The sequence below is a fragment of the Campylobacter sp. BCW_4341 genome (genome assembly GCF_001764255.1).
In the GTDB taxonomy this organism is placed as follows: domain Bacteria; phylum Campylobacterota; class Campylobacteria; order Campylobacterales; family Campylobacteraceae; genus Campylobacter_D; species Campylobacter_D jejuni.
On sequence record NZ_MKAH01000032.1, the window covers coordinates 1 to 115,343 of the forward strand.

104 protein-coding genes, 1 tRNA gene, 1 other RNA gene and 1 pseudogene (1 of these 107 running past the window's edge) are annotated in these 115,343 nt (G+C 29.7%); 35 read left to right on the forward strand and 72 right to left on the reverse strand.

The window, feature by feature from the left end:
- The 9 genes from AJN70_RS04590 to AJN70_RS04630 all read right to left on the reverse strand — a co-directional run.
- Positions 1-1,783, reverse strand: a 1,783-nt coding sequence (locus tag AJN70_RS04590) for a motility associated factor glycosyltransferase family protein (protein ID WP_070295536.1), incomplete at its 3' end; no start/stop codon positions are given.
- Positions 1,784-1,792: 9 nt separating this feature from the next.
- Complete coding sequence (locus AJN70_RS04595; RefSeq protein WP_070295537.1) at positions 1,793-3,034, reverse strand: DUF2920 family protein; 1,242 nt, start codon at positions 3,032-3,034, stop codon at positions 1,793-1,795.
- Positions 3,034-3,549, reverse strand: coding sequence for a type II secretion system protein (locus tag AJN70_RS04600; RefSeq protein ID WP_052949168.1), 516 nt, complete (start codon positions 3,547-3,549; stop codon positions 3,034-3,036). The genes AJN70_RS04595 and AJN70_RS04600 overlap by 1 nt, the downstream gene beginning before the upstream one ends.
- On the reverse strand, positions 3,550-4,557 hold the full coding sequence (gene tsaD / locus AJN70_RS04605) for a tRNA (adenosine(37)-N6)-threonylcarbamoyltransferase complex transferase subunit TsaD (RefSeq protein WP_052858220.1): 1,008 nt from the start codon (positions 4,555-4,557) through the stop codon (positions 3,550-3,552).
- On the reverse strand, positions 4,554-5,948 hold the full coding sequence (locus AJN70_RS04610) for a M99 family carboxypeptidase catalytic domain-containing protein (protein WP_070274851.1): 1,395 nt from the start codon (positions 5,946-5,948) through the stop codon (positions 4,554-4,556). Before AJN70_RS04610 ends, tsaD begins: the two co-directional genes overlap by 4 nt.
- Before the next feature lies 1 nt (position 5,949).
- A complete protein-coding gene (dxr, locus tag AJN70_RS04615) occupies positions 5,950-7,020 on the reverse strand; it encodes a 1-deoxy-D-xylulose-5-phosphate reductoisomerase (RefSeq protein ID WP_070274852.1) in 1,071 nt (356 codons plus the stop codon).
- On the reverse strand, positions 7,017-7,742 hold the full coding sequence (locus AJN70_RS04620; protein WP_070274853.1) for a phosphatidate cytidylyltransferase: 726 nt from the start codon (positions 7,740-7,742) through the stop codon (positions 7,017-7,019). Before AJN70_RS04620 ends, dxr begins: the two co-directional genes overlap by 4 nt.
- An 8-nt stretch (positions 7,743-7,750) precedes the next feature.
- The gene (locus AJN70_RS04625) at positions 7,751-8,089 is read right to left on the reverse strand and encodes a hypothetical protein (RefSeq protein ID WP_002855905.1); all 339 of its coding nucleotides are present in this window, start codon (positions 8,087-8,089) and stop codon (positions 7,751-7,753) included.
- A gap of 1 nt (position 8,090) precedes the next feature.
- The gene (locus tag AJN70_RS04630) at positions 8,091-9,398 is read right to left on the reverse strand and encodes an NFACT RNA binding domain-containing protein (RefSeq protein WP_002905937.1); all 1,308 of its coding nucleotides are present in this window, start codon (positions 9,396-9,398) and stop codon (positions 8,091-8,093) included.
- Positions 9,399-9,459: 61 nt separating this feature from the next.
- Between AJN70_RS04630 and AJN70_RS04635 the strand changes: the two genes are divergently transcribed.
- From AJN70_RS04635 to ceuB, 6 genes are all read left to right on the forward strand, one after another.
- Positions 9,460-10,035 (forward strand): molybdenum cofactor guanylyltransferase, encoded by a 576-nt coding sequence (locus tag AJN70_RS04635; RefSeq protein ID WP_002855734.1) that lies wholly within the window; start codon positions 9,460-9,462, stop codon positions 10,033-10,035.
- Positions 10,032-11,021 (forward strand): phospholipase A, encoded by a 990-nt coding sequence (locus AJN70_RS04640; RefSeq protein ID WP_053872549.1) that lies wholly within the window; start codon positions 10,032-10,034, stop codon positions 11,019-11,021. Before AJN70_RS04635 ends, AJN70_RS04640 begins: the two co-directional genes overlap by 4 nt.
- 85 nt (positions 11,022-11,106) lie before the next feature.
- Positions 11,107-12,075 (forward strand): ABC transporter permease, encoded by a 969-nt coding sequence (locus AJN70_RS04645; RefSeq protein ID WP_070295538.1) that lies wholly within the window; start codon positions 11,107-11,109, stop codon positions 12,073-12,075.
- Positions 12,068-13,006 (forward strand): iron chelate uptake ABC transporter family permease subunit, encoded by a 939-nt coding sequence (locus AJN70_RS04650; RefSeq protein WP_044778851.1) that lies wholly within the window; start codon positions 12,068-12,070, stop codon positions 13,004-13,006. Before AJN70_RS04645 ends, AJN70_RS04650 begins: the two co-directional genes overlap by 8 nt.
- Positions 13,003-13,758 (forward strand): ABC transporter ATP-binding protein, encoded by a 756-nt coding sequence (locus AJN70_RS04655; protein ID WP_044778852.1) that lies wholly within the window; start codon positions 13,003-13,005, stop codon positions 13,756-13,758. The genes AJN70_RS04650 and AJN70_RS04655 overlap by 4 nt, the downstream gene beginning before the upstream one ends.
- Positions 13,759-13,770: 12 nt before the next feature.
- Positions 13,771-14,763 carry an enterochelin ABC transporter substrate-binding protein CeuB gene (ceuB, locus tag AJN70_RS04660; protein ID WP_044778853.1) on the forward strand — a complete coding sequence of 331 codons (993 nt, stop codon included), beginning with the start codon at positions 13,771-13,773 and terminating at the stop codon, positions 14,761-14,763.
- Between the two features lie 72 nt (positions 14,764-14,835).
- On the opposite strand, the gene AJN70_RS04665 is transcribed toward ceuB, so the two are convergent.
- The 4 genes from AJN70_RS04665 to nrfH form a co-directional block, all read right to left on the reverse strand.
- Positions 14,836-14,925: transfer RNA gene (locus AJN70_RS04665), tRNA-Ser, on the reverse strand.
- A gap of 63 nt (positions 14,926-14,988) precedes the next feature.
- Positions 14,989-15,543, reverse strand: a complete 555-nt coding sequence (locus tag AJN70_RS04670; RefSeq protein ID WP_002892921.1) for a membrane protein — start codon at positions 15,541-15,543, stop codon at positions 14,989-14,991.
- 136 nt (positions 15,544-15,679) lie between these two features.
- The gene (locus tag AJN70_RS04675) at positions 15,680-17,512 is read right to left on the reverse strand and encodes an ammonia-forming cytochrome c nitrite reductase subunit c552 (protein WP_070240329.1); all 1,833 of its coding nucleotides are present in this window, start codon (positions 17,510-17,512) and stop codon (positions 15,680-15,682) included.
- A 14-nt stretch (positions 17,513-17,526) separates the two neighbouring features.
- Positions 17,527-18,042 (reverse strand): cytochrome c nitrite reductase small subunit, encoded by a 516-nt coding sequence (nrfH, locus tag AJN70_RS04680; RefSeq protein WP_070295539.1) that lies wholly within the window; start codon positions 18,040-18,042, stop codon positions 17,527-17,529.
- 187 nt (positions 18,043-18,229) lie between these two features.
- Here nrfH and AJN70_RS04685 point away from each other — a divergent pair, with 187 nt between their 5' ends.
- Positions 18,230-20,314, forward strand: coding sequence for an RNA degradosome polyphosphate kinase (locus AJN70_RS04685; RefSeq protein WP_070295540.1), 2,085 nt, complete (start codon positions 18,230-18,232; stop codon positions 20,312-20,314).
- 141 nt (positions 20,315-20,455) lie between these two features.
- Here the strand turns inward: AJN70_RS04685 and AJN70_RS04690 are convergent, their stop codons facing one another.
- From AJN70_RS04690 to AJN70_RS04700, 3 genes are all read right to left on the reverse strand, one after another.
- On the reverse strand, positions 20,456-22,729 hold the full coding sequence (locus tag AJN70_RS04690) for an autotransporter outer membrane beta-barrel domain-containing protein (RefSeq protein WP_070295541.1): 2,274 nt from the start codon (positions 22,727-22,729) through the stop codon (positions 20,456-20,458).
- A gap of 204 nt (positions 22,730-22,933) precedes the next feature.
- Positions 22,934-23,292, reverse strand: a transfer-messenger RNA (tmRNA) gene (ssrA, locus tag AJN70_RS04695).
- Positions 23,293-23,703, reverse strand: coding sequence for a hypothetical protein (locus AJN70_RS04700; RefSeq protein WP_002783915.1), 411 nt, complete (start codon positions 23,701-23,703; stop codon positions 23,293-23,295).
- A gap of 90 nt (positions 23,704-23,793) precedes the next feature.
- Between AJN70_RS04700 and ruvB the strand changes: the two genes are divergently transcribed.
- The gene (gene ruvB, locus AJN70_RS04705; RefSeq protein ID WP_002862037.1) at positions 23,794-24,801 is read left to right on the forward strand and encodes a Holliday junction branch migration DNA helicase RuvB; all 1,008 of its coding nucleotides are present in this window, start codon (positions 23,794-23,796) and stop codon (positions 24,799-24,801) included.
- 3 nt (positions 24,802-24,804) lie between these two features.
- Entirely contained in the window at positions 24,805-25,848 is a 1,044-nt protein-coding gene (locus tag AJN70_RS04710; protein ID WP_070243123.1) for an AI-2E family transporter, read from the forward strand.
- A gap of 28 nt (positions 25,849-25,876) precedes the next feature.
- On the opposite strand, the gene fumC is transcribed toward AJN70_RS04710, so the two are convergent.
- From fumC to AJN70_RS04730, 4 genes are read right to left on the reverse strand one after another with little or no spacing between them, the layout of a single operon-like run.
- Positions 25,877-27,268: a class II fumarate hydratase gene (fumC, locus tag AJN70_RS04715; protein WP_002854099.1), complete on the reverse strand. Its 1,392-nt coding sequence runs from the start codon at positions 27,266-27,268 to the stop codon at positions 25,877-25,879.
- Between the two features lie 55 nt (positions 27,269-27,323).
- A complete protein-coding gene (locus tag AJN70_RS04720) occupies positions 27,324-30,449 on the reverse strand; it encodes a S8 family serine peptidase (protein WP_070243124.1) in 3,126 nt (1,041 codons plus the stop codon).
- A 2-nt stretch (positions 30,450-30,451) separates the two neighbouring features.
- On the reverse strand, positions 30,452-32,248 hold the full coding sequence (gene glmS, locus AJN70_RS04725; RefSeq protein ID WP_002871078.1) for a glutamine--fructose-6-phosphate transaminase (isomerizing): 1,797 nt from the start codon (positions 32,246-32,248) through the stop codon (positions 30,452-30,454).
- Between the two features lie 4 nt (positions 32,249-32,252).
- On the reverse strand, positions 32,253-34,601 hold the full coding sequence (locus AJN70_RS04730) for a nucleotidyltransferase (protein ID WP_070243126.1): 2,349 nt from the start codon (positions 34,599-34,601) through the stop codon (positions 32,253-32,255).
- A gap of 143 nt (positions 34,602-34,744) precedes the next feature.
- On the opposite strand from AJN70_RS04730, the gene mqnE reads away from it, so the two are divergent.
- The 6 genes from mqnE to AJN70_RS04760 are packed head-to-tail and all read left to right on the forward strand — an operon-like array spanning position 34,745 to position 41,389.
- Complete coding sequence (gene mqnE, locus AJN70_RS04735; RefSeq protein ID WP_070295542.1) at positions 34,745-35,809, forward strand: aminofutalosine synthase MqnE; 1,065 nt, start codon at positions 34,745-34,747, stop codon at positions 35,807-35,809.
- A 9-nt stretch (positions 35,810-35,818) separates the two neighbouring features.
- Complete coding sequence (locus AJN70_RS04740) at positions 35,819-37,138, forward strand: NCS2 family permease (RefSeq protein WP_002870635.1); 1,320 nt, start codon at positions 35,819-35,821, stop codon at positions 37,136-37,138.
- A gap of 14 nt (positions 37,139-37,152) precedes the next feature.
- On the forward strand, positions 37,153-37,596 hold the full coding sequence (locus tag AJN70_RS04745; protein ID WP_002870634.1) for a phosphoribosyltransferase: 444 nt from the start codon (positions 37,153-37,155) through the stop codon (positions 37,594-37,596).
- Between the two features lie 44 nt (positions 37,597-37,640).
- Complete coding sequence (locus AJN70_RS04750) at positions 37,641-38,339, forward strand: VacJ family lipoprotein (protein WP_070243128.1); 699 nt, start codon at positions 37,641-37,643, stop codon at positions 38,337-38,339.
- A 9-nt stretch (positions 38,340-38,348) separates the two neighbouring features.
- Complete coding sequence (locus AJN70_RS04755) at positions 38,349-38,918, forward strand: ABC transporter substrate-binding protein (RefSeq protein ID WP_002862046.1); 570 nt, start codon at positions 38,349-38,351, stop codon at positions 38,916-38,918.
- A complete protein-coding gene (locus AJN70_RS04760; RefSeq protein WP_070243129.1) occupies positions 38,918-41,389 on the forward strand; it encodes an efflux RND transporter permease subunit in 2,472 nt (823 codons plus the stop codon). Before AJN70_RS04755 ends, AJN70_RS04760 begins: the two co-directional genes overlap by 1 nt.
- A gap of 31 nt (positions 41,390-41,420) precedes the next feature.
- On the opposite strand, the gene rdgB is transcribed toward AJN70_RS04760, so the two are convergent.
- Positions 41,421-42,023, reverse strand: coding sequence for an RdgB/HAM1 family non-canonical purine NTP pyrophosphatase (gene rdgB / locus AJN70_RS04765; RefSeq protein WP_070243130.1), 603 nt, complete (start codon positions 42,021-42,023; stop codon positions 41,421-41,423).
- A 166-nt stretch (positions 42,024-42,189) separates the two neighbouring features.
- Here rdgB and AJN70_RS04770 point away from each other — a divergent pair, with 166 nt between their 5' ends.
- The gene (locus AJN70_RS04770) at positions 42,190-43,491 is read left to right on the forward strand and encodes an MFS transporter (protein WP_052858245.1); all 1,302 of its coding nucleotides are present in this window, start codon (positions 42,190-42,192) and stop codon (positions 43,489-43,491) included.
- Positions 43,492-43,493: 2 nt separating this feature from the next.
- Here the strand turns inward: AJN70_RS04770 and AJN70_RS04775 are convergent, their stop codons facing one another.
- Complete coding sequence (locus AJN70_RS04775) at positions 43,494-45,167, reverse strand: 4Fe-4S dicluster domain-containing protein (RefSeq protein WP_052858246.1); 1,674 nt, start codon at positions 45,165-45,167, stop codon at positions 43,494-43,496.
- Between the two features lie 77 nt (positions 45,168-45,244).
- Here AJN70_RS04775 and selA point away from each other — a divergent pair, with 77 nt between their 5' ends.
- Genes selA through AJN70_RS04795 form a run of 4 tightly spaced genes read left to right on the forward strand, consistent with a single transcriptional unit; the run spans position 45,245 to position 49,664 of the window.
- Positions 45,245-46,567: an L-seryl-tRNA(Sec) selenium transferase gene (gene selA / locus AJN70_RS04780; protein WP_052858248.1), complete on the forward strand. Its 1,323-nt coding sequence runs from the start codon at positions 45,245-45,247 to the stop codon at positions 46,565-46,567.
- Entirely contained in the window at positions 46,564-48,369 is a 1,806-nt protein-coding gene (selB, locus tag AJN70_RS04785; RefSeq protein ID WP_052858250.1) for a selenocysteine-specific translation elongation factor, read from the forward strand. Before selA ends, selB begins: the two co-directional genes overlap by 4 nt.
- 48 nt (positions 48,370-48,417) lie before the next feature.
- On the forward strand, positions 48,418-49,128 hold the full coding sequence (locus AJN70_RS04790; RefSeq protein WP_052858252.1) for a thioredoxin fold domain-containing protein: 711 nt from the start codon (positions 48,418-48,420) through the stop codon (positions 49,126-49,128).
- A gap of 5 nt (positions 49,129-49,133) precedes the next feature.
- Complete coding sequence (locus AJN70_RS04795) at positions 49,134-49,664, forward strand: hypothetical protein (protein WP_070295543.1); 531 nt, start codon at positions 49,134-49,136, stop codon at positions 49,662-49,664.
- Between the two features lie 44 nt (positions 49,665-49,708).
- On the opposite strand, the gene fldA is transcribed toward AJN70_RS04795, so the two are convergent.
- The 3 genes from fldA to AJN70_RS04810 are packed head-to-tail and all read right to left on the reverse strand — an operon-like array spanning position 49,709 to position 51,212.
- Entirely contained in the window at positions 49,709-50,200 is a 492-nt protein-coding gene (fldA, locus tag AJN70_RS04800) for a flavodoxin FldA (protein WP_002871975.1), read from the reverse strand.
- Positions 50,200-50,895, reverse strand: coding sequence for a hypothetical protein (locus AJN70_RS04805; protein WP_070252641.1), 696 nt, complete (start codon positions 50,893-50,895; stop codon positions 50,200-50,202). Before AJN70_RS04805 ends, fldA begins: the two co-directional genes overlap by 1 nt.
- 2 nt (positions 50,896-50,897) lie before the next feature.
- The gene (locus tag AJN70_RS04810) at positions 50,898-51,212 is read right to left on the reverse strand and encodes a DUF2325 domain-containing protein (protein ID WP_002870622.1); all 315 of its coding nucleotides are present in this window, start codon (positions 51,210-51,212) and stop codon (positions 50,898-50,900) included.
- 170 nt (positions 51,213-51,382) lie between these two features.
- On the opposite strand from AJN70_RS04810, the gene AJN70_RS04815 reads away from it, so the two are divergent.
- Complete coding sequence (locus AJN70_RS04815; protein ID WP_044778869.1) at positions 51,383-52,807, forward strand: catalase; 1,425 nt, start codon at positions 51,383-51,385, stop codon at positions 52,805-52,807.
- 56 nt (positions 52,808-52,863) lie between these two features.
- Complete coding sequence (locus AJN70_RS04820) at positions 52,864-53,334, forward strand: Cj1386 family hemin-binding protein (RefSeq protein WP_044778870.1); 471 nt, start codon at positions 52,864-52,866, stop codon at positions 53,332-53,334.
- Here the strand turns inward: AJN70_RS04820 and AJN70_RS04825 are convergent, their stop codons facing one another.
- Positions 53,335-53,991 carry a transcriptional regulator gene (locus AJN70_RS04825; protein WP_070248088.1) on the reverse strand — a complete coding sequence of 219 codons (657 nt, stop codon included), beginning with the start codon at positions 53,989-53,991 and terminating at the stop codon, positions 53,335-53,337.
- 165 nt (positions 53,992-54,156) lie between these two features.
- On the opposite strand from AJN70_RS04825, the gene AJN70_RS04830 reads away from it, so the two are divergent.
- The 7 genes from AJN70_RS04830 to feoB all read left to right on the forward strand — a co-directional run bounded on the left by AJN70_RS04830 (position 54,157) and on the right by feoB (position 62,008).
- Positions 54,157-54,519: a RidA family protein gene (locus AJN70_RS04830; RefSeq protein WP_052858258.1), complete on the forward strand. Its 363-nt coding sequence runs from the start codon at positions 54,157-54,159 to the stop codon at positions 54,517-54,519.
- A gap of 3 nt (positions 54,520-54,522) precedes the next feature.
- Positions 54,523-55,962 carry a C4-dicarboxylate transporter DcuC gene (gene dcuC / locus AJN70_RS04835; RefSeq protein WP_002881509.1) on the forward strand — a complete coding sequence of 480 codons (1,440 nt, stop codon included), beginning with the start codon at positions 54,523-54,525 and terminating at the stop codon, positions 55,960-55,962.
- Positions 55,963-55,974: 12 nt separating this feature from the next.
- Positions 55,975-57,138, forward strand: a complete 1,164-nt coding sequence (locus AJN70_RS04840; RefSeq protein ID WP_070295544.1) for a trans-sulfuration enzyme family protein — start codon at positions 55,975-55,977, stop codon at positions 57,136-57,138.
- Between the two features lie 9 nt (positions 57,139-57,147).
- On the forward strand, positions 57,148-58,515 hold the full coding sequence (purB, locus tag AJN70_RS04845) for an adenylosuccinate lyase (RefSeq protein WP_052777903.1): 1,368 nt from the start codon (positions 57,148-57,150) through the stop codon (positions 58,513-58,515).
- An 8-nt stretch (positions 58,516-58,523) separates the two neighbouring features.
- Complete coding sequence (locus AJN70_RS04850; RefSeq protein ID WP_038817384.1) at positions 58,524-59,864, forward strand: MmgE/PrpD family protein; 1,341 nt, start codon at positions 58,524-58,526, stop codon at positions 59,862-59,864.
- A gap of 81 nt (positions 59,865-59,945) precedes the next feature.
- The gene (locus tag AJN70_RS04855) at positions 59,946-60,170 is read left to right on the forward strand and encodes a ferrous iron transport protein A (RefSeq protein WP_002779147.1); all 225 of its coding nucleotides are present in this window, start codon (positions 59,946-59,948) and stop codon (positions 60,168-60,170) included.
- Positions 60,167-62,008, forward strand: coding sequence for a ferrous iron transport protein B (gene feoB, locus AJN70_RS04860; RefSeq protein WP_070295545.1), 1,842 nt, complete (start codon positions 60,167-60,169; stop codon positions 62,006-62,008). The genes AJN70_RS04855 and feoB overlap by 4 nt, the downstream gene beginning before the upstream one ends.
- Here feoB and AJN70_RS04865 read toward each other — a convergent pair.
- From AJN70_RS04865 to gap, 5 genes are read right to left on the reverse strand one after another with little or no spacing between them, the layout of a single operon-like run.
- The gene (locus AJN70_RS04865; protein WP_070295546.1) at positions 62,005-63,498 is read right to left on the reverse strand and encodes a hydrogenase small subunit; all 1,494 of its coding nucleotides are present in this window, start codon (positions 63,496-63,498) and stop codon (positions 62,005-62,007) included. The genes feoB and AJN70_RS04865 overlap by 4 nt on opposite strands.
- Positions 63,499-63,501: 3 nt before the next feature.
- Positions 63,502-64,326, reverse strand: coding sequence for an enoyl-ACP reductase FabI (gene fabI, locus AJN70_RS04870; RefSeq protein WP_070295547.1), 825 nt, complete (start codon positions 64,324-64,326; stop codon positions 63,502-63,504).
- A 3-nt stretch (positions 64,327-64,329) separates the two neighbouring features.
- Positions 64,330-65,001 carry a triose-phosphate isomerase gene (locus tag AJN70_RS04875; RefSeq protein WP_070295548.1) on the reverse strand — a complete coding sequence of 224 codons (672 nt, stop codon included), beginning with the start codon at positions 64,999-65,001 and terminating at the stop codon, positions 64,330-64,332.
- Positions 64,998-66,200: a phosphoglycerate kinase gene (locus tag AJN70_RS04880; RefSeq protein ID WP_070295549.1), complete on the reverse strand. Its 1,203-nt coding sequence runs from the start codon at positions 66,198-66,200 to the stop codon at positions 64,998-65,000. Before AJN70_RS04880 ends, AJN70_RS04875 begins: the two co-directional genes overlap by 4 nt.
- A gap of 2 nt (positions 66,201-66,202) precedes the next feature.
- A complete protein-coding gene (gap, locus tag AJN70_RS04885; protein ID WP_002868484.1) occupies positions 66,203-67,201 on the reverse strand; it encodes a type I glyceraldehyde-3-phosphate dehydrogenase in 999 nt (332 codons plus the stop codon).
- A gap of 59 nt (positions 67,202-67,260) precedes the next feature.
- Here gap and nadD point away from each other — a divergent pair, with 59 nt between their 5' ends.
- Entirely contained in the window at positions 67,261-67,806 is a 546-nt protein-coding gene (gene nadD / locus AJN70_RS04890) for a nicotinate (nicotinamide) nucleotide adenylyltransferase (RefSeq protein ID WP_002862071.1), read from the forward strand.
- Positions 67,807-67,833: 27 nt separating this feature from the next.
- The gene (gene rsfS, locus AJN70_RS04895; RefSeq protein ID WP_002855339.1) at positions 67,834-68,160 is read left to right on the forward strand and encodes a ribosome silencing factor; all 327 of its coding nucleotides are present in this window, start codon (positions 67,834-67,836) and stop codon (positions 68,158-68,160) included.
- A gap of 31 nt (positions 68,161-68,191) precedes the next feature.
- Here the strand turns inward: rsfS and AJN70_RS04900 are convergent, their stop codons facing one another.
- Together AJN70_RS04900 and pgmL are read right to left on the reverse strand one after the other, a co-directional pair.
- Positions 68,192-68,569: a DUF1090 family protein gene (locus AJN70_RS04900; protein WP_002932559.1), complete on the reverse strand. Its 378-nt coding sequence runs from the start codon at positions 68,567-68,569 to the stop codon at positions 68,192-68,194.
- Positions 68,570-68,616: 47 nt separating this feature from the next.
- Positions 68,617-70,006 (reverse strand): annotated as a pseudogene (pgmL, locus tag AJN70_RS04905) (phosphoglucosamine mutase PgmL).
- Between the two features lie 102 nt (positions 70,007-70,108).
- Here pgmL and fliL point away from each other — a divergent pair.
- Positions 70,109-70,645 (forward strand): flagellar basal body-associated protein FliL, encoded by a 537-nt coding sequence (gene fliL, locus AJN70_RS04910; RefSeq protein ID WP_070295550.1) that lies wholly within the window; start codon positions 70,109-70,111, stop codon positions 70,643-70,645.
- Positions 70,645-70,992 (forward strand): holo-ACP synthase, encoded by a 348-nt coding sequence (acpS, locus tag AJN70_RS04915; protein ID WP_002825806.1) that lies wholly within the window; start codon positions 70,645-70,647, stop codon positions 70,990-70,992. Before fliL ends, acpS begins: the two co-directional genes overlap by 1 nt.
- Here the strand turns inward: acpS and AJN70_RS04920 are convergent, their stop codons facing one another.
- The 39 genes from AJN70_RS04920 to AJN70_RS05110 all read right to left on the reverse strand — a co-directional run bounded on the left by AJN70_RS04920 (position 70,993) and on the right by AJN70_RS05110 (position 114,127).
- On the reverse strand, positions 70,993-71,412 hold the full coding sequence (locus tag AJN70_RS04920) for a hypothetical protein (RefSeq protein ID WP_002862076.1): 420 nt from the start codon (positions 71,410-71,412) through the stop codon (positions 70,993-70,995).
- Positions 71,409-72,770 carry a cytochrome P450 gene (locus AJN70_RS04925; RefSeq protein ID WP_070295551.1) on the reverse strand — a complete coding sequence of 454 codons (1,362 nt, stop codon included), beginning with the start codon at positions 72,768-72,770 and terminating at the stop codon, positions 71,409-71,411. Before AJN70_RS04925 ends, AJN70_RS04920 begins: the two co-directional genes overlap by 4 nt.
- Entirely contained in the window at positions 72,767-73,888 is a 1,122-nt protein-coding gene (locus AJN70_RS04930; RefSeq protein WP_070243144.1) for a DUF829 domain-containing protein, read from the reverse strand. Before AJN70_RS04930 ends, AJN70_RS04925 begins: the two co-directional genes overlap by 4 nt.
- Positions 73,889-73,959: 71 nt before the next feature.
- Positions 73,960-75,144, reverse strand: a complete 1,185-nt coding sequence (kpsS, locus tag AJN70_RS04935) for a capsule polysaccharide modification protein KpsS (RefSeq protein WP_022552397.1) — start codon at positions 75,142-75,144, stop codon at positions 73,960-73,962.
- Positions 75,141-77,210 (reverse strand): capsular polysaccharide biosynthesis protein, encoded by a 2,070-nt coding sequence (locus AJN70_RS04940; RefSeq protein ID WP_070243145.1) that lies wholly within the window; start codon positions 77,208-77,210, stop codon positions 75,141-75,143. The genes kpsS and AJN70_RS04940 overlap by 4 nt, the downstream gene beginning before the upstream one ends.
- Before the next feature lie 77 nt (positions 77,211-77,287).
- Positions 77,288-78,541 (reverse strand): cation:proton antiporter, encoded by a 1,254-nt coding sequence (locus AJN70_RS04945; RefSeq protein WP_022552399.1) that lies wholly within the window; start codon positions 78,539-78,541, stop codon positions 77,288-77,290.
- Positions 78,542-78,550: 9 nt separating this feature from the next.
- Complete coding sequence (locus tag AJN70_RS04950; protein ID WP_022552400.1) at positions 78,551-79,510, reverse strand: pyruvate kinase; 960 nt, start codon at positions 79,508-79,510, stop codon at positions 78,551-78,553.
- A gap of 10 nt (positions 79,511-79,520) precedes the next feature.
- Positions 79,521-80,567, reverse strand: a complete 1,047-nt coding sequence (locus AJN70_RS04955) for a sulfate adenylyltransferase (protein ID WP_070243146.1) — start codon at positions 80,565-80,567, stop codon at positions 79,521-79,523.
- A complete protein-coding gene (locus AJN70_RS04960; protein WP_070243147.1) occupies positions 80,568-81,101 on the reverse strand; it encodes an adenylyl-sulfate kinase in 534 nt (177 codons plus the stop codon).
- Positions 81,091-82,947: a DUF2972 domain-containing protein gene (locus tag AJN70_RS04965; RefSeq protein ID WP_070295552.1), complete on the reverse strand. Its 1,857-nt coding sequence runs from the start codon at positions 82,945-82,947 to the stop codon at positions 81,091-81,093. The genes AJN70_RS04960 and AJN70_RS04965 overlap by 11 nt, the downstream gene beginning before the upstream one ends.
- 12 nt (positions 82,948-82,959) lie before the next feature.
- The gene (locus AJN70_RS04970) at positions 82,960-83,634 is read right to left on the reverse strand and encodes a nucleotidyltransferase family protein (RefSeq protein WP_070243149.1); all 675 of its coding nucleotides are present in this window, start codon (positions 83,632-83,634) and stop codon (positions 82,960-82,962) included.
- Complete coding sequence (gmhA2, locus tag AJN70_RS04975) at positions 83,622-84,227, reverse strand: D-sedoheptulose 7-phosphate isomerase (protein WP_070243150.1); 606 nt, start codon at positions 84,225-84,227, stop codon at positions 83,622-83,624. The genes AJN70_RS04970 and gmhA2 overlap by 13 nt, the downstream gene beginning before the upstream one ends.
- Positions 84,215-85,234, reverse strand: a complete 1,020-nt coding sequence (gene hddA / locus AJN70_RS04980) for a D-glycero-D-manno-heptose 7-phosphate kinase (protein WP_070295553.1) — start codon at positions 85,232-85,234, stop codon at positions 84,215-84,217. Before hddA ends, gmhA2 begins: the two co-directional genes overlap by 13 nt.
- Positions 85,231-86,262: a GDP-mannose 4,6-dehydratase gene (locus AJN70_RS04985; RefSeq protein WP_070295554.1), complete on the reverse strand. Its 1,032-nt coding sequence runs from the start codon at positions 86,260-86,262 to the stop codon at positions 85,231-85,233. Before AJN70_RS04985 ends, hddA begins: the two co-directional genes overlap by 4 nt.
- Before the next feature lie 8 nt (positions 86,263-86,270).
- Positions 86,271-87,332 (reverse strand): GDP-L-fucose synthase family protein, encoded by a 1,062-nt coding sequence (locus AJN70_RS04990; RefSeq protein ID WP_070295555.1) that lies wholly within the window; start codon positions 87,330-87,332, stop codon positions 86,271-86,273.
- A gap of 80 nt (positions 87,333-87,412) precedes the next feature.
- Positions 87,413-88,513 carry a GDP-L-fucose synthase family protein gene (locus AJN70_RS04995; protein ID WP_070295556.1) on the reverse strand — a complete coding sequence of 367 codons (1,101 nt, stop codon included), beginning with the start codon at positions 88,511-88,513 and terminating at the stop codon, positions 87,413-87,415.
- Entirely contained in the window at positions 88,513-89,058 is a 546-nt protein-coding gene (locus AJN70_RS05000; RefSeq protein ID WP_022552409.1) for a dTDP-4-dehydrorhamnose 3,5-epimerase family protein, read from the reverse strand. The genes AJN70_RS04995 and AJN70_RS05000 overlap by 1 nt, the downstream gene beginning before the upstream one ends.
- On the reverse strand, positions 89,058-90,308 hold the full coding sequence (locus AJN70_RS05005; protein WP_070243154.1) for a protoporphyrinogen/coproporphyrinogen oxidase: 1,251 nt from the start codon (positions 90,306-90,308) through the stop codon (positions 89,058-89,060). Before AJN70_RS05005 ends, AJN70_RS05000 begins: the two co-directional genes overlap by 1 nt.
- Positions 90,305-91,912, reverse strand: coding sequence for a sugar transferase (locus tag AJN70_RS05010; RefSeq protein ID WP_070243155.1), 1,608 nt, complete (start codon positions 91,910-91,912; stop codon positions 90,305-90,307). The genes AJN70_RS05005 and AJN70_RS05010 overlap by 4 nt, the downstream gene beginning before the upstream one ends.
- 10 nt (positions 91,913-91,922) lie before the next feature.
- Positions 91,923-93,053, reverse strand: a complete 1,131-nt coding sequence (gene glf / locus AJN70_RS05015; RefSeq protein WP_070243156.1) for a UDP-galactopyranose mutase — start codon at positions 93,051-93,053, stop codon at positions 91,923-91,925.
- Between the two features lies 1 nt (position 93,054).
- Positions 93,055-93,939, reverse strand: a complete 885-nt coding sequence (locus AJN70_RS05020; protein ID WP_070243157.1) for an NAD-dependent epimerase/dehydratase family protein — start codon at positions 93,937-93,939, stop codon at positions 93,055-93,057.
- 82 nt (positions 93,940-94,021) lie between these two features.
- Positions 94,022-94,558, reverse strand: a complete 537-nt coding sequence (rfbC, locus tag AJN70_RS05025; protein ID WP_261669733.1) for a dTDP-4-dehydrorhamnose 3,5-epimerase — start codon at positions 94,556-94,558, stop codon at positions 94,022-94,024.
- A gap of 2 nt (positions 94,559-94,560) precedes the next feature.
- Positions 94,561-95,631 (reverse strand): CDP-glucose 4,6-dehydratase, encoded by a 1,071-nt coding sequence (rfbG, locus tag AJN70_RS05030; RefSeq protein WP_070243159.1) that lies wholly within the window; start codon positions 95,629-95,631, stop codon positions 94,561-94,563.
- 12 nt (positions 95,632-95,643) lie between these two features.
- Entirely contained in the window at positions 95,644-96,444 is an 801-nt protein-coding gene (rfbF, locus tag AJN70_RS05035; protein WP_070243160.1) for a glucose-1-phosphate cytidylyltransferase, read from the reverse strand.
- Positions 96,441-98,597, reverse strand: coding sequence for a DUF4422 domain-containing protein (locus AJN70_RS05040; protein WP_070295557.1), 2,157 nt, complete (start codon positions 98,595-98,597; stop codon positions 96,441-96,443). The genes rfbF and AJN70_RS05040 overlap by 4 nt, the downstream gene beginning before the upstream one ends.
- Positions 98,594-100,015: a glycosyltransferase family 8 protein gene (locus tag AJN70_RS05045; protein WP_070295558.1), complete on the reverse strand. Its 1,422-nt coding sequence runs from the start codon at positions 100,013-100,015 to the stop codon at positions 98,594-98,596. The genes AJN70_RS05040 and AJN70_RS05045 overlap by 4 nt, the downstream gene beginning before the upstream one ends.
- Positions 99,996-101,129, reverse strand: a complete 1,134-nt coding sequence (gene glf / locus AJN70_RS05050) for a UDP-galactopyranose mutase (RefSeq protein WP_070295559.1) — start codon at positions 101,127-101,129, stop codon at positions 99,996-99,998. The genes AJN70_RS05045 and glf (AJN70_RS05050) overlap by 20 nt, the downstream gene beginning before the upstream one ends.
- Position 101,130: 1 nt before the next feature.
- Positions 101,131-102,105, reverse strand: coding sequence for a UDP-glucose 4-epimerase GalE (gene galE / locus AJN70_RS05055; RefSeq protein ID WP_070295560.1), 975 nt, complete (start codon positions 102,103-102,105; stop codon positions 101,131-101,133).
- The gene (locus AJN70_RS05060; protein WP_070295561.1) at positions 102,102-103,400 is read right to left on the reverse strand and encodes a UDP-glucose dehydrogenase family protein; all 1,299 of its coding nucleotides are present in this window, start codon (positions 103,398-103,400) and stop codon (positions 102,102-102,104) included. Before AJN70_RS05060 ends, galE begins: the two co-directional genes overlap by 4 nt.
- 5 nt (positions 103,401-103,405) lie before the next feature.
- The gene (locus AJN70_RS05065) at positions 103,406-104,362 is read right to left on the reverse strand and encodes a UDP-glucuronic acid decarboxylase family protein (RefSeq protein ID WP_070295562.1); all 957 of its coding nucleotides are present in this window, start codon (positions 104,360-104,362) and stop codon (positions 103,406-103,408) included.
- Positions 104,363-104,414: 52 nt separating this feature from the next.
- Positions 104,415-105,797: a glycosyltransferase family 2 protein gene (locus AJN70_RS05070; RefSeq protein ID WP_070295563.1), complete on the reverse strand. Its 1,383-nt coding sequence runs from the start codon at positions 105,795-105,797 to the stop codon at positions 104,415-104,417.
- A 3-nt stretch (positions 105,798-105,800) separates the two neighbouring features.
- Positions 105,801-106,844, reverse strand: coding sequence for a glycosyltransferase family 2 protein (locus AJN70_RS05075; RefSeq protein ID WP_052776619.1), 1,044 nt, complete (start codon positions 106,842-106,844; stop codon positions 105,801-105,803).
- The gene (locus tag AJN70_RS05080) at positions 106,837-108,468 is read right to left on the reverse strand and encodes a glycosyltransferase (RefSeq protein ID WP_070295564.1); all 1,632 of its coding nucleotides are present in this window, start codon (positions 108,466-108,468) and stop codon (positions 106,837-106,839) included. The genes AJN70_RS05075 and AJN70_RS05080 overlap by 8 nt, the downstream gene beginning before the upstream one ends.
- Before the next feature lie 3 nt (positions 108,469-108,471).
- Complete coding sequence (locus AJN70_RS05085; protein ID WP_070243170.1) at positions 108,472-109,419, reverse strand: SIS domain-containing protein; 948 nt, start codon at positions 109,417-109,419, stop codon at positions 108,472-108,474.
- 9 nt (positions 109,420-109,428) lie between these two features.
- Positions 109,429-111,087, reverse strand: a complete 1,659-nt coding sequence (locus tag AJN70_RS05090) for a polysaccharide biosynthesis/export family protein (protein WP_070243171.1) — start codon at positions 111,085-111,087, stop codon at positions 109,429-109,431.
- A 1-nt stretch (position 111,088) separates the two neighbouring features.
- A complete protein-coding gene (locus tag AJN70_RS05095) occupies positions 111,089-112,207 on the reverse strand; it encodes a capsule biosynthesis protein (protein WP_070243172.1) in 1,119 nt (372 codons plus the stop codon).
- Complete coding sequence (locus tag AJN70_RS05100; protein ID WP_070243173.1) at positions 112,207-112,869, reverse strand: ABC transporter ATP-binding protein; 663 nt, start codon at positions 112,867-112,869, stop codon at positions 112,207-112,209. Before AJN70_RS05100 ends, AJN70_RS05095 begins: the two co-directional genes overlap by 1 nt.
- Positions 112,866-113,648: an ABC transporter permease gene (locus AJN70_RS05105; RefSeq protein ID WP_070243174.1), complete on the reverse strand. Its 783-nt coding sequence runs from the start codon at positions 113,646-113,648 to the stop codon at positions 112,866-112,868. The genes AJN70_RS05100 and AJN70_RS05105 overlap by 4 nt, the downstream gene beginning before the upstream one ends.
- Before the next feature lie 71 nt (positions 113,649-113,719).
- Positions 113,720-114,127 carry a hypothetical protein gene (locus tag AJN70_RS05110; protein WP_002877416.1) on the reverse strand — a complete coding sequence of 136 codons (408 nt, stop codon included), beginning with the start codon at positions 114,125-114,127 and terminating at the stop codon, positions 113,720-113,722.
- A gap of 74 nt (positions 114,128-114,201) precedes the next feature.
- On the opposite strand from AJN70_RS05110, the gene ciaI reads away from it, so the two are divergent.
- Positions 114,202-114,765 (forward strand): intracellular survival protein CiaI, encoded by a 564-nt coding sequence (ciaI, locus tag AJN70_RS05115; protein WP_070295565.1) that lies wholly within the window; start codon positions 114,202-114,204, stop codon positions 114,763-114,765.
- 35 nt (positions 114,766-114,800) lie between these two features.
- Positions 114,801-115,343: the 5' portion of a dUTPase gene (gene dut, locus AJN70_RS05120; RefSeq protein WP_070295566.1), read on the forward strand. 147 nt of this gene lie beyond the right edge of the window; only the first 543 of its 690 coding nucleotides appear in the window; the start codon lies at positions 114,801-114,803; its stop codon lies off the right edge, out of view.

Genomic DNA, 115,343 nt, shown 5'->3' on the forward strand with positions numbered 1-115,343 from the left:
TTTGTTCTAACTTTTCTATAAAATAAAGCAACCATTCATGGTAAGCTTTGATATAGGCTGTGATAAAATGCGTTTTATTTTGTATATGAAGTTTTAATACATCAGCAATCATTTTTCCACGATAAGCAAAGGCTCCTCTTAAAACTTCATCCTGTATAAACTCATCTTCATCTAAAGAGTGATTGAAATTTTCTATATTTTGATAAACTTTTTCTAAAAATTCCAAAGGTAAAATAAAATCTTTACTGAGTATATTTTCTAAAATTTGTTTTAAAGCTAAAGCATCATTTAAAAATCTTTTAGCATTATCTTGATCTTTTTGTATTTTTTCTTTGAATTTAACTAGGAGTTTATCACTTCTATTTTTAGTTAAACTTTTTGGAAGTTCAAATTTAGGTTTTTCTTTTGTAAGGAGTTTTTCACAACATTCTTTAAAGGAAAGTTCTTCAGCAAAATTAATTCTTGCTCCACCTTCAGTAGCATTGTAAAATTTAGCCTTTTGATCATTGCAAGCAAAAAGATATTCAAGTTTTATGCGATAATCATTCCAAGTTATATGAGTTAAAACTTCACCTTTACCTGCATAGGCGGGGACTTTAAGTTTGTCTATATTTTCTTCACCGCTAAATTTCTCCCCAAAATCAAAACCTTTTGAGTGTGAATTTCCTTCTTCATCAAAGGCCAAATCTTGCCCTATCATAATAATATTTTTAAATCCTAAAGCCAAAGCTAAGGTATAAGAAAAATGACTTACATGAGTACCTGTATCAACATAACCAAAGTCATTAAGATTGAAGCGTTGGTATAAAGGATCATCTCTTAAAATCACACTTTTATTATCTAGTACACGAACCAAACTAGGATGAGTGGCGCATGAAAGCATATTTAAAGAAGTTTTATTTTCTTTATTTTGAAAAAATTTTATTGCCCAATCACTATAGTCTAAATTGGTAACATAATCAGGTATTATGCCTTCTTTTTCAAGCATACTTAAAGCCCCATCAGCACAAAAAATCACTGCTTTTTCTTGATAAGCTTTAAGTAAAGAAAGTTGTTTAGCTAAACTAGGTCCTGCAGAAACTACTATAGCATTTTCGAATTTGTTTTTTCTTTCACTTAAAATTCTTTGAAAAGGAATGCTTTCAAGCATAGAAGGGATGTTTTGTAAAAGATGAGAATAACACTCAAAACCGATGCATAAACTAGAATTTAAATTTCTTATCACAACTTTTATATTTTTCTCGCAAAGCTCATCTGCTTTATGCCAGATATCCTCATAAAACTTTTTATAATAAACATTATTCACAAACATTTCATACAAACTTAAGTACTCAAACATATCTTTCATATCAAAAAGTATAAGCAGTTGAATATCTACTCTTTCTTCTTCGATATCCACAAGATAAATTTTTCCACTACAAAGCTCTTCACTCAAATCCAGTGTACTTAAAGCCAGGATAAAAAGTTCTATTTCACTTTCAAATACAAAAAGATGTTTATAGTGTTTAGCTAAATTTTTAATAAGCAAAGCATTGCCTATACCATAAATACATATAAAAGGATATCTAGGAGTTTTTTCTAAAATACTTTGATAGAAAAAATTTATTTCTTCTTCTAAGTTTTCATACATAAAAACATTATGAGTTTTATCATAGATATTCAAATTTTCATCTATATTAAATCGAGAACAAGTTTTATTTTGTATGAAATTTAAAAGTTTATTTCCTAAGGGTTCATTTACCCCACTTAATAAAGCTTGTATGTTTTTTTCTAGTATGGTCATTAGCTTTCCTTAAATTTTATCTATTTTGAGTGATATTTTGTCATCTTTTTCGCTAAATTGATACAACAAATCCTCACAAGGATAAGAGATACATTTTTCTTTACAATCTTTTTTTGAATTTTGTTTTATTTTTTCTAGCATTAAAGGAAGTTCTTTTTTAATCAAAAGTTTTACTGGAATTCCCATGCCATGATTTAAGTTTTTAATAAATTTTCCATCAACTTGAGATTCTTTAGTAATAGAATGCAAAGTTGCATCAAAACCAAGTTTCTCAAGCTCTTCATAAAGCATAGTTTTTTCTTTTAAAGAAACATACTCATCATATAATGAATGATAACTTATAAAGCAAGTTTTTAAACATTTTGATTGTTCTAAAAGATGATCTTCCTCTAAAAGATTTCGAATTTTTCTTCTTGCGGGAGAAAAAAAATGAGGTGATGAAGAATTACTTGTCCAAAAAGTTTTTGTCGAACAATGTGTTTTAATATGATGAAAAAAATCAAAAGTAGCAAATTCGCTATACTGCATAAAATCTATTTCCTTTCCAAAACCGACAACTCTCCATAAAAAGTTAGCATATGCAGAATTATCCAACACTCCATCTATTAGCCAAGGTGCAATTTTAGCTGCCAAATGTGCTAAATATCCCCCGTGAGAACTACCTATCATAATAACGGGTATACCCCCCCCCATAGTGTCAAAAGGAGCATGTTTTTTAAGATAAAGTGCAACATTTAAAAGATCTTGAGCTTGCATGATCCCAAAATTTTGATATTCATTTTTTGCTGGTTGCAAACTTACATGTAAATTTAAAAAATAATTTGGTGTAAAATTACCTTTTTGCTTGCCTTCTATTATTTGATTATTTACAAAGTGAAAAATCTCACTCATTTGTTTATAGTCTTGAATTTTATCAATATCATAAGGAAGCTTGATATCCACAGCTTCACAACTTGCTTTTAAAATAAGCTTGTCTATATCATCTAAATAAAAAGTTGATCCAGTTTGAGGACGATTGCCAATACAATGATAATTTACTCCAACTACAGCAGTATTAAATTGTCTTACCATATAATCACCAACATATTGGATCGATGATATATCATCACCCATACCTTGCACCACAAACACCAAAGCTTTGGGTGTTTTTTCATCATCATACCAAAGCTTAAATTCAAGCTTTGATTCTCTTTTTATACCAAGCTCTACATCATCACAAGAATCAATCTCATAAGTTTTACTCACTATCATTACATTCCCCCTATTAAAAGATAAGTTTTACTCGCTAGGTTTTTAAAATTTTCATTCTTGCTTAAGATCACACAAGCTTTATTGCTTGAAGAGCTTGTAAAGTCTATATTTTCTAAATCTTCATGGCTTTGATTGGCTGCGTTGATGATAGCATTTTTACTTGCTTCATTGCTTGAAATTCCCATGAGCATAAAATCAGCTTTATTTATAAAAACAAGTTTTAAGCATTCTTTATCATCGCCTACGCGAAAATTTACTTCTTTTGTGCCGTTAAAATTGCCAAGATCAGCATTTTCAACCCCGCTTACATTACTCATCGTTTTTATAGAGCTTAAATGATCATTTTTTAAAGTATAAATGCTTATATCATTGATCAAAGTTTTAAGGTTGTTTAAAGACTTGCTAACTTCAGCTTCATCCTTGCTTGAACTCATTTTTGGTAAAGCAATAGCAGCTAAAATTCCCAAAATAACGATCACAAAAACAAGTTCTAATATAGTAAAAGCTTTTCTCATCTATATCCTTGAAAAATTTTTATTTTTAGGGCTTAAAATATCTTCTTCTATGGTTACAAATTCCTTTTTTTCATAAGCATCAACCGCAGCTCTTGCTATCATCAACGCATTATCAGAACAGAATTTTAAAGGAGCTAGTTTTAAATTTGCATTATATTTTTGACATAAATTTTGCAAACGCGAACGCAAATTAAGGTTTGCACTAGCTCCACCTACAACGCCAAAATTTTTAAATTTATAAAGATTAAAAATTTTTTCTAATTTATCCATGATATGATCACAAGCTGTATTTTCAAAGGCATAAGCTATTTCAGCTTTTATATCATCGCTTAAATTTTCATGCTTTAAAATTTCCAAACGCACTGCATTTTTAAGTCCTGAAAAACTGAAAGCAAGTTCTTTAGAATGCTTTAAAGGTATGTTAAAAGAGATATTTTTAAGTTTGGCATTTTTTGCTAAATTTTCTATGATGACCCCACCAGGATAACCTAAATTCATCATTTTAGCTACTTTATCAAAACTTTCTCCAAAACTATCATCATTTGTGCTTGCTAAAAGCTCTAAGCTTGCATCATCTTTAAGATAAATCACCATAGTATGCCCACCACTAACAAGCAAAATTCCCATATCTAAAGAAATTTTTTCTTCCAAAAAAAGACTATAAATATGACCTTTAAGATGATTTATAGGGATTAAAGGCAAATTTAGGGCACTTGCTAAAGTTTTTGCCATAGAAATTCCACTGAGCAAAGAAACACTAAGTCCAGGTTCATTTGTCACAGCTATGGCGCAAAGATTTTTAAAATACTCTTTGCATTGCTTAAGTATCTTTGGTAAAGCTTCGCTATGAAGTCTTGCAGCAAGTTCAGGTACCACTCCCCCATAGATACTATGATCTAATTCTTGGGAAATTTTTTTATGAAATTTACACTCTAAGGTATTTTTATCAATGATAGCTATAGAACTATCATCGCAAGAACTTTCTATAGCTAGGATAAGATTTTTCATTCAAATTCCACTAAAATAGAACCTAAGAATTTATCTTTTGATCTTGCCATTTTAAGAGTGTTTAAGTCCAAATTTTTAGCATTTTTGATCAACTTGCTATTGGTATTTGCCTCTAAAAGTTGTTGCAAATTCACCCCTCTTAACTCATAAAATTCCACTCTATAAATTTTACCTGCCATATCCAAAGAGTATTGTGTTTGCATATTTTTTTTATGAACTAAAATATCACTTTCATCTTTTCCATGATCAAAGCCTATGATATTTACGCGCACATTAGCTATCTTTGGAATAAGAAAATTCTCTTTTACTTTTACCTTGGTTCCAAAAGGAACGGTGGTTTCATTGCCATCAACTTGAAAAGTTACTTCATTAAAAGCATCGCTAAATTCTAAATACTCAGGATATAATCTTGTTTGAAAACGATTGCCATACTGGATATAAAAAGAATTTCCTTCTGCGATAACAGCGGTAAGTTCATTACTTGTATTATAATTTAACTCTTTATTTACCGGAAAAGGCACATAGTTGATAACCTTTCTTGGATTTTTTAAAGAAAGTAAAATTCTATCATCAAAAAGTTTCACTTCAAGCTCTTTATTTATGGCTTTATCAACCCCTTGTGGGGTAAGTTCAAAATCTCTGCTAAATTCAATTCCTGCGGTTTTTAGATAATTTTCAATTGCCAAAAGATGATAATAAGCTCTTAAATTTACAGGCAGATTTTTACTCGCTTCATTTGCAAAAGCAGCTTTGTGATTTGAAATCACAAAATAAGTTAAAGCTTTAAGCATTTCCGTATCACCAAGCTCTTGGGTTTTGGTGTTTTTAAGATGATAAGCATGCTTTGGATCAGCAAGTGAAGAATTGACACTATTTACGGTTTGAGTAGCGATATTTTCAAGATCAGGGTATTTGCTTGCATTGATTTCGCTTGTGTCAATCACACTTGAATTTCCCCAACGCTTAGGATTTTGCATCGCATCAATATAAGTAGGTTTATAAAAACCCCAACCATCGTGAAGATTGATCACCATACTAACTTCAGGAAGTAAAATAAGCTCTTTAATGCGTTGAACTCTTTTATAATCAGGATCTTTTGGGCTAATACTTGCAAATTTACGGTTTAAATCCCCATTATTCCCACGCGAACGCTTGATAATGCTATCAAAAGCTAAATTTGGAGCCACTATAATCTTACCCTTAGTGATATTATAATCACTCAAAAGCAAACTTGCCGCATGAAATCCACCAGGCTCATCGCCTTGAATTCCACCAAAGATCAAAACCGTATTATTGTCATCTAGGCTTTTACCATTTTCTCCTACGCTAAAGTCTAGCTCTAAAGCAAAAATACTTGTTATAAGAAATAAAATTGTTAAAAAAAATTTCATTTTAACTCCTTAAATACTCTCTTGTTTTAAAATCATACTCAAAAACTTCTTCTATGCTTGAAATTTTAGGTACTCCAAAGTGATCAAGAGCTTTAAAAATGTATTTAGCAATGTCTAAAAATCTACTTTTATTTTCTAAAAAATTATAAACACCAACTTCATTAGCAGCATTGATAATAACACCTAAATTTGGCTCTTTTAAAAATGTATTTTTAAGCTTAAAAATAGGATATTTTTTTGTGCTAATTTTATGAAATTTTAAAGCGGGCATTTTGCTAAAATCAACAGCCTCTAAAATAGGTGTATCTTGTTTTTCAAATATAGCATCTGAAATAGCTAGTTTCATATCTGCTTTTGAAAAATACGCCGTGCTAGCTCCATTTTTAAATTCACACATTGCATGCACTAAAGATCTTGGTTCTATTAAAGCATCAATTTCTTTAAAATCATATAAATGATAAGCCTCTATAATCTCAAAAAGCTTATTTGCCATAGTCGCACTATCTATAGTGATCTTTGCTCCCATGTTCCAATTAGGATGTTTTAAAGCATCTTTGACACTAACTTGATTTAAATCTTTGATTTTGTACTTATAAAAAGCTCCACCACTTGCTGTGATATAAAGTTTTGCTATATTTTTTTTACCTTCGAGTAAAAATTTTAAAGCCGCATGCTCACTATCAACGGGTAAAAATTTAGCCCCTTTTAAAAAACTCCCCGCCACCACAAGACTTTCTTTGTTAGCTAAAGCTATGTTTTTGCCAAGTTCTTTAGCCTTTAAAGTGCTTTTAAGTCCTGCAAAACCTACAATAGCATTGAGCAAAAGTTTGTCTTGGCATTCTGTTAAAATTCGCTCTAAACCTTCTTGCCCTATAAAAACTCTATCGTGTTTAACTAAATGCTTATTTTTTGAATCTTTTATGGCAACAAATTTAGGCTTAAACCTTGCGATTTGTTCATTTAAAAGAGCGATGTTATCTCCACAAGCTAAAGCAGAAATACGAATGTTTTTTAAAGCAGCAAGTTTAAGAGCATTTACTCCTATACTACCCGTACTTCCAAAAAGTATCATAAAAGAGCAACCATCACAAAAGCAGCAATGATCACCGCATCGATCCTATCAAGCACACCCCCATGACCAGGGATAAGATCTCCACTATCTTTTACACCTGCTTCTCTTTTAAAATAACTCTCAAGCAAATCTCCAATTACTGCAAAAATCGCTACAAAAAACGAACAAAGCAAAGAAAGCCAAAAACTATAAACAAAAACTCCCAAAATAGTTCCAATAACACTCGCACAAATCAAGCCACCTATAACACCTTCTAAGGTTTTGTTTGGACTTGTTGGAGAAAAAGGAGTTTTACCCATAAGTTTTCCGATAAAATACGCCCCACTATCACAAGCTGCAACGATAATGATAAGCCAAAAAAGCGCAAACATACCCTGATCTAAATACACTTGCCAAAGTGCTAAAATAGGCAAACTAGGATACATATAAATAAGAGCTGGTTTTAAGGAAGCCTTTTTATAAACCAAATATCCAACAACTAATAACAAAGCTAAAATCCCAAAAAGTAAAGCTTTATGCGATAAACTTCCCAAAATAAAAGCTATAACCAAAGGGATAATAGAAATATTTTCTAAAGCAAAAAGTTTTTTTGCTTCACTAAAAGATAAATACAATAAAACCGCAAAAACGATAAAATTGATAAAAAATTGATCAATCAACGCGATAATAATAATAGCCCCTATCATCACAAGAGCTGAAATAATTCTAGTTGTATTAAACATATTTTTCCTTATATACTAATATCTAAGCGATGAATGCTTTGTGCGTCTTTAAAATTTGGATCTTTAGACTCATCTTCTTCATTTTTCTCATCATCGCTGGTTTTAGCTTCTTGATTGTGTTTTTTCTTTTTTTCTTCTTGTTCGGCTTTTTCTTTGATCTCTTCTTTGATTTCATGAGTCTCATTGACTTTTTCAAGCTTGTTTAAAGTTTTTTCTTTTTCATTAAATTCAGCCATATTTAGCGTAGCTGCAAAACCTTCTTTTGCAAGCTCATTGCTTGCTTGTGTAGCTGGATAAGCCATATTTTGATTTATATAATTGACATTTCCTAATGGGCTAACTGGCATTTTAATCCTTCGTGATATTAATACTTTTAAAATTTGTATAATTTACAAACGCCTTTTGCTGAACCTTAACAAAATTTTTTAAGGTATAATCGACCCAATACGAACCTTTCTTTAACTTAGAAAAGCTTACACAAAGCCTTGCAGCAAATTCTATCACATCAAGGCTGATTTTTTGCTTGTTTGATACAATCAAAGTATGTGCACTAGGAATATCCCTTACATGAAGCCACAAATCATCTTTTTTAGCATTTTTAAGTAAAAATTCATTGCCTTTTTCATTTTTACCCACGCAAATTTTAAACTCATTAAAATAAAAATTTGCCACAAGATCTTCTTGTTTATGATCTTGATTTTTTTTGCTATTTTTTTTAGGTAGTAAAATTTCAAGCTCTATCTCACTCTTAGCTTGAAGCAATAATTCTTTTAAACTCAAGGTAAAATCTAACTTTTCTTTTAAATTTTGCCTTTGTATGTTTAAATTTTTAGCTTTTTGTTCTAATTTTTTGGCATTTTTATAGTATAAATTAGCACTTTGCTTAGGACTAAATTCAAGCTTAAATTCAAGCTCTTTGCCTTCAAAATCATCAAGCTTAAATTCCCTTTCATAATCTTTTAAAACACTCAAATTTGCAAACAATACATCAGCCCTTTTTCTGTATTCTAAAGCTTTTAAGAGTAAAGAATTTTCTTCATCTAAACTAGAAAAAAGTTCTTGTAAATTTTGTATTTTTTTATCCACTTGTGCAAGTTTTAAATTTTTTATTTGTTTGATTTTACTCTCATAAATGCTTGTAAATTTGCGAGAAAAATAATCTGCAAAGTCTTTAATTTCCTCAAAATTTTCATCCATTTTATAAGGCTTTAAAGACTCTAAAATCACATTAGGTTTTACTACACGATAACTTTTATCAATATGCCTTAAAGCCTCTATGATCAAATCTTTTTCATCTGTAAGAATAACATTGGTATTTTTACCCGTAAATTCAAAATAAATTTTGCTCTCATAGCTTTTATAAGCCTTATTAGCTTTTACACTAAAACATAAAATACGATTGCCTTCAAGGACTTTAACTTCCTTTATAAAAGCATTGCTAAAATACTTTTTAAGCATAAAATCAAAAGGTGCATTATAGTTTTTTGCATTAAATTTAGCTGTATAAATCGCACTCATTGCACGAGTGAGATCAAAAATAAATCTTTCTCTGTCAAAGCTTAATTCCAAAATATTGTCATTGATACGCTTGATAAAATCGATTTTTTTAAACTGAGAAAAAAAAGTTTGCAATTGTAAAAGTTCTGTGTATTTCATAAAAGAAATTATAAAATATTTTAGCGAATTTGTGGTAGAATTAAACTAAAAAAGGAAATTTGTGCAGCTTAATGAGCTAAATTGCGTGATTTTATGTGGTGGTAAATCTAGTCGTATGGGACAAGATAAAAGCAAATTGATTCTTAAAAATCAAAATTTAACTCAATTTCAAGTAAATAAATTTTCTAAAATTTTTAAAAATGTCTATGTGAGTGCAAAAGAAGACAAATTTGAAAACCATTTTAGCTTGATAAAAGATTCTTTAGAATTTGAAGTTTACTCTCCTATGCTTGCGCTTTACTCTATACTTTCAAATTTTAAAAATGAATTTGTTTTTGTTTTAAGTGTAGATAGTCCTAAAGTAGGTGAAAATGAGCTTTTAAAAATGCTTCCTTTTTTAGAGCAAAACTATAAAATAATCATAGCCAAAACTCCTTTACATAAACATCCCTTGTGTGGCTTTTATCACAGCTCTTTAGCTCAAACTTGTAAAAATTTCTTAGAAAAAAATGAACAAAAAATAGGACTTTTATTTTCTGAGATTAAAACCAAATTTGTAGAATTTGAAGATGAAGATGCTTTTTTAAATCTTAATTTTTATGAAGAATATGAAAAATTTAAAAGTGAGTTAAAATGAGAAAAATTGCTTTATTTTTAAGCTTATGTGTTTTTATATGGGCTAGTGATTTACAACAAGCTTTAGAGTATGAAAAACAAGGCGATTATAAAAAAGCTATGGAAATTTACAAAAAACTCGCTTTAAAAAATTCATCTGTTTTAATCCCTCAAGAACAAAATAAAACTAAACAAACTACTCAAAATGAAAAATCTATTATTGCAGCCAAAGAAGAAAGACAAGATTTTGCTCGTCTTGCCTTGGCAAATTATCTTGAAGAAGATGAATACTTTAACCCTCTTGGCATTAGTGCTTATAAAATGAATTATTTTCTACCTTTGGCTTATAGTTTTAACTCTCTAGAAGAAAATCACAATAAAAGTGAAGCTAAATTTCAACTTAGCATTAAAAAAAGGCTTTTTGAAAATTTGCTAGGATTGGATGAAAAATATTATATAGCCTATACTCAAACTTCTTGGTGGCAAATTTATGAACATTCTTCTCCTTTTAGAGAAACCAACTATCAGCCAGAATTTTTTATAGATTTTCCTTTGTATCTTAAAGATTATGAATTTTTTAACAACCTACGCGTAGGTATATTGCATGAAAGCAATGGTAAGGGAGATGAGAATTTGCAATCTCGCTCATGGAATAGAATTTATGTATCTACAACTATTTTATATAATAAATTTTTATTTGTCCCACGCCTTTGGTATAGAATTCCTGAAAGCAAAAAAGATGATGATAATCCTGCCATCTTGCATTATATGGGAAATTTTGATGTGAATTTAGCGTATTTAGGCGATGATTATTTTATCAATCTTATGCTAAGAAACAATCTTAAATTCCGCAATAACAAAGGCGCTATACAAGTTGATCTAGGATATGATATTTTTAATAACGGAATTTATTGGTATTTACAATACTTTAATGGCTATGGAGAAAGCCTTATAGACTATAACAAACACTTGCAAAGACTTTCCACTGGATTTTTGATTTCTTACTAAAATATCCTTTGTTGTTTTATCATTTCTTAAAACAAATTTCATTACAATTTCATTTTTGATAATTATTATTACTATAAGGAAAGATTTGTTTTTTAAGCATATATTGAGTTTAAAAGTGCTTATAGCTTTACTTTTATTCTTTGGAATAATAAGTTTATTTATAGGAGTTATCAGTATCAATGTAAAAGATATTCTTAATCTTGACTCCACTCAACTAGAAATCATAACTCTCACAAGAATTCCTAGACTTATAGCGATTTTACTCACGGGAATGAGTCTTAGTATATGCGGACTTATCATGCAACAACTCACGCAAAATAAATTCGTTTCCCCAACTACAGCAGGAACTATGGATTGTGCTAAATTTGGCATACTTGTTTCTTTAATATTTTTTGCTGGAGCGTCTTTTTTCACTCAAGCTATCATTGCATCTGTATTTGCGCTTTTGGGTTCTTTTATATTTATCCAAATTTTAAGAAAAATCAAACTCAAAGATGTGATTTTTGTACCTTTGATAGGCTTGATGTTTGGAGGCATTATTAGTGCTATAACCACTTTTTTTGCCTATGCTTTAAATTATATACAAAATATCCAAGGCTGGTTACAAGGCAGTATGGCAAATGTTATGCAGGGAAATTATGAATTGCTCTACATTTCTTTACCACTTTTTATACTTGCTTATTTTTTAGCTCATAAAATCACCATAGTTGGCATGGGCGAAGATATAGCTTTAAATCTTGGAATTTCTTATAATGGTATATTATTTTTAGGCTTGATGATTGTAAGCATTATCACTAGTTTAGTGATTGTAAGCGTTGGGATTATCCCTTTTTTAGGGCTAATTATCCCAAATTTAGTAGCTCTTTATCTAGGTGATAATCTTAGAAAAAATCTCATCTATATAGCACTTTGTGGAGCTTTGTTTTTACTTGTTTGCGATATCATTTCAAGACTTGTCATCTTTCCTTTTGAAATGCCTTTAAGTATCACTACAGGTGTTTTAGGATCTTTAATCTTTATCTTTCTTTTGCTAAAAAGGAAAGTTTATGCGTAAAAAAATGCTGATTTTAAGCTTTTTAACACTTGGTATGATAGGGATTTTTATACTTGTGGGTTTAAATGGCTTTGATGAGTATGCCTTAAAAAGTCGTTTTTTACAAATTGCAGCTATTATCATAGTAGCTATTTGTATCGCTGTTTCAACAGTGGTTTTTCAAACTTTATGCAATAACAAAATTCTAACCCCTGCCATCATAGGATTGGATTCTTTATATATGTTACTTCAAAGTGCTCTTATCTTTTCTTTTGGTGCAGCTAATTTAAGTGTTTATAAAAACGATATCAATTTTTTAATCACTCTGGTTTGTATGGTGGTTTTTTCACTAGGACTTTATAAAATTTTATTTAGTAGCGATAGAAGTATTTATCTTATAATGCTTTTAGGCTTAGTTTTTGGAACACTTTTTAGCACTTTAAGCTCTTTTTTTGAAGTATTAATCGACCCTGATGAATTCATGGTAATACAAGGAAGAATGTTTGCTAGTTTTGATAATATTGCTTTTGATGTTTTAATTCTTGCTTATATCATTAGCTTTTTAAGTTTTATATGGATTTTTCGCTATATGAAATTTTTAGATCCTTTAAATTTAGGCAAAGATTTAGCGATAAATTTAGGGATAAATTATCAAAAAATTTCAAAACAATTGATGATTATCATAGCTATTTTAACTTCTATTAGCACCGCACTTGTAGGTCCTATAACCTTTTTGGGGCTTTTGGTGGTAAATATCACTTATGAGCTATTTAAAACTGCAAAGCATAGTATTTTACTAAGTGCTTGCATACTCATTAGCATTTTAGCTTTGCTTGGAGGGGTGTTTTTTGTCTCTAGAGTTTTTGATTATAATGCCACTATAAGCGTGGTTATTAATTTCTTAGGTGGGATATATTTTATCTATCTTGTATTAAAGGGTAATAAATTATGATTAAACTAAAAAATATCACCAAATTTTATGATAATAAAGCCATTATTTCAAATCTTAGCCTTGATTTTCATAAAGGCAAAATCACTTCTATAATAGGAGCCAATGGCGCTGGAAAATCCACTCTTTTAGCTCTAGCGAGTCGTTTGATAAAACCTAGTAGTGGAGAAATTTATATTGATGGAGTAAATTTAAAAGACTATAAAGAGCAAATCTTAGCACAAAAAATTTCCATTCTCAAACAACAAAACAATATCAATTTAAGATTAAAAGTTGAAGAATTAGTCGCTTTTGGGCGTTTTCCGCATTCTCAAGGAAGACTTAATGCAAACGATAAAATCAAAATCAATGAAGCTTTAGAATATATGGGACTTAGCAACTTAAGAAATGAATTTTTAGATACATTAAGTGGCGGACAAAAACAAAGAGCTTTTATAGCCATGATCATCGCTCAAGATACTGAATTTATAATGTTTGATGAACCTTTAAACAATCTTGATATGAAGCATAGTGTACAAATCATGCAACTAATGAAAAATTTAGTCAAAGACTTTAACAAAAGTATAGCTGTTGTATTACATGATATTAATTTTGCTTCGATTTATTCTGATGAAATCATAGCCTTAAAAGATGGGAAGCTTTTAAAACAAGGTTCAAAAGATGAAATCATCAATCAAGAAAATTTAAAACAAATTTATGATATGGATATACCCGTAAGTCAAATTGATGGTAAGAAAATTTGTATTTATTTTTAAAAAGGAGAAAATATGAAAAAATCTTTAGTTTTTGCATTTTTTGCATTTTTTTTAAGTCTAATCTTAACAGCTTGTAATTCAAACTCAAACGAAAACAACGCAAGTTCTACAACAAAAACCAACACTGCTACAGTGAAAGTTTTGCCTATTAGCATGAGTGATGAGGGTGATAGTTTTTTAGTGAAGGATAGCCTAGGAGAAAATAAAATCCCTAAAAATCCTTCTAAGGTAGTGATCTTAGATCTTGGAATTTTAGATACTTTTGATGCTTTAAAATTAAACGATAAAGTCGCAGGCGTTCCTGCTAAAAATTTACCAAAATACCTACAACAATTTAAAAACAAACCTAGTGTAGGCGGAGTGCAACAAGTTGATTTTGAAGCCATTAATGCTTTAAAACCTGATCTTATCATTATTTCTGGACGCCAAAGTAAATTTTATGATAAGTTAAAAGAAATAGCTCCAACTTTATTTGTAGGTCTTGATAATGCAAATTTTTTAAGCTCTTTTGAAAATAATGTTTTAAGCGTTGCAAAACTTTATGGTTTAGAAAAAGAAGCTTTGGAAAAAATTTCAGATATTAAAAATGAAATTGAAAAAGCCAAAAGCATAGTTAATGAAGATAAAAAAGCTCTTATCGTTCTTACAAATTCTAACAAAATTTCAGCCTTTGGCCCTCAATCTCGCTTTGGGATTATTCACGATGTTTTAGGGATTAACGCAGTAGATGAGAATATAAAAGTAGGCACACACGGCAAAAGTATCAATTCTGAATTTATACTAGAAAAAAATCCTGATTATATTTTTGTTGTTGATAGAAATATCATTGTAGGCAACAAAGAACGCGCTCAAGGCATACTCGATAATGCGCTTGTTGCTAAAACCAAAGCAGCACAAAACAAAAAAATCATCTATCTTGATCCAGAATACTGGTATTTAGCAAGTGGAAATGGACTAGAGTCTTTAAAAACTATGATTTTAGAAATCAAAAACGCTGTAAAATAATACAATCTCGCAAGAGCTAGTCTCTTGCTTTAATACTTAATAAAATACTTGGAATTTTCAAGAAAGTTTTAGTGGCGGACAGAGAGGGATTTGAACCCTCGAGACCCGTTAAGATCTGCACCCTTAGCAGGGGTGTGGTTTCAGCCACTCACCCATCTGTCCAATAAAGTAAAGTATGATTATACAAAAAAATAAATAATACCTAGCTTAAAAAGCTAGGAAAAATCAAAGGCTAAGATAAGCCAAAAGCAAAGTTACAACAACCCCTACTCCAAGAACTGCAAATTGTTTACTTCTATCTTTTTTATTTGCAAACAAAGTAATCATAAGCCCTGAAATATAAAGCATAAATAAAGTAATACCAAAGCCTACGCTAAGCACAGAAAAATACCAAGCACCCTTATCTTTATGAAGCATAATCATATCTCCAAGTAAAGATCTTGTTTTTAAGGTAATGTTGTATTCATTAGTAGAATTTTGAGTTATATTAGCACTATAATGAGTTCCGCCTATTGTTATGCCTTTATCTTTACTTTTAATGATATCTGTATTAGATGGCACTTTTAAACCATTTGTTTTTAAGTACTCTATTAAGGCTTCTCTTTCTTTACCACTTTCTATAACTTTTGACAATTGATACTGCTCAACTTTCAAACCCACATCTTGATTAATACCAAAAATATACGCTATACCTGTTAAAGCAAAAAGCAAGGCGCAAGGCAAGAAGAACAAACTAAGATAGATATGAACCTGTCTAAACAATTTATTTTTATTGATCATTTTAAATCCTTTTTGATTATCAAAATTTGTGATATTTTGACAAAACAAAGTGAAGTAAAAGTGAACTTCAAATAAAAAGTTTATATTTTTTAAAACAAATAAAAGAAAAAGCCCTATGATTTATAGGGCTTAAGAATTATTTTTTATCAATCACTTGATAATTATAAGGAACAAGCTCTTTATCATGCTCTAAAAGTTCTTTTGGAGGATTACCATTAACATCTTTTTCATCTGCATAGTAACGCTCTCCAGCTTTATGGCCATTAACATCTACTTTATAGTAAAGCTCTCCTGGATTAAATTTTTGAATATCTTCAAAACCTAAATTTGAAGTTTTAAAATCTTTAATTCCGTTTGCTGTCGCAATTTCTACAAGTTTAGTTTGTCCCATTCTTGCCATATCAACAGCTTGCAATAACATTCTTGAAGCTTCGCGAGGATTATGGAAACCAGTTGAGTTTTCAGCATTAACAAAATCCGCTCTCATTTGGGCTTTACGATGAAGTTCTAAAACTTCTTTTAGTTCTTCGCTAATTTTTTTCGCATCAGCTTTTCCATCGCTTTGGAATTTTTCCATATTGCCTAATTCATCGCGTAGTTTTTTAGTATCCATAATCAAACTAACAATTGCGTACTCTGCAGTTCTTTGATCATGTGCAACGCTATTTTGTATGTCAAGTACTTGAGCTTTTAAATAATCTTCGCTTTGTTTATGACAAGACTTACAAGCAGAGTTAATATCTCTTAAAGGAGAAGTGATATTGTGTTGAGTAACCTTTTTAGCCCCTTCTCTAACATAAGGCATATGACAATCCACGCAACTTACTCCATTTGCAGCATGCACACCGCCACTATAAAGTTCACTTTCTGGGTGTTGAATTTTAATAATTTGTGCCCCTGTTAATTTATGAGTAAAATCAGCTCCAAATACTCCACGAATTTTATCATAATAATCATCTAGCATTTCAATTCTAAATGGTTGTCCTTTTTTCCACTCACTCCAAGGAAAAGTTAAAACTATACCATCGGTTTCAATCTCTTTAGCTTTATTTCCATCTCTCCAAAATTCATACTCATCATAATTTTTCTGAGTTCCATTCCACCATTTTTTAGAACTATCATCTACAATAGTTTCACCCATTACTTTTACTTTTTCCCCTGTTGGTTTAAAATAGTATTCAACATGGCATTGAGAGCAAACTAAAGTTCTCATTTCTTCCCTTGTAGCTTTTACGCCTTGTACCGGATCTTTTTCATATCCCCTAGAAACTAAAGCATTAATAGCTGCTGGACGAGTAAGTCTTAAACTCATATCATTTGGATTGTGACAATCTGCACAAGTTACGCCCATTCTTTTACCACCATGTGGGCCTGCATGTTCAGGTGAATTTTCTACTATACCATCAACAGCTGGGATATTTTTAATCATAGTCCAATAATTTGTAGAATTAAAAGCAGTAAAATCCCCTTTAGCAACATTTTTTATAAGCCATGGAGTCCATCCACTATGACAATTCATACAAGCTGCAGGTTGACCTTTAAAAGCAGCAAGTCCATGGGCATTAAGAAAATCTTTGTTGTTTCTTGCTGTTTTCATTTGATCTACTTGAACCCAAAAATGCCCTCTTTCTTCATTGAAATCAAGGCTAAAAGGATATCCTGCCCAAAGTATGGTTAATTGAGGAAAGCGAATCAATTTTGAATAAGCTAAATTACCACCAAACTCAGTAGCCTTAGGCTCTTCTTTTTCAACTGTTAAATACATTTTTAGTTGCTCTGGGAAAACCTTACCCCATTTTTCAAAATTTGGATCATCATCGCTAAGCAAAGAAAAATCAGCATTTGCTGCAATAGCATTTTTATTTGCTTCATCTTCTTTTTTTTGATTGATATCATTATTTAGCCATAAAACTCCCGCTATAAGTAAAACCAAAACAACAATACCCAAGCGTAAAATATTTTTTTTCATTCATCTTCTCCTTATTAAATTCCGTGTTTATGTCCAACATCTTTATGACAAGAAGCACAATTTAATGACTTGTCTGCATGTGGATTTGTTGTAGCATTGATAGCTGTTTGAGCAAAATCTGCATGACAGCGTATGCAGTTTTCTTGCACCATTTTTCTGCTTTTTTCAGTCGCACTCAAATTTGTAGGCAACTCATCAAGTTTAAAAGTAAAAGCATAAGCATGCCCTAAACCACTTTGAGCTTTAGCTATCCATTTAGCTACAAAATTATGTGGCAAATGGCAATCCACGCAAGTTGCCCTAGGTTCGCCTTTGACTTTTTGAGAGTGCGGCCCTGCCATGTATTCATTATAAACTTCATTCATAATATGGCAGTTATTACAAGATTCGCTTGCATTGCTTAAATAAGATGTGCCCTTAGCGTTATAAAAAGTATAAAACCCAACCGCAAACAAAACAAAAAGCAAAACAAGAAAAATAGTAAAAAGATTCGAAGTTTTCTTCAAAATTTTCCTCCTTAAAATTATCATTTCTTAAAATCTTCAATAGAACAATAATGTCACAGAATTTCCCAGAAATAAATTTTGTAATTTTAACATAGATGAATTTAATATAATTTTAAAGATATATTTACTCTTAATTAACCTAAAAAATTTGAAACTTTTATTCAATAATTTTAAAATAAATGATAAAATATAACAAAAAAAGGAAAAATTAATGCAAATAAGTCCTGATATGTTTATCAATCGCGAACTTTCTTGGCTTCGCTTTAATTCTCGTGTTTTAGACCAATGTTCTAAAAATTTACCCTTATTAGAAAAATTAAAATTTATAGCTATATATTGCACTAATTTAGATGAATTTTATATGATACGCGTTGCAGGCTTAAAACAACTTTTTTCAGCTGGAGTTAATGCAAGCAGTAGCGATGAAATGACCCCTTTACAACAATTAAAAGCCATACGCAAATATTTACACCAAGAAAAAGAGCTTTTGGAGCATTATTTTAATGAAATCACAAGTGAATTAGAAAAAGAAAATCTTTTCATAAAGCATTATGAGAATTTAGATGAAAATTTAAAACAAAAATGTGATGAGTATTTTTTCTCTAATATTTTTCCTGTTATTGTTCCAATAGCTGTTGATGCGACTCACCCTTTTCCGCATTTAAACAACTTATCTTTTTCACTAGCGGTTAAAATTTGTGATAAAGCACATCCTGAACTTGTAAAATTTGGAATGATTAGAATTCCAAGAGTTTTACCTCGTTTTTATGAAGTAAGTGCAAATATTTATGTTCCTATAGAAAGTATAGTCCATCAACACGCAGAAGAAATTTTTCCAGGCTATAAACTCTTAGCTTCAGCAGCATTTAGAGTGACTAGAAATGCAGATATAGTAATAGAAGAGGAAGAAGCTGATGATTTTATGATGATTTTAGAGCAAGGCTTGAAGCTTCGCAGAAAAGGAGCTTTTGTAAGATTGCAAATTCAAAAAGATGCAGATGAGCAAATCGTAGAATTTCTTAATACTCACATGAAAATTTTTCATAAAGATGTTTATGAATATTCTATTTTACTCAATCTCCCTAGCCTTTGGCAAATCGCAGGAAATAAAACCTTTACACATCTTTTAAGCCCACTTTACACGCCTAAAACTTTACCACCTTTTGATGAGAATTTATCTATTTTTGATGCTGTAGAAAAAGAAGATATACTCATCATACAACCTTTTGAAAGTTTTGATCCAGTTTATAAATTTATCAAAGAAGCAAGCAAAGATCCTGAAGTAATTTCCATAAGAATGACACTTTATAGAGTTGAAAAAAATTCTAATATAGTTCAAGCTTTAATTGATGCTGCAAGCGATGGAAAACAAGTAACTGTGATGGTAGAATTAAAAGCACGTTTTGATGAAGAAAATAATCTTCATTGGGCGAAAGCTTTAGAAAATGCCGGAGCTCATGTTATTTATGGCATTACAGGTTTTAAAGTCCACGCTAAGGTTTCTCAAGTCATACGCAAACAAGGGGATAAGCTTAAATTTTATATACATTTAAGCACAGGAAATTACAATGCAAGCAGTGCTAAAATCTATACTGATGTGAGTTATTTTACAAGCAAAGTAGAATTTGCAAGAGATACGACAAAATTTTTTCATATCTTATCAGGCTTTAGCAAAAACCGTCGTCTTCAAACTCTTTCAATGAGTCCAAATCAAATCAAAGAAAAAGTTTTAGAAATGATACGCATTGAAACAAGCAAAAAAAATGAAGGTGTGATTGTAGCTAAAATGAATTCTCTTGTGGATAGTGATATCATACAAGCGCTTTATGAAGCAAGTATGGAAGGAGTACAAATCGATCTTATCATACGTGGAATTTGTTGCTTAAAACCTGATGAAGAATACAGCAAAAACATACGCGTTAGAAGCATCATAGGAAAATACTTAGAACATGCTAGAGTATTTTATTTTAAACATAGTGAGCCAAATTATTTTATATCGAGTGCAGATTGGATGCCAAGAAATTTAGAACGCCGTTTAGAACTTATGACTCCTATATATGATGAAAGAAGCAAAGCTAAATTAGCTCAATTTTTACGCTTGCAACTTAGCGATAATGTTTTAGCTTATGAGCTTAAAAACAATGGAGAATATGAAAAAATTCCTTCTTCTGAAAAAATCATAGATTCTCAACAAACCTTAGAAGAATATGTAAGTAAAATTTATAAAACACTTAAAAAAGATACAGATCAAAGTCGTGCAACACACTTAGCTTCCAAACTTTTTAAGGAAAACTAAAAGTTTTTAGGGTTTTTACTCTAAAGACTTATTTACTTGTTTGTTATAAAAAAGGGCTTTAAGATAAAGCCCTAGGAGATTTCCCATAGAAATAAACAATCATTTCTAAACTATAAAAAGATTTAGAAATGATTTTTAAGATTAAAATTTATACTTAAGTCCTACTTGACCACTTAAGTAAGTTTCATTTTTATTATCTACTTTACCTGCTAGTATTTGTTTAGCACCAAAACCAAGATTCATACTGAGTTGATTTGTAAAATCTATATTACCCCCTACGATAATTTGCCCATATGTTTTTTTCTTGTTGTTAGCTTCTACACTAGTAAAGAAAGCATTATTTATAGCTAAATTAGCTGTGTAATCATCACCCCTATTGATAACAAATTGTTCTATTTTTGGAGTTACAAAAATATAAGAGTTTTCATTCATATATTTTCTAAATTCAGCACCCACTTCAACACTTACAGAATTGTTTTTCATAGAATCAATATCTTTAGCAATAGCACCATTTTCTGTATGAGATGGAGTATAACTAAAATAATAATTTATCCCTGCAAAAGGTTTGATAAATAAAGTATTATCACTAAAGTCAAACACACGACCTGCATTAGCACTAAGTCCTAAGAATTTGCTTGTATAATCTGAGTTATATGCACCATCTGTTTGAATATTGTCTTGTTTAGTTGGAGAAACTTGAGCATAAGCTTTAAGATTAAGTTCCCATTGTGGAGCTACATTGATAGTAGAATACATACCTAATTGGAAGTTATCACTTTTTTGTTCTAAATTATTGTCTTTGATTTTAGCATTTGCATAAGTAAAATAAGCACCCCATAAAACATTATCATTAGCTTGTTTATCTACCCCTACGGTAGCACCATACATTGCACCACTATCTCCATCGATAATGTTAGCACCACCAAAAGCATTAGCCCAAACACTATTGGTATATTCATTTACATAGCTTGGTCTCATATCACTATCTAAAGCAGCAAATTTAAGATCATTCATTTTAGAAGCATAAGTTCCAAAAGGATTGTTTAACATTGCTACACGAGAGCCTATAGAAACATCATTAGAAATATTCATAGTGGTATTAACTGCACTAGAAGCTGAATTGAGATTAGATACAGATTTACCTGTATTGTCTGTGTCTTTTTTGATTTGTAGGGCTAGTTTTACACCTTCTCTACTTGCTAAATCTGCTCCTATACCTCCTAATTGTTCTGTGATAGAACGAAGAGCTAGGATAGAAGCTTTATCATTAGTACTAAGATTTAAATTTAAGTTTTTATTTACTAAATCAACGTATTTTTCATCATCGATTTTACCGCCGTTTTTCTTAGCTTCATCTAACATTGCTTGAAGTTCAGTTTTTTGTTTATTAAGGGCTTCTTTGGCTTGCTCCCATTCTTCACCTTCATCGGAATCAAATTCATTTTTAAGTAATTTATCGATAGTATCTATATCTACTTGAAGTTGAACTAGCTTATTTTTAGCTGCTGCAGTAGCACCTCCATTAACTACCAAGCATTTATTGCCACCGCAGTTTTGAACACTAAGTTTATAATCTACTAAGCCTTTTTCTCCATCGCCATATTTCTCTTCATCGCTAATATCTATAACAGCTCCTGTTTCTAATTCATCTTTGCCATGAAGATCAGTTGAAACATAATCATTTAAAAATTTTACAAGTAATGCACCTGCATTGTTCTTTGCTTTTAAAATATCTTCATTGAAATCTTTAGCTTGAACCATTATTACATTATTTGCTTCTAAGTCTGTATAAGAGCGTTTGATAAGTCCAAAATTTGAATTTGTAAGATTTGCAGTTCCATTTACCTTAACAAAATTTCCATAAGTAGCAAAAAGGGTTTTATCGGCGGTAAAATTTCCATTTATAGTTAAGCTACCATTAGCACTTTGTGTTTCACCTGCTCCATTATAAAGAATTATACCTGAGCCTTTTTCTTCATCCTCGGTAATGGCTTCCTTTCCTGAGCCAGTCATAGTCAAATCTCCATTAATCACCGAAGGTGCAAAAACTTGTAAAATTATATCTGTTGTTTCAACTTTTTTAGCAGTAGCGTTTAGATTTGTTACATAAGCAGGTTCTTGATTGTTATTATGCGTAAAGCTTAAAGTATTGTTTTTACCGATATCAATGTTAAATCGATAATCAGCGCTATCATAGCCATCGCTTGGTAAATCCCCAATGCCCATTTTGATACTTAAATCTTTTCCTTTGTAATCATCAGGATTTTTAAGATTGATATCCTTACCATTTTCTTCAAAATATTTTCCTATATCTGAAGACTCTGTAAGATTGATTTCTTGTGCAAAAGCACCTGAATAAAGCAAAGTTGCTACACCTAAGCTTAGCAATATCTTGCTCGAAGCATTTTTCTTCATAAGTTTCTCCTTCAATAAATTTAAACTAAAGAAGAAATTATACCCCCCCCCTAAAAATAAGCTTAAAAATAAAACTATAATTTTTAATGAAAAATTATAAAACTTAATATATCAAAGTTTTAAGGGTAATAAATCGATCTTAACTTCATATAAAAAATTCTAAAAATTTGAAATAAACTTATGATTTACTTAACATTAGCGTGATGGTGGAAGCGAGGGGAATCGAACCCCTGTCCAAAAATAATCCCACAAAGATCTCTACATGCTTAGCAAAGATGACTACTTCACCCTACTTCGCTCATCTTCCAAAACTCAAAAGCAAGGCTAAGACTTTATTTCACCTCAACGCTTGTCAAACGCAAGGCTACACTATCAAAAATGACCGAAAATTAAGCTAGATAGTATGACTTAAATTTCAGGCTCAACTGAACTTACGCAGCTTTAGCGTAAGCAGGAGCGAATTTAACGTTGTTTGCGTTTAATTTTATTTGAGCTTTTTACGCTTTGCCCAAAGCGACATGCCATCTAAGCAGACTTACTCCTGTCGAAGCCAAGTCGCTCCCTTATTTAGAAATAATATTTGGAACATTAACAATTAAAGGATTAAAAACCGCTAAAACAGAATCATCATTTTCATATGAACGACAATATTTTTCAAACTGATCGCTCATTAAAAGCATCCAATCCGTAAATTCATCACTAGCAGGTCCGTTAAAGCGATTTGCTTGCGCCATCATCTCTTCACAAAATACACAAAAATCAGTCACTTCTTCAAGATTTAAACGTCTTGCTGCCCAAGCGGTATTGTGTGCTAAAGTTTCAAGCTCTTTTATAGCTTCTTTATAACGCACACTATCGCTTCCAAGCTTGATGATTAAAGGTTCAAACCTATCACACATGGTTCTAAAAAATTGTAAAAATTTTTCTATATCGTCAATTTCATAATCTAATTCTAATTTTGTTAAAATTCCCATTTTTAAACCATAATCATTAAAGTTTAATATAAATTCTAGCAAATTTTAGCTAAAATCTTATTTTAATTTTTCCAAAATATAAGCAAAGATATGGATAGAATAGTAGAAATAGAAAAATACTCCTTTGATGAAACTTACGAAACTTCGTTGCGTCCTTCAAATTTTGATGGTTATATAGGTCAAGAAAGCATTAAAAAAAATTTAAATGTCTTTATAGCTGCAGCTAAAAAACGTAATGAATGTTTAGATCATATACTTTTTAGTGGTCCTGCAGGACTTGGAAAAACAACACTAGCTAATATCATCTCCTATGAAATGGGTGCAAATATCAAAACAACCGCCGCTCCTATGATAGAAAAAAGCGGGGATTTAGCCGCTATTTTAACCAATCTTAGCGAAGGAGATATACTTTTTATCGATGAAATTCATCGTTTAAGCCCTGCTATCGAAGAAGTACTTTACCCTGCGATGGAGGATTATCGCCTTGATATTATCATAGGTAGTGGTCCAGCTGCTCAAACCATAAAAATCGATTTACCAAAATTTACTCTTATAGGGGCTACAACGCGTGCAGGTATGCTTAGCAATCCTTTGCGCGATCGTTTTGGTATGCAATTTAGATTAGAATTTTACAAAGATAGTGAACTTGCTCTCATCTTGCAAAAAGCAGCTTTAAAACTTAATAAAACTTGCGAAGAAAAAGCCGCACTTGAGATCGCTAAAAGAAGTCGTTCAACCCCTAGAATAGCTCTAAGGCTTTTAAAAAGAGTTAGAGATTTTGCCGATGTTAATGATGAAGAGATTATCACAGAAAAAAGGGCTAATGAGGCCTTAAATTCTTTAGGAGTTAATGAGCTTGGTTTTGATGCGATGGATTTAAGATATCTTGAACTTTTAACCGCTGCTAAGCAAAAACCTATCGGGCTTGCAAGTATTGCTGCAGCTTTAAGCGAAGATGAAAATACCATAGAAGATGTAATCGAGCCTTATTTGCTTGCTAATGGCTATATAGAACGCACTGCAAAAGGGCGTATAGCTAGCACAAAAAGCTATAGTGCTTTAAAATTAAACTATGAAAAAACTTTATTTGAGGAGTAAATTTTGCAAAATGGAAAAATCTTTCTTATAAGCTTTATTTTAGTTATTTTATTTCTTTTGCTTTATCTTTTTAAAGGTTTTTTACTTGTGATTATCATAGCTAGTTTAATGGCGGTAGCTACCTCAAACATCAATGCAAAATTTTTAAATCTTACTAAAGGACATAAATTTTTAGCTTCCATTCTTACAACAGCTTGCATGGTTTTGCTTTTCTTTGCACCTTTTGTTTATGCCATGATAGAACTTGCCAAAGCTTTAAAGAATTTTGATATTAATTTAATTACACAAACACTTGATTATGTCAAAAACTATCAATTTACCTTGCCTGAAAGCTTTAATTTTTTAGAACCTAAAATCAAAGAATTTTTAGCTTCTATAGATTTAAATAGCATTTCTAAACAAATTCTAAGTTATGCTTCAAGTTTTACAAAATCAGGAGCTAAATTTCTTATAGATATGGTTTTAATTTGTGTGTTTTACTTCTTTGCAAATTTATATGGAACAGAACTTGTTATCTATCTTAAATCCATCATTCCTATTGATAAAAAAGAACTCGATGATGTTTTAAGTGAAGTGGGTAATGTTATGGCTGTTGTGCTTTACTCTATGGTGATTGTAGCGATATTTCAAGGTGCACTTTTTGGTTTAATCACAATGTTTTATGGTTATGATGGAATTTTAATGGGAGTAATTTTTGCTGTAAGTTCTCTCATACCTGCTATAGGAGGAGCTTTAATTTATGTGCCTGTAAGTCTTTATGAATTTGCCTCAAACAATCTTAACTCAGCTCTTGTTATTTTTATTTATTCTGTAATTGTAATTTCTTTTATAGCAGATACTTTAATCAAACCTTTAATCATCAAATGGATCAACAAAAAACTTGTAAAAACCCCAACCAAAATCAACGAACTTTTAATTTTCTTGGCTATGATAGCAGGAATTTCTACCTTTGGTTTTTGGGGTATTATACTAGGTCCTGCAATTTTAACCTTTTTTGTATCAACTTTAAGAATGTATGTGATTTTAAAAGATAAGAATTTAATTTAACTTGCCTTAAAAAGGCAAGTTTTATGTTTTAAGCTTTTGGGCCTATCATTTTAGTAGGATCAACAAATTTATTGAAATCTTCTTCGCTAACCAAACCAAGCTCCATTGCACTTTCTTTTAAAGAAATACCTTTTTTATGGGCATTTTTGGCTACTTTAGCAGCATTTTCATAACCTATGTGTGGATTTAGAGCGGTAACTAGCATTAAAGAATTATGAAGATTATGATCAATTTTTGCACGATTTGGTTCTATACCTACAGCACAATGGATATTGAATGAATGCATAGAATCAGCCAACAAATCAAGACTTTGCAAGAAATTATAAATAATCACAGGCTTAAACACATTAAGTTCAAAATTTCCTTGACTTGCTGCAAATCCGATAGCTGCATCATTTCCCATCACTTGTACGGCAACCATAGTAACAGCTTCACACTGAGTAGGATTTACCTTACCTGGCATAATCGAACTTCCTGGCTCATTTTCAGGGATGATAAGCTCACCAAGACCGCATCTTGGACCTGAAGCTAGCCATCTAATATCATTTGCAATTTTCATTAAATTTGCAGCCAAACCTTTCATAGCTCCATGAGTGAAATTGATCGCATCATGACTCGTTAAAGCATGAAATTTATTTGGACTTGAAACAAATTTCGTACCTATAAGTTGAGTTAACTCTTCACTTACTTTTTGGCTTAATTCTGGATGTGCATTAAGCCCTGTTCCTACTGCGGTTCCTCCTATGGCAAGTTCTCTTAAAGTTGGTAAAGAAGCGATGATTTGCTCTTTTGAATGCAAAAGCATAGAAAGATATCCACTAAATTCTTGTGCTAGAGTAAGTGGGGTAGCATCTTGCAAATGCGTGCGTCCTATCTTGATAATACCATCAAATTCTTTTACTTTTTTTTCAAAAGTTGCAATAAGCTCATCAAGCGCAGGGATAAGCTTTTTCTCTACTTGCTCAACTGCAACGATACTCATAGCTGTTGGAAAAGTATCATTTGAACTTTGACTCATATTAACATGATCATTTGGATGTACAAGCTTTTCTTTGCGAAAATCCCCGCCCATGATTTCAGTGGCACGATTTGCAATAACTTCATTCATATTCATATTGCTTTGCGTACCTGAACCTGTTTGCCAAATCGCAAGTGGAAAATTATCATCAAATTTACCTGCGATAATCTCATCACAAGCTTGAACTATAGCATTTTTTTTAGCATCATCAAGTTTGCCAAGTTTGTTATTGACTAAAGCTAAAGATTTTTTAAGATTTGCAAAAGCATAGATTAAAACCTTTGGCATTTTCTCACAACCGATTTTGAAATTTTCAAAACTTCTTTCAGTTTGCGCTCCCCAATATTTGTCATTTGGGACCTTAACTTCACCCATGGTATCATGTTCAACTCTGTATTCCATAATTTTTTCCTTTGATTAAAATTTTATTTATTATAAGCTAAAAAAATAAATACTTTCAAAAACGTTTTCCTATTGAACTCATTAAATGCAATTCATAGGCATTATGAGAAAATCTATTCATTAACATAAACTGCCAAAATACATTGTTTTTATATAAAAATTCTGAATTAAAACCTTGACTTAAAATATTATCTTTTAATTTATATTTTTGAATAAAAGCAATAGGAAAATCAACAAAACTAGCCTTATTTTCTAAAGTTCTTCCATAAATTCTTTTTTCAAAAATTACAAAAGTAGAAAAAGAAGCTTGATAATCATCTTGCTCTATATTTTTAGCAAGATTAAAACCTAAATTTGCATTTATGCTATGATGTTTTAAACTTTCGTAATTTTTAGCAAAAGGACTTTTATTTTCTTTAAAATCTTCTTGATAAAAAAAACTATGTGTAAAATACATTAAAGGATTAAAAATAAAATCTTGACCTAAAATAATATCTTTAGTTACACCAAGCTGGGCTGAAGTTTGCAATGTTTTATACTTGCCTTCAATTGGCTGCTCTACTACAAAACGATTAAGAGTATTAAATCCTACACCTATACCTAATCCACTTAATATTTTTATAAAATCTAAATCATGGTTATAATTAAACAATAAGTCCATATTATAACTCTTCAAATCACTACCATTATTAAAATTAAATCTAGCGCTAGAAAGAGATAAAGCATAAGCTAAAAAGCCTGATGAGAAATTTTCTCCTAAAGAGATATTAGCACCTGTTTTTTGACCTGAAAAATCTTTATCTTTATAGTATTTATAGCTTGGAGTAAGGTGCCAAAAATATTCTTCATTACTAAAAATTCTAGGTAAATAAGCACTAGCAAGTAACATATTATTGTTTTGTGCAAAATTATTAATATTAAGAGGATGAAGAGTAAACAATATGTTATTTTGTATCAAATTAGATTGATTATGATTACTAAAAGTGCTTAAATACTCTGAACCTTCTATTCTATTTAATTTAGTCTTTACATCTATTCCATTATCTAAAGAAGCAAAAAATTCCTGATAAGTCCGACTCAAGTCTGCTCTAGATCGCAATTGTCTTAAAGCATTTCCCAAGCTTGTATTAGGAATTTCATAAGCATTGGGTTTTAAATTAGGTTTTATTAAGATTTTATTAATACTCACTAAATCATCACTTAAAACAAAATCAAAATTTAAAGCATAAGTATTTTGCACCAAAACATGATTAAAAGATGATAAACTTTTTTCCAAATCTCCTAAATTAATTTTCACTGGCTTATTTAAGATATAGTATTTAGGTAAAGGAATATATTCTAAATTCCCGCTCTTAATATCATAAGTTTTTGCAATCAGTTTAGAATTTTTATAATTACCAAAATCAAGTTGTAATTTAGAGTCAACTCCTTCTTGAGTATAAGTTCCTTGCACGGTTAAATCACTCAAATCTTCATTTCCAGGTCTAACTATGCCTTTATTGTTTAAATTTTGCCCTACAATACCATTACCGCTTAGCATTGCTTCTTGTTCTACATAAGCATTATTTTTAACTTTTCCTTTGAGCTTTAATTCTCCTTGTTTGATTAAAGTTGCACCCTCATAAGTATTTTGACCACTGATAATCAAAATACCTTCACCTTCTTTAGATAATCCTATGTTAAGATTAGCTAAATGTGTAGGTTTATTAATAGCGCTTGATAAATGAGCACTTTCATCCCATTTTCTTTGACTAATATCATTAGAAAATTCAGCATCATAACCTGCAGTATTTATAGTATAATAAGCTGTATTAGGTTCTTGATCATATTTTAATACATCCTGGTCACTGAGTCTGTTTGCATCTAAAATACTCAGTCCTTTTAACGCCTTTTGTGCATCTAAAATTCCTTGTCCAAATAATTCTTCTTTTTCAACCCTAACTACTCCATTAATAGAACTAATAGTGGAAGTATTAAGTTTTTGCGACTGCGCACTATCTCTATTATCCCAAATATAATCACTATAATCAATCCATTGTCCATTAACTTGAACTTGCATTCCATTGTAAAGCTGTTTTAAATCCCGTTTTATTTCATCTTCTATCTTAGGTGGATCTTGCGAAATATACACAATAAGAAATTTAGGTTGATTTGTTCCATCGGTTACTTGTTTAACAGTAAATTTTGGAGCCTTATAATTTTTATTTGCTGTACTTAACAGTATATCAGCAATTTGCTTACCATCCAAAAAGGGGAAATTTTGCTTGACCAGTGCCGCTGTTCCACTCACCATAGGTGCTGCCATAGAAGTTCCACTTTTTTTTGTAAAGTTATCATTAGTGCTTGAATCAACATTATTAATATTTACTCCAGCAGCAACTAAAGAAAAATTCGTAGCTCCCTTAAAACCATTACTAAAATCGGCCAAACCTTGACTTTTAATTGTTAAAGTCCCATCTGATTCTAAAGTAATCTCATTTGCATCCAAAGCTCCAACAGCCAACCAAGCTCTTAAAGATTCATCATAACTTGGTAAAATCGCATGCAAAGCAGGGCTAAGAATTCCTTCATTACCAGCAGCAAATACATTTAATACTCCCTTATCCTTGCTAAGCCTCATCATATCATTAGCAACTTTATCTGCTTTCATAACATACTCCAAAGGAGTATTACAGATATTATAGCTTTTCCCTTGATTAGTTTGAGTACAATCTACTAATCCAGAATTTGAAGCCCTAAGATTAAAATAAGGATAAAATTTAATACCCCAGCTATTATTAATAATACTCACATTTTTGAAAAAATTATAAATATTAGGATTTTGAGTGTAAGAGCCATTTGGAAACACCCCAGCTCCATAAAATTTTGCCCCATAAGCCACTCCATAAGGTTTACTATCGTCTATCTTTGCCCCAACAGCTATACCTGCTACATGACTTCCGTGTGTTGATTTTTGCAAATCAGGTATAAGCTGTTTCCCAGCTGTATCAGTAGGATAAATAGACTTTAAAATCTTATCCTTTAAACTAATATGATCTTGATTAAAAGCATCATCGGCTACACCTATTATAATAGTATCTCCACTATACCCTAGCTTATGTACTTTATCAATATGATGAAGTTCAAATTCACTTAAAGCAAAAAGTTTACAAACGAAAGTTAAACAAAAAAATTTTTTCATTTCTATTCTACCGTTACGCTTTTAGCCAAATTTCTTGGCATATCCACATCATTACCAAGTCTTATAGAAATTTCCATTGCTAAAAGTTGAGTAATTATCATCATTTCAAAAAATTCACACATATAGTGATCTTGCTCATTGGTTTTTATAAAATCATCACTCAAATCAAATTCTAAAGGCGAAATGCTAAGCACTGTAGAATCCCTAGCTATAAGCTCTTCAACATTTGATTTTGTTTTTTCATAAAGCATATGCTTTGGCATTAAAGCTATAGTATAAAGTTTAGAATCAGCCAGAGCAATAGGGCCATGTTTCATCTCTCCTGCAGGATAACCCTCAGCGTGAAGATAAGATAATTCTTTAAGTTTTAAAGCTCCTTCTAAGGCCAAAGGATAAAACACATCTCTACCTATAAAGAAAAAGCCATGTCCATCTAAATAACGCTTGGATAAACGATGAATTTTTTCATGTAAAGCCTGTTTTACACTCACACAATTTGGAGTATGTAAAAGCGCTTTAATTTCAGCAGAAACATTTAAATTTCTTTTTTGCGCCATAAAAATAGCAAGCATCCAAAGTGTTAAAACCTGAGTGGCAAAAGCTTTAGTTGAAGCAACTCCTTTTTCTATGCCCGCACGAGTTAAAAGACTTAGGTGTGCTAAACGCACTATATTAGAATTATCCACATTACAAATTGCAAAAGTCTTAGCGCCCTGCTCTTTTGCAATCTTTAAAGCCTCTAAAGTGTCTGCTGTTTCTCCACTTTGAGAAATAACGATAAATAAAGAATCTTTTTTTATAATTGCTTCACGGTATCGAAATTCACTTGCAATTTCTACTTTAGCTTTAACTTTAGCAATTCTTTCAAATAAATAAGCACTTGCCATTGCAGCATGATAGCTTGTTCCACAAGCACAAAGCGTGATTTCATCTACTTGACTTAAATCTTCATTGTTTAGCTCATCAAAAACGACTTCATCGCCTTGAATACGTCCCATTAAAACTTCACTCATCACGCGACTTTGTTCATAAATTTCTTTTTCCATAAAAAAGCGAAAGCCGTCTTTTTTTGCATAAGCCTTATCGCCTGAAAGCTTAGAAAAACAAAGTGATTTTAAAACATCATTTTCATAAACAACAAGCTCATCTTTACTCGCGTATCCCAAGCTTAAATCTTCAAGATACATTACCTCATCACAACTTCCTATCAAAGGTGCATCACCTGAAGAAAAATACCATTCTTTATTTGCATTTTTACCGATAATCAAAGGAGCAGCATTTTTTGCAAAATACACATGATTGGGATCTTTTTTTGTTACTAACAAAGTAGCAAAAGCACCGCGAAGTTCTTTGATGGTTTTTTGCCAAGCTTCAAAAACTCCCAAATTTCTTGCGTAAAATTCAAAAAGCTGGACAATAACTTCAGTATCGGTTTGACTTAAAAAACTCACGCCTTCTTTTTCAAGTTTATCTTTGATTTCTTTATAATTTTCTATAATACCATTGTGAATCACACAAGAATACTGTCCTAAATGAGGATGTGCATTGATTTCAGTAGGCTTACCATGAGTTGCCCATCTTGTATGACCTATAGCAAAACCATAACCTTGACTTTCAAAATCCGTGCATTTATTCGCCAAATTTTCAAGTTTTCCTACAGCTTTAAAAAAACTAAGCTCACCTTCTTGCATCACTGCCATACCCGCACTATCATAGCCACGATATTCTAATTCTTTAAGTCCATTTAGTATAATTTGTTTTTTCTCATTATTTCCTATATAGCCTACGATTCCACACATTTTTTTACTCACTTATTAATAAATTAACTAACTTTTGCTCGCTATGTTCTAGTTTTTCATTCTTTTGAAAAATAAAAATATTACGCGTCCTTTGTCTTATGGTTTGAATTTTTGCTGCGCATAAAACAAGTTCAAGTTCATTAAAAACATTCATCAAATACGCCATTAAACCCTGCTGATCTTTAGTATTAAGACCTAATTTGGCATACATTTTAGAATAATTTAAGTCTAATTTTAACTCATCTTTTTTAATGATTGGCTTTTTAATTTTTTTCAAATTAAAACCAGAAAGATTTGAATTTAAAAGCTCGCAAAGTTTTAGTTTTTGCTCATCACTGATAATATTATCATATTCAAATCTTAAATAAATTTTATCATCAAAAAGTTCAAAAAAATTCATGAAAATAAGATTTAAATTTGTTAAAGAACTTAAAATAATGGCAATATTAAAATGAAGTGGTGCAACAATTTGCAAACTAAGATTTGTTTCATTGCCAAACCAAAATTTAAAATCATTTTCTTTGGCTAATTTAGAAATCATAACAATATCTTCAAAAGTATTTTTTATAATAAAAAGATTTGATTTGATATGTATGATTTTATCTTGCAAAATTTCATCTTGCTCTAAAAAAATCTTACTTCTTTTAAGTGTTAATTCTTTTTTTACTCTTCTTGCGCTTTCTTCAAGTAGATTTTCATCTTCAAAACCTTGTTTTGCATTTTCTAAAAGTTTATCAAGAACTCTAAAATAAAAAGCATTGTAATTTAAAGCCTTAGCCTTTAGCCAAGTTAAAGTGTATAAAAGCTCTAAATTTTCTAAATTTTCTAATTTAGAAACCAAACTACTTACAACAATAGGATTATATATATCTTCTTTTTCTACAAGATCTTTTAAGGCATTATTGTTTTTAAATATTTTAAGACCCCATTCTAAAATTTCATTCTTTAAATCAAATTTGGAGCAATACGCTCTATATATGCCTGCTAAAGAAATTTCATTTTCACTTTCTATAGCGCTTAAAAGTATCACAAGCTTTAAAATCATTTTTTCATCGGTTTTAAGTTTTTGGAGTATCTCAAGCTCATCTTCGTATTTTTCAAATTCACTTAACATAAGAAAAACTTGCTCATCAAAACTATAATTTCCTTCTTCATCACTTAAAAAACGAACTGTCCAAAAAGGCTTGCATAAATCTTTTAAAATTCCACTATCAAGCAAAAGTTTTAAAACACAAAAACTATGCCTTTTATAAAAAATTTTCTCAAAAAGTATTAAAGCTTTTTCTATATCTTTTTTACCGTATTTCAATCTTCTTAGGGCAAAAACCAAGTTAAGATCGAAAATAACCTCTTTATCTTCAAGTTTTAATAAGTATTCTAAAACTTCTATAAGAGTTTTAAATTTATACTCTTGTTTAGGGGTATGATTTAATCCATCTTGAATTTGCTTTGCTAGAAAGTGTGTATAAAAACCTATAGTATGCATACTTTGCAAAGCCTTTTGAACCAACAACTCATTTGCTCCAAAATGTTTTTTAGCTTTTTTATACATTAATTCACTCAAATCATGAACATTAATAAGTAAAAACTCATCCTCATCTTTAGCACTTAATAAATTCATCGCTGATTTTAAAGAAAGTAAAAAATCTCCAGCTAAACGCAACTCGCTTAAATTTTTTTCATCTATAAAATTTAAAGCATAATTTTTTGGAGAAGTCTTAAAAAGAACAAGCAAACTCTCTAAGAATCTTAAATGATTTAATCCGCCAAAATCTTTTAAGATATTAAATTCTTGCTTTATAAATGGAATATCAAATTCTTTAAAATTTTCTAGCAAAAGCTTGGCAAAATCATTTTTATTTTCTTCTAAAATACTCTCAAATTTCGTCTTAATCCCTTTAAATAAAATCCTAGAACCACATATGAAACGAGTTTGTATTATAGAAGTCTTAAGCTCATTGCTAGCATTATAAAGTCCATTAAATTCTAAGATAACAGAGTCAATTTGCAAATGTGTATCATTTAAAATTTCAATAAAAGCCTTAATCATAGGTTTTAAATGAAAAGCCTTAATATCTTTATAAACAAAAATCAAAGAAATACTTTCATTAAAACAAAGACTATTGTTTGCATATGCTTTGCTTGCTAAAACACAAAAAGGGATATTATCGCTTGGAGGTGAAAAATCATCAAAATAATCTTTAAGAACTATATCATAAGCTTTTTTTATGAAATTATCCATATTTTTAGAATGATATAAACTAAACGCCCCTTGCTTAAGAAAAAATTTTCTACAACTTTGGGTATAGGAACTAAGATTTTTTTTAAAAATTTCTAATTCTTTATTTAACAAAATTTCCACTCTCTTTTAAATTTTAATATTTTAATAATAATCTTAACAAAAATATCTTTTATTTTGGCTTTTTCTATAAACTCTTTTTCAGTAAGCAAAAATTATAATGCTTTATTTAAAAACAGCAAAAGAGTAAAATTAAAATGAAAAATTTAATTACCAAACTAGAAAATGAAGAAAGATTAAACCAAGAAGAAGCCAATGCACTTTGGGATCTAGATCTTTTTACCCTAGGCAAATACGCCCATAAAAAACGCACCAAACTTCATGGAAAAAAAGTTTATTTTAATATCAATCGCCATATCAATCCAACTAATATCTGTGCAGATACCTGTAAATTTTGCGCCTTTTCAGCACACCGAAAAAATCCTAATCCTTATTTGATGACTCATGAAGAAATCATGAAAATCGTCGATGAAACTGTAAAACGAGAAACTAAAGAAGTACATATCGTTTCAGCTCATAACAAAGATACAACTTGGCAATGGTATTTAGAAATTTTTAAAATGATAAAAGAAAAATATCCTAATCTTCATGTAAAAGCTATGACTGCTGCTGAGATTGATTTTTTACATCGTCGTTTTAAAATGAGCTATGAAGAAGTGATAGAAAAAATGCTTGAATACGGCGTTGATTCCATCCCAGGCGGTGGAGCTGAAATTTTTGATGGAGAAGTGCGTAAGAAAATTTGTCATGGAAAAGTTAGCAGTGAAAATTGGCTTAAAATTCATAAACTTTGGCATGAAAAAGGCAAACAAAGTAATGCTACCATGCTTTTTGGACATATAGAAGAAAGACATCACAGGATCGATCATATGTTAAGACTGCGTGATCTTCAAGATCAAACCGGTGGATTTAATGCTTTTATCCCTCTAGTTTGGCAAAGGGATAATAGCTTTATACAAACTGATAAAATCATGGATAGTGAAGAAATTTTAAAAACCATTGCCATTGCTCGTTTAGTGCTTGATAATATTAAAAATATCAAAGCTTACTGGGCAACAATGACTTTAAATTTAGCCATGGTAGCACAAGAATTTGGGGCTAATGATTTAGACGGCACCATAGAAAAAGAAAGCATACAAAGCGCAGGTGGTGCAAAATCTGCCAAAGGCACAAGTTTAAAAACTTTTATCGATATGATAAAAACTTCAAATCTTATTCCTATAGAACGCGATAGTTTATATAACGAGCTAAAAACCTACTAAGGAGAAAAAATGGACTTTTTTAAACTCAAAGAAAACAATACGAGTTTTAAAACTGAAGTTATAGCAGGGCTTACTACTTTTTTGGCTATGGTTTATATTATCCCTGTAAATTCTAGCATAGTAGGAAATACAGGAATGCCTATAGAAGCTTTAATCACCGCAACAGCTTTAATCACCATAGTTGCAAGTGCTTTTAATGCTTTTTTTGCCAATACTCCTGTAGCTATGAGTGTGGGAATGGGTTTAAATGCTTATTTTACCTTTGCGGTTTGTTTAGGTCAAAACATAGCTTGGCAAAGTGCCTTAGGAGCTGTTTTTATTTCAAGTATTATTTTTCTCATACTTTCTTTTACACATTTTCGCCTTTGGGTAATCCGCAATATCCCAAAAGATTTACGCCTTGCAATTTGTGCGGGCATAGGTTGTTTTATTGCATTTTTAGGCTTAAGTCAAATGGGTGTGATAATGCATAATAAAGATACTTTAGTCAGCATAGGAAATTTCAAAAGCCCTCATGTGCTTTTTGGAATTTTTACCCTAGCCTTAATCATCTTTTTTTGGGCTATAAAACTTCGCGGAGCTTTTATTTTGGGGGTATTAGTAAGCTCTATTATCGCTTGGATTTTTCATTTAGATAATGCAAGTTTTCCTGTGCAAATCTTTTCTTTGCCAAATTTTAGCATGGAAAATGGTTTAGGAGCCATCTTTTTACAACTTGATATCAAAAGCGCCTTAAATATTACTATGATACCTATAATTCTTACTTTTTTCATCACTCAACTTTTTGATAGTATAGGAACTATCACAGGTGTGGGTGAAAGAGGAAAGATTTTTGATGATCCAAAAAATGGAGAAAAAAAACTAAGCAAAACCTTAATGGCAGATGCAACAGGATCAGCCTTAGGAGCTATGACAGGCACTTCTACAGTTACTGCTTTTGTAGAAAGCACTACAGGTGTTGAAAGTGGAGGAAGAACGGGGCTTACAGCTTTAGTTGTAGCTATTTGTTTTGCTTTTACACTTTTTTTACTACCACTTTTTAAAGCCATTCCTGCAAATGCAATATACCCCGTACTTGTAATGGTTGGAATTTTAATGTTTATGGAAGTTAAAAATATAGATTTTAAAGATAATGCTATAGCTGTAGCAAGCTTTTTTACTATTATCATGATGCCTTTTACTTACTCCATTACCACAGGTTTTGCTTTTGGTTTTCTTTCTTATTTGCTTGTAAGAATTTTTAAACGCGAATGGGATAAAATCAATCTTGGCATTATAGTTTTAAGTTTATTATCTTTGGGTAATTTTTTACTTATGGCACTACAATAAATTAAGGATATATAATGATATTTTACTCCTATGAAGAATTTAAAGAAGATGTAAAAATTCTTGCTAAAGAAATTAAAAAAGATTTTAACCCTGATGCACTTTTAGCTATAGCAAGAGGAGGAATGAGTTTAGGACACTCTTTAGCAGTAGCTTTAAAAACACGTCAGCTTTTTGCTTTAAACTCAATTCATTACGATGATACAAAAAAACTTGATACTATTGAAATTTTTAATATTCCTGATTTAAGCAAGCACAAAAAAATTCTACTCATTGATGATATAGTAGATAGCGGAGAAAGTTTAGTAGAAATAAAAAAAGTTTTGCTTGAAAAATTTCCTCATATAGAACTTAAAATTGCAACCATTTTTTACAAAAAAACCGCTCTTTTGGAGCCTGATTTTAAAGTAAAAGAAGCTACTGAATGGGTGGATTTTTACTGGGATATAAATCTTGATTAAAAATTTGCTATAATCTTACTTTTAAAATTTTTAGGAGTTTTTGTTTGAGAATAAAATTTATATCTTTTATTTTAATTTTTTTTACTATTTTTGCTTTTGCTAAAGAACAAAATTTAGATGATTTTGAACAAGAATACCAAAACTATCAAGTAAACGATCCGCTTTCAGGATATAACAAAGCTATGACAAGCTTTAATGTGGCTTTGTATGATTATGGTTTGCGTCCCGTTCTTAAGGGCTATAACGCCATCACCCCTGAATTTATAAGATTAGGAGTAAGAAATTTCTTTGATAATTTACTTGCTCCTTTGCGTTTTATAAGCAATGTTTTGCAGTTTAAATTTAAAGAAGCGGGAGAAGAATTTAAAAGATTTACCGCCAATACCATTATGGGCTTTGGTGGACTTATGGATGTGGCATCAAAAATGGGTCTTAAAAAACATCCCGCGGACTTAGGAACCGTTTTGGCTCACTGGGGCATAGGAAGCGGTTTTCATATTGTCTTACCTATACTTGGCCCTAGTAATCTTAGAGACACTCTTGCTTTACCTGCAACTTGGTATGCAAGTTTTACCGCTTACATTGATCCTACTTGGGCAAGTATAGCTATAAGCGCTTATGGATTTGGTAATGAACTTAGTTTTAGACTTGATGAAATTGATGAAATTTATCACAACACGCCTAATTTATATCCATTCTTGCGGGATGCTTACGAGCAAAGACGCAATGAACTTAGCAAATAAAGGAAAATAATGAAAAAAATATTTCTAATCTTGGCTTTATTTTTTAATGCTTTTGCCTTGCAGCTAGATGAAATTTCTAGTACTATGCAAAAAAACATTGATGCAAGCTTAAAACTTTTACAAGATAGCAAAGAAGATAAAAAACAAGCTGCTGATGGAATTTTTAAACTTTTTGATAGTATAATAGATTATAAACTCATGGCAAAACTCAGTCTTTCGAAAAATTATTCTAAATTAAATCCAAAAGAACAAGAAAAATTTACCACAGCCTTTGAAGCAAGTCTTAAAAAAAGTTTTACCGATAAACTCAGTCTTTATAAAGATCAAGTTTTAAAGGTCAAAAATGGTGAGTTAAAAAATGAAAAACGCTATTTTTTAACCACTTCTATGGTAGTAGATGGGGAAGAAAAAAATATCATTTTCAAATTTTACAATGATAATAACAACTGGCTTATTTATGATGTAGATGTTTTAGGTGTGAGTATAGTACAAACTTATAGATCGCAATTTGGAGATATTTTAGCCAACCAAGGCTTTGATGCCCTACTTCAAAAACTTGAAAGTATTGTCATAGAATAATGTTTGCAAAGCTTTTAAAGTTTCTTATTTCTCGTCCAAAAAGTACTTTTTTTGGAACCTTATTTATATGCCTGTTTTTAAGCTTTTTTGCTTTTAAGCTTAGCGTAGATGCAAGTGCTGAAAGTTTGCTTTTAGAAGATGATGCAGATTTAAAAACTTTTAGAGAAATTTCAAAACATTATAAAAGTGATAATTTTTTACTTTTAGCCTTTAAACCCTATGATGAAAAACCTTTTTCAAATGAAAATTTAGCCAAATTAAAAAAACTTCATGAAGAATTAGAAAAAGCCCCTTTAGTAGAACGCGTTTTTAGTATCATCAATGCCCCTTTGCTTCAAAGTTCGCAAAATACGGATTTAAAAGAACTTTTAAAAAATATCCCAAATATAGAAAGCCTAGACATAAACCGCACAAAAGCTCAAAATGAAATTTTAAATAGTCCCTTTTACAAAAATAATATCATCTCAAAAGATGGAAAAGTAACAGGGCTTATTATTTACTTAAAGCCTGATACAGTTTATAATAACCTTATAGAAAAACGCGATCTTGCTACCGATGAAAAAGAAAAAGATCAAATTCGTCTTGCCATAAAAGAACATCAAGACAAGCAAAAAGTTATCACGAAACAAAGTCTAGATACTATTAAAAGCATAGTTCGAAATTATGAAAAAAACAAAGATACGCTCTACCTTGGTGGCGTAAGCATGATCGCTGATGATATGATAGCTTATATAAAATCTGATCTTGTGCTTTATGGTGTTTCTCTTGTATTTTTACTAGGACTTGCACTTTATTATTTTTTCCGTTCATGGCGTTTTGTTTTTTTACCTCTTTTTATTTGTTTTATAAGCTTAAGTGCGGCTAGTGGAGTTTTTGCACTTTTAAATTTTCAAATCACAGTTATTTCATCAAATTACGTTGCTTTAGTTTTAATTATCACCTTAAGTGTAGTTGTTCATTTGATCACGCATTTTATCGAAAGTACCCAAAATCATCCCAAAGCTAAAGTTGAGCGCATAGTGCTTGAAACCTTACTAGCCAAAGCAAATCCTAGCCTTTATGCCATTGTTACAACGATGATAGGATTTTTTTCTTTAATCCTATCAAATATCGAACCTATCATAAAACTTGGTATTATGATGAGTATAGGTATAGGTTTAGCTCTTATCTTTAGTTATTTATTTTTAGCAAGTATCTTGGTTCTTTTAAAACCAAAAAATTATCATAAAAAAGAGTTTAAATTTAATCTTTTAGCCTTTTGTGCTAAAACCGCTCTTGATCCTAAAAAGCGTCGCATGATTTATGGAATTTCAGTTCTTGCTATAATCTTAGCTTTAATAGGCATTTCAAAACTCAGAGTTGAAAATTCTTTTGTAAATTATTTCAAAGATGGTAGCGAAATCAAAAAAGGACTTTTGGTTATTGATAAAAATCTAGGTGGAACCTTGCCTTTAGAAGTGATTATTCGTTTTCCAAATAATAAAAACGATCAAAATATAAGCGATGCACTTGATAGTTTTGAAAGTGAATTTGAAAATTTGGCCACACAAGAAACTTATTGGTTTGACTCTAAAAAAACACGTATTGCAAAAAAAGTTCATGAATTTTTAGAAAACAAAGAATTTGTAGGCTCGGTTTTAAGTCTTAATAGTCTTTTAACTCTAGGGAAAAATATCAATGATGGAAAAGATTTAGATGATTTTGCTCTTGCGTTTTTAAATGAGAATTTACCTGCTAAATTTAAACAAGACTTGCTCTCACCTTTTGTAAGTATAGAAAATAATGAATTAAGATTTAGTATGCGTATTATTGATTCTGATCCGAATTTAAGACGTAATGAGTTTTTAATAGATCTTAAAAAACAGCTCAACGAGCTTGTAAAAAACGATGGAGTAGAAGTGCAAATCACAGGCATAATGGTGCTTTATAATAATATGCTTCAAAGTCTTTTTTCATCACAATTTGATACTCTTATATTTGTAATTTTAGCTATTTTCATACTTTTTATCATTGTTTTTAGGGATTTAAAATTTTCAGTTGCAGCTATATTAGTAAATGTTATTCCTTTAAGTGTGGTTTTTGCTCTTATGGGACTTTTAGGTATTCCTTTAGATATGATGAGTATTACTATAGCTGCTATTGCTATAGGTATAGGCGTTGATGATGCTATACATTATATTTATCGTTTTAGAGAAGAAATTAAAAACAAAAGCCTAGAAGAAGCCATTATGATTTCTCACCTTAGTATAGGTTCGGCACTTTATTATACTACCATTAGCATAGTTTTAGGTTTTAGCGTGATGATGAGTAGTAATTTCATTCCAACAATTTATTTTGGAATTTTAACCGTTTTTGTAATGATTTTGCTTTTAAGTGGAAGTTTGTTCTTATTACCAAGCTTTTTAATTACTATTTATTCTAAGAAAACCAAGTTTCCAAACCAACATAAAGAGCATATATTAAAACAATAATAGCTATATATTTTAAAAAATTTTTCATTTCTTATCCTTTATTTAAAATCTTTAAAATGATTTTTGCAAGCTCTAAAGCTTTAAAACGATGAGAGATGTTATTCTTCTCATCCACGCTAAGCTGGGCTAAGGTTTTATCAAAACCCTTTGGAATAAAAAGGCTATCATAACCAAAACCATTTTCACCTTTTTCTGTATCAATCACTTTGCCATACATGGTTCCATGTGTGCTAAATTCCCCCATCAAACCTACCATAGCAATAGCAGCAACATAATGCGCCTTACTTTGTTTAAAACCTTTTTTTATCATTTCATTTACAAGCTTATCACGGTTGCTTTTATCATTACCTTGACCACTGAATCGAGCAGAATAAATTCCTGGATTTCCTCCTAAAACATCTACGCAAATGCCGCTATCATCACTTAAAGCGATAAAATCTTTTTTTTGCTTTTCATCTAAAGCATTAAAAACTGCTCTTGCTTTAATCAAAGCATTTTCTTTAAAAGTTTTTCCATTTTCTTCAATCTCAAAAGGCGTTAAAACTTCATCAAAAGCATAAATTTCAAAATCTTTCAAAATTTCTTTAAGTTCTAAAACCTTATGCATATTGCTCGTAGCTAGGATAATCTTCATAACAAAAGCTCCAAAATAATATCAAAAACAAAAATATGATTTTATAAAATTTATCCTTGTGCGTAGCTTTTAAATATCAAATGATAAAACGATGTTAATCAATGCTTAATCCATTTCATAGTAAAATTATCCTAATTTAAATTTCAAATTTAATAGGAAATTGATAATGCTAAATAATGTCTTACCCTTATCTTTCATAGTTGGAACAAGATTTTTTGGGCTTTTTATAGTTTTGCCAGTTTTAAGTCTTTATGCTTTAAAACTTGAAGGTGCTAATGAATTTTTAGTGGGACTTTTAGTTGGTGTTTATGCCTTAACCCAAATGATTTTACAAATGCCTTTTGGAATTTTAAGTGATAAAATTGGTCGTAAAAAAACCATGCTCATTGGACTGATTATTTTTATAATAGGCTCTTTAATCTGCTCTTTTTCAGAAAATATCTACATCATGCTTTTAGGAAGAATGCTCCAAGGTGCAGGAGCTATTGGAGCAGTAGCTACGGCAATGATAAGTGATTTTATCACAGAAGAAAATCGTGGTAAAGCCATGGCGGTAATGGGTTCTTTTATAGGACTTAGTTTCGCAGCTTCTATGGTGATCTCTCCTTTAATGAGTGCAAAATGGGGTTTATCTAGCCTTTTTGATCTTAGTGCGGCTTTGTCTCTTTTATGTATAATTTTACTTTATACCGTTGTACCTAAAGAAAATAAAATCACTCATGAAAATGAAAAAACTCCTTTTTTTCATCTTATTAAACAAAAAAATTTAGCCCTTATGAATCTTACTAATTTCATGCAAAAAATGCTTATGAGTATAGCATTTTTAAGTATTCCTATTATCCTAGTAAAACATTTAGGCTTTGCTTCTGATAAACTTTGGATTGTTTATAGCGCTTCTATGATAGCAGGTTTTATCGCTATGGGCTTTGCTGGAAGTTTAGGCGAAAAAAGAGGTTTAGCTAAACAAATTTTACTCTTAGGAATTGTTTTTTTCATACTTTCTTATCTTTTTTTTACTTTTAGTAATTCTATAGATTTTTTTATTATAGCGGTTGTGATTTTTTTTATAGGTTTTAATTTACACGAACCTATTATGCAAAGTTGCGCATCAAAATTTTGTAAAGTTCATGAAAAAGGTGCAGCATTAGGGTTGTTTAATGCTTTTGGATATGGTGGAAGTTTTATAGGTGGTATTATCGGAGGGATATTTTTACATCTAGATGCCTTAAATCTTTTGGCTATTATTTTAGTGGTTTTAGCTCTAATTTGGCTTGTGGCATTATTTTTCTTAAAAAATCCAGCTGATTTTAAAAACCTTTATCTACCTTTAGAAACACCTTTAAATTTCAGTACTTTTAGCGAAAATTTAGGAGTTGTAGATATTTATAAAAACTCTAAAAATCTTGTTGTTAAATTTGATAGCAAACTTACAAATAAAGAAGAATTAGAAGGCAAAATTAAGATCTAAATCTAATTTTGCCCCGCAAAACCCATTGCTTTTATCATCACTTTTGCCTTGCAATCTGCGCAACAATAAAGTGTTTTGATTTTATTTTCATCATTACCAAATTTAGGCTTCATTAAATTGGCTATTTTTTCTACAGCTTTTTTGGTGGCAAATTCTTTACCACATTCTATACAGGCAAAAAGCTCATCTTTTGCCATGGTTTGATATTCAAAATAAGAAGCTCTAAACTCCATTCCACTACGAACTAATTTTAAAGTATCTTTTTCAGCACAACTTAACTCACAATACCCACAAGTCGTGCAAAGAGAAGCATTAAATTTCAAAGCATTTTCTTGTTTGTCAGCGATTAAAGCTCCTACATTACAGGCACCCACACAAGAAAGACAAAGCGTACAGGTGTTAGGATTAATTTCTATCTTACCATAACGCAACCATTCGCCACTTTCTATACCGCCAAAATCTTCATTTTTTATCATTTCTTGCATTCTTTTGGCAAAATTTTCTCTTGTAGTTAAGGTGTTGTTATGAAAATCATATTTTAAATCTTGTATGAATTCTTGCTCTTTTAAAACATTTTGCAATTCTTTTTCATCTTTGGCAACAAAAATAGCTTTTTTTTGAAATTTTCTCTCAAAAAAAGTATTTAAAAGTACAATAGCCTCGTTGCTACCACGAGATACAAAGTCCGTATAAAAAACCAAATTTGCTCCACTATTTTGCAAAAGTGTTAAAAAATGCATAGAAGAAAGCCACTTTTCACCCTCTATCATAAAGGGTAAAACATCTTTTGGTAAAACAAGATTTAAATTTTCTAAAGACATTTTTTTAGGAATGATTAAAATTTTTTTATCTTTATAAAACTCACAAAGGGTAAAAAAACTTTCTCTTGGCATAGGAGCATAATCAAGCGATCCGCTAGGACACACGCTAATACATCCTCCACAACCCAAACAATCCACTTGAGAAAATTCTAAATGCTTTTTTTCATCATCTTTTAAAATCGCCACAGTAGGACAAATTTCAGCACATTTTGCACAATGCTCACTGCGTCTTTCGTGGTATTGACACACGCTAGCATTATAGCTAATATAAGTTTTATAATGATATTTTGGACTTTTGCTTTGCAAAAACTCTAACAATACTTCAAGATTTTCAAAATTTAAAAGATTATAACATCCACTTTGTCTTGTAAAATCTTTACGCACAACGCTTAAATCCTTAGCTTTAAAAAGCAAAAAATCAAAATCTATTTCCACTTCTTCGCCTTGATTTTTAACCACAGCACAAAGTTCCCCTACACTTCCAAAAACAGCTAAAATTTCTGCACTGCTTAAAGCAATAACCTTAAATCCATGTTCTTTTAAAAACTCTACAGTTTGAGCGTCACCATCTGCGACAATTAAACGGTTTTGTACTTCTTTACTTTGTTCTAAATCAAGCCCTAAATCATAAACGCTAGCTCTTGCTTCATAAAGCGTTAAAACATTTTTACTTTGCTCTAAAATTTCATCTTGAGAATTTTTAAGATAAAAATTAATCTCAGGGGCATAAATTTGTGCTTTTTGATTTTTATCATTGCAAACTAATGCTTCTTTATCATTTGCCTGATCTAAAATTTCAATAGCATCAGGCAAAGGGATTAAAACATCATTTTTTATATAAACAAAATCTTGCATTGTCTTCCTTAATCTCTTTAAAACATCATTTTATAAATTCTATGTTAAAATAACCAAATATTTTCTTAAGGCTTAAGATGAACAAATTTAGAACTTTTCCACAGATTAACACTCTTATTGAAGATGAGAGTTTAAAATCCTATCCTTTTTATATCAAAGCATTTTTTTGTAAAAAAGTTGTCGCAAAACTAAAAGAAAATTTTTCCCAAGATGAAATTTCTAAAGATAAACTACTTTTAGAAATCAAAAAAGAAATCAAAACTTTTTACCGCAAAGATTTACAAAGTGTGATTAATGCAAGCGGAGTGGTTATACATACAAACCTTGGTAGAAGTGTAATCCATGAAGAACTTTATGAAGCGTGTAAAGATATCATTTGTAATTATTCTAATGTAGAGTTTGATTTAGAAAATGGAAAAAGAGGCTCTCGCTATGCTTTGGTACTAGAAAAACTTAAAATGCTTTTTGAATGTGAAGATGCTTTAGTGGTCAATAACAACGCTGCAGCAGTTTTTTTAGTACTTAATTCTCTTTGTTATGATAAAGAAGTCATAAGCTCAAGAGGAGAACTTGTAGAAATTGGCGGAAGTTTTCGTGTGCCTGAAGTGATAAAAGCTGCAGGTGTAAAGCTTTGCGAAGTTGGAACTAGCAACAAAACACACTTAAAAGACTATGAACAAGCTATCAGTGAAAATACCGCTCTAATTTTAAAAACCCACAAGTCTAATTTCGCTCTTATGGGTTTTCACAGTGAAGTAAATATAAAAGATCTACATGAACTAGCAAAAGAAAAAGGGCTTTTGAGTTATTATGATCTAGGTTCTGGCTGGTGTGAAAATTTAAACGAAAAACTGATTAAAAATGAACCTAAAATCAAAAAACTCGTGCAAGAATGTGATATTTTAAGTTTTAGCGGAGATAAACTTTTTGGTAGTGTGCAAGCAGGCATTATACTTGGAAAAAAAGAACTCATAGAAAAGCTTAAACAAAATCAACTTTTAAGAATGCTAAGAGTGGATAAATTAACTCTATCTTTTTTAAACGAAAGCTTAAAAGCTTATTTGCAAAAAGATTATGAAAAAATTATTACCTTAAAACTTTTAAATGATGACTTATCCTTTATAGAAAAAAAAGCTTTAAGAGTGCAAAAAGAATTAATTTTTCAAACCCAGCTTAAAAAAAGCAAAAGTTTAGTAGGAGGAGGTTCTATGCCTGATAAAAGTTTAGATACTTATATACTGACTTTTCAAGGAGATGCTTTAAAACTACAAACTCGATTTAGAAAAGAAAATATCATAGGACGCATTGAAAATGATGAATTTGTTCTTGATTTTAGAACTATACGAGAAAATGAACTTCAAAAACTTATTCTTACAATCAATCAAATGGAAAACTTATGAAGTCTGTTATTATAGGAACCGCAGGACATATTGATCATGGAAAAACTTCACTCATTAAAGCTTTAAATGGTTTTGAAGGCGATAGTTTAAAAGAAGAACAAGAAAGACAAATCACCATTAATTTAAGTTTTTCAAATCTTAAATTAAAAGATAAAAACATTTCTTTTATCGATGTTCCAGGACATAAAGATTTGGTTAAAACTATGATAAGTGGAGCTTTTGGCTTTAGTGTTTGTTTATTTGTCGTAGATATTAACGAAGGTTTAAAAGAACAAAGTTTAGAACATTTAGAAATTTTAAAAATTCTTGATATTAAAAATATCATTTTAGTGCTTAGCAAATGCGATCTTTGTGAAAATATAGAGCAAAAAAGTGTAGAAATTTTAGAAGAGTTAAAAAATTTAGATTATCCCATTTTAAAAGTATTTCACACCAGTATAAAAAATAATCAAGGCATAGAAGAATTAAAAAATTATCTTTATACCATAGAAAACAAAGAAAACGATGAAGAACTGATTTTTCATTATTATATCGATAGAGTTTTTTCTCTAAAAGGCATAGGAACTGTCGTTACAGGCAGTCTTAATGAAGGAAGCATCACTTTAAATGAAAAAATCATCTGTTTAGACACTCAAAAAGAACTCATTGTTAAAAATATACAAAACCACGATACTAATTTAGAGCAAATCAAAGCTTGTAACCGTGTGGCTTTAAGTTTAAATTGTGATTATAAAGAGTTGAAAAAAGGTTATTTGCTAAGTAAAAAAGGTTATTTTAAAGCCTTTAAAGAATGCGATGCTTTAGTTAAAGCAAAAAATTTACAAAATAGCAAAATGATTTTTTGCGTGGGTTCAAGACAAATAGAATGCAAAATAAATATATTAAAAAAACTAGAAAATGATGAATTTTTTGTGCATTTTAGTTTTGATAAAAATGTATTTTTAAGTTTTGATGAGGCTTTTATTTTATTACAAAACAATCGCGTTATAGGCGGTGGTAAGGTTTTAAATCCTTTAAGCGAACCTTTAAAAAAAGAACAAAAAAATAAATTTTTAATGTTTTTGAAAAATAAAGATTTTAAAGCAGCTTTTTCTTTCTTAAAAGACGCACATAAATACGGCTTTGGTTTGCTTTCAAGCTATCAAAGATTTAAACTCTCTCATCAAAAAGCATTGAAATTAGCAAAAGAATTAAATCAAGTATTTGTCGATGAAAAAAATCTTAATGTATATCATTTACAAAGTCTAGAAGAAATTAAAAATTTCATCAAATTCATACTTGAAAAAAATCCTTATGCCATGCTTTCAGCACATTCTTTAGCTTTAAGGATTACTTGGGCAAGTGAAAATTTTTGCGAACTCGGACTTAAAGAGATGTCAAATTTATTGGATTTTCAAAATGGAATTTATTTTAAAAAAGGCATAGATTTTGAAAAACTTCAAGAAAAAAATAATAATCAATTATATGAAATTTTAAAAAAACAAGGTATTAAACCCGAAGCTCCTTATAATCTTTATGATTTTTTAGAACTTGATAGAAAAAGCGGAGATAATATACTCAAAAAACTTACCCAAAAAGGCTTGGTTGTAAGACTTTCACACAATCTTTTTATAGAAAAACAAGCTCTTGAAAAACTTATGCAAGAATGTTTAAATTTATTAAAAAATCAAAGTCTTGATGTGCAAAGTATGAAAGAATATTTCAATCTTTCAAGAAAATATGCTATTGCTTATTTAGAATACTTAGACAAATTTCCTCAAGTAAGCAAAGAAGCTGAAAAAAGATTTTTAACAAACATTTAGAAAATCATTATAGAATTAAACATAATTTATTTAAAGGATTTATAAACTATGAAAAAATTAAGTTTAATTCTTGCCTGTTCAGCATCTTTGTTTGCTGCAAGTAATTCAGAAATTAGTGATTTTTATTCAAAAAGCATTAAAGCACAATTTCCAAATGCTACCGTTAGTGTATCAAATCGTCAAAAGGTTGGTAATACGGGTTTTGAAAGTGTTATTGTAAGCGTTGAATTAAATGGACAAAAACAAGAAAACATTCTTTTTACAAAAGATAGTTTTATTACCCCTGATCTTATCGACTTGAAAACGGGAATTTCTTATGCTCAAGAATATGAAATGAAAAAATTTCAAGAAGCAAGAGAAAATTTTACAAAAAATGCTAAAGCTGTAGCACAAAAAGAAACCATGGTAATAGCTTTGGGAGATAAAAATAAACCTGCAATTTATGTTTTTTCGGATCCTGAATGCCCTTATTGTAGAGAACATTTAGCTCAAATTGATGATGAACTTAAAAACTATCAAGTTAATTATATTTTAACTCCAGTACATGGAAAATCTGCTTTTGAAAAATCCGCTCTAATCTACAAAGAAGCAAAAAAAGCAAAAAATGATAAAGAAAAAATCGCAATTTTAAACAAATACTACGATGCAAATATCAAAAATTATCCAAAAGTAAGTGATGCAGAATTAAAAGAAGTTTTTTCCTTATATGAAAAATATCGCTCATTAGGTCTTAGCGCTACTCCAACTATTATTAAATAAACCTAATGTCTAAATTTGCTTTAATTTTAAGCTTTTTTATAGCACTCTTTATGAGTGCTTGCACCAATGCAACTTTCATACAAAGCTTTATTCAAACAAGCAATGAAGGCATTTTTATCAGATCGCAAAAACAACAAAGTTTTAAAATTTCCTTTCAAAATCCTAGCCAACTTCGAACTACTTTGGATAGAGATTTGGCTTTAAAACTTAAAAATTTAGGTTTAAAAGAAGTAAAAGAGAATGCAGATTATGAAATTTTAATCAATCTTGTAGATATGAAAAAGCATTCTTATGCTCAAAAAATCACAACTTCAGCAAGATTTTTTTATGATTTTGATCCTTTGGAAAGCGATGGAGAATGGATGGTGGAAAACTACTATACTATGCAGGTTAATTTACAAATCAACTCTAAAAATCACAATTCTCAAAAAACAAGTCTTCTTGCAAGAACGGCTTATCTTGGAAATAAAGAACGCTGTCAATTATCTTTAGAAAATAAAATTATAAATCAAATAATGAGTTTTTTTTATTTTTAAGAAAAGACAATCAAGAGTATAAAGACTCTTGATTTTAAGAATTATTAAGCAAAATAAGGTTTAATTTGTTCTACCCAAGCATCAATTCTTGATTCAGTTTGATCTTCTTGATTATCATTGTCAAGAGCAAGTCCAACAAATTTACCATCTACAACCGCATCGCTTGCTTCAAATGTATAACCATCAGTTGAAACTTCTCCTACCAAATTTGCACCTGCATCTTTTAAATTTTGAGCTAATTTACCCATGCCACCACAAAAAGTGTCAGAATAACTTTCACTATCACCCATACCAAATACAGCTACAGTTTTTCCACCAAGACTAAGTCCTGAAAAATCAAAACCATCCCAATCATCTTGTAAATCACCACTTCCCCAAGTTGAAGTTCCACAAATTAATTTATCGTAAGAATTTATTTTAGATGCATCAATATCTGAGATATTAAAAACATCGCTAATTCCAAGTTTTGAAGCAATTGTATTAGCCGCTCCTTCTGTATTTCCCATAGCACTACCATAGATTACTGCTACTGACATTATTTTCTCCTTATAATTTGATTTGATATTTTATACGGAACTAATTTTAACATAGTTTTGTTTAAATCACACAAAAAATGTTTTATTTCAATAAAATGTGTGAAATTTTTGTTACGCGGACAAACAATATAAAATTTTTCAAAATTATTTTCTTTTATTAAATCCAATAATCCATGAATTTCATTTTCAATTTTTAATTTATATGTATTAATCTCTTTGCAAAGTGGTAAAATTGCAAATTTCTTATCTATTATAATAAGATCACCATCTTGATCTATATTTTTTCCATTATTTTGAAAAGAAACCTTATCATAAACATAAGAGCTAAATAAAATTTGCGCATCAAAACAAATGCCATAAAGATAAATTCTTAAAAGTCTTAAAAGATCGATATTCTTAGATATTTTAGTATTAAAAATTAAGCTTTTTCTTTTTTGAAAGTAGAAAGCGTATGTATTAAGCTTGATATTTATATTTTGAATCTTACCAAATGAAACATGCATTATATCATGTAAAAAATTTCCAAATATCATTTTTAAACTCTTGGTATTTTTTGCATATAAAAGAGGAATTTTTAGAGCGCTATCAACGCTCGCATTATATTGAGTTAAAAAAGTCAACATAAGCTCTTGATTGTTTAAATAGCGATAAATTTGCGGTATAAATTCTCGCTTATCATCAAATCCAAATAACATCTTTAACCTTTATAGCAAGAAAATTCTTTATTAAGATTAAAAATTTTACAATATTCACAATACACACAACTTACACTTCTTTTTGCACAAACTAATGGAATTTTACGCTTTTTAGCTTCACTTTTGATTTTTTTCATAGTATTATGATTTAAAAAGCTTGTTAACATTACTATACATTCTGTATCACAAGGAATCGGCTTGCGATTAACTCTATTTTCATTACGCGCATCCCAGTGTTCTATTTTTTTAGCACCTAAATCATGTAAAACAGCTCTAATAGGAGTGATTTCATCTGCACCAATAACCAAAACTGACATAAATTCTCCTTTGTGATTTTTAAAATATATTTTGATAATTATTATTATAATATAAAAAAACTAAATTTATTTTGAAATTTATTATCAATAAAATGCAATTATTCAGTTAATTTTAATTTTTAATAGATATAATTTACTAATTAATAAATTTTATTATTTAGGAGAAAACAATGAAAAAATTGACTAACGATTTTGGAAACATTATAGCCGATAACCAAAATTCATTAAGCGCAGGCGCAAAAGGACCTTTACTTGTGCAAGATTATCTTTTACTTGAAAAACTTGCTCATCAAAATAGAGAAAGAATTCCAGAAAGAACCGTTCATGCTAAGGGAAGTGGAGCTTATGGCGAAATAAAAATTACAGCAGACTTAAGTGCTTATACCAAAGCTAAAATTTTTCAAAAAGGCGAAGTTACTCCATTATTTTTACGCTTTTCAACAGTAGCAGGTGAAGCAGGTGCAGCAGATGCTGAACGCGATGTGAGAGGTTTTGCTATTAAATTTTACACCAAAGAAGGAAACTGGGACTTGGTAGGAAATAACACTCCGACATTCTTCATCCGTGATGCTTATAAATTCCCTGATTTTATCCATACTCAAAAAAGAGATCCAAGAACACATTTAAGAAGCAATAATGCTGCTTGGGATTTTTGGAGTTTATGTCCTGAAAGCTTACATCAAGTAACCATTCTTATGAGTGATAGAGGAATTCCTGCAAGTTATCGTCATATGCATGGATTTGGAAGCCATACTTATAGTTTTATTAATGATAAAAATGAAAGATTTTGGGTGAAATTCCATTTTAAAACCCAACAAGGGATTAAAAATCTTACCAACCAAGAAGCTGCTGAGCTTATAGCAAAAGACAGAGAAAGCCATCAAAGAGATCTCTATAATGCTATAGAAAATAAAGATTTTCCAAAATGGAAAGTTCAAGTTCAAATTCTTGCTGAAAAAGATATAGAAAAGCTTGGATTTAATCCTTTTGATTTAACAAAAATTTGGCCTCATAGTCTTGTACCTTTGATGGATATAGGTGAAATGATTCTAAACAAAAATCCTCAAAATTATTTTAATGAAGTTGAACAAGCTGCCTTTAGTCCAAGCAATATCGTTCCTGGAATTGGCTTTAGCCCCGATAAAATGTTGCAAGCTAGAATTTTTTCATATCCTGATGCACAAAGATATAGAATAGGAACTAATTATCATCTTTTACCAGTAAATCGTGCAAAAAGCGAAGTGAATACTTACAATGTCGCTGGTGCTATGAATTTTGATAATTATAAAAATGATGCAGCTTATTATGAACCAAACAGCTATGATAACAGCCCAAAAGAAGATAAAAGCTATCTTGAACCTGATTTAGTCTTAGAAGGCGTAGCACAAAGATATGCTCCACTAGATAATGACTTTTATACTCAACCAAGAGCTTTATTTAATCTTATGAATGATGATCAAAAAACTCAACTTTTTCATAATATCGCCGCTTCTATGGAAGGAGTTGATGAAAAAATTATCACTAGAGCTTTAGAACATTTTGAAAAAATTTCACCTGATTATGCAAAAGGAATTAAGAAAGCTTTAGAAAAATAATTTTTACTTGCCACTTTTGGTGGCAAACTAAAGATTATAATAATTAAGGAAAAACAATGATAACTCTTAGTTTAGAAGAAGAAAAAAGATTTGAAGAGCTTTGTAAAATGGCTTTTAATTTTGCAAGAAATAATGAATATGAAAATCTTAAAATCATGATAGAAGCAGGTTTAAATGTAAATTTAAAAACTCATAAAGGAGATAGCTTGCTTATGCTTGCAGCTTATAATAATTCTTATGAAAGTGCTAAAATGCTTTTAGAAAAAGGTGCAAAAGTAGATGAAAAAAACGATCGTGGACAAACCCCATTAGCAGGAGTTTGTTTTAAAGGATACTTACCTATGTGTGAACTTTTAGTTAAATATGGAGCAAATATTGATGAAAACAATGGTTTAGGAATGACACCTTATACTTTTGCTATTATGTTTGGACGCAAAGATGTGGCAGAATTTTTACTCAAAAAATCTAAAAATAATTTTTTAAAGAAAATGAGCCTAAAAATACTAAAATTTATCAAAAAATTTTAGTTATTTTTTAAATTTCTTCAGATACCTATAAACACTGGGTTCTGAAATTTTTAAAAATTTTGCTACGATAGGAACCGCTCCTTTTATATTAAAAATACCTTTTTCATATAGCTTTTCAGCAATTTCTTCTTTTTGAGTAATGCTTAATTGATAATCAGAATTTAAATAACTAGAATCTACACTTTGAACTAAAATATCCTCTATTGAGTGACTTAATGTTTCTATGCTTGAATCATTTTGAGAAAAACTAATATTTCCTAAAATATCACCCATATCTCCAATTTTTTCTAAATCAATCATCTTGCATATTAAATCTCTCATAACACTAGTATCATGATTGATACACAAAATACCTACTAATTCATCATGATTTTTAATAAAAAAAGTAGATCCTCTAATTAATTTTGATTTTCCAACAAGAGCCTTATAATCACATAAAAAATCTTTTTCTAAATATTTTTTATTTTGCATAAGCTCACTTGCAAAAGCAGTCAAGGGAGAATCTAAACTTCTCCCACTAATGTGACTGTTAGCAATTGCTGCAATATAAGCCCCATCTTCAGTAATTACATGAAAAACTATCTCATATTGCTCACCTAAAACTTCTCCTAAAAAATATGTCAACTTTATAAATTGTTGTTTTTGTCCCTCATCCATAAAACCGCCTTCAATAAAATTAATATAATATTAAATTCTACTCTTTATACTTTAAAACATTTCTTAAAAATAAAATTTTATTATTATGATAATAAACTATTGACAAATTATTATTGTAGTGATAAAATGCATTCTGCTTAATCTATATTTAACAAAGGAGAATTCATGTCAAACTATCCAAAAGCTATTGGTCCATACTCAGCTTACAGAGAAGCAAATGGACTTTTATTTATATCAGGACAACTTCCTATCAACCCTGATTCAGGCGAAATAGAAAGCCATGATATCAAAGAACAAACCAAACAATCTTTGAAAAATATCGGTGCTATTTTAGAAGAAAATGGTATCAGTTATAATAAAGTGATTAAAACCACTTGCTTTTTAGCTGATATCAATGATTTTGTAGCATTTAATGAAATTTATGCTGAATTTTTTAAAGATCCTTATCCAGCAAGAAGTGCTTTTGCGGTAAAAGATCTGCCAAAAAAAGCTAAAGTAGAGATAGAGATTATCGCTCAAAAAGGCTAAAATATGCTAGGTATTGTTTTATCTCTATTTAGCATTTTTTTACTTGTTTTTATGCTTTATAAAAAAATCAATGCTCACATGGCATTGCTTTTAAGTGGTTTACTTTTACTTTCCTTAGCTGCTATTTTTGGACTTTCTCCACACATTGTCGCTAAAGGTTCTTTAAATTTAGGTTTTTTTGATATTTTTCAAGTTTTTAATCAAACCATGTCAAGTACATTAGCAGGGCTTGGACTTACACTTATGACTATAGCAGGTTTTTCTGCTTATATGGATCATGTAGGGGCTTCTTATGCACTTTTTACAGTTTTTGAAAAACCTTTAAAAGCTGTAAAATCTCCTTATGTTTTACTCATAGTTGCTTATTTTATCGTGCAATTTTTAGTTCTTTTTATCCCTTCTCACGCAGGCTTGGCACTTTTACTTATGGTTACTATGTATCCTATACTTGTACGCTCTGGTGTTTCAAAGCTTTCTGCCTTAAGCGTGATTGCTATTTGTCAATATATCGATCATGGACCTGGGAGTGGAAATGTGATCATGGCGTCAAAAGTAGCTGAAGTTGATCCTGCAATTTATTTTGTTCATTATCAACTCCCTACGACTTTACCTATCATTATAGCTGTAGGTATTACAATATATCTTTGCAATAAATTTTTTGACAAAAAAGATAATTTTGTCTTCAATGCACAAGAAATTGAAAAAGAACTAAATGAAAATGAAGGCAAAGAAAAAGAACTTAAAAAACCTCCTAGAATTTATGCGATTTTACCTATAATTCCTTTGGTTTTAATCCTAGGATTTAGTTCAGTACTCGATAGCATCTTGGTTTTAATGGGAATAAATAGTGCTGAAGAAGTCAAAGCAGCTGCTAGTACCACAATTAAAATGAATGTTCCAGTAGCAATGGTGATTTCAACTTTTGTGGCTATTATTTTTGAAATGATACGCTATAAAAGCATAGTAGAAACTCTTAATTCTATTATGATTTTCTTTAAAGGAATGGGACATTTATTTGTTATCACAGTTTCACTCATCGTTTGTGGTCAAGTATTTGCAAGTGGTCTTTTATCTGTAGGTTTTGTAGATACTTTAATAGAATTTTGCAAAAATGCAGGATTTGGAGTTTTGGCTATTATTATCGTCGTTTCAATCTTGCTTGCAGTTTGTGCTTTCTTAATGGGTTCAGGAAATGCAGCATTTTTTAGTTTTGCTCCACTTATCCCAAATATAGCAAAACACTTTGGAGTTGAAACTATCACCATGATAGCACCAATTCAAATCATGACGGGCTTTGGAAGATGTGTTAGTCCTATTGCACCAGCAATCTTAGCTATCTCAGCTATTGCAAAAGTAAGTCCTTTTGCCGTGGTTAAAAGAACAGCTATTCCTATGCTTGTAGCGACTATTGTAAATGTTATTATGACTTATATTTATCTTTAAAAAGGAGAAAAAATGAACTCAAAAACTAAACTTATTCATTGTGGCAGAGGTGATCAAGGCGCTGAAGTAAGATCAGTTAATCCTACACTTATGCGTGCATCAACCATACTTTTTAAAGATCACGCAACTTGGCAAAAATACAGAGAATTAAGAAAAACAGATCGTGTTTTAAGTTATGGAGCTAGAGGAACAACAACTAATTTTGAACTTGAAAAACTTATTTGCACTCTAGAGAGTGGCTATAGAGCACAACTTTTCCCAACAGGACTTGCAGCATTAGCTATGGTACTTTTAAACTATGCAAGCAAAGATGCGCATTTTTTAATCACTGATGCAATTTATGGGCCTGTAAGAACGATTTGCGAACTATTTTTAGAAAAAATGGGTGTTGAAATTGATTTTTTAAAAGCTGATGCAAGTGATGTAGAAGAAAAAATCAAGCCTAATACCAAGCTTATCTTATGTGAAAGTCCAGGTTCTATACTTTATGAAATCATAGATTTACCAAAACTTTGCAAAATTGCCCATGCGCATAATATCCCTGTAGCCATTGATAATACTTATTCTAGTGGATATTTTCTAAATCCTTTAGAACTTGGGGTGGATATTTCAGTTATCGCCGCTACAAAATATCTTAGCGGACACTCTGATGTAACCATGGGTATAGTAGTAATCAACGAAAAAGAATGGAAAAATTTTGACAAACTTCCAGAAACTTTAGGCTTTACAACAAGTCCTGATGATGCTTACTTAGTGCTTCGTGGTATGAGAACACTAGATGTGAGAATGAAAGCTCATGAAAAAAGTGCTGATGAAATTGTAGAGTTTTTACAAAGCAGAAAAGAAATTAAAACAATTTTCTATCCAAAACTCAAATCCCACCCAAATCATGAAATTTTCATGCGTGATCATAAAGGTGCAAATGGTATGATTACCATAGAATTTGCAGAAGGTTATAACAAAGATGATGCTATTAAATTTGTAGATAAACTAGAATACTTTTCAATTGGTGCTAGCTGGGGTGGATATGAAAGCTTAGCCACCGTAACTACTCCACCTAGAACTGCAACAGACCTAAGCGCAAGAGGGCCATTTGTAAGATTTCATATAGGTCTTGAAGATACTAAAGATTTAATTGCTGATTTAACACAAGCTTTTGATAGTATTAAAAAATAAGGAGATAAGATGACAGGAATTAGTGTATTTGATCATAGATTACTAGCAGACTCATGGAGCACGCAGGAAATGCGTGCTATTTTTTGCGAACAAAACCGCATACAAAAATGGCTCGATGTTGAAGCAGCTTTAGCAAAAGCACAAGCAAAACTTAAAATTATCCCTAAAAAAGCAGCTGATGAGATCGCAAAAAAAGCTCATTATAAATTTATGGATATGGACTTTATCTTTGCTGAATTTAAAAAGACCAAACACCCTTTAGTTCCTACTGTAAGAGGATTAGAAAAAGCTTGCGATAATAATTTAGGCGAATATGTACATTTTGGAGTAACCACTCAAGATATCATCGATACAGGACTGGTTTTGCAATTTAAAGAAGCAATGACTCTTATAAAAAGCGAATTAAAAGCTATCGCAAAAGCCTTAGCGAAACTAGCTAAAACCCATAAAAACACCGCTATGATGGGAAGAACTTTAGCACTTCAGGCTTTGCCTATTACTTTTGGACATAAAGTGGCTATTTGGTTAAGCGAACTTGAGCGTCATTTTGAAAGAATACTTGAGCTTGAAAAAAGACTTTATGTAGGTAGTATAGTAGGTGCTGTAGGAACCAAAGCGAGTTTAAGTGATGAGTGCAATGAGGTAGAAAAACTCACTTTAGAAAATTTAGGACTTGATGTGCCTAATATTTCTTGGCAACCTGCACGTGATCGCTTTATAGAGCTTGGTTTTGTGCTAAGTAATATCAACGCAACCTTTAACAAAATCGCTCATGAAATTTTAATCCTTTCGCATAATGAAATTGATGAAGTTGCTGAACCTTTTGGCAAAGGACAAGTAGGATCAAGCACTATGCCACACAAAAGAAATCCTGCAGTAAGCGAAAATGCAGTTACAGTAAGCAATGCCTTTAAAGCAAATTTAGCCATTTTAAGCGATATTGAAAGACATGAACATGAAAGAGATGGTCAAGTTTGGAAAATGGAATGGAAGCTTTTACCTGAAATGTTTTTAATGCTTTCTGTGGTTTTAGCAAATATGAAATTCGCTCTTAGCGATTTAGAAGTAAAAAAAGATAAAATGCTTAAAAATTTAAATACTCTTAATGGTTTTGTTTTAGCCGAGCGTGTTATGTTTGCATTAAGCGATCATTATGGAAAACAACATGCCCATGAAATTGTTTATGAAAATGCTATGCTAGGTATAGAAAAACAAAAAACTTTTAAAGAAGTTTTACTTGCAGATAAAAGAGTATCTAAGGTATTGAAAGAAAAAGAAATTGATGCTTTACTTGATGCAACAACCTATGTAGGATATGCACCAAAACTTGTAGATGAATTTTTGGCAAAAATCAAAAATAGCGCTATCTTAAAATAGGAAAAATCATGTTCTATAGTGAAATTTTAGCGGATTTTATTTTCAATCTTAAATATGAAAATATCCCTAATACAGTTGTTCAAAGGGCTAAAGAGCTTATGCTTGATAGCCTTGGAACAGCTATAGCAGCAAGCAAAGAAGAATGTGTTTTAAATGCTTTTAAAGCTTTTGAAAATTTAAGCACAGAAAAAAATACTCCTATTTGGGTAAATGATCAAAAATTAGATCCTATATATGCAGCTATGCTAGATGGCATTGCTTCTCATGCATTAGATTTTGATGATACGCATACAGAAGCGATTTTGCATGCAAGTGCGATTTTAACTCCACTTTGTTTAAGTTATGGTTTTCATGTTAGCAAAGATGCGAAAAAAATCATCAAAGCTTTTATAATAGGCTGGGAAATTGCAGCTAGAGTAGGCATTGCAAGCAAAGGCACTTTTCATAAGCGTGGTTTTCATACTACTGCTATTGCAGGAATTTTTGGAAGCGTGAGTGCAAGTGCAATCTTACTAGATCTTAACAAAGAACAAATCATCAATGCTTTAGGACTTGCAGGAAGTTTTGCAAGTGGGATTAATGAGTTTTTATCCAATGGATCTAATTCAAAAGTTTTACATATTGCCAATACTGTTAAAAACGGCATTATGGTAGCTCATTTTGCCAAAAACAATATGAGTGGGCCTTTGAGTATTTTTGAAGGTAGGGATAATATCTTTAAATGTTTTGGCATAGAAGAAGAATGCGATAAAACAGAACTTAGCAAAGCCTTGGGAGAAATTTGGCAAACTATGCAAGTTTCAATCAAGCCTTATCCAAGTTGTCATTTTGCTCATGGGCTTATTGATTGTGCTATTGCTTTAAAAAATGATGGTTTAAAAGCTGATGAAATTAAAAGTATTCATTGTTTTGTAGATGAAGTTCCTATTTCTTTTATCTGCGATCCTTTGGAAGCAAAATACACTCCAAATAGTGCTTATGAAGCTAAATTTTCCATGCCTTTTTTAATGGCTCTTGGATTCTTTGATGGTAAAATCACTCTTGAATCTTATAAAAATTTAAAGCGTGAAGAAGTACTAGAATTTGCTAAAAAAATCAGTTACGAAAAAAGGAAATCTCAAGGCTTTCCAAAATATTTTCCAGGGCATTTAGAAGCCAGTTTGCAAGATGGACGCATAATCCAAAAAGATGTTTTTATCAATAAAGGTAATTTTGATAATCCACTAAGTTTTGAAGAATTAAAAGCTAAATTTTTAGCCAATGCACAAATTTACCTTGATAATGCTAAAGCTAACAAAATTCTAGATCAAATCATCAATCTAGAAAATTTAAACCACTTTTCTTTTTAAATATTTATCCTTCTTTTTACAAGAAGGATAATTTCATTACACTTTTTTATTATAATATTTATTATTAATTTAGGAATTACAATGACTTTAAACGAGTTAAAAGATGGACAAAAGGCTATTATTGTCAATTTAAACGCTCACAAAGAACTCAAAAATAGACTTTTAAGCTTTGGATTTATTAAAAATAAAAACTTGAAAAAAATTCACTCCTCTTTAAAAAATGCCACCATAATGGTAGAACTTGATACAAGTTGTGTTATCCTAAGATCTGATGAAGCTAAAACCATAGAAGTGAATCTTATATGAAAAAAATCAAAATAGCCCTTGTAGGTCAGCCTAATGTAGGCAAAAGTCTTCTTATTAATGCGCTTTGCAAAGCCAATATGAAAGTAGGAAATTTTAGCGGAGTTACTATAGAAAAAGCAAGTGCAAAAACTTTTTACAAAAACTATGAATTTGAAGTCATTGATTTACCAGGAACTTATTCTTTAGATGGATATAGCGAAGAAGAAAAAATCACACGTCATTTTTTAAATCAAAATGACTATGATGTTATTGTTAATGTTTTAGATGCTACTAATTTAGAACGCAATCTTATCCTTAGTGCAGAACTTTTAAGCCTTAATAAAAAAATGCTTTTAGCTTTAAATATGTGCGATGAAGCCAAAAAAGAAGGTATAGAGCTTGACACTTCTATTTTAAGCCAAGAATTTCAAAGTCAAGTTGTTGAAATTTCAGCAAAAACAAAAGAAAATTTAGAACTTTTGCTGCAAAAAATTATTATTTTATTTGAAAGTAAATTTATTCCAAGATCTCAATTTTACACTCCGCTTTGCGAAAAAACTCCAGAAAAAGAAGATTTATTATATTTTATTAATGAACTTTCAAAAAAAATTATCACACATAAAAAAGAAGAGAGAAATTTAACCAAAAAAATCGATGCCTTACTTATCCATAAATTCTTTGGCTTACCTATATTTTTATTTTTAATGTGGCTTTTATTTCAACTCACCTTTAGCTTAGGACAAATTCCTATGGATTATATAGAATCAGGCTTTAATGCCTTGGGTGAATTTGTTAAAAACAATATTTCTAATGCCTTTATCGCTTCAGCTTTGGCTGATGGGATTATCGCAGGTGTTGGTGCTGTGATACTTTTTTTACCTAATATAATGATTTTATTTTTAGGCATAGCTCTTTTAGAAACCACAGGCTATATGTCAAGAGTAGCTTTTTTACTTGATGGGATTTTACATAAATTTGGTTTGCATGGTAAAAGTTTTATTCCGCTAATCACTGGTTTTGGTTGTTCGGTACCTGCTTTTATGGCTACACGTACTCTTAAGAACAAAAGAGATAGACTTTTAACTCTTTTTGTGATCAATTTTATGAGTTGTGGGGCAAGACTTCCTGTATATGTGCTTTTTATCGGTGCTTTTTTTCCAAGTGAAAAAGCAGGAAATTATCTTTTTGGAATTTATATTTTAGGTGCGATTTTAGGACTTTGTGCTGCAAAATTTTTAAGAATGACAGCATTTCGTGGACTTGATGAACCTTTTGTTATGGAAATGCCAAAATATCGTATGCCAAATTGGCATTTAGTTTGGTTTATGGTTTATAATAAAGCCAAAATGTATCTTAAAAAAGCAGGAACTTTCATACTTTTGGCCTCTTTGCTCATATGGTTTGCTAGCAATTTTCCAAAAAATGAAGAAAATTTAAATGATTTTAATGCTCAAGAAAGAGCTATAGAACAAAGTTATTTAGGACAATTTGGCAAAGGCATAGAACCTATTTTTAAACCCCTTGAGTTAGATTGGAAATTAAGCGTATCTTTAATCAGTGGTTTGGCTGCTAAAGAAGTGATGATCTCAACTATGGGAGTACTTTATTCACTAGGAAAAGATGTAGATGAAACAAATAATGATTTAAAAAGAATTATTGCCAAAAATATACCTATACCAAGTGCAGTGGCTTTTATTTTATTTGTAATGATTTATAATCCTTGCTTTGCAGCAACTATAGTTTTTTCAAAAGAAAGTGGAAAGCTAAAATATACTCTCTTTCTCTTTCTTTTTACCTGCACAAGTGCTTATATAGTAGCTTTTATAGGACTTCATATTGCTAAAATTTTATTAAATTAACTTACTTTTAATGATGAAATTTTAGCAATATTATCTTCAAAAGCTTTTAAAATGCTATAAGCAACACCTTCAAAATCAAGCCCACCGCAAAGATAGATTAAAGTCATACGAAAAGATTTACTCACATCAAGCTTTGGTTTTTCAGCGTTCATATTTAACTTAAAATCATAAGGACTTGCATGTTTAAAAGCATAATTTTTTGCCGCAATTAAAAAATCATTCTTATCTTTTAAAAATGCGCCTTTAACCAAAATAAAACTCATCTCAAGATATTTCCAAAAATCTTTTGAAGGCATAGGATTTTCATCAAAATTTTGTTCTATAAAAGCATAGTTTTTTTCAAAAGATTTTTTATAATTTTCTACAAGCAAAGCACCTAATTTATTTTTAGCTAGATTTTGTAAAATAAGTTTTATATTGCTTTCAAATTCAAAATCTATTTGTTCTAAAATTTTAATTTGCTCTTCTAGAAAAAATTCTTGTTTTAACTCTTCATTACAAAGTTTAGCGTAAGAAAAAATATTTGCCATAGGCTTTTCATAATTTCCAAACTCATCCCAAAAATTTTTCTCACTACAGGCTATACAACCATGTCCTGCAGCCACTGGCCAAGAAGTTTTAGCATTAAATTTCACTTTAGGGCAGTTATTGTAAGTATAAGGTCCTTTACAACCTATCTTAAATAAACAAGCTCCATTCTTTGCAGCTTCATCATCAAAATGTTCAGCAAAAATCCCACTTTCAAATTTCGCCTTTCTTTCACACATATCATGCAAACATTTACCATAAGCCCACACAGGACGATTTTGCTCATCAAGTTCAGGCAAAACTCCAAATAAAGCAAAAAAACTTAAAGTCGCAATGATATTTACATCACTTGGAGGACAACCTGGGATATTTGCTACTTTTTGACTTAAGACTTCACTAATACCACAGGTTTTACTAGGATTTGGATAAGCAGCCTGAATACCACCATAACTTGAACAAGTACCCACTGCAAAGATAGCTTTAGCTTTAGCAGCTAGTTTTTCTAAAATTTCATAGCCACTCTCTCCTTGTGCTCCTATAGTAAGAAAAAAGGTATCAATGGCTGCAACACCACCTTCAACCGCTAAAATAAAATCTTCTTCTAAAACATGCTCTAAAAGCTCTTCAGCCTTAGTACCATTTGCCGCCATTAAAGTTTCATGATATTCTAAAGAAAAAAAATCAAAAATAAGCTCATCAAAACTTGGCAACTCAGAACGCAACAAACTCTCACTACACCCTGTACATTCACAAAGATGAAGCCATACTAATTTTGTTTTAGGTGCGATTTGAAAAAATCTTTGAGCAAGAACTGGAATTTCATTACCTAAAGATAAATGCCTAGCAAGAATTTTTACACTTTCTTCATTGATAAACTTATCCTCTTTTAAAGTAGAATTCTCAAGTTTTTTAATGCGATCTTCAAGTATATTTTTTAATTCTTCATTGCTAAGCTTTGCCATTTTTTATCCTTTTTGATTATCCCAACAAAGAACAGTTTGCCCTTCTTCATTTTTTTCAACATCACCCATGCCCATGATGTTGTATCCTGCATCAACATAATGTATTTCACCTGTAACACCATTTGCCAAATCACTAAGTAAATACATAGCCGAATTTCCTACATCTTCTATACTAACATTGCGTTTTAAAGGAGAATTGATTTCATTGTATTTTAAAATCATTCTAAAATCCCCTATTCCACTTGCTGCCAAAGTTTTAATAGGACCTGCTGAAATAGCATTAACACGAATTCCTTTTACCCCTAAATCTCTTGCTAAATAACGCACAGAACTTTCAAGTGCAGCTTTTGCTACACCCATAACATTATAATGAGGCACATATTTAACCCCACCAAGATAACTTAAAGTCAAAATCGAACCCTTATCTTTTAAAATAGGTAAAAGCGCACGTGTTAAAGAAAGTAAAGAATACACAGAAGTTTGCATAGCTATATCAAAAGCTTCTTTTGAAGTTTCTAAAAAAGAATTTTCTAAAGCCTCTTTTGGAGCAAAAGCAACCGCATGTACCACAAAATCAATCTTACCTAAATCTTTTTTGATTTTTTCAGCGATAGAATCTAAATGCTCATTATTGTTTACATCAAGCTCGTAAACAAAATTAGAATTAAACTCTTGTGCTATAGGTTCTACGCGTTTTTTTAAAGCATCATTTAAAAAAGTAAAAGCAAGCTGGGCTCCTTGATCAAAACATGCTTTTGCTATGCCATAAGCGATAGATTTATTATTTGCAACCCCTACAATAAGACCTTTTTTACCTTTCATAATCATCTTTTATCCTTTGATTAATTTTATAAAATTTTCTACTTTTAAAGCTGCAGAGCCTATCAAAACTCCACCACAATGATTTACACTTAAAATTTCTTTAATATTATTTTCATTCACACTTCCACCATAAAGTAAAGGTACCCTAGTTAAACTCGCTAAAAATTCAAGCACTTTAGCAATATCTGTAGCTTGTGCACTCACTCCCGTTCCTATAGAATAAATAGGCTCATAAGCAATGATGAGTTTTTCATAATTTAAATCAATAATTTCAAGTTGTTTTTTTAAAAACTCTAAAGTCTTGCCTAAATTTTTTGTATCTAAATTTTCACCTATACAAAAAACAATTTTATAGCCATGCTCTTTAGCAAAATCAAATTTAGCCTTAATAAGTGCTTCATCTCCTAAAGCTCTTCTTTCAGAATGCCCGATTAAAACACATTTGATCCCAAATTCGTCCAAATGTTCTTTTCCAAGCTCGCCTGTAAAAGCACCATTAACACAAGGATAAAAATTTTGCGCTCCTTGTATGAAGTTATTTTCATTTTCTAAAAATGCTACACTAGGTGGGAAAACGATAATATCATCGCATTTTGCCCCCATAGTTTTATTTAAAATTTCAGCATAAATTTTAAAGCTTGCCCTTGTGTGATTGCATTTTAAATTTGCAGCAAAGATCATTCATTTTCCTTAGATCTTAAAGCTTTTACACCTGGAAGTTCTTTACCCTCTATAAGTTCAAGAGAAGCACCACCTCCAGTGGAAATAAAAGTCATCTCATCTGCATCACCTGCACGCGCAACCACATCAGCCGTATCGCCACCGCCAACAACAGAAGTTGCATGTCCTTCGCTGATATAATGACTCATTTTAATACTACCTTTTGAAAATTTATCAATTTCAAAAACACCCATAGGTCCATTCCACCAAATCGTTTGCGCATCAGAAATCACCTCTTTAAAAAGTCTCACACTTGCAGGTCCTATATCTAAACCCATCCAACCATTTGGAATTTCTTGCGCTGGAACAAATTTCATTGGTGCATCTTGTGAACACGCAGGAGCGGCTACAACATCTACTGGAAGATAAATTTTTACTCCTAAATTTTTACCCTTGGTAAGAATTTTATTAGCTTCTTCTAAAAGCTCTTCTTCTAAAAGTGAATTTCCTATATCATAACCTAAGGCTTTTAAAAAAGTAAATGCCATACCTCCGCCTATGATTAATTTATCTACCTTTGGTAATAAATTTGTCAATGCTTGAAGTTTTCCGCTTACCTTTGAACCTCCAACAACAGCGACAAAAGGACGTGCTGGATGTTTGATAAGATTGCTTGCAAAATCAATTTCTTTTTGGAGTAAAAATCCTGCGCCTTTGTGTTTTTCATCAAAAAATTTAGTAATCGCCTCTACACTAGAATGTGCTCTATGGCATACTCCAAAAGCATCATTGATATAAACTTGAACCATAGAAGCAAGTTCTTTGGCTAAATTTTCATCATTTTTAGTTTCGCCTTTTTCAAAACGCAAATTTTCAAGAAGTAAAATTTCACCCGCTTTTAAATTCATAGCTTTGGTTTTTGCATCTTCGCCGATAACATCTTTTGCCATAATAATTTCTTTATCTAAAAGTCTAGCAAGACGCTTAGCTACAGGTTCTAAAGAATATTTAGAGCTAATTTCTTTTGGACGCCCTAAATGAGAGGCTAAAATCACATTACAACCATTATCCAAACAATATCTTATCGTAGGAATAGCTGATCTTATGCGTCTATCATCAGTGATATTTAAAAAATCATCTTGAGGAACATTAAAATCACATCTTATAAAAACTTTTTTCTTAGCTAAATCAATGTCTTTTATAGAAATAATATCACTCATGATTAAGCCTTATTTGCAATATATACTGCCATATCTACTAGACGACTTGAATAGCCCCATTCATTATCATACCAAGCAATTACCTTGATAAAATCATCCGCAATCACTTGAGTTAAATCACTTGCTACAATAGCTCCATAAGAACAAGTGATAAAATCGCTTGAAACTCTTTCATCATCATCTACCATTAAAATGCCTTTTAAATTTGTAGTTGCAGCTTTTCTAAAAGCTTCATTGATTTCATCTTTGCTGACTTTACGGCTTAGTTGTGCAGTTAAATCCACGCTTGATACATCAATCACTGGCACACGCATACTTTGTCCATGAAGCTTGCCATTAAGTTCAGGCATAACAAGTTTCATAGCTTTTGCTGCGCCTGTAGAAGTTGGAATGATATTTTGCGCTGCAGCACGAGAACGGCGTTTATCTTTAGCTTTAGCATCAATAATACTTTGTCCATTTGTATAAGCATGTATTGTTGTCATAAGTCCTTTTTCTATGCCAAAATTATCTTGTAAAACACGACAAACAGGACCTAAACAATTTGTTGTACAACTTGCATTAGAAATAATGCTTTCACCCTTATAAAGTTCTGAATTTACCCCTAAAACATAAGTAGGAGTATCATCTTTTGCAGGAGCACTCATGATCACTTTTTGTACTCCCATATCTATAAATTCTTGACATTTTGCCATAGTTAAATGCGCTCCTGTGCACTCTAAAACAATTTGTGCGCCGTGTTTTGCAAAGTCAAGATCTTTTACATTGCGACTTTTAAATACTTTGATTTTTTTACCATTTACCACTAAATCATCGCCTTCACTATCAACACTGCCTTTAAATTCACCATGTACTGTATCGTATTTAAAAAGGTATTTTGTAAGTTCAATATCCGTAGTATCATTTATCGCCACAAGCTCAATATCATTTCTTTCTAAGATGATTCTTGCAACACATCTGCCTATGCGTCCAAAACCATTTATAGCAACTTTTACAGCCATTTAATTTCCTTTTGCAAAATATAATGCTAATATTCTACAAAAAAAAGGTTAAAAATTTAATGAAGATAGCACTTTTTGGTGGCAGTTTTGATCCACCACATAATGGACACAATAGCGTTGTTTTAGAGGCTTTGGAAAAATTAGATATTGATAAGCTTATTATTATGCCTACTTATATCAACCCTTTTAAACAAAGTTTTAGTGCTGATGAAAAGCAAAGATTTTTATGGGTTAAAAAACTTTGGGGACATTTGCCAAAAGTTGAAATTTGTGATTTTGAAACCAAGCAAAAACGCCCTGTTCCTAGTATAGAAAGCGTTAAGTATCTTTATAAGCTTTATAATCCTAGTAAATTTTATCTTTTAATCGGCGCAGATCATTTAGAAAAACTTCATCTTTGGCATGATTTTGAAAAACTTAATTCTTTAGTAGAATTTGTTATTGCCAATCGCAATGATATAGAAATTCCTAAGAATTTTAAAGATTTAAAAACCGATAAAAAAATCGCTTCTTCTTTCATACGCAATACTTTAAATACAAATGAAGTTTGCGAAGAAATTAAAGATGAAGTAAAAAAATATTATGAAAAATTACAAAAAAATTGATACAATTTCAAAAATTAAAGGAAAATAATGCAAGAAAGAATAGATTTAATCGTTAAAATTTTAGATGAAAAAAAAGCTGAAGATATCAAAACCATTGACATGAGCGAGCAAGAATACTTTGTAAAATATGTCATTATCGCAGCTACTTTAGGAGAAAGACACGCTCTATCTTTGATCGATGAGCTTAAAACACAACTTAAAGCCAAAGGTGAGGAATTTTTAAACATAGATAGTAGTGAAGAATGGAGCGTGATTGATCTTGGTGATATTTTAATCCATCTTTTAACACCAGAACACAGAGGAATTTATAATATAGAAGAATTATTAGAAAATCTTAAAAAAGGTAGGGTTTAAAAAGGCTAAAATTTAATTAGCCTTTTAATTTTTAGAGATTATCGATATATTCTTTAATTTCTTTTTTGATCTTCTCTTTTTGTTCTTTTAAAGCTTCTTTTTTAGCTTTATACTCAGCCTTACTCATATAATCTTTTTGTTCTTTTAAAGCATCAAGTTCTTTTTCGATTTTTTCCACTTCTTGTTCTTTAAGTTTTTTAGCTTCTAACTTTTTATCATAAAACATAGGATCTTTAGCACAATCATTTTGTACTTGTTTTAAAGCAAGCTCTAAGCTTAAAGTTCTAGCTGTATCATTATGTGCTTTAGAAAAACTGATTTCTTTATTGATACGATCGATTTTTCTATCACATTCACTTGCACCAAAAGCAAAGGCGCACAACGAAAGTAGAACAAGTATTTTTTTCATTTTTAATTCCTTTTTAAAATAAATTTAAATCGCGAAATATTATCTCATCAATTCTTAGGCCTAGCTTTTATATCATCAAATAAAGCAAATACCATACTTTCAAGCTCTTTTGCTCTTTCTAAAGAAGTTGCTTCAAAGCGTGTGATAAGATAAGGGCTGGTGTTAGATGCACGAAGCAAAGCCCATCCATCGCCAAAATCTATCCTAGCTCCATCGATTTCACAAAGACTTTTAACACCTTTTAAAGCTCCTTTTTCAATCTCTTTTTGAAATTCTTCCACAAGTTTAAATTTTTCTTCTTCATTTACAGGAATTTTAATTTCAGGCGTAGTATAAAGTTTTGGTAAAGCTTTAATCATACTTTCTAAATCAAAACCTTTATAAACAAGTTCTAAGGCTCTTAAAAATGCGTAAATTCCATCATCATAACCAAAATATCTATGTTTAAAGAAAATATGCCCACTCACTTCAGCAGCTAAATCAATATCTTTTTCTTTCATCATTTTTTTGATATTAGAATGTCCTGTTTTTCCCATAAAAATAGTTCCAAATTTAGCCACTTCATCAAAAAGATTTTTAGAACATTTTACCTCGCCTAAAATGCGTGGACTAGGAATATTTTTAGCAAACAAATAACAAAGCTCATCCCCACAAAATACATGAGTTTTACTCAAAGCAACCATTCTATCAGCATCCCCATCAAAAGCAAAAGCTAAAGAATAATCTTGATTTTGATTTAAAAACTCTCTAATCGCACTTAAATTTTCTTCTTCTGTAGGATCTGGAGCATGGTTTGGAAACTGTCCATCAGGCTCTGCAAACATTACATGAGCTTTTAAATTTAAAGCTTTAATTAAAGGCTCTATCACCACTCCAGCCGCACCATTTGTGCAATCAACGCCAAATTTATAATTAAAATCCTTTAAAAAGCTAAATTGCTCGCACATAAATTTCACATAAAGGCTTAAAATATCGTATTTTTCTACTTCTAAATTTTCTTCAATATCATCATCTAAATGCTTATAAACTTCTTTTGAAAACTCTTTTAATTCCACGCCAAAAAAACTTTCTTTATTGATAGTGATTTTAAAACCATTATAATCTTTTGGGTTATGAGAGCCTGTTATCATAACATTTGCATCAAATTTCAAGCCCTCATAAAGACTAAAATATCCCAATGGAGTTGGTACAAGCCCTATATCATAGATTTTTATTCCCGCTTTGTTAAGTCCACTCACTAGATAATTAAAAAGTTCATTTGCACTATATCTTGCATCATAACCCACACTTACATTTTTACAGCCTTTATTTAGCATGGTTTGTCCTAAGCAAAAACCTATAGCCTTAACACTTTTTTCATTTAGTTCTTTGCCATAAAGTCCTCTTATATCATATTCTCTAAAAATCACATCTAACATTTTTTTCCTTCAAATTCATCTCTTCTTTGACCTAAATTTATCGTTTTTCTAAAGCAAATTTGGATAGAAAAGAAATTTTTGCTACAATTTTACATTAATTTCACTAAATGAAGGAAAATTTATGGATGAAGAATTAGAAAACGAAGAAACGAAAAAGAAAAAAGGCGGTTCACTTGTAATTATTATTGTTATTTTACTTTTTGTTTTACTTCTTAGTATTATGGGAGTGATTGCTTGGCTTATTTCAAGCAGTTCAAGTGATGAAAGCGAAGTCAAAGAAGCTCCAAAAGAAGAAGCAAAAGCCGATAAACCTAAAGTTTCAGCTCCTACCCAGCGAGGTAGTGATTTTGCCAATATAGGTCCTATGTTTCCACTTGATCCTTTTACCCTAAATTTACTTAGCGATAGCGGCTCAAGATATGTAAAATGCACTATAGAACTAGAACAAAATAGTGAACTTTTAAAACCTGAACTTGACAAAAAAGTTCCAGTGATCCGTGATATTATTATTCGTACATTAACAGCTAAAACTTTTGAAGAAGTAAGTACACAAAAAGGCAAAGAACGTTTAAAAGATGAGCTAGTTGGAAAAATCAATGAAATTTTAACCGATGGCTTTATTAAAAATGTTTATTTTACGGATTTTGTAGTTTCTTGATGCGTGTAGGCTGTGATATCATCGCCATTTCTAGGATAGAAAAAATTCATTCTAGACATGGCAAAAATTTTTTGGATAAATTTCTAAGCCCAAAAGAACAAATACTCATTAAAAATCCAGCAACTCTGGCAGGTCTTTGGGCTGCTAAAGAAGCCGCTAGCAAGGCTTTAGGTGTTGGAATTTGTGAATTATGCAGTTTTTTTGATATTGAAATATCAAAAGATGAAAAAAACGCGCCTAAATTAAAATATTCTCAAAAAATTACAAAAGATTTTAATATCACTCAAACTTCCCTAAGTATTTCTCATGATAATGGTTTTGCTATAGCCATAGTGGCTATAGTTTGATTATTTTCCTATAGTTTGCTTGTCTAAATTTCTTGAAAGTATGAAATCCACCACAGGTTGTTCTCTTTTGTTTGCTCTTTTGCAATGATCTTTTTGAAAAAAATCTGTGATTTTTATAACAATCCTTGCCCATTTTTTGCGATTTCTTTCACGCCACGCATGAGAAGAAACGCTCTCCCAAGCATAGCCATTAAATAAGCTTGCATTTACAAAATGATCTAAGGCTCTAACACCCTGTCTTGCTCGTGCAGTATTAAAAAAAGTTCCTATAATCACAATAAAAAGATATCCTAAAACTGCTAAAGGTACTATCGCACAAAGCAGAATAGTCCCTGCTAATTTTTCTTTTAAGCTTCCTTTTAAGGTGCGTTTTACACGACGACGAAAATTGGCGCGAATTTTAGTTCTAACTCTTTTCATAGCTTTCTTTTGCTAAATTTTATCCTCATACCATTAGCCGAACGCACTGTTAAACGCCCTACTACATCAGGTACAAAACCTTCTTCAAGTTCTAATTTGTAAGTTTTTAAAATATTAGCCAAAATCAAAATCGCTTCTTGCATAGCAAAACCTTGTCCTATACAAATTCTTTCCCCTACCCCAAAAGGCAAATAAGCATCTTTTTTGTATTCTCCTTCAAAACGAGAAGGATTAAATCCATGCGGATTTGTCCAAAATTCTTCATGTCTGTGTATCAACCAAGGAGCAATCACCACCCCAGAACCTTTTTTAATAAGCTTATCTCTAACTTGGGTATCTTTTTTTGCCTCTCTTGCAAAAAACCCAACAGGAGGATAAAGTCTTAAAGATTCTTTAAAAATATTTGTTAAGTATTTAAACTGTCTTAGATGCGAAATTTCAATGACTCCACCCTGTAAAACCTGAGTAATCTCCTCGTAAGCTTTTTCTTGCTCCTTAGGATAAAGACTAAGCAAATAAAGCGTCCATGTCAAAGAACTTGCTGTGGTTTCATGTCCTGCTAAAAAAAGCATAGCCACTTGATCTAAAATTTCCTCAAAAGAAAAACGCTTATTTGTATCAGCATCCACTACTAAAAGCAAAGATCCTAAAATATCTTCAAATTCTGCATTATCTGCCATATCATATCTTGGTTTTATGATATCACTTAAAACCTGTCTGATCACATCTCCGGCCTTAGCACGCTTACGATCTCCTAACACATAAGAAAGCCATTTTGGAAAACGAAACATACGACGCATGGCTGTATGCACGCTTTGCTCTTGAAAAGTCACAAATGCGTTTAAGATTTTTTTACCTTTTTCCTCATCGAGTTTTGAAGACATAATAGTGCGAAAAATCACATCAGCGGTAATAAAAGTCATAGCTTCATCTACTTCGATAACAGCATGATTTGGATACTTGCTAAAACGATCCATCATATCTGCCACAGCTTCACTCATAAGATTAAACACTTTATTGATACGAGTCATTTCAAAACTTGGACGCAAAAGCTCTCTTTGTTTTTTCCAAACTTCACCATTTGTAGTAAAAATACTCTCCCCTAAAAGCGGACTTAAAAGCTCATGCAAAAATGCACTTTTAGGAAATTCTCTAACCTCATCAACCATCATTCTTTTAACTTCTTTAGTGTCATTTATGACATAAAGATCAAAATTTGGCATCTTCACATAGCCTGTTTGCATTTTATAACTACGCTCATAAAGCCCATCAAGCCAAGATCTACGCTTTAACAAAAAAGTTAAAAGTGTAGAAGCTTTATTTTTATAAGGTTTTGGAAAAAAGGGACATTCACTCATATTTTTACCTTTTCTTCTAAAAATTTAGGCATTATGATGAAAGAAAAAAAATCATAATCACCTTTAACACTAATACTATAAAGATATAAAAAGTGCGCTTTGTTTTTATCTCTTTTTATTTTTTTATACTCATGTTTTTCATATAAAGTGTGAAATTTAGTACTTAAAAATGGGGGTGTAAATTTAGCATTTACACCACTCGTGCGGAAAAAATCCACTTGAGGAAAACATGCTCCATCAATAATCGATGTGTAATCATACCATTTTAAATCAAACCTTGAAACAAATTCAAGCTTCTTTCTAAATTCATCTGCTTTTTTTTGATAACTCACTAAAGGTATACATTCTCCTAAAGTAAGAATTTTTAATTTACGAAGTAAAGATAAATCTAAATTTTGTCTCAAAATACACTCCAAAACTTCTATACAAACTATAGTTCCAACACTATGTGCTACTAAAATAAGCTCATAATCTTGTTTGCTTTCGTTTTGTTTTAGCTTCTCTACTATAGCATTTGCAAAAAGCTTGATTCTTTCTTGCATAGTGCCTGTTTTTTTATCTTGCCAAGTAGCACAAAAAGCACAAATTCTTGCTATCCAAAATACAGCTAATTTCTTACCTAATTTAAATAAAAAATGATTTAGTAAAAATCCTAAAAAACATCCTATAATGATAGCTAAAGAAAAATGCATATAATTTTGCAAAAAAGCAAAACTTCCAAAAGCTAAAACCAAAGAAAATAGTAAAGAAAATAACACATAAAAAAAAGGATAATAACCTGTGATAAGTTGATAAATCGACTCTTTGCCAAATTTGATAAAAAGCCCTGTGATAGTATAAATTCTAAAAAAACTATAACAATCTGCTAAGGCATCTTTATAATTTTCTGACCAATTTTTCTTAACAATATCATTCCATGTTAAAAAATGATATTTAGTTTGCACTCCCTCGCAAGAAATTTTAAAAAAAGGAAATTGCTCATTTTTTTCAATTTTACTTAAATCAGCTTCAATGTTAAAAGCATGAGAATAATCTTTTAGGTTTTTTTTAAATAAATCATAATAAAATCTATAACTTTTAGGATCATATCCTGCTATATAAAATACTTCCCTATTCATACAATATTTCTTTTTACTTTTAATTATAACAACTTTGCTTTAAAAGCTCTCTTAATCAAAGCTTTTTAGTCTTATTTGTCTAAAAAGAAATTTTTGTAAAAATTGCCGTTGAATTGATTAGTTTGTAAAAGGTATTTCTTAAAATTACATGCCAAAATAGGATTGGGTTTATAAGCATGAGCTTCACGCCAAAAAAATTGAAGCTTCTTTGGATAAGATAAGCCTTCAAAATCATAAAAAGCATTGCCACAAACCTTAGTCGGACAGCCTTCTAAAATAGCACTAAGGCCTACTGTTGAATTTATAGTAATACAACCTAAAGCCTTTCTTAAAAGAACTGGCAAGTGGGTATCATGAACATATAAAACCCTTCCTTCTACATGATATTTTTGACTTAAATCATTTATGAGTTTAGAATAATTCTTATAACCCCTATCCATGGGATGGTGTTTAAAAACTAGATAAGATTTAGCTCTTGCATGGTTTGCAAAAGAAAGTATGGTTTCCTCTATAAAGTGCTCTATGCTTTTTTTGTAATGATATTTAATTTGCGTATCGCTATAAACTTGTAAAATCGCCAAAAAGTACTTTTTTTCTAAATTATAAATCTTTTCATTTAGTTTTTTTTCTGTAATCTTGTAAAGATATTTTCTGTATAAAGATCTAAACCAAAATAAAAATTCAAAAGGATATAAAGTGCGATGATGAAGTTTGTTGTTAAAAAATGGGGCCAAAATAAAAGCAAACAACCAATACAAAAAGGCATCAAAAGCCATAAATTTAAATCCACCTGGAATTTCTTTTATGCTTTCTTTGGTAAAAATATTTTGAGAAAGATAAAAATTTTTATCACGCGGTAAAGAAGAATTTGCATTCACCCCATCTTTTTCCAAAGTAATACAATAAGGCCTTAAATATCCTTCTTCAAAAATCCATATTTCAACTCCTAATTCTTTAGCCACTTTAATAGCCTTAGCATGGATAATACGACAATCATTATACATTAAAATAGCATCGATTTTTTTGCTTTGAAAAAAATCTCTATAGAAATTTTCAAGATCTTTTTCATCGCACTTACACCTCGTTCCACTAGGATAGAAAAAAAAATCTCCACCGTTAAAATTGAGTTTAAAAACTTTGGTTTGTTTTTTTTTCATTTTTATTGCAAGAAGGTGAAAAAAATTTCCCACAGGTCCTTGCAAGAGTAAAACATTTTTACCGCTAAATTCTTTTTTAATTTTAGTGCTAAATCTCATTTCTTTGCTAAAAATTCATAAAATCTTCTTATTTTTCTAAGTATAAAAGTTTTAAAATCTATTGCCAATTTTATATATTTTTTTGAAAAATAAGCTTTTTGTAAATTTAGCATTATATCTAAACAAACTTCAATTTCACATAAAGTTTTTGTTTTAGGATTTATATATCTTGGATATGTGATCAAAGCACCTGCTACAAGCTCTTCTAGGCTTAGTTTTCTTGTTCTTCTTTCGCATCTATATTTATCTTTTGTTAAACCCCAGCCCGCATAAAAAGGCATGCCATAAGTAAAAACTTTTTTAGCTCTTAAAAGAGCATCAAAACCACTTGTAGAAGTAATAGTGTGAATTTCATCAGCAATTTTTATAGCACTATCAATACTGCAATCTTTTACAATCTCATCACAAAATTCCAAGATGAGTGTTTCATCTTTTAAACCTACACGGTTGCCGCTTAACACATCAGGATGGGGTTTAAAGATGATATAAGCATCTTGATTTTTAGAACGTACCTCCTTAAGCAAATCAAGAGTAGATAAGCCAAAACCTCCTAAAATCATCGAAGCATCATCTTCAACTTGAGCGGGGATTAAAATAACCTTTTGTCCTATTTTGGCATTGATTTTTAAGTCTTCATGCTTTAAACCATTATATTTTGAAAAGCGGTTCTCAAGTAAGGTTTTTATAATATTTTTTGCCCTATTTAGCATATTTTTATCAAAAATTTCATTTTGCAAAAGTTCTTCTAATTTGCTTACTTTATTTGGATCTATGTAAAGTCCTTTATCATCAACGATTAAAGAAAAAGGGCGCGTAAGATCAGAACCTAGTGAAATTGAGCGGATAAAACCATCTTCCACAAAAGAAACTTTAGGGGTAAAACTAGTTAAATTTTGCTCTTTTGCCTTTACTAAAAGCAAATTTTTAAGAGTATTTTCATCATATTTTTTACCCCAAATAAAGAATTTATCATCTTCTTTAAGCTTGTATCTAGCTAAAGATTTAATAGAATTTAAAAAAATAATTTCATTATTTTTAGCCTTAAAAAAAGGCTTGATAAAATACCTTTTCCATAAGGTAAAGCCTAGCATAAAAAGTCTATTAGAATTTGCCTTTTCTATATCTTTATATTTTGCTAAAGTTTGAATAGTATCAAAAATATTACTTTTTTGATTTAAATAAGGATTAAAATACTCGCTATAAAGTATATAAGCAGCATAGAAAACTTCTTCTAAACTTCTTTTTTGCATCCTTCTTTTACACTCTAATTTATCTTTTGTTAGACCCCAACCTGCATAAAATGGCATGCCATAACAAACACACTCGCATTCTTGTATCAAAGCTTCAAAACCCATACCAGAAGTTTTAGTATAAACCTTATCAAAAAACTCAAGCAAGGCTATGGGATTAAAATTTTCACTGATTAAAATACATTCTTTAGGTAAGGAATTTATATCTAAATCACTTTGTTTTTTACCACTTAAAACATCAGGATGGATTTTTATATAAATTTTAGAATCAGGATTTTCTTTTATGGCATCTTTTATCATATCGACAGTTTTAAAATCTTTAGCAAGCCCAAATTCAAGAGAGGCATCATTAGCCGTTTGAGCAATAATTAAAACACGTTTTTCATCTTTTTGAAAATAATCATCTGGGATATCAAGATTGTTATTATACTTGCTAATTTTATATTTTTTGATAAGCTCTATAGCTTTTTTAGCTTGCTTGATTTCTTCACCTTTAAATTCATAAGTATTTAAAAGATTTTCAAGTTTTGAAGGCATTGTTGCATCATAATAAATGCCTATATCATCTTTAACCATAGAAAAACTTGGGCTATTTTCAACCCCTAAGTTTAATGAGCGGATAAATCCATCTTCTAAAAGTATGAATTTAGTATTATATTTTTTAGCTAAATTCATAGCTTTTAAACCTGATTTTTTACGTCCCCAGCCAAAGAAAAGATCATCTTTGTTGATTTTTAAATTTTTCTTATATAAAAAAATGGTATAAAAATTTTTAACATTAGTGATAAGTTTTTTTGATGTTGAGTAATACTTCATAAATATTTCTTTTAAAAATATTTTTAAAAGAATTATAACAAATTTTTTATATCAAAAATTCAATTCTATAATTTTTATCAAAATTCAGAAAAAATATTTATATTTTTATTTTTTTGATATCTCAACCAATAACCCGCCATCATCGAAGAAATTAAAACAGTTAAAATAAGTGTTGTAAAAAAACTTACATTAATAATCTGATAATAATAGGCAACACTCGCTAAAACTATTCCTGGGCCACCTCTAGCATTCATAGTAATTGCAAAATTAATTCTTGAAATATTAGAAATTTTAACAAAATTTAATCCTATATAACAACCTAAAAATTTCAATAAACACGCAAGAATTAGGAAGAATATAAACATGTTAAAAGAAAATTCATGCATAATATTTAATTGAATACCGATTAAAGCAAAATAAATAGGAATAAAAAATGAAAAAGCCATATCTGAAATACCGTTAACTTTTTCTCTTAATTCTTGATGATTATTTAAAATATTTTTTATTAAAAAACCTACAAGAAATGAAGTATACATAGGGTTGATATGAATCATATTTAAAAAAGCTATAGATAAAAATAACACAACAAAGCTTAAAGTAAAAAAATCAATTGTACTCATGCGAAAAGAAATTTTTTCAAAGAAATGAGAAATTACCTTCACAGCTATAAATAAAAATAAAGTAAGAAAAGCGGTTTTAAGATTGCTCATTAAAGTTAAATCTTGATTTGTTGCGGCATTAATAGTAATATTTAGTAAAATCCATAAAAACAAATCTTGTATTGTTGAAGTGGTTAAAACTATGCTTGCAAATCTTGTTTTAATCACTCCTATATCAAAAAATATTTTTGATATCACAGGTATAGAAGTTACAGCAATGGCTATTAAAAAAACCAAATCAAAAGATAAATCATTCCCCTTTATTCCAATAAAACTTTCTTTAAAATAATCAATAAAAAAATATCCCACACCAGCAGATAAAAAAGTACCACCTAAAAATAAAGTAGAAATAATCTTAATATTTTGTTTTTCAAAACTAATTTGCGTATTAAACCCTGCAATAAACATTAAAAATATCAAACCTAATTGATAAAAAATATTTAATATCTTCCCTTGCTCGTTAAATCCATTAAAGATATCTGTAAGTAAATCAGGAGCAAAAATATACAAACCACTTGCCCCCAAAACAAAACCACCAAAAATTTCACCAATTACTTTTGGGGCTTTAAATAAAGTAAATAATTTTCCAAAAACAAAAGAAGAAAATAATAAAACTCCTAAAGATAAAAATATAATACTAATATTCTCAGGACTTAAAGATTCAAATTTCATATTGCTTTCTTAAAGAATGATTTTTTCATTATTGATTTCATCTTGTATTAAATTTAAAATCTTAACACATTCTTCTACATAGTGTCCTACAGCTGTTTCTTCAGAAAGTTGCACACCAAAAACTCCACTTTTTGCGATATTATATAAATCATCAATTTCTGCAATAGTAGGAATGGGTTTTTCTTCCATATTTTTTAAAATTTGTGTAGCTAAAAATACTTTAATTGCATTATGATGTGCCATTTCTACAATATAATTTTGAAAACGTGGAATTTTTTCTATACCAATTTCTGTGGATAAATCTCCTCTATCAATTAAAATATATTCTACTTCTTGCAAAATACTGTATAAATTATTTACTGCTTCTAAAGTTTCAATTTTAGAAATAATCTTAGTATTTGAATGAAGCACTTGTTTTAATTCTTGTATATCACTTGCTTTTCTTACAAAAGAAGCTCCTACATAAGCTATATCAAACTCATTGCAAAGCTTTATAAGTTCCTTGTCTTTTTCAAATAAAAAAGGAATATTATCATGCAAATTTCTTACATGCATACCCTTATTATTTAAAAGCAATCCTGTGCTTTTAGATGTAAATATAATTTCTTTATCGTTAACTTCTTTTACAATAAATAAAAACACACTATCATTTGCATAAACCTCCATACCTGGTTTAACAAGCTTATAAAATTCTTTATAGTTAAATTGATCAATTTTTAAAGAAAAATCCTTATCTTTTTCTACTTGAATAGCTTCGCTAATCCCTGAAGTTCTAATTTTATTTCCTGGCAAATCAATCAAAATATCAATATCAGCTTTTTGTTTTCTTAAATTAATAATAGTATTTTTAATACTCTCTATATCTCCATGAGCTCCATTGATTCTATAAATAAATTTATCTTGATGAATTTGATTAAGATTTATCTTTCCACCTAAACTAGGACCTGTTGTTAAAATAAGCTTCTTCATTATCAATCCTTTAATCAATAAAAATATTTTCTCTACCTAAAGCAAGTATACTAGCAGAAATTTCTGAACGCATCATAAGTTCGCTAGGAATTTTACCCTCGCTTAAATCCTTTCTAATTTGCGTACCACTAATTGCAATTCTATGTTCTTTATAATGTGCACAATTTTTTTCACTCACAATTTTTTGACATTTAGAACAATAATAAGGTTCTTTTAAAAGTAAAAAATCTATACCTAAATCATAACGCATTGATAGATCTTTAGCCAACTTTTGCGCCTCGTAAATTCCGTAATAATCTCCCACTCCCGCATGATCTCTACCAATGATAAAATGGGTACAACCCATATTTCTTCTAAGTAAAGCATGAAAAATAGCTTCTTTAGGACCCGCATAACGCATAGCAGTTTGTAAACCTTGAATATAAACTCTATCTTTAGGATAAAACTTATCAAACATAGTTTTATAAGCACTCATCACTGCTGCTTCGGTAAAATCTCCTTGCTTTTTCCAGCCTGTTAGAGGATTAATAAACAAAGCATCGCAAATTTCAAGCGCAATTCTTTGCAAATGTTCATGAGCTCTATGAATAGGATTTCTTGTTTGAAAACCCACTATGGTCTTAATATCAGCATTAAAAACATCTTTTAAAATATTTTTATATAAAGAATCTTTATAAAATTCTTCTTTAAGTTCTATTTTTCCACCAACACGCAAAGAAGAGCGTTTTTTTTCTTTTATAATACCAGGATGTTTTTCATCTTTAGTTTGAAAAATTTCATAAAGATCCTGATCTTGAACGCAAAATTTATCTTCGATTTGAATATTTCCTATAAATTTGTCTTGATAATATAGATCTTGCTTTTGTCCCACATAAATATCTTTAAAATCATCCACTTCTAAAGTAATAGGCAAGGTCCATATTTCACCATTTAAAAGTTGCATTTCATAAATTACTTTTTTATATTCTTCATAATTCATAAAACCTTGCAAAGGATAAAACACACCGCTAGCAAAATATTTTAAATCTAGGAAATTTTCATGGGTAACTTGTAACATTTATTCGCGCTTTGAATTATCAAAATTTTGAGAAAGCGCTGTTAAAATAAGGCAAACTTTATCATCAAGTGCTGTCATTTGAGTATTGTCAATCACTAAATCAGCTTTTGGTTCATCATACGGAATATCTACACCCACGACATTTGAAATTTCACCCTTTAAAGCTTGGGTATATAAATTCTTTTTATCACGTCTTTTCAACTCTTCAAATTCACATTTTATATAAATTTCAAAATAATTTTTTAAATATTTGCGGTTATACTCATAAATTTCATTCCACATAGAAATCGCACTTACGATAACTATCATTCCTTGATTACTTAAAAAACGAGCAAAATCGGATCGTTTAAAGGATACATCCATACGACCTTTTTTATCATAGGAAAAACATCCCAAAAGCTCTCTTAACTCATCTCCATCAAGATAGATAACATTGTCATATTTCTCTTTTAATTTTCTATACAATGCTTGTGCTATATAACTTTTACCACTTCCTGCTAAACCTGTAAGCCAAATAGTTAAATTATATTTCATTACACATCTGCTCAAATTTTTGATAATATTTCCATTGTTTTAAATATTCAGGATAATTCTCATTAACATAAATTAAATCTTGATCTAAAATTTTTTTTAATCTATGTCTTAAATCTTTTTTGTTTTTTAGATAATTAAGAATTTTATCCTCTGTTATTAAATGATCCCTAATTTTTTTCTCATGCTTCTCTAGTGCATTTATATAGTTATTGAGATATTTTTTACTAGCTAAAAATAACTCTTGATTATTTATAAGTATATCATATTTTTCATTTAAAATTAATAAGATAATATTATCAAACATAAGTTTTTTATCATCAAAAATTTTTGAGGTTATATCTGAAAAACCATCTTTATTTGAATGAATTTGATGTGTTGTAATGATAATATCAACTTCATTCTCCAAAGAAGAAATACTATCATCCTGATCAATACTTATCAAATCGGAGGGATGTAGACGCAATATTATCGGTAGATATATCAGATCACCCTGATTTCTATTAACTCTACCACTAAACGGGATAAGATCGCTTGGGGGAATAAAGTCATATTTATTAGCCAATTTAACAAAAGAATCAAAAGCTGTTTTTTTATCGATATCTAAAAAATTAATGCACTCAATTTTATTAATATGATTAAATTTTTTTATTATATTCAAACGCCTTTGTGTTGTAAAAAATAATCCATTTTCAGCATCAAGAATAACTCTTTCAATAGAACTAATTTCGGGAATATGCTTTTCTAAATCTGAATAATAATAATCAATATTAGGGAAAAGATTGCAAAATGGAGTCTTTAAAGAAAGTATTTTTATTCCATCATTAACATTCTCAATAGTCTTATCGCTTATATGATTAATCATATGCTTAATTACCGATATAGGATCCCTAACTACAAAAAATATTATTTTAATATTTGGTAATAATGCATAAAATTTTTCACAAAATTGATTTATATGTGTAGAAGCAGTAATTAAAAGATGATTGGTGTCTGTCTTTTTGTTTTTTTGAAGTTCACAATGATGAAAAAATATATTTCTATAATCTTCCCAAAATGTAGTATAAGTTTTGAAACAAGAAAGTTGAAAAAATAATAACATCGCCATAGATCCACTGCCAGAATTAGCCAAAAATAAAAATCTATATTCATTTAAAGGTATATTTAAACTCCAAAACAAATCGGAAGATAATTTTTGAGATTGAACATTATTGTAATCTAATAAAGGAGGGAATGGATGTTGATTCTTTTTATATCTTTTATTAAATTTATTAGACAAAAACCATTTCTTTATCATTTCCAAATGATTTAGTGTATAATTAAAATTTTGAAAAATAACTTTTAATGCTGGTATATAATTTTTATGCAAATCTAAAATAATTTTCAAATTACCCAAATTACACATGAATAAATTTTTATTTTCAGCGAGTATAGTATAAATATTTTCTTCAAACTTTTTAGAAAGATCTAAAATTTCTTTTATTATTTTATAATCTTTTTTAGTTTGTTCTATATTTTTAAAAAGAAAAAAATACCCATCTTTAAACTTATTCATATCAGCCTTGATTAAAACTTCTCCTAGCATATAAGATAAATGAAATTTATATCTCAGGGATTCACTATAATCAGGACATGTTTCCAAACTTGGATATTTAAGTTGAGGAAAGATTTGTATGGTTTGTTGATAAATTTGTTGTTCTTTTTTATGTTGTTTTTTAATTTTATAAAGTTTTTTAAATAATGCTATATACCCCCCCCCTCCATTTTGTTTAAAATCAATCATAGCTTGACCCAGTTTATAGGCTAAATGATTTTTTATTCTTTCTATAGCTGAGTTTGGGTTATACATAGGGTTTCTCCTTTAAAAATGGCTTTGGTTGATTGTAAAATTATAATAATCCTCAGGCACGCCAATATCTATAAAATAATCATCAAAAATTTCAGCTCTAGCCTTTAGTTTTTCATAATTTTCTTGTAAAAACTCTTCAAAAGAAAATTTTTTCTCTAAATCAAATTCATTAAAAATATCTTTAGTTAAAAGATAAATTCCACCATTAATCAAACCCTGTGTTTTAAATATTTTTTCCTCAAAGGAAATCACAAAACCTTGCTCATTAACATTTACTGTGCCATATCTATCAAAATCATTCATTTGTTTTAAAGCGAGGCAAATTCTACTTTCATTTAGTTTTAATTTACTTAAATCTATGTCAAAAAAAGTATCGCCATTTAAAACATAAACCTCGTTTTTTATAAATTTCAAAGCCTCTTTTATAGCTCCACCCGTTCCTAAAAGCTCTTTTTCGATGCTGTATTTTATTTTTATATCCAAAAACTCATCTTTAAAATATTTTTGTATTACCTCATACTTGTATGATACTGCTAAGATAACTTCTTTTATGCCTTGTTTTTTAAGATACTCAAAAATAAATTCTAAAAAAGGCTTGTGATTTATCAGCGCCATAGGTTTTGGAATGTCCTTTATAACGCTTTTAAGTCTTGTTCCTAAGCCGCCACAAAGTATTATTGCTTGCAAGAAAAACCCTTGCCAAAAAGCTCTTCTTCGACAATAGCACAAATAATATGCCCTATTAAAATATGTGCTTCTTGAATTCTTGGCGTGCAAGTTGAAGGCACTTTTATACAATAATCACAAAGCTCATTCATAGCCCCGCCACTAGCTCCACTTAAGCCTATGCTTATAATTTCTTTTTGCTTGCAAAGCTCTAGAGCTTTTAAGATATTTTTACTATTTCCACTTGTTGAAATGCTTATAAAAATATCTCCCTTAACACCTTGAGCTTGCACTTGTCTAGCAAATAAATTTTCATAACCATAATCGTTGCCAATAGCAGTTAAAATACTTGTATCTGTAGTAAGTGCAATACTTGCGATCCCTGGTCTATCAAAATAAAACCTACTTACAAATTCCCCTGCAATATGCTGTGCATCAGCTGCGCTACCACCATTTCCTGCAAGCAAAGTTTTGTTACCATTTTTATAAGCTTTTATGACTTCTAATGAAGCATTTTTAATAAGAGTTATTAAATTTTCATCTTTTAAAATTTGCTCTTTTACTAGAATCGATTCTTGAAAATGTTCTTTTATATAAGAATTTAAATTCTCCATGATTTAACTCCCTCTTTTGTAAATGAAAAATCTTGCACATAACCTTGCTCTTTACTTAAAGCTTTGATTAGGTTGTATTTTTTAGTAGGATCTACAAAGAAAAACATAAATCCACCTGCTCCTGCTCCACTAGTTTTGCCACTATAAGCTCCATTTTGCATAGCTAAATGATAAATTCTTTCAAGTTCGTCATTACTAACAATTTCAGAAATGATTTTTTTTGACTGCCAAGATTTTCCTAAAATTTGCGCCAAAGTATCAAAATCCGCCTTAAACAAAGCTTCTTTCATCTTTATAGCATCTTGTTTTATGGCATGCATAGCTTCGAGAGATTTTTCATCTCCAAGTTTTCCTTTTTTATGCTCTTCTATATCTTTTGCTTCTCTTGTGATATTTGTAAAATAAAGCACAGTTCTAGCTTCAAGCTCACTAGCTATCCAGTTTTTAATACGCAAAGGATTAACAATCACTCTTTTATTATCATAAAATTCCATAAAATTAAAGCCACCAAAAGTTGCGGCATATTGATCTTGTGCTCCGCCTACTATGCCTAAATCTTCTCTTTCTATCTCATAAGCAAGTTTAGCGATTTCATATTCCCCTAAAGGTAGATTAAGCCATTCTGAAAAAGCCTTTATAACTCCTACAACCAAAGTTGAGCTTCCGCCCAAACCACTACCACTTGGTACATCTGAGTATGTATGTAAAGAAAAACTCAAAGGTTTTTTTGTAAAATCTTTTACAATACGATTATAAATGCTCTTAAAAATATCTAATTTTCCATCATTTTCTAAACACTCTTTGCTTTCATACTCAGAGTAAGAATTTGTATCAGGAGAATCAAAAATGATTTTTCCATCTTCTCTTTCGATCAAAGTACAATGTATGTATAAAGATATAGTCGCATTTAAAACATAACCTGTGTATTTATCGCAATATAAATTTATATCAGTCCCCCCGCCTGCTAAACCAAGGCGAAGAGGAGTTTGCGTGCGTATGGTTTTCATCTATTTAAAGGAATCCTTCCTTTTTTTATCTCATCTCTCCAATGATTTAATAGATCCTTAAACATTTTTCTAGCTGAAATTTCTGGCTTCCAGTTGATAAAATTTTTGATTTTTGTGTTATCAAACATTTGATAATCCGCATCAATAGGGCGTAATCTTTCTTCATCTTGTTCTATTTTTATATCTTTTCTTGTAGAAAAAGATAAAAGAATTTCTATAACTTCAGGGAGCTTAAAAGCCTCTTCTCCTGCTATATTAAAAGCTTCCCCACAAGGAACTTTTCCTTTTTCACTTTCAAGAGAAAGTAGATAATAAGCCCTTATAGCATCTCTGGCATCTTGAAAGGTTCTTACGCTTGAGAGATTTCCAACCTTGATAATAGGCTCTTGATAACCCGCTTCAATCAATGCGATTTGTTTTGCAACTGTACTTTCAAAAAACACATCACTTCTTCTTGGACCGCTATGAGTTCCCATTCTAGTAACAAAAGTGCGAATCCCATAAGCTTCGCCATAAAATCTTCCCAAATAATCAGCGCCAATTTTGCTTATGCTATAAGGACTTGCACCATGAAAAGTTGTATCTTCATTTAGCTTAACACCTGCTTGTGCTCTACCATAAACTTCACTAGAAGAACAAATATGTACTACCGGATCGTATCCATCTTTTTGTCTTAATAATCTTATATTTTCCAAAATATTTGCTGTTCCTATTATGTTGGTTTGTAAAGTTTCTATAGGTATATCAAAAGAAGTTTTTGGGTAAGACTGTGCGGCCAAATGAAAGATCACATCCGGTCTTTTGCTCTCAAAAAGTTTTTGAATACTTGAATAATCATTTAAATCTGCATAAAAAATGCTAATTCTATCTTTTTTATTTATCCTATCACTTAAATGATAGATATTGTCCATAGGTTCTTGCCAACGCATCATACCTATAACATCATAGTCTGTGTTTTCTAACAAAAAATCTGCCATTTGCGAGCCAACTTGCCCTGTAAATCCTGTAATTAACACTGTTTTTTTCATGATTTTTCCTATTGTCTTATATTTTGCTCTTTTAAATACCATTCATACATCATCTTAATGCCATCTTCAAGCTTAGTTTTTGCCTTCCAGCCTAGAGAATTAATCCTCTTACAACTTCCTAATTTTTTCATTGTTCCATCTGGTTTATTGATGTTAAAAACTAAATTACCACGATATTTGACAATGCGTTTCACAAGTTCTGCTAAATCTTTAATACTTATATCTTTGCCTGAGCCTATATTTATATGTGTATTTCTAATTTCAACTTCATTATTTTCATATAAATCATTGAAATTTACTTTTTCCATGACATACACACAAGCATCAGCCATATCATCAGCGTGTAAAAATTCTCTCATAGCCTTCCCACTACCCCAAATTTCAACTGAATTTTCTGTAATACCAAATCTATTTAAGTAATTTTTAACTTCATTTTCATCATTGAAATTTAATAAATATTGTACTTTAGCAACGCCTTCTTCTTGCAATACTTTAGCTAAGTGCATTTTTCTTATAAAGGCTGGTAAAACATGCGATGTTTCTAAATTAAAATTATCATTTGCTCCATATAAACTACAAGGCATAACTGAAATAAAATTAGTCTTATACTGTAAATTATAACTTTCGCACATTTTAAGACCTGCTATTTTAGCTATGGCATAAGGTTCATTTGTGTATTCTAATTTACTTGTTAAAAGATATTCTTCTTTTATGGGTTGCGGACATTCTCTAGGATAAATACAAGCAGTCCCTAAAAATAATAACTTTTTAACTCCATTTAAATAAGATTGATGAATAACATTGTTTTGTATCATTAAATTTTGGTAAATAAAATCCGCTCTATAGGTATTATTTGCTCCAATTCCACCAACTTTTGCTGCGGATAAAAAAACATATTCTGGCTTTTCTTTTACAAAAAAATCAGCCACAGCTTTTTGATTTGTCAAATCAAGCTCCGAATGAGTTCTAAAAATTAAATTACTATAACCTTTATTTTGTAAATTTTTTACAATTGCCGAACCTGTTAAACCTCTATGTCCTGCTATATAAATTTTAGAATCTTTAAGCATTGCAAACCCTTTGTATAGAATTTGCAAAACTACGAATATTATTTGCAAAAAGAGACTTGATATTTGTAAAGATGAAGTATTCAAAGTTTAATACCCCCCCCCCATCTAATCGAGCTGTTATTATTATTCTGAGTTTCTTGATTATTTTTATACCATTCATACATCATTTGAATTCCTTTTTCTAAATCAATTTTATGTTTCCAGCCTAAAGAATGAATTTTTGAGCAATCTGTAAATTTCTGCATTGCACCATCTGGACGATTTAAATTAAAAACTAAATTTCCCTTAAATCCTACTATATTTTTGATTAATTCTGCTAATTCTTTAATAGTGATATTCTTATGCGGACCTATATTTAAATGAGTGTTGATAATCTCAGTATTACCACCTTTTAAATCTTTAAAATCTATATTATTCATAATAAACAAGCAAGCGTTTGCTAAATCTTGACTATGTAGAAATTCTCTTGTTGGTTTTCCACTACCCCAAATTTCAACATTATCCTTATCTACGCCAAATTTTTTTAAATAATTCTTAGCTTCTTCAATGGAATCAAATTTTAAATCATTTAATAAGTCCTCGTATCGCTTTTCATTTAAAAGCTTGGCTAAATGCATTTTTCTTAAAATTCCAGGCAATACATGAGATTTTTCAAGATCAAATTTGTCATTATTACCATATAAATTTGTAGGAGTGATTGCTATAAAATTTGTATTGTATTGCAAATTATAACTTTCACAAAGCATCAAGCCTGAAATTTTAGCGATTGCATAAGGTTTGTTAGTATACTCAAGATCTCCACTTAACATTTGCTCTTCATTAGTTGGCAATGTTGCATTTTTAGGATAAACCGTAGTTGAAGCTATGAAAAGTAGTTTTTTTACTTTATGTAAATAAGCATTATGAATAACATTGCACTCTATCATTAAATTTTGATAAATAAAATCAGCACGATAAGTATTATTAGCTAGAATTCCACCCGCTTTAGCTGCTGCTAAAATAACATATTCTGGCTTTTCTCTCTCAAAAAAATCAGCCACAGCTTTTTGATTTGTTAAATCGAGCTCAAAGTGAGTTTTAAAAACAAGATTTTTATAACCTTGTTGCTTAAGTTCATTAAGTATAGCACTACCAACAAGACCACTATGACCCGCAATATAAATTTTAGAATCTTTTTGCATCATTTATCCTTACTCATCGCTAAAATATCACGCTCTGAAAGGATAGGAGAATTTGTTGGCCAATCTATACCAATTCTTTCATCATTCCATGCATAAGTAAATTGATCATGTGCATCCATATATTCTCCTAAATAAGCACATTTATAGTAATACACTGCACTTTCACTACTAACATAATGAGCGTTTCCAAAACCTGCTGGAACTAAAATGATTTGCTGATTATCTTGATTTATGATGAATCTTTCATGCTTCAAATAAGTTGATGAATCTTTTCTGCAATCAACCACAACTTGATGCACTTCTCCATAGACACAAGTAGCTAACTTATAAGTTTTTACATCACCATGGATACCGCGGATAACATTATGTTTAGAATGTATGAATTTATCGTGTATAAATTTTAATCCATTTGGCAAAAGATTATCTATAGCTTCACTTGTAAAAGCTGTCCAAATTTCACCTCTTAAATCTCTAAATTTATTAGGAGTTATAATATACACTCCTTTTAAAATTTTTGATTCTTGTATGTCAAATTCTATTGCCATTATTTTCCTTTATATTTTTCTTTTATAACTTTAGCTAAATCAATAGACCTTTTAATACACACATCCATATTATAATACTCCCATTCACCAAAACGACCATGAGAAATTAAATCGATAGAATTAAGATAATCGATCGCTTTTTGTTTTGATTTAGAATAATTTAAATCAAAAAATACGTATGCATACTCTGTAACATTATAGTCAAGTGGTTTTTTTAAAAATGGTATTTTTTGTCCTTCTTGCACTAGCTTATTATAAGAAATCTCACCTATAGCTTCTGTGGTGCAAAATTTTCCCTTTGGTTGAACTATGGAACCTGTATTAGAAATCCTATGAAAACCTATGCTTGGATCTGGAATATAACCCCAAGTAATATCTAAACTTCCATCTGTCTCCCAAAAAATATTTGTAACTTTATTGTATTTGAGTTTTTTAAAATAATTTAAAACCTCAACAGGGATATCTTTCAAAATTTTAGGAATAAAATCTAAAGGACTTGTGTTTATCAATATATCATATTTTTTTTCACCATTAACAAGCCATTGGTCATTTTCCTTTTTAATCTCCCTTACTTCATAATTTGTAAGAATATTAACACCCTCTCCTATAGCCTCTATAAAAGTATTTTGATTATTTGTTTTTGGATAATAAAAAGCAACATGAGACATTTTATCAGTTGCTTTACCAATCAATGACTTATAAAAACTCTCTTTTGTTGGAACTGGGAGTTTCATTTGCTTTTCATCCTCTATCCATACATTGTCCATATTTTTTGGCTCAATGCCCCAAATTTTAGTATTATAAGGTATAAAATACTCTTGTGCTAAAGTTGGACCAAAGTGATTTATAAACCATTCTTCAAGATTATTTCCTTTTTCATACGATGCACTAAACATTTCTTTTGTAATCTGAAAAGCTAAATCTGTGTTAAAACTATCAATTTCTTTAATGGAAAATTCTATAGGGTATGAAACCCAATTTTCTTTAAATAAAATTTCAGCTTTTCTAGGTAAGTAATTCCATTTATCTTTACTTAATACAGTGTTAAAAACAAAATCCAAAACATCGTTAAATTTAGAATTAAAACAATGACCACCGTTAACATGATAAGGCTTACCATCTACATCTTTTGTCCTAGCAATACCACCTATAACATCAGATTTTTCCAAAACTTCAATTTCAAAATCATCCTTTAGAAGTCTTGCAATAGACATGCCTGATATGCCGGCACCTATAATTCCTATTTTCATTTTTTTCCTTTATTGTTCTTAAAATACTTAATTATTTTGTATAATTTCATTGGGAATTTAATATAAGCTAAAAAACGCCTTTCTTTACTCGCTTCTATAAAAGCTTTCCCTATTTGATAGCTTAAATGAGTTTTGCATCTGCATTGTGCTTGTGATTGCAAAATATTATTATACTGAACTTTAAAAATTTCAAATTTATCTACATATGTTTTTATAAACTTAACATCATTTGCACCATATAAAAAATCTATCTCCATATTTTTAATTTTATCAATAATAATACAAGCAACCGAAAATAAATAGGGGAATTTAAAAATATAATCAACTTTTAAAAATTCAGGCATTACATAAGAATAAAATAATCCACCACCATATGGTTGTGGATTTTCTTGAAATAAAATATACATAAACAAATCTTTTTCATGATTATTAAGAAAGATATTTTCTAAAATAAAATCTGCTTTACTATATTTTTTCTGCAAAAGTAAATTATATAAAAGTAAAATTTTGTTTGCTATATTATTAGGGTCTAACTTTAAAGTTTCTTCTAAAAAAGCTTGTTGTTCAGAAAGCGGATGTTTTAATTCTTTACTTAGTAAATATAAATGTAGATAAGAAAAAGCTTGCTGAAGATGATGAAACTGAATAGTCGAAACGTAAGAAGAAATAATTTTCAACTGCTCTTCTTTGGAATAAATTTCATACAAAGACAATAATTTACTTTCCCTTGTGAGTATATTAGCTAAATTAGAAAAACCTGATCTTCCTGAAGTATAAATTTCCAGAGACATAGAAAGCAATATAAGCTCAAATAAAGTTTGTTGCTTTCTTGAGAAATTATGATTTGTAAAATCATCAACAATAAAAATATTGCTCAAATTTAAACTAAAAAAACAATATTCCTTCAATTGTCTAATACTATCCAAATCATCTCCAAAAATTACAATTGAATAATCTTTATTTTTTTGTTGGATAACATCCAAAACTAAATGAATTGGCACAGCTTTTCTAACACCAAATCTTGCAACCATTCTATCATCATAAACAAAACCACCACTTCTAAGATGAATTGATATAAAGTTATCACCCAATTGATTACTAACATGCATAGCAAATCGTAAAGAATCTTTAGCATCATCGCAAAAATCTAAAGTTAATTTTTGCCATATCTTTCTCAATTCACTATGATATTCTCTAGTATCAATTTCAGGAAATAAAATGGATAAGTCAAATTGAGTGCTTGACCATCCCCAAGAATACTGAGGGTCTTTAACAAATTCTGTCAAATGATATACATGATCCTTTAAAAACATTCCTTCACTTTGAATAAATAACTCCCCTTCATTAGTTTTTAATTTATTTGCATAAGAATATTCTTTGATAAATTGTTTAGAAAATAATTCTTCCTCTGTAAATAAATCGCTACCCTCTCTTATAATATTTCTTGCTAACAACTCCTCCTTTGACCATCTATAAAAATATTCTGGCCATATATATCCAAATTTTAAACCGACTTTAGAGCTAAGATAGATAGCATTCAAAAAATTTAGCATTCGTTCCCCAAATGCATCACTTCTAGCCGCCACAATTAATTTATCTTGCATACATAACCTCTCATAAAATATTAGCAATCTCCAAAGCTCTATCCAAAGCTTGATCCATATTATAGTATTTAAAATCTGCCAATCGACCAACCGGATAAAGATTTTTAACAAACCTCGACTCTTGTTTATATTTTTCATAAATATAGCTACTATCTTGTGTCATTACAGGATAATACGGCTCATGCCCTTTTTCTTTATTATATTCCAAAGAATACTCCAAGGCATAACTAGTTCCTTGAGCTTTTTGATGTGGTAACTTCTTATATTCCGTAATTCTAGTATAGCACTCAAAAGGATAAGCTACAACAGGAAATGGTTGTTTACTTTCTATATTTTCATGTCTCCATTCAAATTCTAATGTTCTATATGGTAATTTTCCGTATTTATAACCAAACAACTCGTCAAGAGCGCCTGTATAAATAACAGGAATAGTAATTTTATTTCCATATAAGCTTATATTATTTCCAATAATCCTGAGACTATCCAAAGCATCTTTATTTAAAACAACTTTAATATTTTTATGTTGTAATAAATTTTTAAAAAAGTAACTATAACTTATTTTTGGCATAATCTGAAATTTATCATCAAAATACCCGTTTTCATAAGAAAGATTCAATGGAACTCTCTGAAATATACTAACATCAATCTTATCTAAAGGTATTCCCCATTGTTTTGATGTATAAGGTTTGTAATCTTTCTCAAACAAAAAATTAGCATATACTTTAATTAAATCACATTTAGAATTTAATGCCTCAAATACTGTAATCTTTTTTCTTTCACCAAATTCTTCTTTTATTTTTTGCTTTAAAAATTTAGACTCATCCTTATTATAAAAAGTATCAATAGTATGAAAATTAAAAGGAACTGAAACTATTTTATCATCAATCTTAGCTCCGCAAACTAATTTATAATCAATCCACTCAGAATATTTTAATACAAAATCATATAAATATCTTTTAGATGTATGGAAGGTATGTGGTCCATATTTATGCACCAATATTCCATATTCGTCTACATAATCATACATATTTCCACCAATATGATTGCGCCGCTCCCATATTGTAACATTATTTCCTTTTTCTGCTAAAATTCTTGCTATGGTAGCTCCAGTAATACCCGATCCAATAACTAAAATATCCATTTTAAAGCTCTTTTAAAAAATTATTTAAACCTTCCTGTAAGGAAATTTTTGGTTTCCAATTTGGCAAACGCATTAACTTAGATGATGATTTACTAGAAATAGGTTCCATGATTTCATTGGGAGAATATTCACGAGCACCCCATTTAATATTTATTTTTCTTTTTGTATATTGTTCAAATAAATTAGCTAATTCTTTTAAAGTATATCTTGTATTTTCTAAAGTATAAATTTGATTATTGATAATCTTTTTCTCAATGCACATTGATATTAAAATATCAAAGCCATCAATAACATCATCTATATGAGTTATATCAATCTTTTGCTCCCCAGGACTCATATCTAAAATTTCTTCATTCAATGATATTTTTTTCCAAAAATTAAAAATTTTAGGCCTTATATCATTATTTCCATAATTATCATAGATCATTAAATTTACAATATCAAAATAAGAAGAATAAAAATTTGTTAAATCCATAAAAGCTTGCTTTGTTGCATCATATAAAGTCTTGGGTTTATAATGAATACTATTAGCGAATTGACTAAAAGTAACAGTATTAATAAAAAAACCAATTTTTAATTGCACAAAGATATCTAACAATTCTAAACCAAATAAAATATTAGAATTAAATAATTTTTTTACATCAGATGGAGAGTGTTTAGAAAAATATAAAGCAGCCAAATGAACAACCCCTTGTATATTTTCTTTTTGCAAAAACAGCAATAATTTATCAATATCTTCATCATAAGTATAAACCACACACTTATCTTTAATATTACTTATATCACTATTTTTTCTTACCAATGCAATAATATCATATTTATTATGATATTTTCTAATAAAATTTGATCCTATAAAACCCGTTCCCCCGGTAATTAAAATTTTCATATTTCTATCCCTATAAAATTTTTATCTATATATTGTCTATCTAAATCTTTTCTCGATATATTCCCGATCTCTAAAGGCCATTTTATCCCCCCCCCTCATAATTCTCAAATACATTGTGTCTATTTCTTTGATAAAAGTTATTTGTTGATATTATTGCTTTATCAAAAGGATTTATACCCCTATCAGCACTCGAATTAAATTCTTGAGTCACAAGATATAAGATTTCAGCCTCATCACTTAAAACTTGAAAACCATGTGCAAATCCTTCTGGTATATAAAGATATTTGTTATTTACTTCATTAAGCTCTATACTAAAATATTGTAAAAAAGTAGGAGAATTTTTTCTTATATCTATTGCTACATCTAAAATCGATCCCTTAAGACATCTTACAATTTTTGTTTCACAAAATGGCGGTATTTGATAATGCATTCCTCTAATAGAACCCTTTCCTATCGTTTTGGAATGATTTATCTGAATTATAGGTTTTTTCATCCCTATTTCTTCGAAATCATTGGCACAAAAATAACGTTCAAAATAACCTCTTTCATCACAGATAGGTTTAGGTTCAATAATATACACACCTTCGATACAAGCTTTCATAAAATTAAATCTGCTCATTATTACAACCCTTCAATAATTTTTTTTAATTGTTTAACGCTTATAAGTTCCTTTTTATTATAAAAACTTTTATACCACTCTATTGTCATTTTAATACTTTCTTCAGCTGTTAACAATGAATTCCAAGATAACATTTTTTTTGCCTTTGAGGTATCTAGCATTAATAAATTTGCCTCATGTGGAGCATTTAAATCAACCTTGTGCTGATAAGAAATTTTATCCCAAAAATTTTTTGCTATTTTCAATACTTCCTCCACTCTTAAATTTCCACTTACTTCTGGCCCAAAATTAAAACTTGTAGCAAACTCGGTATGTCCTTGTAATAATTTTGTCCCGAGTAATAAATAACCATATAAAGGTTCAAGGACATGTTGCCAAGGACGAGTTGATTTTGGATTTCTAATTTCAACTATTTTATTGCCAATACAAGCTTTAATAATATCAGGTATCAACCTATCCTCGCTCCAATCACCGCCACCAATTACATTTCCAGCCCTAGCAGAAGCAATTAATATTTGATGCTTACTACCAAAATCATTAGCATTAAAAAAACTCTGTCTCATAGAATCAATAACAAGCTCGGCACAAGCTTTGCTAGCACTATAAGGATCATAACCACCCAAAGTATCACTCTCTCTATATCCCCAAAACCATTCTTTATTTTTATAAACTTTATCAGTAGTTATTAACACAATTGCCTTTAAATTTTTAAGCTTTCTAGAAATGTTTAAAATATTTAATGTGCCAATTGTATTTGTTTGAAAAGTATTATAAGGATCTTGATAGCTTTTTCTTACTAGTGGTTGAGCCGCCAAGTGAAAAATAATCTCTGGATCGCTATTTATCAAAGCTTTTTCTAACTTTATCGCATCATTAATATCTGAAAAATAACTATTTTCATAAAGTCTTTCACCGCCAAGAAGGTCAAAATGATTAATCTTGGCATTTGGTTGCAAAGAATAACCATCAACCTTAGCACCAAGATTATGCAACCATAAACCCAACCAAGAACCTTTAAAACCCGTATGACCCGTAAGAAAAACTTTTGTATTTTCATAGATTTTAAACAACATAGCAACTTTTTCCTATCTATTAAGCCATAAAGCCCAAGGGGCTTTATTATTTATCCACATGCGTGTTAAGTCATTCTTATCTTTTAAAGTATCCATACATTTCCAAAAACCATAGTGCTTATAGCTATAAAGTTCGCTATCTTGAGCTAAATTTCTTAAAGGATCTTGCTCAAAAACAGTTTCATCTCCTTCTGTTATATAGTCAAATATCTTAGGTTCACACACAAAAAAACCTCCATTAATCCAACCTGTATTATTTAAATTAGTATCACCTTTAGGTTTTTCTGTAAAATTTTTTATACAATTTGTATCATTATCTATATCTAAAGCTCCAAATTTTCCTTCAGGCAAAACAGAAGTCATTGTAATAGCCTTACTATGACTTTTATGAAAATTTATCAACTCTTTAATATTCACATCGCTTACCCCATCGCCATAAGTAAGCATAAAAGTTTCATTACCCACATAAGGTTTTGCATATAAAATTCTACCTCCTGTCATAGAATCTTGTCCAGTATAAAGCATAGTAACTTTCCATGGTTCATGCCTAGTATTGTGAATTTGAACAGAATTATCTGACATATCTACTGTTATATCACTATATTGTGTATAGTAATTTATAAAATAATCTTTTATAATGTGACCCTTATAGCCTGTTAAAATAATAAAATCATTAAAGCCATAATAACTATAAATTTTCATTATATGCCATAAAATAGGTTTACCGCCTATTTCAACCATAGGTTTAGGCTTTAAACTTGTTTCTTCTGAGAGTCTTGTCCCTAAACCACCTGCTAAAATTAAAACTTTCATAACTTTTCCCCTTTATATTTTTCCAATAAAAAAACTTTATAAATTTGCTTAACTCGAAATATAAATAAGAATGGATTTTTTAAAAATACACTACCTAACCGATAAGCCAAATGATTTTTTATTTTAAAAATATCATCATAATCAACATAATCTTTTAGTTTTGGCTTGGGATTACATAAATTAAATTTTAACTTAATTTTATAAATTAATATATTTATCCTATGTAAAAATATAACTTTTAATACTCTATATGGAAGCGTACAAAAAGCTAATAAATTTTTCGTTTTAACTATCTCAAAACCTATCTTATAAGAAAGATATTCTTTAATCCTTAATGCAGCACCAAAAATAAAATGATTTTCTCCACTAATAATTTTACCAAAATAAGGGCTTTGTTTTGCATAATACCACCATAAATCATTACCAAAACGGCAAGAATCGTATAATAAAGGTTGAAAATATTTATAATATTGTAAAATTAAAAAATTATCTTTTGCTTGAACATATTCATTATAAAGAGATAAAGGCAAAACATTGATATCTAATTTATCATCAATAATTTTACTTTGAAAATTATAATATAAAGGAATATCACCTATGCGATCATTAAAAAAATAACTAATTAAAAAACCAAATATTCCAAGAAAACTGATCATTTCTCTATGCTTATTGAAAAAAACAGCATCTTCAGTTTTATATAATTTCTCTAATAATAAATTAAAAAAATCATTTCTTTCGCATTCTAAAATATTATAAACAATGAGCTCCGAATTAATGATTTTAAGATCTTGATTAATTTTTTTACCAATTTTAGAATTTGGCATAAAAGCTATAATACTATTATAAACATCTAACGAACAATTAATTGCTTTATTTTTATAAGATAATAATTCTAAAATATTATGCTTAATTAATAAATTATAACTTAAATAAATAACTTGATTATATTTTCTAAAAATTCTTGGAATAAAAATTTTATAATTATCAAAATTCAAACTATTTTTTGATTTGAAAAAACTATCGTTTTCCCTTATGCAACTAAAATTATCAAGCATAAAAAATCTCAAAGATATATATGACTTATCTTTAACAAGAGAAATTAATTTTTTTTCATCAGTTTTATCTATACATTCTATACATAAAATGCAAATATCATATACTGACTTCTCATCAGAATTTTCTATAAGAGATTGCAAAACAACACTTAGATAAGATATTATTAATTTATTATAAATCAAACAAATACCTATTGGATTTTCTCGTTGCACAGGCGTAATCGATTCTATTTCCAAATCCGTATTTTTAACAAAACTTATGGGCAATTCTTTATATCTTTTTTTTACATTATTGATTTGATATTGTATAAAAAAACTGGTTGCAATCTCTAAAGCCCAAGCTAATTCTCTTTGATAATGTAAACCTCTTAATTTTAAACTATTCTCAATATCATCACTCCATATTTCATTAAAAATAGTAAATATAAATTCCGCATATTCAAAAAAAAGATTTTTTTTCATAATAAACATATTAAAAGGATAAAAACCCTCTTTTTGATAAAATTTTTTTATAAAATTTTTATATTTATACAGTTTTGGATGTTTTAAAACAACTTCTTCAATTTTTAATAACATATCATCTCTACCAGCATATGTAAGATAACTTTCTAAAATATTTGAATATCGTTTATTCGAACATTTTGCAAAATTTAAAAATTCTGGAATAACTAAATCATATTCACTAAAATTAAAATGATCAGGTTTAATTAACTCTTCATATTCTCTATTAATAAAGCTATATGTAGGACAATAATTACTGAATTCTCTAGAAGCTAATTTTTTATTATTTGGATTAAAAATAAAATGTCTTCTATAATGCATAAACCCTATATAATCTGGATTCTCTAGTTGATTATAATTTTTCCACGCCCAATAAATTGCCGAAAATTCGCATAAATATCTTCTTAATTTAGAAAAATTTTCTCCAGTATTATCTCCAATCATATTTTTAGAGCTATAATAATATTCTTCATCTGTAAAAACAATATCATTTTCTTGAGATCTACACTGCATTTTTCCTATATGTATGGGTACAAAACTGCTATTTTGAATTATAGCTGCAATCTTATGATAAGTAATTAATATTTTAACATTCATTTATTTCTCTTTTTTATAGTTTTAATTTTAAATAAAAAACTTAATGGATTTTTTAAAAACAACTTACCCAGTCTATATGAAAAAAAAGATTTAATTCTCATGGCTTCTTCATAATCAGCATATTTTTCCAAAGGCAGTAGTTTTAAACTTGGATTATTTTGCATTAGTATTTTATATATAAAACTAGAAATTTTATGAATCATAATCACATAAATCAACTTAAAAGGAATTAATAAAATTTTTAAAACCGTAAAATTATCGATCAATACTCTACCTATTTTATAATTTAAATGATTTTTAACTCTATCGCAAGCACCATTCGTTAAACACTCTTTCATAAAAACATTATTTTCAATAGTTTTTTTTTCTAAAGCTTTAATCTTTTTTGACATAGCTTGAGCATAAGTTAGTAAAGACTTTTTTTCATACTCTCTCTTTTTTTTTGCAAAATGTTCTCCATAAATAGGTGTTTTTAAAGCCATATCCCACCAAGTATCATAAAATTCATAATAAACCAAATTGTAATCATCATCTATAAAACCATAAACATTTTCCCAAGGTTTTGGCATATAAAGATAAGTATAATGAAGTATTTTAATTTTCTTTACAGCCTTCTCAAATTCATTTAGTTTATAACTTATGGCTGCAGAATGAAAACTATCACTATAAAAAAGCTTATTTTTATGATATAATATTTTAAATCCAATCAAAAAATTCCATTGCAAGGGCAAAACTAAAATGTCTTCTTTAGAAATAAATGCATTAAGTATATATTCATCAGGAGCATATGGAATATAATATTTTACCGATAAATCTAAAATATACTTCTCAACATGTTCATTTCTCCATTTATTTAAATTAATCAACATCATGCCAGAATTAAAATGCATACCTTCTAATTTAAATTCTTTACTATCTACTTTTGATATAAGAGGGGGCCAAGAATTTTGCAAAACATTAACCACCCCTATCAACCTGTTTTCTAGTTTATATTTAAAAATATCTCTAATATCCGATAAAACCAACATATCAACATCTAAATATAAACATTTTAAAACATGCTTTGGAATAATACTAGCTATTTTTAGTCGAAAATAAGTACTATAATTTCCACCAAGTTGAACCATTTTATTTTTTTTAAAATATGAGTCATCTACTATATGTATTAAAATTTTAGTTGCAAAAAAACAATTTAACTCATTCTCAAGTTTTACAAAATTCACCCTAGAGATTTCGCTAATAGAATCTATAAATATATGAAAAGTATATGATTCATCTTGTGATAATTCATCTAACAATTCTATATTATTAATAAAAGCTTTATTAATTTGACTTTCTGTATTTTTTACAATACTAGTTATTAAAACAGCAACATAACTTAAATATTTTTCATCAGAATTAAAAACAATATGATACATTTATCTTTTCCTTTGTAAAATTTAAAACTCTCTCCACAGTCTTATCCATATCATAATATTTATAATCGCCAAGCCTACCTAAAAAATGCACATTTTTAAGTTTAGCAGCTTCATTTAAATATTTTTCATATAGCTTTTGATTTTCATCATTAGGTATAGGATAGTATCTTTCATTTTTCCCCTCTTCATACTCACAAGGAAATTCATAAGAAAGTATGGTTTTGTTAGATTTTTCATCAAGATAATATTTATACTCAACACTTCTTGTAAAATCATAATTTTCAGGATAGTTTATCTGAGGACCTGATTGCATATACTCTTTATCAAAAGTTTCAAATACTATATTTAAACTTCTATAAGGTAATTTTCCAAATTTATAATCAAAAAATTCATCAATCGCTCCCGTATAAAATAATCTTTCATATTCTATATCTTTTTTTATGTCTTTAAAATCAGTATTTAATTGTACTTTTATCAAAGGATGATTGATGATATTTTCAATCATTTTTGTATAACCATCTTTTGGTATAGCTTGATAAGTATCTATAAAATACCTATCATCACGACTTATATATACAGGAACTCTTGCACTAACTGAAAAATCAAGTTCTTCGGGTTTTACACCCCATTGTTTTACTGTATAACCTAAAAAAACTTTTTTATAAATATACTCGGCTAAAAATTCTAAATCTTTATCGTTTGCATTTTTTAATTCTAAAATAGGAATTTTAGAATTAAAAGCAAATTTACTTACTAATTTTTGCTCAAGTTCTTTGGCTAAATATTCTGGAAAAACTTTATGTAAAGTATCAAGATTAAATGGGATATTTACCTCTTTGCCATCTATAAAAGCTTTTACTCTATACATAAAATAATGCCATTTTGTAAAACGACTTAAGTAATCCCAAACTTCTTTTATACTAGTGTGAAAAACATGGGGTCCATATTTATGCACTGTTACATTGCTCTCTCGATCTTTATAATCATAAATATTTCCACCAATATGCTCTCTTTTATCTATGATTAAAACCTCTTGTCCTTTACTAGCTAAACGCTCAGCTAAAATCGCCCCGCTAAGCCCACAACCTACGATTAAATTTTCTACCTTTTTCATCTTAATACTTTCTATTGTTTTCCCAAATCCAAGCGCTTTTAATTATATCTTTAATATCAGTATATTTTGCCTCCCAAGATATGATTTCTTTTGCTTTTTTATTATCTGCGTATAATCTTGCAGGATCCCCTTCTCTTCTTGGTGCGTAATTTATAGGGCACTTTTTGCCACTTACAATTTCAGCTGCGCTAATGATTTCTTTTACACTTGTACCTATTCCTGTGCCAAGATTTATACAACCGCTAAATTTATGTAAATTTTCTAAGGCTAAGCGATGAGCTAATGCTAAATCTTCTACATGAATATAATCTCTTATACAAGTTCCATCTTCGGTATCATAATCATTTCCAAAAATATTTATAGCAGGAATTTCTCCTTTTATAGCCTTTAAAACTAAAGGAATTAAATGAGTTTCAGGTTCATGACTTTCTCCGATAAGTCCATCATTGCTTGCACCTGCAGCATTAAAATATCTTAAAGAAATATGCCTTAAACCATAAGCTTTTTCATAGTCAGCAAAAACTTGTTCTATCATAAGCTTAGTTCTTCCGTAAGCATTAATAGGATTTTGAGGGTGTTTTTCATCAATTGGAGTATATTGCGGCTCTCCGTAAGTTGCACAAGTACTTGAAAATACTATATCCTTAACATTATTTTCAAGCATTGCATTTAAAAGATTTATAGTTCCTACTACATTATTTTGATAATATTTTGCAGGATTTATAACACTTTCTCCTACATAAGCAAAAGCTGCAAAATGCACCACTGCGTCTATTTTTTCTTGCTTGAAAACATTGGTTAAAGAAAAGGTATCTAGTAAATCTGCATGAATAAATTTAGCTCTTTTGTCTATAGCTTGTTTGTGTCCATAAATAAGATTATCCATGACAATACAATTATAATTATTATCTAGTAAATGTTTTAAGGTATGTGAGCCTATATATCCTGCACCACCTACAACTAAAATATTCTTCATCTACCTACACCTTGATACTCAAAACCTAACTTTATAGCTTCATTTTTATCAAGTAAATTTCTTAAATCAATAATTTTTTTATGATTTAACAAATCATAAGCTTTTTTCAAATCAAGACTTGAAAATTCTTTCCATTCTGTTAGTATAGCAATCACATCAGCATCTTTTATGGCTTCATACATGGAATTAGCATAATCAATCTTATCCTCTAAAATTTGTTTAGCTAAATCCATAGCTTTTGGATCATAAGCGCAAATTTGAACTTTTTGTTCCAAAAGCTTAAAAACAATATCTACAGCGGGACTTTCTCTACAATCATCAGTGCCATCTTTAAAAGCAAGGCCAAGTACGGCTATTTTTGGATTTTTGATATCTTTAATGCTATTTAAAATTCTTTCACTCATGTGATTTTTACGCTCTTCATTGCCTTTAATAGCTGCATTTATTAAAGTTAAATCGATATCATTTTGCTTACCCATAAAAGCCATAGCTAAAGTATCTTTTGGAAAACATGAACCTCCATATCCAGGCCCAGGATTTAAAAAGCGTTTTCCTATCCTAGTATCAAGTCCCATACCTTTAGCCACTTCTAAAATATCAGCTCCAGCTTTTTCACAAAAATTTGCCATTTCATTAATATAATGAATTTTAATAGCCAAAAATGCATTTGAGGCGTATTTAATAGTTTCTGAAGAACGGCGACTTACAAAAAGCAACTCACTTTTTCCTTTAAAAGGCTCATAAAGTTTTTCTATCACTGCTTTTGCTCTTTGTGAATTTGTTCCTACTATAATTCTGTCTGGATTGAAAAAATCATATACTGCAAAACCTTCTCTTAAAAATTCAGGTAAAGAAAGAACATCAAATTCTGCATTTGGATTTTTTTTGCTAATTAAACTTTCTATATCATCGCCTGTGCCAACAGGAACAGTGGATTTTGTAGCAATTACCGTATATCCTGTTAAATAATCTGCTAATTCAGTTGCAGCTGCATGAATATACTTCATATCTGCTTCTTTTGTAACTGGGTGCGGTGGAGTTCCTACTGCTATAATCACCAAATCTGCATCTTTAATACCTTCTTTCATAGAAGTTGTAAATTTTAAACGACCTTCTTTTACATTTTTATGAAAAAGTTCTTCAAGATTATCCTCATAAATTGTTAAAATTCCATCATTTAAAGCATCAATTTTTGATTTTTCTCTATCTATACAAATAACATCATTTCCAAGTTCTGCTAGACCAACACCTGTTGGAAGTCCAACATAACCTGTTCCTATGATTCCTATTTTCATATATTTTATCCTTTAAATTCTGTAATTTTTTCTTTAAAATACTTTATAGTTTTTTCTAAACCTTCATCTAAATTTATCTTTGGTTCCCAATTAAATTTAGCTTTAGCTAAAGAAATATCAGGTCTTCTTTGAGTTGGATCATCTAATGGCAAATCTGTATAAATAATCTTTGATTTAGAACCTGTTTTTTCTATAATTTTTTGTGCTAGTTCTTTTATAGTAAATTCACTAGGATTACCAGTATTTATAGGCCCTTGAAAATCTTTTGAAGAATTCATCACTTTAATAATAATATCAATCAAATCATCAACATAACAAAAAGAACGCGTTTGCGAACCATCTCCATAAATTGTGATATCTTTTCCGCTTAAAGCTTGACATATAAAATTACTTACAACCCTGCCATCATTTGGATCCATATTTTCTCCATAGGTATTAAAAATTCTTATTATTTTAATATCAACGCCTTCATGTCTATGATAATCAAAAAATAAGCTTTCAGCACATCTTTTCCCTTCATCATAACAAGCGCGAATTCCTATAGGATTTACATTGCCTCTATATTCTTCATTTTGTGGATGAATAAGTGGATCTCCATAAACTTCTGAAGTTGAAGCTTGTAAAATCGTTGCATTATGCTCTTTTGCAAGCTCAAGCATATTTATAGCACCATATACACTTGTTTTTGTTGTTTTTATAGCATGTTTTCCTTGATAAGCAGGCGGAGAAGCGGGACAAGCAAAATTATAAATTTGATCAAGTTTTTGTGTGATTTTTAATGGCTCGCAAATATCATGCTCTATAAAAGTAAAATTTTCATTTTCTAAAAGTTCTTTGATGTTTTCCATTCTACCTGTGTAGTTATTATCTACACAAATAATTTTATTGCCTTCACTAAGCAATCTTTTACATAAATTAGAACCTAGAAATCCCGTTCCCCCAGTGATTAAAATAACCTTCATTATAAATACTTTCTTAATTTCAATAAAAGTTATTATTATAATTCAAACTAGCTTATATTAAAATAATTTTTAAAAATCGCCCTAAACGATAAGAATAATGTTTTTTGATTTTTCTACTTTCTAGATCTTCACTAGAAGAAGAAAAAACAATAAAAGGGTAATTTTTGATTGTTTCTTGAAACAACTCTTGTTCTTTTTGAATATTTAATATCATTTTTTTAGCATTTAAGACAATTTTTATTAAACCTCTTAAACTTCTATAGTTAGATAAAACAAATTGCCCTAAACGATAAGACAATTGATATTTAAGACATTCTGCTCCACTTAAATGAAATTTTTCAAAATAATCTTTTAATTCTTGCAGTTTATTTTTAAGTAACAACGGATCTTTATCTATAAAAAAAATAATCAAAGTTCTATCAAGCAAAGTAGGCAAAAAGGTTTGTTCAACGAGGATTGATATTTCATTATTTGAATTGTATTTTAAAACTTTTATCAATTCCAAACAAGTAAAAATCCAATTCATAGACATTTGATACCTTTTTAATTCATAGGTATTTTTATCAAATTCTATGTATAAAGTATACAAATAAGAGTTAGTATTTATGCTATATTGTTTTTGATTGCTTACACTGCTTTCTCTAAAACGATATATATACTTTTTCTCAGGATATATATATATATTATCAGTCATAGAAAAAAGTGCTATACCAAAATGATGATCTTCATGGATGATCTGATTGATAAATTTAATATTAATTTTTTGCAAAAAAGTAAAGTCAATCATTCCTTGCCAAGCATACCAAAATAAATAATTACCTATTTCCCTAGTCCTTTTTAACCATTGCAAAGGAGTAATGATTTGTTCTTTTGTGTAATTATAAATTTCCATTTGAGTTGCTTTATTTTTATTTAAAAACTTATAATCAAACCAAAGAACATCAACCCCATTTATTCTTTTTACACACTCTTCTATACAATCAAGTTCCCAATAATCATCAGAATCTAAAAAGATAATATAATCTATACTAGGATAAATAAAATCAGCTAAATCTTTAGTAGTATGAAAAGCTTTATAACTTTTATACACTGTATAAATTTCATAGGGATTATTACCTTCTATATTAAATTCGATTAAAGAATTTTTTTCTAAAATTTGAGTTTTATTTTTAAGTATATATTCTCCACTAAAATACTCTATGCCGACATTTTTAGCAGAACTATGACCACCATTTTTTTTATCAAAAAGTATAAATCTTTCATCTTTTAAAGTGTATTCTTTAGCTATATTAAATGAGTTTTCATCTGTGCTACCATCATTTACAAGTATAACTTGTAAATTTTTATAAGTTTGATTAATAACACTATCTAAACATTCTTTTAAGTACTTTTCTACATTATAGATTGGGATAACTACACCTACTGTTTTATTCATCTTTTACCTAAAATATTTTCTTTTTATTCTAAAAATCTTTTTTTTTATACTATAAAAAACACTATTATATTTTTTATAGTATTTGCTAGGATCTTGAATAATGCAAGAAATTTCAGATATTTCACTAGCTTTAAACACTGTTTTATCTAACTTATCATAAATAAGTGAAAAATCTTGCGAAAATTTATATAAAAATTCTAACTTATACTTATCATCAATACGCCTTAAATTCCATAAATACATTTTAAATTTAAAATAATAAAAAACATCTTGCAATCTACTTTTAAGCTCTAAATTTTTATCAAGAAACTTATCTAAAAACTCAAACTCATCACAAACGCAATATATTTTATCTTTACTCTTAACTGAAGCATGTTCATTATCTTGTCTATAAAAATAAAACCCTTCTTTATAGAAATAAATACTTGAAGCCAAACTTAAAATTTGAAACCATAATCCTATATCTTGATAAGAAGCTCCTTGTGTTTCATTTGCTCTTATATCATATTTTTTTATAAAATCCATTTTATAAAGACTAGATTGATTCATATTCCAAGAATTTATAATAATACTTGGATTTAAATACGAATTAGTTTTTTTATTATACAAAGTTTGATCATAACATATAGAGAGGTTTTTAAAAACTCTTTGGCTTCTTTTATCTTTAAAGCCAATAAAATCAGATTTAACTACTTGGCAATCTTGATTGCGGGCTAATCTATAAAGTTTTTCACACATATCTATTTTTATATAATCATCACTTTCAACTATTGTAAAATATTCTCCTTTAGCTTCTTTTAATCCTAGATTAATTTGATAACCCAGACTCTTTTTTTTTGAAAAAATAATTTTAATTCTACTATCTTGCTTTTCATATGATTTTAATATATCTATAGTTCCATCAATTGAATACGCATCTATACATAAAATTTCAATCTCTTTTAAACTTTGAAAAATCACACTGTCTAAACATTCTTTAATATATTTAGCCGAATTATAAGAAGGGATAATAACAGAAATTTTAGGTTTAACTAAACATTTATACATTTGCATTCTTTTTAGCTCTCAAATCCTCAAAAAACCCCTTAGGATTAAAAAACAATTTTCTTGCCAAACGATAAAATTTAGCATGTGAAATCATAGCACCAAGATACTCTAAACCTAAAATTTTCATCAAAAATGAAAAAGGTCTTATACTCTTAAGCTCATACAAATAAGGTTTATAAATAAAAGATCCTAAAGGATAAAAGCTTTTATCATGTTTTTGTGCCATCAGCATTTTTTCTTTATCAATGATGATTTGATAAAAAATCCCATCATGCTCAAAACTATAAACTTCGTTAATCAAATAATAAAGCATTTCATACAAATCACACTTATCATCATTATTTTGGCTTAAAAAATCCAAGATAACTTTTTTTTCATCCTTCTTTAAAGTTAAGAAATATTCTTTCACTTGATAAAGTTTTTGCTCGCTTAAAATTAAATCTTGTTTATAATCTAAATCTAAATTTTTTGCAAAAAACCAAGAATGAGGTAAAATTCCTTTTTGAAAATAAAAAATATCACAATAATCCATACCATCAAATTGTAGTTTTATACTTGCATCCAAAAATATTTTAGTGATTTTTTCTTGTTGTAAAAAATCCAACAAAGGTTCATATTTTAACTCTTTAGCTATAAAAAAATCACTTATATTTTTATAGATAATTTCTCCCACATAAACACTAATATCCTTAAAATCATAATTTTGATCTTTAAAAAGCATTAAAACTTTTTCACCTTTGGCTTTAAAAACTTGCAAAGGCTTTAAATCGTGTTTTTTGATGTTTTTTAAATGCTTATAAAAAAGCTGATGATTCTTATCTTTATTCTGCATATAAGCATTTTGATTGGGTTCTATATGATAAAAATGGTACATATAAATTCCATAAAAACAAGCCTCATAACCAAGCAATGAAAACCAAGATCTAAAACCTTTAAAGTTAAAAAAATTCCAATTTCTAGCATCATAACTTAAATTAGCAGGCATTTTTTCAAAACTCACACAAGTTTTTAAAATTCTAGCAAAAAGATCAAAATCTTCATAACCATGCCCGATAAAATTTTCATCATTTCCACCCAATCTTAAAAACTGATGTTTATTTATCACAATACTTGAAGTAGAACTTGGGGCAAAAAATTTTACCCAAGTATTTTTTGCTGTAAATAAATCCTCTTGTATCAAAATATCCCAAAATTTATCATCGTATTGCTTTAATTTTTCATTAGCATCTTTATTAAGATACACTACGGGTAAAACTACCAAAGCATTGATATTTTGAGAAATATTTTTAATTTGAACTAGTTTTAAAATTTTTTCAAAATTATCTAAAGAAATATAACAATCCACATCCAAAAATAAAAGAACATTTGAATGCGCATAACTTGCTCCTAAATTCCTACATCTTCCTTGAGAAAAAGCTTTTTGATTCATATCTTTAAGATAAATATGATGGTTTGCTTGGATAAAATTTTTAAGCTCATGATCTTTAGATGAATATCCTTCAACAAAAATAAATTCTATATTCTCATCGCTTTGAAAAGATTTAGCCTTTTTAACAACCCTTTCTTCTATATAAGGACGCTCTTTACTTAAACCAAAAGGAATAATGACCGATAATAAAGGCATAATTTACACATTTCCTATGGCATAAAGCTGGATAATACCTACAACCTTATTTTCCTTAGATACAACAATTTCTTTGATTTTATGTTTTAGCATGATTTCCTCTGCTTCACTTGCCATAGCATCAGCATCGACTACTTTAGGATTTGTACTCATGATTTCTTTGGCCCTAAAATCAAATCTTGGTTTATCGCTTGCTTTTAAAGCACGACGCAAATCCCCATCAGTGATGATTCCAACCAATTTTTCATTTTCAAGCACTACGCAAAGCCCCAGCTTTCCGCTAGTCATCACATCAACAAGATCGTTAAATTCAGTATCAGGATGCACTATAGGAAGGTTACTTGAAACCATAAGATCTTTTACCTTGGTTAAAAGCTTACGCCCCAAACTCCCCCCTGGATGAAAAAGAGCAAAATCATCAGGCTTGAAATTTCTTGCTTTCATCAAAGCAGCCGCTAAAGCATCCCCCATAACCAAAGTTGCCGTTGTCGAAGACATAGGAGCAAGCTGTAAAGGACAAGCTTCCTTTTCCACAGCTATATTTAAAAATATATCACCTTGCTTTACAAGGGTGGAATTTTTTTTACCGCACATTACTATAAGTGGAATTTTACGCTTTTTTATAGCTGGAATGATTTTTAAAATTTCTTCAGTTTCTCCTGAATTTGAAATAGTAATTAAAACATCTTCGGAAGTTAACATTCCAAGATCTCCATGCAAAGCCTCTCCTGGATGAATGAAAAAGCTTGGCGTTCCTGTACTTGCTAGAGTAGCTGCTATCTTAGCGCCTATATGGCCTGATTTACCCATACCACTGACTATGCAACGCCCTTTGGTATTTAGCATTAAATTTATAGCTTGATTGAAATTTTCATCTAAATTTTTAGCCAAATCCAAAATAGCTTGCGCTTCTTTTTCAAAAACTTCTTTGGCTATTTCAAGAGTATTCATTTTTAAACCTTAAAGATTAAGCACAACATTGGTTGCGATAGCAATTTGATAAAGAATTTGAGTTAACATTGAAAAAATTTGCAAATTCTCACTATCCACTTTTGGCAATACCAACACAGAATCGCCTGGTTTCATGTCTATACCACTATGATATTTTTCAGCTTTTCCATTGCTTCGTATTACCAAAACTTTTGAAGTATCCGCTCTTTCTCCATAACCTCCTGCAAGATTGATATAATATCTTAAATCTTTTCCTTTATCATATACAAAAGCCCCAGGTAAAGAAACCTCGCCTTGAACTATGATGAGATTATTCTTACTTGGTACATTAATAGTATCACCATTTTCTAAAATAACTGAATTATAAGACTTTGGATTATCGATGACAATTTGGCCTTTTGGTTGCACTTGCTTAGCTCTTTGGATAAATTCTAAAATCGTTTTTGCTTGTTGAGCTCTTATAGCTGCGCCTTGAGCTGTAACAGAACTGCTAGTTAAAGCTAGAGTTTCAAGCTCTTTAAGTTGAGCATTGATAAGTTCTTTTTGAGTTCTAGCTACACTTTTTCTAAATACTTGCAAAGCTTGCATGTTTGATTGTGGATTAGCCTTGATTAGTTTAGAAATATCTTCTAAAGTCGTTCCTTTACCTACAACTAAAGTTTTTAAACCATTATGCTCGCCATTTACACTTATAGTTATATTTTCAGAAACATACTCAGGGTGAAATTCTACCTCATCTCCTGTTCTAAGTAAAACTTTTGAAAATTGCATTTTATTATAAGCACTGACATCAAGTTTATGATCTTCACCATAACTTTTTACGATAGCATTAGTTACGATAGGTTTAGCACCTGATACTCTAGCTAAGTCAGCTAAAGTTTTAATATCATTTGAAAGTTCAAAACGAAAAGGTCTTTGCACATCACCGTTAACAAAAGCGTAATTTTGAACATTTCCTACTAAGATAACATCTCCGCTTCTAAAAGGAAAAAGATCCATTTGCCCCTTTAGTAAAAAATCATATAAATCGATATTTTTTATCACGCTGTTATTGCGCAAAATTTGAATATCTCTAAAACTTCCATATTCTAAATTTATACCTCCTGCTTTATCAAGATACTGGATCACTGAATCCGAACTAAGTCCTTGGTAAAGTCCTGGAGCATTAACGCTTCCTGTTACAAAAACACTGACATTTTGATAAGCATTCATATCTGCATAAACAAAAACATTGCTTTTATAGATTTTATTAACACGCGCTTTTATAACACTTACAAGGGCGCTATTTTTCACACCTAGTAAATTTACAGCTCCTACTTTAGGGATAAAAATATTTCCTTGAGAATCCACCACTAAAACTTGCGAAAACTCAACAGCTCCCCAAATTTTAAGACTGATTTGATCACCAACTGCGATCTTATAATCTGGGTTATAAACTCTTTGATTGTAATTTTTAAAATTTCCATTAAAAAGATGAGCACCAAATACTAAAATTTGATGAATTTTTGTAAGATTATTTTCTTTATTTGCTATATCATAATTTGAGCTTAAATTTTGATCTATGCTAGTTGTAGTAGAACCTTGACTCTCTGCTGAAATGATTTGTGAAACATCTACAGCTCCAAAACATAAAATACAACTAAAAAATAAAATTAATATTTTTTTCATTTTAATACTTATGCTCCTCTATTATCATTTTAATAAATTTAACAATCCCAAAAATCAAAGATAATACAATAAATGCTGTTAAAATATCATAAATTCTTTCAGGATATTTTGCGCTTTCTGGAATATCTGGACTTTGGATGATGACAAGTTGTTTTATTTTTCTTAATGCTTCTATTCTAGCACTTTCATAAGCTTTTAAAGCTGCTTCATAAGCTTTTTGCGCAAAAGTAGCTTCTATAGTTAAATCCTGAAATTTAGCAGCCAAATCATTAAGCTTTTGAGAAGAATTGTTAGCTGAAATTTTAGATTTTTCCCTTAAAAGCTGTTTTTTAATCGCTTCAATTTCTGCTTTAAGTGCTACCACTTCAGGTGCTGCATCATTCATATAACTTTGCAAAGTTAAAAGTTTAGCTTCTTTTTGAGCTAGATTAGCCTCAATTTGTGCAACCAAACTTGCTTTAGTTTCAGCTTGCTTTAAAGGATCAAAAACTCCGTATTTATTTTGAAAAGCAATTAAATCATTTTGTGCTTTTTGATATCGTTCTTTGTATTTTTGTACTTCATTTTCAGCAAAAGCCATTTGTTCTCTGGCTGCTTTATGAGAGATTTCGTTGATAAACTTTTCGCTTTCTTGCATAATAGTTTGAGCAATCAAATGAGCTGATTTAGGTGTAAAACCCTCTACTTCAACTTTTAAAAGTTTAGTGGTTTCATCCGTATGAACCTTAACTCTTGCTTGGTAGTATTTAAGATAAGATTCTATCGAGCTTGAATCCCAAATTTTAAAAGGTAAATCTATATGTTGTTCTTGATAAAGATTTTTAAGTTTGATTTTTTCATCCAAAATCTTTAACATATCGCTTGATTCTATATAACCTTTTAGATAATTTAAATCTTCACTTGCTGTAGAAGTACTACTAAGCAAAGACAAGATTCCACTTGTTTGAACACTTTCTCCACTTGTTGATCTAACATCTAAAATCATCGTGCTTACATATCTTGGTGCTGCAATCAATGTATAATAAATCACAACAAAAATCATTATAAACCAAACAATTTTAAAAGAATCAAATATGCTTAAATCTTTGATTTTTTCTAATAAAGTTTTATTTTCTTCCATTAAGCTTTTCCTTGATATACAGCTATTCCTTCGTCTATATCATCATAAACCGTAATTTGTCCATTTTTCATATAAATTATTTTATCACACCATTCTTTAATTTCAGCTACATTATGAGATACCATAATCACTTTTGATTTGCTTAATCTTTCTTTATATAATTTCACGCTTTTTTCCCTAAAAGCAGGATCTCCAACAGCTCCTGCTTCATCAATTAAATAATAATCAAAATCAAAAGCCATACTAAGTCCAAAAGCTATCCTAGCACTCATTCCCGAAGAATAAGTCTTCATAGGCTCATCAAAAAATTTCCCAAGCTCTGCAAAATCTTCTACGAATTTTACTTTTTCTTGAAGTTCTTTACCCTTATATCCATACACTCTAGCTACAAATTTAGCATTATCTCTAGCAGTTAAAGAACCTTGAAAAGCTCCGTTTAAACCCAAAGGCCAGGATAATTTTTTATTAGTAATTATCTTACCACTATCAGGAAGCTCTGCCCCGCTTAAAAGTCTCATGAGAGTGGACTTACCTGCTCCATTGCCCCCCATCAATCCTATACTACAATTTTCAGGAAATTCAAAAGTAAAATTTTTAAAAACATAATGTCTTCCACCGCTAAATAAAGGATAGGATTTTGTTAGATTGATTAACTTTATCATTCTTTTTTTGCCGCCGTTAAAGCTTGTCTGTTATAGTAATAGACAAAAAGTCCTATAAATAAAACAAGTAAAATCCAAAATATAGCATAAAAATAACTATATTCATCTTGCAAAGGATAATTCTCAAAAAAATTAAATCTTAAAAGTTCAAAAATATGAAGCAAAGGATTGTAATAAAATATATCAAGTAAAGGTCTTGGCATAAACCAAGTAGGAAATATAATCCCAGAACTCCAATAAAACACTATACTAAAATAAGCTAATAAAGTTCTTAAAGGCTCTACAAAATGCCAAACAATAGCAAAACAAATCCCCAAAGCAAAAGCTGAGCACATAAGCAAAAAAATGCAAAATAGAACCCCAAGCAAATGAACAGGGAATACATTAAACCTAAAAAACCACCCTGCAAAAAAAAGCACAGTGATAAAAATCACAAAATAAATACAAAACTCAAGCAAAGTTCTAGCAATAAATACATGTATAGGCTTTACAGGTTTATAAGCAAAAAGAGCCAAATTTGCTTGGGTACCATTCATAATTTGGGTTACTATACTTCTAAACATAAAAAAAGGCATAATACCTGAAACTACAAACATAAAAATAGAAATTCCCTCAGGCATAACTTGATGATTATATTCTCTTATGATAGTGACAATTACTGTGATGGCAAGTATTATTGACATTGGTTCTCCAACTACCCAAAGATAACCCAAATGCCTATTAGCACCAAATCTAGTTTTTAATTCTCTAAAAAATAAAGCGTGAATTACATTGAACATTTATTTTCTATACCTAACAATTTACATAAACTATAATCATAACTCATTTTTTTAAACAAAATCATAAAAATTTATTTTTTACAAAATTCAAGCTTTTTACTAAGTCCTAAAGCATTGTTAGTAAATTTAAGCCAAAAAAGCTCTAAGGTATAAATTTTTGCACTTTTATCAAGCTTAGCAAAGGGGAATTTAGAAAAATAAATTTTCATTTGCTCCTTGCTTGCCATTTTAAACTCGGCCTTAGCTTGCACACCTTTTAAAAAGGCTATTTTACTTTCTTTGGCTATATTAAGTGCTATACTTGAATTTTCACTAGCTAATCTTATATGCTTAGTATCTTCATGAGAAGCGATAATAAAAGCTAAATTTTTCTCATCAAAAACATAAAAAGCACTAGCTGTATAAACACCTTTTTCATCAATCATAGCCCAAGATAAAAGCTGCTCATTTTTTATAAATTCTAAAATTCTTTCATCCATATTGTAAAAATTATACTAAAATATTTTTAAAAATAACCGATTTTTAATTTAAACTATAAATATAAGGGGAAGAAATGCAAATTGATGCTAGCAAAAACCAAAGTTTTTCGATGGATTATACAACAAAAAGTGGCAAACATTTAGCCTTATCTATGTATGACAATCAAAGCGTAAATTATGCAAATAATGAAGAAGGTAAAATTCTTAATCTTAAACGTCAGTATGGCTTTAGCTTTACTTTTGAAGGCTCTAAACTCACACAAAATGATCTTGATGAGATTAAAAATGCTATGAAAGAAGTTGAACCTATGATCAAAGACTTTTTAGCAAATTCTAAAGTCGGAGAATTAAAACCAAAAGAAATTATAGAATCAGCTATGCAAATGGCAAATGTTCTACCAACACCAAATGATGAAAACCATCAAAATGCTATTATGAATAATTTTACAAATAAACTCAGTGATTTACTAAAACAAAATCAAACAGATGATAAAGATATCAATGCTTCTATGCTTGAAGATAGCAAAAAACTTCTTGATGAAGTTTTAGAACAAATGAAAAAACAACTTGAAAAACAACAAGAAAAAACCAAGGAAAATCAAGATAAGACAGATGATAGTTTAAATCTTTACGCTTAAATCATATAATATTAAAAATTATCAAGGAGTTTTAAATGACAAATATCGAAATTTTAGAAAATATGCTCAAACTCCAACAAAAACTCAATGATGAAACCAATGGCTTAAATTGGGAAAATGGCTACACCAAAGAAGGAAAACTGATCAGTTGGAGACGCTGTATTTATATGGAATGTGCAGAACTTATAGACTCTTTTGCATGGAAACATTGGAAAAACATTTCAAGTCCGACAAATTGGGAAAATGTGCGTATAGAGATTGTCGATATTTGGCATTTTATCTTAAGTCTTTTACTTGAAGAATATCGCGATAAAAATGGAAATGATTTTAAAATTATAGCCAATGAAGTGATTTCAGTGAGTGTATTTCAGGATTTTTGCAAAGAAGAAGAGCATCCTAATGAGAGTGATATTTATGGTATTTTAAATGATATAGAGCTTATTATCCATAAATGCAGTGGCTTTGGATTTAATCTTGGAGAATTACTTTCAACCTATTTTACTCTAGCTATTAAATGTGGGCTAAATCTTGAAATTCTTTATAAAACCTACATAGGTAAAAATGTTTTAAATATCTTT

Excerpts from the sequence above, each read along its gene's own strand:
- tsaD (WP_052858220.1), bottom strand. The coding sequence starts at position 4,557 with ATGAAAAATCTTATCCTAGCTATAGAAAGTTCTTGCGATGATAGTTCT.
- AJN70_RS05020 (WP_070243157.1), bottom strand. The coding sequence starts at position 93,939 with ATGAAAATTTTAATTACCGGGGGAACGGGTTTTATAGGATCAAATTTT.
- feoB (WP_070295545.1), top strand. The coding sequence starts at position 60,167 with ATGAAAAAAATCAAAATAGCCCTTGTAGGTCAGCCTAATGTAGGCAAA.
- AJN70_RS05000 (WP_022552409.1), bottom strand. The coding sequence starts at position 89,058 with ATGGCAATAGAATTTGACATACAAGAATCAAAAATTTTAAAAGGAGTG.
- AJN70_RS04865 (WP_070295546.1), bottom strand. The coding sequence starts at position 63,498 with ATGGCAAAGCTTAGCAATGAAGAATTAAAAAATATACTTGAAGATCGC.
- AJN70_RS05010 (WP_070243155.1), bottom strand. The coding sequence starts at position 91,912 with ATGCAAGATAAATTAATTGTGGCGGCTAGAAGTGATGCATTTGGGGAA.
- AJN70_RS04830 (WP_052858258.1), top strand. The coding sequence starts at position 54,157 with ATGTCAAACTATCCAAAAGCTATTGGTCCATACTCAGCTTACAGAGAA.
- fliL (WP_070295550.1), top strand. The coding sequence starts at position 70,109 with ATGGATGAAGAATTAGAAAACGAAGAAACGAAAAAGAAAAAAGGCGGT.
- AJN70_RS04625 (WP_002855905.1), bottom strand. The coding sequence starts at position 8,089 with ATGCCAGTTAGCCCATTAGGAAATGTCAATTATATAAATCAAAATATG.
- AJN70_RS04960 (WP_070243147.1), bottom strand. The coding sequence starts at position 81,101 with ATGAAATATAATTTAACTATTTGGCTTACAGGTTTAGCAGGAAGTGGT.
- AJN70_RS04790 (WP_052858252.1), top strand. The coding sequence starts at position 48,418 with ATGAAAAAATTAAGTTTAATTCTTGCCTGTTCAGCATCTTTGTTTGCT.
- AJN70_RS05040 (WP_070295557.1), bottom strand. The coding sequence starts at position 98,597 with ATGAATGTTAAAATATTAATTACTTATCATAAGATTGCAGCTATAATT.
- glf (WP_070243156.1), bottom strand. The coding sequence starts at position 93,053 with ATGGATATTTTAGTTATTGGATCGGGTATTACTGGAGCTACCATAGCA.
- AJN70_RS05105 (WP_070243174.1), bottom strand. The coding sequence starts at position 113,648 with ATGTTCAATGTAATTCACGCTTTATTTTTTAGAGAATTAAAAACTAGA.
- AJN70_RS04670 (WP_002892921.1), bottom strand. The coding sequence starts at position 15,543 with ATGATCAATAAAAATAAATTGTTTAGACAGGTTCATATCTATCTTAGT.
- AJN70_RS04850 (WP_038817384.1), top strand. The coding sequence starts at position 58,524 with ATGTTCTATAGTGAAATTTTAGCGGATTTTATTTTCAATCTTAAATAT.
- mqnE (WP_070295542.1), top strand. The coding sequence starts at position 34,745 with ATGAAAAATTTAATTACCAAACTAGAAAATGAAGAAAGATTAAACCAA.
- AJN70_RS04595 (WP_070295537.1), bottom strand. The coding sequence starts at position 3,034 with ATGATAGTGAGTAAAACTTATGAGATTGATTCTTGTGATGATGTAGAG.
- AJN70_RS04740 (WP_002870635.1), top strand. The coding sequence starts at position 35,819 with ATGGACTTTTTTAAACTCAAAGAAAACAATACGAGTTTTAAAACTGAA.
- AJN70_RS04690 (WP_070295541.1), bottom strand. The coding sequence starts at position 22,729 with ATGAAGAAAAATGCTTCGAGCAAGATATTGCTAAGCTTAGGTGTAGCA.
- acpS (WP_002825806.1), top strand. The coding sequence starts at position 70,645 with ATGCGTGTAGGCTGTGATATCATCGCCATTTCTAGGATAGAAAAAATT.
- AJN70_RS04825 (WP_070248088.1), bottom strand. The coding sequence starts at position 53,991 with ATGGATGAGGGACAAAAACAACAATTTATAAAGTTGACATATTTTTTA.
- glmS (WP_002871078.1), bottom strand. The coding sequence starts at position 32,248 with ATGTGTGGAATCGTAGGCTATATAGGAAATAATGAGAAAAAACAAATT.
- AJN70_RS04880 (WP_070295549.1), bottom strand. The coding sequence starts at position 66,200 with ATGAGTGATATTATTTCTATAAAAGACATTGATTTAGCTAAGAAAAAA.
- AJN70_RS04840 (WP_070295544.1), top strand. The coding sequence starts at position 55,975 with ATGAACTCAAAAACTAAACTTATTCATTGTGGCAGAGGTGATCAAGGC.
- nadD (WP_002862071.1), top strand. The coding sequence starts at position 67,261 with ATGAAGATAGCACTTTTTGGTGGCAGTTTTGATCCACCACATAATGGA.
- dcuC (WP_002881509.1), top strand. The coding sequence starts at position 54,523 with ATGCTAGGTATTGTTTTATCTCTATTTAGCATTTTTTTACTTGTTTTT.
- AJN70_RS04755 (WP_002862046.1), top strand. The coding sequence starts at position 38,349 with ATGAAAAAAATATTTCTAATCTTGGCTTTATTTTTTAATGCTTTTGCC.
- AJN70_RS04945 (WP_022552399.1), bottom strand. The coding sequence starts at position 78,541 with ATGAAATTTGAATCTTTAAGTCCTGAGAATATTAGTATTATATTTTTA.
- AJN70_RS04775 (WP_052858246.1), bottom strand. The coding sequence starts at position 45,167 with ATGCAAGATTTTGTTTATATAAAAAATGATGTTTTAATCCCTTTGCCT.
- AJN70_RS04630 (WP_002905937.1), bottom strand. The coding sequence starts at position 9,398 with ATGAAATACACAGAACTTTTACAATTGCAAACTTTTTTTTCTCAGTTT.
- AJN70_RS05085 (WP_070243170.1), bottom strand. The coding sequence starts at position 109,419 with ATGAATACTCTTGAAATAGCCAAAGAAGTTTTTGAAAAAGAAGCGCAA.
- AJN70_RS04920 (WP_002862076.1), bottom strand. The coding sequence starts at position 71,412 with ATGAAAAGAGTTAGAACTAAAATTCGCGCCAATTTTCGTCGTCGTGTA.
- AJN70_RS05095 (WP_070243172.1), bottom strand. The coding sequence starts at position 112,207 with ATGGAAGAAAATAAAACTTTATTAGAAAAAATCAAAGATTTAAGCATA.
- AJN70_RS04930 (WP_070243144.1), bottom strand. The coding sequence starts at position 73,888 with ATGAATAGGGAAGTATTTTATATAGCAGGATATGATCCTAAAAGTTAT.
- selB (WP_052858250.1), top strand. The coding sequence starts at position 46,564 with ATGAAGTCTGTTATTATAGGAACCGCAGGACATATTGATCATGGAAAA.
- rfbG (WP_070243159.1), bottom strand. The coding sequence starts at position 95,631 with ATGTTGTTTAAAATCTATGAAAATACAAAAGTTTTTCTTACGGGTCAT.
- AJN70_RS04990 (WP_070295555.1), bottom strand. The coding sequence starts at position 87,332 with ATGCTTAAAGATTCTAAAATTTATATAGCAGGACATAGAGGTTTAACA.
- AJN70_RS04855 (WP_002779147.1), top strand. The coding sequence starts at position 59,946 with ATGACTTTAAACGAGTTAAAAGATGGACAAAAGGCTATTATTGTCAAT.
- AJN70_RS04675 (WP_070240329.1), bottom strand. The coding sequence starts at position 17,512 with ATGAAAAAAAATATTTTACGCTTGGGTATTGTTGTTTTGGTTTTACTT.
- AJN70_RS05005 (WP_070243154.1), bottom strand. The coding sequence starts at position 90,308 with ATGAAAATAGGAATTATAGGTGCCGGCATATCAGGCATGTCTATTGCA.
- AJN70_RS04760 (WP_070243129.1), top strand. The coding sequence starts at position 38,918 with ATGTTTGCAAAGCTTTTAAAGTTTCTTATTTCTCGTCCAAAAAGTACT.
- AJN70_RS05065 (WP_070295562.1), bottom strand. The coding sequence starts at position 104,362 with ATGAAGGTTATTTTAATCACTGGGGGAACGGGATTTCTAGGTTCTAAT.
- AJN70_RS04795 (WP_070295543.1), top strand. The coding sequence starts at position 49,134 with ATGTCTAAATTTGCTTTAATTTTAAGCTTTTTTATAGCACTCTTTATG.
- ruvB (WP_002862037.1), top strand. The coding sequence starts at position 23,794 with ATGGATAGAATAGTAGAAATAGAAAAATACTCCTTTGATGAAACTTAC.
- ceuB (WP_044778853.1), top strand. The coding sequence starts at position 13,771 with ATGAAAAAATCTTTAGTTTTTGCATTTTTTGCATTTTTTTTAAGTCTA.
- AJN70_RS04925 (WP_070295551.1), bottom strand. The coding sequence starts at position 72,770 with ATGAGTGAATGTCCCTTTTTTCCAAAACCTTATAAAAATAAAGCTTCT.
- AJN70_RS05100 (WP_070243173.1), bottom strand. The coding sequence starts at position 112,869 with ATGATAAAGTTAATCAATCTAACAAAATCCTATCCTTTATTTAGCGGT.
- fumC (WP_002854099.1), bottom strand. The coding sequence starts at position 27,268 with ATGGAATACAGAGTTGAACATGATACCATGGGTGAAGTTAAGGTCCCA.
- AJN70_RS04965 (WP_070295552.1), bottom strand. The coding sequence starts at position 82,947 with ATGTATAACCCAAACTCAGCTATAGAAAGAATAAAAAATCATTTAGCC.
- ciaI (WP_070295565.1), top strand. The coding sequence starts at position 114,202 with ATGCAAATTGATGCTAGCAAAAACCAAAGTTTTTCGATGGATTATACA.
- AJN70_RS04770 (WP_052858245.1), top strand. The coding sequence starts at position 42,190 with ATGCTAAATAATGTCTTACCCTTATCTTTCATAGTTGGAACAAGATTT.
- AJN70_RS04810 (WP_002870622.1), bottom strand. The coding sequence starts at position 51,212 with ATGTCAGTTTTGGTTATTGGTGCAGATGAAATCACTCCTATTAGAGCT.
- nrfH (WP_070295539.1), bottom strand. The coding sequence starts at position 18,042 with ATGATAATTTTAAGGAGGAAAATTTTGAAGAAAACTTCGAATCTTTTT.
- AJN70_RS05070 (WP_070295563.1), bottom strand. The coding sequence starts at position 105,797 with ATGAATAAAACAGTAGGTGTAGTTATCCCAATCTATAATGTAGAAAAG.
- AJN70_RS04985 (WP_070295554.1), bottom strand. The coding sequence starts at position 86,262 with ATGAAAAAAACAGTGTTAATTACAGGATTTACAGGGCAAGTTGGCTCG.
- AJN70_RS04610 (WP_070274851.1), bottom strand. The coding sequence starts at position 5,948 with ATGAAATTTTTTTTAACAATTTTATTTCTTATAACAAGTATTTTTGCT.
- hddA (WP_070295553.1), bottom strand. The coding sequence starts at position 85,234 with ATGAAAACCATACGCACGCAAACTCCTCTTCGCCTTGGTTTAGCAGGC.
- AJN70_RS04805 (WP_070252641.1), bottom strand. The coding sequence starts at position 50,895 with ATGTTATTTGGATTTGATGATAAGCGAGAATTTATACCGCAAATTTAT.
- rdgB (WP_070243130.1), bottom strand. The coding sequence starts at position 42,023 with ATGAAGATTATCCTAGCTACGAGCAATATGCATAAGGTTTTAGAACTT.
- AJN70_RS05080 (WP_070295564.1), bottom strand. The coding sequence starts at position 108,468 with ATGCCTTTATTATCGGTCATTATTCCTTTTGGTTTAAGTAAAGAGCGT.
- rfbC (WP_261669733.1), bottom strand. The coding sequence starts at position 94,558 with ATGAGCAGATTTAATTTTATGAAAGCTTGTATCGAAGGTGTGTATATT.
- AJN70_RS04600 (WP_052949168.1), bottom strand. The coding sequence starts at position 3,549 with ATGAGAAAAGCTTTTACTATATTAGAACTTGTTTTTGTGATCGTTATT.
- AJN70_RS04700 (WP_002783915.1), bottom strand. The coding sequence starts at position 23,703 with ATGGGAATTTTAACAAAATTAGAATTAGATTATGAAATTGACGATATA.
- AJN70_RS04875 (WP_070295548.1), bottom strand. The coding sequence starts at position 65,001 with ATGATCTTTGCTGCAAATTTAAAATGCAATCACACAAGGGCAAGCTTT.
- gmhA2 (WP_070243150.1), bottom strand. The coding sequence starts at position 84,227 with ATGGAGAATTTAAATTCTTATATAAAAGAACATTTTCAAGAATCGATT.
- AJN70_RS04650 (WP_044778851.1), top strand. The coding sequence starts at position 12,068 with ATGCGTAAAAAAATGCTGATTTTAAGCTTTTTAACACTTGGTATGATA.
- AJN70_RS05060 (WP_070295561.1), bottom strand. The coding sequence starts at position 103,400 with ATGAAAATAGGAATCATAGGAACAGGTTATGTTGGACTTCCAACAGGT.
- AJN70_RS05075 (WP_052776619.1), bottom strand. The coding sequence starts at position 106,844 with ATGTATAAATGTTTAGTTAAACCTAAAATTTCTGTTATTATCCCTTCT.
- AJN70_RS04940 (WP_070243145.1), bottom strand. The coding sequence starts at position 77,210 with ATGAAGTATTACTCAACATCAAAAAAACTTATCACTAATGTTAAAAAT.
- AJN70_RS04955 (WP_070243146.1), bottom strand. The coding sequence starts at position 80,567 with ATGTTACAAGTTACCCATGAAAATTTCCTAGATTTAAAATATTTTGCT.
- rsfS (WP_002855339.1), top strand. The coding sequence starts at position 67,834 with ATGCAAGAAAGAATAGATTTAATCGTTAAAATTTTAGATGAAAAAAAA.
- gap (WP_002868484.1), bottom strand. The coding sequence starts at position 67,201 with ATGGCTGTAAAAGTTGCTATAAATGGTTTTGGACGCATAGGCAGATGT.
- AJN70_RS04820 (WP_044778870.1), top strand. The coding sequence starts at position 52,864 with ATGATAACTCTTAGTTTAGAAGAAGAAAAAAGATTTGAAGAGCTTTGT.
- AJN70_RS04745 (WP_002870634.1), top strand. The coding sequence starts at position 37,153 with ATGATATTTTACTCCTATGAAGAATTTAAAGAAGATGTAAAAATTCTT.
- purB (WP_052777903.1), top strand. The coding sequence starts at position 57,148 with ATGACAGGAATTAGTGTATTTGATCATAGATTACTAGCAGACTCATGG.
- AJN70_RS04620 (WP_070274853.1), bottom strand. The coding sequence starts at position 7,742 with ATGTTTAATACAACTAGAATTATTTCAGCTCTTGTGATGATAGGGGCT.
- rfbF (WP_070243160.1), bottom strand. The coding sequence starts at position 96,444 with ATGAAAGTTTTAATTTTAGCAGGTGGTTTAGGGACAAGACTCTCAGAA.
- AJN70_RS04655 (WP_044778852.1), top strand. The coding sequence starts at position 13,003 with ATGATTAAACTAAAAAATATCACCAAATTTTATGATAATAAAGCCATT.
- AJN70_RS04815 (WP_044778869.1), top strand. The coding sequence starts at position 51,383 with ATGAAAAAATTGACTAACGATTTTGGAAACATTATAGCCGATAACCAA.
- AJN70_RS04950 (WP_022552400.1), bottom strand. The coding sequence starts at position 79,510 with ATGAAGAAGCTTATTTTAACAACAGGTCCTAGTTTAGGTGGAAAGATA.
- glf (WP_070295559.1), bottom strand. The coding sequence starts at position 101,129 with ATGAAAAAGGTAGAAAATTTAATCGTAGGTTGTGGGCTTAGCGGGGCG.
- kpsS (WP_022552397.1), bottom strand. The coding sequence starts at position 75,144 with ATGAGATTTAGCACTAAAATTAAAAAAGAATTTAGCGGTAAAAATGTT.
- AJN70_RS05045 (WP_070295558.1), bottom strand. The coding sequence starts at position 100,015 with ATGTATCATATTGTTTTTAATTCTGATGAAAAATATTTAAGTTATGTT.
- fabI (WP_070295547.1), bottom strand. The coding sequence starts at position 64,326 with ATGATTATGAAAGGTAAAAAAGGTCTTATTGTAGGGGTTGCAAATAAT.
- galE (WP_070295560.1), bottom strand. The coding sequence starts at position 102,105 with ATGAAGAATATTTTAGTTGTAGGTGGTGCAGGATATATAGGCTCACAT.
- AJN70_RS04685 (WP_070295540.1), top strand. The coding sequence starts at position 18,230 with ATGCAAATAAGTCCTGATATGTTTATCAATCGCGAACTTTCTTGGCTT.
- AJN70_RS04640 (WP_053872549.1), top strand. The coding sequence starts at position 10,032 with ATGAGAAAAATTGCTTTATTTTTAAGCTTATGTGTTTTTATATGGGCT.
- AJN70_RS05110 (WP_002877416.1), bottom strand. The coding sequence starts at position 114,127 with ATGGATGAAAGAATTTTAGAATTTATAAAAAATGAGCAGCTTTTATCT.
- AJN70_RS04720 (WP_070243124.1), bottom strand. The coding sequence starts at position 30,449 with ATGAAAAAATTTTTTTGTTTAACTTTCGTTTGTAAACTTTTTGCTTTA.
- dxr (WP_070274852.1), bottom strand. The coding sequence starts at position 7,020 with ATGATACTTTTTGGAAGTACGGGTAGTATAGGAGTAAATGCTCTTAAA.
- AJN70_RS04995 (WP_070295556.1), bottom strand. The coding sequence starts at position 88,513 with ATGCAAAAAGATTCTAAAATTTATATTGCGGGTCATAGTGGTCTTGTT.
- fldA (WP_002871975.1), bottom strand. The coding sequence starts at position 50,200 with ATGTCAGTAGCAGTAATCTATGGTAGTGCTATGGGAAATACAGAAGGA.
- AJN70_RS05090 (WP_070243171.1), bottom strand. The coding sequence starts at position 111,087 with ATGAAAAAAATATTAATTTTATTTTTTAGTTGTATTTTATGTTTTGGA.
- selA (WP_052858248.1), top strand. The coding sequence starts at position 45,245 with ATGAACAAATTTAGAACTTTTCCACAGATTAACACTCTTATTGAAGAT.
- AJN70_RS04900 (WP_002932559.1), bottom strand. The coding sequence starts at position 68,569 with ATGAAAAAAATACTTGTTCTACTTTCGTTGTGCGCCTTTGCTTTTGGT.